Genomic DNA, 102132 nt, shown 5'->3' with positions numbered 1-102132 from the left:
AAATCGCAACACTTACGAGCCAAATGGCCGCCTGATTTAATGCTTTCCGTGGTTCAAATAAGTTATTAATCACGATTAATGATTTATTTAAGCTGTGGAAGGTAAACGCGGTTCTGAATGTCTCTTAAAACCTGTCTCAAATATTGACTTCAATCCACCACAACCACAAACGTTTGAAGACTTAGAACAGCTGGTGACAGAAGGTATCGATTACTTTACGCATTCCTTTATTTCAGGCAAAAGAAATGACCTTACCGCAGCAGAATACCGCTTCGGCAAGGCCAACTAGTTTTTATTATTTAATGTGTCAACTTGACAGGGCACAGTACCCTGAGCTAAGCCACCCACTCAAATACACTCCTCAAAAAAAGGCGACCCAGGAAACCGAATGGTTTTCCTGGGTCGCCTTTATTTTTACGCTAGCAAACGTGGGAGCTAGCCGTTCGCCCTAGCCTCGTCATCCGAGCTACACCAGGGGTTGGTGCCCACTTCCCTTTATTCCAAGAAGTCCTTTAACTGCTTGGAACGGGATGGGTGGCGCAACTTGCGCAGGGCCTTAGCTTCGATTTGCCGGATCCGTTCCCGGGTCACGCCAAAGACGCGTCCCACTTCTTCCAGGGTCCGCGTCCGGCCGTCGTCCAAACCAAAGCGCAGGCGTAAGACGTTTTCTTCCCGGTCGGTCAGGGTGTCCAGCACGTTTTCGAGCTGCTTTTTCATCATCTCGTAAGCGGCGTGGTCGGCCGGACTGGTGGCGTCGTGGTCTTCGATAAAGTCCCCTAAGTGGGAGTCATCTTCTTCACCGATCGGCGTTTCCAAGGAGACCGGTTCCTGGGAGATCTTCAGGATGTCACGCACCTTTTGGGTGTCCATGTCCATTTCGGCCCCGATTTCTTCCGGCAGCGGTTCCCGGCCGAGGTCTTGGAGGAGTTGGCGTTGGATCCGGATTAACTTGTTGATTGTTTCAACCATGTGGACCGGAATCCGGATCGTCCGGGCCTGGTCGGCAATCGCCCGGGTGATCGCCTGGCGAATCCACCAGGTGGCGTAAGTGGAGAACTTGAAGCCCTTACGGTAGTCAAACTTTTCGACCGCCTTCATCAGCCCCATGTTCCCCTCTTGGATTAGGTCTAAGAACTGCATTCCCCGACCCACGTAACGCTTAGCAATCGAAACCACCAGCCGCAAGTTGGCTTCGGCCAGTTCTTGCTTGGCGGTTTCGTCACCCTTTTCGATCCGCAGGGCCAACGCCACTTCTTCGTCGGCCGTCAGCAGGTTGACCCGGCCGATTTCCTTGAGGTACATCCGCACCGGATCGTTGATCTTAATGCTAGACGGAGCGGTGGTATCCTTTAAGGCCTTGGAGGACAGCTTTTCGGTTGCCTTGAGTGCCCGCAGGTCCGGGTCACCGTTTTCGTCAACCACGGAAACCCCGGCGTCTTCCACGTTTTGCAACAGGGCGTCCATCCCGTCGGCGTTTAAGCCAAACGGTTCGGCAATCTTTTCGGTTAATTCATCGTACTGGATGTTTTTTGCCTTCTTGTAATTGCGAATCAAAGCCCCGACGGCCTTGTCGTATTCGGCTTGGTTGAAATCTTCTAAGTTCGAAATTACCCGGTTCTTCTTACTGCTCTTTGCCATTAATTAACATCCTCCGTTTTCATCTTCTGTTCCTGTCGCCGCAAGTCAATCAACTCGATCGTCAGCTTGGTGATCAATTGTTGATCGTTTAAGGCGGCAGCCTCCTGAAGGGCGGCCGTTTTCTCTCTTATTTGTTGTTCAATCGGGGCGACGTCGACGAGCACGGCAAGGCAATCGTCGACGGTCTCATCCACCGCCGCTTGTGGCACCACCCGTTGCTCGATCTGGCCAACGATCGTCCTGAGCTTAGCGTCGGTCAGCTCCCCCATTAACTGGGCGACGTCCACCTCGTCGGCCCCGGTCCTTTGCAACTGCTCCTTGGCGGCCGCGTCAAGGAGCTGGTAAGGGCGATCGACAAAGTGGAAGTTTTCAATCGCCCCCACGTGGCTGCGGACGGCGGGATTATGAAATATCTCCCGCAGGAGCCGTTGCTGAGCCAATTCGACCTTCCCCAACAGCGGTGGCGCCTGGGTACTCGGCGCGGTAGTTGTGGTGGGGGGCGTGGATTGATAACGCCGCGTCCCTGCTTGCCGCGGCTGACGAGGGGAGTTCTCCGGGTAAGCCGGGCGTGGCGCCGCGGTCGCCGCTAGTTCCTGCACCTGCCCGGTCAAAGTGGCGGGATTTAAGTGGTAATCCTTCGCCAGCTGTTGAATGTAGAGGTCCCGTTCCACCGGATCAGTGACCTTAGCAACCTCCCGCAAGGCGGCTTCAACGTAGTGCAAGAGCTCACTTTGGTTGGCTAGGTTAAGCCCCTGCTTTAAAAAGTGAAGCCGAAAGGCGGTCGGCGTCTCCTCGGCGTGGGCGAGGTACTCTTGAAACTTGGCTTGACCATTAGCTTGGACGTACTCATCCGGGTCCATACCGGCCGGTAACTGGACCACGCGCAGGGTTAACCGGCTGGCCGCCAGCATCGTCAGCGCCCGGTTGATGGCGTTTTGCCCGGCGGCATCCCCGTCGTAGCAAATCGTCAGCTTATCGGTGGTGCGGGCAATCACGGCCACCTGCTCGTCGGTAAAGGAAGTCCCCATCGAGGCAATCCCCGACCGGACCCCCGCCCCAAAGGCCGAGATCACGTCCATGAAGCCTTCGAAGAGGGTTAGGTGTCCCTCCTTTCTGGCCGCCTTTTTGGCTTGGTCCAGGTTAAAGAGGGTCCGCCGTTTATTAAAGATCGGCGTCTCCGGGCTGTTTAAGTACTTAGGGGCGTTTTCGGTCGCCTTTTTAGTCAATAAGCGCCCGGAAAAGGCGATTGGTTGCCCGTTAGCGTTTTTGATTGGGTAAATCACCCGGTCAAAGAAACGGTCGTGCAACTGCCCGGTTTGGTCCTCGGTAAATAAGCCCGAGGCCCGCATGAGCTGGTAATCGATCCCCTTTTGGGTGAAGTACTTGACCAAGAGGTCCTCTTCCCCCCGGGCGGGGGCAAAACCGAGGTTAAACTGGCCGATTAACTCCCGGCTCATCCCCCGCTTGGTTAGGTAATTGAGGGCCGGCTGTCCCGCCACGGTGTTAACCAAAACGTGGTGGTAAAGGCGACTGGCCTCTTCGTGTAAGCGGTAAAGCGGGGTGTTGGGAGAGGCGCTTTCCCCACTCGGGCCGTTACTTTCCCTTGGCAAGTCAACCCCCGCCGTCGTGGCTACCTGTTCGACGGCCTCCATGAAGGAGAGGTCGTGGGCCTGCTCCAAGTAGCTAAAGACGTCCCCGCTGCGGTGACAGGAGAAACAATAAAAATACTGTTTTTCTTCGTTGACCGAAAAAGACGGGGTGGCATCCTCGTGAAAGGGACAGTGCCCCATCAGGTTTTTCCCCTGCTTTTTGAGCTGGATGTCTTGGCTAATGACGTCGGCAATGTCCACTTGGTTGCGTAGCTGATCGATCGTTTCCCTTGGGATTTGGGGCATCCACCATTCCCCCTCTCGCTAGCGATAGTTACGAAAGGTCGCCTTCCCGTTGGAATGCGACCTTTCGAATTAAACGACATTAAATTGTTTGGGGCCCACTTTTACTAGTTATCATAATACCATAATTTTAGTGGTGGGCCAACTGGATTGCCTACTTAACAATCAATTGGTCTAAGTTCCCAAAGGCCGCCGTTTGGTCCGCCAAGATCGTCAATAAGGAGAGGCGGTTGTTCTTAACCGCTTCGTCCTTGTCCATGATCATGTTCTCTTCAAAGTAGAGCGAGATGACTGGTTCCAATTCGAGCAGGGCGCTGAACTGTTGATCCAAACTCCGGCCTTCCTTGGCATCAATCAGGGCTTGAACCGCTTGATCTAACTGGCCTTCCGATGGGTTTTCAAAGAGGCTTGGGTCCACCTTGACGTCGTCTTCAGACAGGTTCCCCTTGGCGGCCAGGCGGATCACCCGGGTCAGGGCTTCCACTTGGTCCTTTAAGTCCGCGTCGTCCTTGTGGGCATCTAAGACGTGAGCGGCTTCCACGATGGCGGCCGGGTCGGTCACGTGGGTGTCGGTGACGGCGTCGACAATGTCGTGGCGCAAGTGTTCTAAGCTAAAGAGCTGCTTGAGCCGGTCGATGAAGAAGTCGGTCACGGCGTCCGCATTCTTAGCGTAATCAAGGCCCAGGGCTGGCGTTGCTTGTTCCACCGCTTGCTTGGCACTCGCTTGGAAATCAAGCAAGTTCAAGTGCCACTTACGGTCCGCCAGCATCCGCACGATTCCGTAGGCCTGACGGCGCAGGGCGTACGGGTCGTTGGAACCGGACGGGATCATGTCTACGGCAAAGAAGGAGTAAATTGAGTCCAGCTTGTCGGCAATCGCCAAGACCGCCCCGACCGTCGTTTGTGGCAGGGCCCCGTCGGCGGAAATTGGCATGTAGTGTTCGCGCACGGCGGCGGCGACGGCCTCGTTTTCGCCAAAGCGCTTAGCGTAGATTTCCCCCATGATCCCTTGCAATTCGGCAAATTCGCCGACCATTTGGGTGGTCAGGTCAAACTTGTAAATCGAAGCGGCCCGGGCGAGATCGGCCAGTTCTTGGTCGCTTAAGCCTAGTTGTTGCCCTAAGAGGTTAGCCAGGGCCTTGGTGCGGGCCATCTTGTCGTACATCGACGAAATTTGGTCGTGGAAAGAAACGTTCTTCAAGCGGTCGACGTACTGGTCGATCGTCATCTTTTGGTCTTCGTCAAAGAAGAACTTGGCGTCTTCTAGCCGTGGTACCAACACCCGTTCGTTCCCCTTAATGACGTTATCTAAGTGGACGGCGTTCCCATTACGGACCGAAATGAAGGCCGGTTGCAGCTTCCCGTCGTGGTCGCGTACACAGAAGAAGCGTTGGTTATCCTTCATTGACGTGATCAGAACCGGTTCCGGTAATTCCAGGTACTTTTGGTCAAAGGTCCCGGCAAAGGCGGTCGGCCATTCCACCAGGTTGTTAACTTCTTCTAAGAGTTCTTCGTCCCAGTCGATCACCCAGTTGTGTTGGTCGACAATTGCTTGGATCTGGTCCTTGATCGTCGCCTTGCGTTCGGCCGCGTCGACAATCACGAAGTCGTCCTTTAAGGCGGCCACGTAATCGGTGGCGGACTTGATTTCAACGTCGTGGCCCAAGAAACGGTGCCCACGGGTTAAACGGCCCGCCGTGACGTTCAGAATGTCAAAGGGTACCACTTGGTCATCAAGCAAGGAAACCAGCCAGTGAATTGGGCGGATAAAGTTGAGCTTAAAACTCCCCCACCGCATCAAGGTTGGGAAGTTCATCGCCGTGATTACGTCGTTTAAACCGGCCAAGACTTCGTCGACTGGCTTGCCTTGGATGTGCTTTTCGACGTAAACGTATTCGACGCCCTTAACTTCTTTAAATTCGATGTCGTCAACCGTGGCCCCCTGACCGCGGGTAAAACCAATTGCCGCCTTGGTCCAGTTCCCATCGGCGTCTTGGGCAATCTTTTTGGCTGGTCCCTTCACCGATTCATCGACGTCGGGTTGCTTGTCGGCCAAACCAGAAATCAACAGGGCTAACCGCCGCGGCGTTGAGTAGGCTTGAATGTCTTCAAAGTCGATCCGTTCTTCTGTTAAGTAGTTGGCCACCCGGGTCTTTAATTGTTGGATGCTTGGGGTAACCACGTGGGCCGGCATTTCTTCCAGGCCAACTTCTAGTAGGTATGAATGTGCCATTAGTTTTCTCCCTTCTCTGCCCGCTTAGCGTTGCGCTTGGCCAGTTCTTCGGCTTGCTTGGTGTACTTAGCCACGACGGCTTGGCGTTCCTGTTCGTCGTGAATCAGCGGGAAGCCTAACTTACGCCGTTCTTCGACGAAGGCCTTGGCGACCGACTTAGCCATGATCCGGATCCGGTGCAAGTAGCCGGCCCGTTCGGTAACCGAAACGGCGCCCCGCGCGTCCAGCAGGTTGAAGGTGTGGCTGCACTTGAGGACGTAGTCGTAAGCCGGGTGCACCAGACCGAGGTCAATTAAGCGCTTGGCTTCTTGTTCGTAATCCTTGAAGAATTGCAAGAGCATGTCCTGGTTGCTTTCTTCAAAAGAGTACTTGGAGTGTTCGTATTCCGGTTCTTGGAAGATGTCACCGTACAAAACGCCGTCGGCCCATTCCAGGTCGAAGACGGAGTTGACGTTTTGAATGTATTCGGCTAAGCGTTCCAACCCGTAGGTAATTTCGGAGGCAACCGGGTCCATTTGTAATTCACCAACGACTTGGAAGTAGGTGAACTGGGTGACTTCCATCCCGTCTAACCACACTTCCCAACCGACCCCGGCACAACCCATCGACGGGTTTTCCCAGTTATCTTCGACGAAACGAATGTCGTGTTCTAAGGGTTCAATCCCCAATTCACGCAGGGAGCCCAAGTAAAGTTCTTGGATGTTTTCCGGGCTCGGCTTCATCAGTACTTGGAACTGGTGGTGTTGGTACAACCGGTTCGGGTTTTCCCCGTAGCGCCCGTCGGCCGGCCGCCGGGACGGTTCCACGTAGGCCACGTTCCACGGTTCGGGACCAATTGCCCGCAAGAAGGTATACGGACTCATCGTCCCGGCCCCCTTTTCCGTGTCGTAGGACTGCATCAGCATGCAACCCTGGCTCGCCCAGTACTTTTGAAGCGTGAAGATAATCTCTTGAACACTCAGTTTCTTTGCCATTGTCTTACTCCTTTCAAACGCAAAAACGCCCCCACAATCACCGGTTTAACCGGTCATTGCAGGGACGAATAACTTCGCGGTTCCACCCTGCTTTCCCAGGGAGGTGGGACAGCTTCGTTAAGGCAACTCGGGAGTGCCACCAGGTTCACGTCCCCCGGGGCTTGCACCCTCCCCCGGTCGCTTCATGGACGGCTGAACCATCTTTTCCGTCATCGTTGCAGATCTTTAATTAACACTTTTTAATGATACGAACGTCACCTAGAAAAGTCAACTCCCGGCCGGCTTTTTTTCGTCGTCCGTCCCCGGATTCTTTCTGGCGGTCAAGAGCCGGTTGGTCCAGGAATCCATTTCGTTGATGAAGCGCTTGGACTTAAGGCGCAAGCCCAACTGGTCGTCGTAGATTTTGTCCAGCGTCCGGCCTAATTGACGCTTGGTCGCCTCGTCTACGTGTACCTGATCGACCTTGGCCAGGTTAAGGGTCGCAAACAGCCGGAGGTAGGCGACGGTTTTGGGGGTGAGGTGGAAGCGGTAGGGGTCCTCTGCAAAGTGATGGAGGCACAGCATCCCGCCCATCTTTTCCGAGTAATCCAGCGGCAAATCACTGCGCCCGCACACCACGCACCGGTCCCAGACCGGGGCGATCCCGAACCGGTTGAGGAGTTGGACCTCCAACACGTTCACGACTACCTGGGGGTCGCGCCCCGTGTTGATCAAGTTTAGGGCCGCCATCACCTGCTTGTACCAGCCGCCCAGCGCCCGCCCCTCTTCAAAGGCCTGGTCGACCAGTTCTAGCAGGTAAGTCGCGTAGGCGTTGCGGTTTAAATCGGCGCCGATCCCGGTTAGGTGGTGGGTTTCTTGGGCCGAGACGATGTAAGACAAGCCCTCGTCGGCAAGGATCCCCACGTAGCTGCCGTAGGTGAAGGGTAAAATGTCTGACGCCAACTTAAAGCCCTTGCGTTTGGCCCCGCGGACAAAAAACATCAGCGGGCCGCGCCGGTCCGTCAAAATCTTAACCAGGAGGTCGCGTTCCCGGTAGTCGCGCCGGTACATGATCACCCCTTCAAAGGGTTCGTTGACCCGGGCCATCTGAATTCCCCCTTAAAAAAGTGGGTGGGAAATAACCTCTTTGCCAGGCCGTGCTTAGACACTAGGCCCGCGGTTATTTCCCACGTTATCTGTCTAACATTTTCGAATACAATTAGTAATCCGTTTGCCGGTAACCGTAGTCCTTTAACATCGCCGACTTATCGCGCCAGCCCGGCACCACCTTGACCCACAGCTGCAAGAAGACCTTGTCACCTAAGAGGGCCTGAATGTCTTGGCGGGCCGCGGTGCCGATCTTTTTGAGCATCGAACCGCCCTTGCCGATGATGATCCCCTTTTGGCCGGGGCGTTCAACGATAATGTTGGCCGAGACGTGAATCGTTTCATCGTCTTCTCGTTGGATCGAGGTGACGTCAATCGCCACCGAGTGCGGCACTTCCTCCCTGGTATTTAAGAAGACCTTTTCGCGAATCATTTCCGCAATCACGAACCGTTCCGGGTGGTCGGACACCTGGTCGGCTGGGTAGTACTGCGGGCCGGTCGGCAGTTGGTCCACTAAGTCGTTAATCAGGGTGTTGACGTTGTTTCCCTGCAAGGCCGAGACCGGCACGACCTTTTTGAACGGCAGCGCCCCTTCGTATTGGGCGATGATGTCCGGTAAGTCGTTGGGGTTAACCTGGTCGATCTTGTTGACGACCAGGTAGATCGGCTGTTGCACCTTCTTTAAGCGCTCAATGATGAAGTTATCCCCGGCCCCCCGCTTTTCATTGGCCGGTACCACGAAGAGAATGGCGTCGACTTCATCTAAGGCCGACAGGGCCGAGCGTTCCATAAAGTCGCCCAGGCGGGTTTGGGGCTTGTGAATCCCCGGGGTATCGATGAAGACGATCTGGGCCTCATCGCTAGTGTAGATCCCCTGAATCTTGTTCCGGGTGGTCTGGGCGACGTTGCTCATGATGGCCACCTTTTGGCCGACCATGTAGTTTAACAGGGTTGACTTGCCGACGTTGGGCCGGCCGATCAGGGCCACAAAGCCCGACTTGTAATTTGGATTATCCATTTGATCCTCGTTTCTAATTCAGTAGTTTTAATAGGTGGGGGACAAAGATTAAGAGGCCAACCACCACGGCAAAGGAGGCGGCACACAACACCGCCCCCGCCGCGACGTCCTTAGCGTGCTTGGCGTTTAGATCGAAGTGGTGGCGCACAATCAGGTCAACGAGGGCCTCCACCACCGTGTTGGTGAACTCCGCTGAGATGACCGTGAAGATCGCTAACGCCAGCCACAGCCATTCCACGGTTGAAATGTGCAACCACCAGCCGCAAATCACGGCGAGCACGGCCGCCACCAGGTGGAAACGCATGTTGCGCTCTTGTTTAAGTACTTGGCAAACGCCCGCCCAAGCATGGCGTAATGATTGGGCGAAGGTGTGGTTTTTTTCGGTTTGCTTACCGGCTGAGTCCGAGGCCATCTAAAATCTCCTCCTGAAGGGTGAACATCTTTTTCTCATCCGCCGGCTCCTCGTGATCGTAGCCGTTCAAGTGCAAGAAGCCGTGGACCAGTAAGTAGCCCAGCTCGCGGTCTGCCGAATGGTTCAAAAAGAGGGCCTGTTCGGTCACCTTATCAATTGAAATGACCAGGTCGCCTAGTTCAACGGGGAGCTCAGCGCGGATTTCTGCAGGCAGGTTGGCGAGGTCATCGTCGTCTTCAATCGCAAAGGAAATTACGTCGGTCGCCCGGTCAATCCCGCGGTAATCACGGTTGAGCTCCCTGATCTCGGGGTTTAAAACAAAGGTCAATGACATTTCGGCTTGCTCGGGGACGTCTAGTCGCTCCGCTGCTTGGGCCAAGGCCTTCTCCGCTAGCCGTTCTTGACTGGGTTGTAACTTTCCTTCGGTATGATCACGCAACTGTAATTCCATTACTTATTCTCCCGCACCTGTTCTTCATCTTCTTCGTAGGCGGTAATGATCTTGGCGACAACTGGGTGACGCACCACGTCGGCCGCCCCAAAGGTAACAAACTCGATCGAAGAAACGCCCCGCAGGATCCGCCGGGCGGCAATCAAGCCACTCTTAGCCCCGCGCGGCAGGTCGATTTGGGAGACGTCACCGTTGACGACCATCTTAGAACCAAAGCCCAACCGGGTCAAGAACATCTTCATCTGGGCGTTAGTGGTGTTTTGCGCTTCGTCTAAAATTACAAAGGCGTTGTCTAAGGTCCGCCCGCGCATGTAGGCCAGGGGGGCAATTTCAATCGTCCCCCGGTCCATTAGGCGTTCGGTGTGTTCGGCCCCAAAAATCGAATTTAAGGCGTCGTAAATTGGCCGCAGGTAGGGGTCGACCTTTTCCTTGAGGTCCCCCGGCAAGAAACCGAGGCTTTCGCCGGCTTCCACCGCTGGCCGGGTCAGGATAATCCGTTCCACTTCCCCCCGCTTGAGGGCCGCCACGGCCATGGCCACGGCCAGGTAAGTCTTCCCGGTCCCGGCTGGCCCGATCCCAAAGGTAATGTCATTTTTCTTCATGGCGTGAACGTACTGGCGTTGACCAAAGTTTTTCACCCGGATGGCCTGCCCCTTACGGTCGTTGATGATCGTTTCCGAATAGAGGTCCTTGAAATACTCAAGGGTCCCCCGGTGGGCCATCTTCATCGCCGAGACGATGTCGGTTGACGAGATCTGAATCTTTTGTTCAATTAGTCCCACCAGTTGGTTTAATACCGCCTCGGTCAGGTGAACGTCCTCGGCGTCCCCCTGGATCCGCAGCTGATCGCCAAAGGGGTTGATCGAAACGTTCATCCCCTCTTCTAGTAGGGCGACGTACTTATCTTGGGTCCCCAAGAGGGCCACTTCAATTTCCGGGCTGTCAATTTGAAAGTTAACGGCCAAAGTTTCGTTTTCGCTCAAAAACGGATTCTCCTTTACAACGCCAAGCGGCGCAAATGATTTCCTTAATTTTACCGCGGCCAAGCGCTTGGATGCAAGATTTTGGCCGAAACTAAAGGGGCCCTGGCACGACCAACCTGGTCAAATGCGCGGCCCCCTCTCTAGTTGTTACTTGGCTTGCAAAGCGTCCTTGACGGTTTGGTTAACTAACTTCCCGTCGGCCTTGCCCTTCACCTTTGGCATGATGGCGCCCATCACCTTACCAAAGTCCTTCATGCTTTCGGCCCCGACCTGGGTAATCGTTTCGTTAACGACCTTAGCCACTTCGTCAGCCGACATTTGTTCCGGCATGTACTTAGCGACCACCGCTAATTCGTGGTTGGTTTGGTCAATCAAGTCCTGGCGCCCGGCGCTGGTAAATTCTTCCAGCGATTCCTTGCGTTGCTTGTATTCCCGGGCCAAGACGGTGTTTTCTTCGTCCGGCGTCAAATCGTGGCCCACGGCGATCTGTTCGTTTTGCACGGCCGCCTTTAACATCCGGACCACCGACAGGGTCGCCTTATCCTTTTCCTTCATGGCGGTGACCATGTCCTTGGAAAGTTGTTGTAATAAGCTCATCATCAATACCCCCATTTTATGTAAGAAAAAACTCCCACCAGAAACCGGCGGGAGCTTTTCGCGACTAGTAACGACGGCGCTTATTCTTGCGCTTCCGTGCCGCTTCAGACTTTAACTTATGCTTAACACTTGGCTTTTCGTAAAATTCACGCTTGCGGTATTCTTGCAGAGTCCCGTTACGTGAAACGGTACGCTTAAAGCGCCGAAGAGCATCGTCTAACGATTCATTCTTACGAACGATAGTTTTTGACATTGTAAAATTCCCTCCCTCCGAGCTTAAGATCGTACTGTCATGACCAAGTTCTCCTGGCCTTTCCACTACAATGACCATTATAAACAAGCACTAATTCACCGTCAATCAATTTTTTAGGCGTTTTCAGGATTTTCTTTCATCAAGTAGTCCAACAGCCGGTTCATGACGGCCTGGTTGTCCGCCGGAACCCCGTGGTTGACGATTTCTTCCGCAGTCTGGTTTAAAACTGACCCGTTAGCGTAGGCCCCGTCGTTAGCGCACATTTCCCGTACGTTCAATTCTAAGGGCTCCAAGTGAAACTGCAGGCCAATCGCCAGGTCCTGGTAGACAAAGCCCTGTTCCTGCAGGTACTTGGACGAATAAAGCAGGTCCGCCCCTTCTGGGATCGTGAACATCTGCTGGTGCCAGTGCAGTGGCGTGGCAACCTCCGGCAGACCGGCGATCCGGTCGCTTTGGCGGGTCACTTCTAGCCAACCGACTTCTTTAGCCGGGGCGTCTTGAACCCGCCCGCCCAAAATTAGCGAGATTTGTTGGGCGCCAAAGCAGGCCCCGAAGACCGGCTTCTTCGCCGTTAGCATTCCCTTGATCAGGGCCCGTTCGTCTTTGATCCATTGGTCGTCATCGTTGGGGCTAGCCGGGCTGCCCAAAACAACTAACAGGTCGGTTTCATCAACGGTTGGCAACAGGCCAAAGTCGTTGGGGTGGTAGATGGTAACGGTCGCTTGGTGGTCGTTGGCCCAATTTAAGATGGCCCCCGGTCCTTCGTCACTGACGTGTTGTAAAACGTTAAGTCGCATGTGCGTTCCTCCGGATAAAGTTTTCTCCATTATACTCACCGCCCCGTCACGGTGCCACTAGGGAATTAACTAAAAGAACGAAGTGCGGACCAACCATCAAGCAGGCCGTGGGCTAAGGATAGGTCACAAGTTAGCGCGCCAGCGGTGTTCTGTGACCAGACTTAGCCACTAGGCCTGCGGTTGGGAGCACGTTATCTCGGAAGTGGGAAATGACCTTCTCGATAGACCGTATGACTAAGCTAGGGGGAAGATTGGTGCCTTGGCACCGTTCTTCGCCCGTACTTAGGCACTAGGCCTGCGGTCATTTTCCACGTTATCGGAAGTGCGGACCAACCATCAAGCAGGCCGTAGTAAGGTTCGGACACAGAGCAAAAGGAGTTGTTGCCCAACGTCAATCTTTTCATAATCCCTCATTTGAGACACGCCAAATTGATAGATTTTTCCTGTGCGGTTTGAGATGGAAGTGCGACTAACCTCCTTGACGGGTCGTTGGGCTAAGATAGGGTAAATAGTTGGCGCCCCAGCGCCGTTCTTTGCCCGTACTTAGCCACTAGACCCGTGGTTAGGAGCACGTTATCGGAAGTGCGGACCAGCCAAAAAAATAGCCGTCAGGCGTCGTTTCAAACGGCACCCGCGGCTATTTCTACTATTACTAGTTTGGTTATTCGGCTTCCTTTGGCGCCTCTTCAACGTTTAGGTGCAAGACCTCCAGTTGTTCATCGTCAACCGTGCCCGGGGCAGCGGTCAGCGGTTCAACGGCCTTGGAGTTCTTTGGGAAGGCGATCACGTCGCGGATCGAGTCGGCGTGGGCCAACAGCATTACCCAACGGTCGAGCCCAAAGGCCATCCCACCTTCTGGCGGCATCCCGTTTTCTAAGGCCTTAATCAAGAAGCCAAAGCGGGCCTGGGCGGCTTCCTTGGTGTAACCGAGGGCCTTGAAGACCTTTTCTTGCACTTCTGGGTCGTGGATACGGATTGAGCCACCACCGATTTCGTTCCCGTTTAAGACGATGTCGTAGGATTGGGCGTGGGCCTGGTGCGGGTCCTCGCCCTCTTCTAAGTACTTGAGGTCGTCTTCGTTTAACATCGTGAACGGGTGGTGAGCGGCGATCCACTTACCAAAGCCTTCGTCGTATTCAAACATCGGCCAGTTGATTACCCAGAGGTAGTTGAACTTGTTTTCGTCAATCAAGTCCAGTTCCTTGGCGATGCTTTCACGCAGGTAACCCAAGGAGTCGCAGACCACGTGGAAGGAGCCGGCCACGAAGAGGACCAGGTCCCCTACCTTGGCGCTTAAACGTTCATTAAGGGCGTTGGCGTCGTCATTTAAGAACTTGGCTACCGGACCGTTGTAACCCTCTTCGGTCACCTTCACCCAGGCTAAGCCCTTAGCGCCGTAACGCTTGATGTAATCTTCTTTTTTGGTGATGTCCTTGCGGGAGTACTTGTCGGCGCCCCCCGGGACCACGATCGCCCGGACAAAGTTGCCGTCCGCCACCGTTGCCGAAAAGACCTTAAACGAGGAGTCCTTAACCAGGTCGGAGACGTCTTGAATCAGCATGTCAAAGCGGGTATCCGGCTTGTCGGAACCGTACTTATCCATCGCCTCTTGCCATTCCATGCGCGGGAACGGGGTCGGCACGTCCACGCCAACGGCTTCTTTCATCACCCGCTTGATCAACCCTTCGGCCATTGCTTGAATTTCTTCTGGTTCGGCAAAGGACATTTCGGTGTCGATCTGGGTGAATTCCGGTTGGCGGTCACCACGCAGGTCTTCGTCGCGGAAGCACTTAGCGATTTGGTAGTACTTGTCCACCCCGGCGGCCATCAGGAGTTGCTTGAAGAGTTGCGGCGACTGTGGCAGGGCGTAGAAGTGACCCGGGTAAACCCGGGACGGCACGATGTAATCGCGGGCCCCTTCCGGCGTCGAGCGGGTCAGTTCCGGCGTTTCCACGTCCAAAAAGTCGTTATTATCAAAGTAGTTGTGAACAATTGAGGTTACCTTGGAACGTAACTTCAAGTAGTTCATCATCTTTGGCCGGCGCAAGTCGACGTAGCGGTACTTCAAGCGCAGGTCTTCGGAGGCGTCGACGTCGTCTTGGACTTTAAACGGCGGGGTCTGGGACTTGGCCAGGATCTTAGCTTCCTTAACCTCAATTTCAATCTTCCCGGTCGCAATGTCCGGGTTGACTTCGGCCCGGGCGCGGACCAGCCCGCGGGCCTCTAAAATGTATTGGTTACGGGCCTGGTTAGCCACTTCAAAGGCCGCCTGGTCTTCTTCTTCGTTAAAGACCAGTTGGACAATCCCTTCCCGGTCCCACAGGTCGATAAAGATCAAGCCCCCGAGGTTACGGCGCTTAGCCACCCACCCCTTAACAACAACTTCTTGGCCGATTTGTTCTTCGCTCGTGCGGCCAGCGTAATTGGTTCGCTTCATGAGTTAACCTTCCTCCACGTGTTCTTGATAAACCTTACCAAAGTCGGCTAAGCAATCTGCCAGGGGAACGGAGACTTCCTTACCGGTTGCCATCACCTTAAAGTGGACCGTCCCCTCTTCGATTTCGCGTTGGCCGACCGTCAACGTTACCTTGGCGCCTTCCTTGGCCGCCGTCTTGAACTGGGCCTTTGGCTTACGGTTTAGGTAGTCGCGTTCGGCCACCAGCCCGGCATCCCGGGCGGCGGTTACCAGCCGGAAGCTCTCCAGGTTAGTCGCTTCGCCGATCCCGACCACGTAAACGTCTAAGCCGTCTTCCGTTGGCAGTTCGACCCCTTCGTCGCCCAACAGCAAGATCAGCCGTTCCAGACCAATCCCGAAGCCGACGCCGGGTTCGTCCGGGCCCCCGAGTTCTTCCACCAGTCCTGAGTATCGGCCCCCACCGCAGATGGTGGTGTAGCCGTGGCCCAGTGACTTGGCCTTAACCATTACTTCAAAGATGGTGTGGTTGTAGTAATCCAAGCCCCGGACCATCGTAGCGTCAACCACGTAGTCGATCCCCAGGCTGTCTAACATTTCCTTAACTTGGTCAAACCGTTCTGCGGCCGCCGGGGTCAAGTAATCAAGGATTGACGGGGCGTTTTCAACGAATTGCTGGTCGCGTTCGTCCTTAGAATCGAGCACCCGCAGCGGGTTCTTTTCCAGCCGTTCCTTGGAGTCTTCGCTTAATTCATCGTAGTGAGGCTTTAAGTAGTCGATCAACGCCTGGCGGTAGTTGGCCCGGCTTTCCTGGTCCCCCAAGGAGTTAACGGCTACCCGCAAATCAGAGAGGCCAAGCTTTTTAAAGAACCGCAGGGCCATCGTGATGACTTCCACGTCCACGGCCGGGTTGTCGGCCCCAAAGGCTTCCACCCCAATCTGGTGGAATTCACGTTGGCGCCCCGATTGCGGCCGTTCGTAACGAAACATTGGTCCGATGTAGTAGACCTTGTAAGGCTTATTAAATTCCGGGCCGTACAGCTTATTTTCGACAAAGGCCCGCACGACGCCGGCCGTTCCTTCCGGGCGCAGTGCGATGTGGCGATCCCCCTTATCCTTGAAGTCGTACATTTCCTTGGTCACCACGTCGGACGTGTCACCGGCCGAACGGGAGAAGATGTCGTAGGATTCAAAGAGCGGTGTTCGAATTTCTTGGTAGCCATAAGTTTTAAAAATTTGGCGGGCTTGGCCTTCAACGTATTGCCAGGTTTGACTATCCCCTGGCAAGATGTCGGCCGTCCCTTTTGGCCGTTGGTAGCGCATGTGTTTCCTCCTCAGGCTCTCAACAAAAAAAGCACCCCTGCAAAAGACAAGGGTGCAAAATGCACGGTACCACCTTGGTATCAACTCGTGGGTAACGCCGAATACTCAGCGGGGCAAACGCCCAGTCTCCAAAGGGTCACTCAACCAGCGCACCGGTGGGTCTTGCACCACCACCCACTCGCTATCCCGGGCCGGTTGATCATTCTTTTTCATTGACAGTCTTAATTAAATTTACTTCTCTTACCTTACTCGGCAACCGGGCCGCCGTCAAGCGTTGACCGCGCCTTTTTAAAGCCTTCACAAAATCCACCTTCTTTTAACCATTATTGGTGGTAAGATTTACGATAATACTTTTAAAATCGAGGGGATGGATTCGATGTTTTTAATTGACACCAGTCGCAACGGCCAGCCCGTTTATAACGCCTTGGTTAACCAGTCGTTGGACGCTTACTTGATCAACGACCTCCACTTAGAGGGGCACGGCCTCATTTGTTATATCAACGACCCGGCCGTCATCATTGGTCGCTACCAAAACGCCTACGCCGAGGTTAACCTCAATTATATGAAGGAACATCAAATTCAACTCGTGCGCCGGACCAGCGGCGGTGGCGCCGTCTACCACGACCGGGGCAACGTCATCTTTGAAAACATCGTCGTGGGCGACACTAGCGGCTTTCGTGATTTTCAACGGGTTGGCGCCCCGATTGTCGACGCCCTCCACGACCTGGGGATTAAGGATGCCGAGGTCCGGGGCCGAAACGACATGGCTATCAACGGTAAGAAGTTCTCCGGCATGGCGATGGTCAAAAAGGGCGATGCTTACGCAGCCGGGGGGACCCTGATGTTTGACCTCAACGGTGAAGTTGCCAGCACCGTTTTGACTCCCGACATTGGGAAGTTGGAAGCCAAGGGAATCAAATCGGTGGACGCCCGGATCACCAACATCAAGCCCTACCTGCCCGCACAATACCAATCTTGGACCAGCGAGGACTTCAAAAACTACCTGCTCTGCCACCTCTTTGGCGTTGAGCGCCTAGCAGACATCCCGACCTACCACTTAACCGACCAGGATTGGGCGGCCATCGACGCCCGGTTGGATAACTTGTACGGTACCGACGAGTGGAACTACGGCCATAACCCGGGCTTCTCCCACTACGTTTCCCACCACTTCCCGATCGGCACGGTCTCGTTTAACTTCAACGTCGAAAACCGCCACATCTCAGAAATCCGCCTCTTCGGTGACTTCTTCACCACCGGCGACCCCCACCTAATCGAGGCGGCCCTGGTCGGCGTCGAATACAGCGCCGAGGCGATTAAAGCCGCCCTGAGTAAGGTCGACATCGAACAGAACCTCAGTGCTGTTTCAGTCGACGAGCTCACCGCCCTGCTTATGCGGGTCCTTTAATTCATTAATCAAATTTGTCACTGCGGAGGTTATCATTATCAAAACGCTACGTCACTCACGGTTGGCGATCCTCACCGTACTCATTGTCATTGTTCTTACCATTGCCCTGGTCTTCAAGTTGACCAACTCGGGCACCCAATCCGGTTCGCTCTTTAGTTCCGGGGAGTTGTCGATCAACCCCAGCAAGGTTACCGTACGTAAGGGCCCGGGGCTTGATTACTCTAAGGTCAAAGTTACCAAGACCTTTCAGTCCCAGATTTTGCAAAAGCGCAACGGCTGGTTAAAGGTCCGCCTAGCTAACAACAAGACCGCTTGGGTGCCGTCCTGGCAGGCCGAAAACACGGTTGCAAAAACGGCGGCCACCAAGTTACCTAACGCCACGATCGTCATTGACGCCGGCCACGGGGGCAACGACTCCGGGGCCCTGTACGACGAAAGTGAAACCTCTTCTTACTACATGGAAAAAAACTACACCCTTAAGTTGGCGAAGTTAGTGGCCAAAGAGCTCCGGGCCCGGGGTGCGCGGGTCATCTTAACCCGGGATAACGACCGCTACGTCGACCTCAAGTCCCGCCCGGAGACGGCCGAGAGCATCCACGCCGACGCCTTTATCTCCTTTCACTTTGACTCCTCGCCGTACGCAAACGAAGGGACGGGGGTAACCACTTACTACTACCACAAGGGTAACAACAGCAAGAAGCTCGCCTCGGCCATCAACAGCCAGTTTAACAACTTACCGCTGCGCAACAACGGGGTCGACTTCAGTGACTTCTTAGTCCTTCGTGATAACACCCGCCCGGCGATCCTGTGTGAAATGGGCTACATCAACACCGATCAGGACTTCAAGCAGATTACCAGTTCCACTTACCGCACCAAGGTCGCTAAAGACATCGTCAACGGGTTAGATAAATACTTCAAGGAAGTGAACTAAAATGGATCAAACCTGGCTCAACCAACTGCCGCTCCCCGAACCACTAACTAGCTGGCAACCGGTCAGCGGTGGCGACATTAACTTGGCCTTCCGGCTCCAAACGGCTACCAAGAACTACTTCATGAAGGTGCAGCCCCAGCAGCCAGCCTCCTATTTTGCCCACGAAATTAACGGGCTAAAGCAACTGGGCCAAGCCGTCAACGCCCCCCACCCCCTTTTTAACGGCCAAATTAAGGGCGACGCCTTTTTAATCCTCAACTGGCTAGATGAAGGCCACGGGGCGCAAGCCGACCTCGGCCAGGCCGTCGCCAGACTCCACCAAGTGCACCACGACCAGTTTGGCTTCTTTGAAAACCACCACACCAAGGCCCTGGTCAAGGACAACTCCTTTAACCCCTCCTGGGCCGACTTCTACCTCCACCAGCGCTTGGAACCGGAAGTAGCAACGGCTGTCGCGGCGGGCCGGTGGAACGACTGGCGCAACGCCCACTTCAAACGGATGGCCGCCCAGTTTGTCACCGATTGTCAGCAACGGACGATCACCCCTTCACTGTTGCACGGCGACCTCTGGGCGGGCAACTTCATGTTCACCGCCGACGGAACGCCCACCCTGATCGACCCCGACGCTGTCTTTGGTGACCGCGAGTTTGACCTAGCGATGACGACCATCTTCGGTGGCTTCCGCCAGGCCTTTTACCAGGCATACCAAGCCGCCTACCCCCTAGATGCGGGCTGGCAAACCCGCCTGCCCTACTACCAATTCTACTACCTGTGCATGCACCTAATCTTATTTGGTGAGGGCTACGGGCCGGCGGTTGACCGGATCTTAGAGCAATACTAAAGAAGGGTAACTAAGCACCCAAGAGACAGCAAGAGGCTGGAACCACGTGGCTCCAGCCTCTTTTTTGGAATTATTAACTACCGGTTATTTCCCACTCCCCGCAGCTTTTCGGCGACCACGGCAATGTCTTGGGGCAGCGTGGTGCAACACCCCCCAATGATTGCGGCGCCGGCCGTTATCCAGTCGTCAATCGCGTTAACAAAGCGGGGCGTCCCCTCTTCAAAGCGCCACTGCTTGACGGTCGGGTCGTAGGTCGCCCCCGAGTTCGGGTAGACGATCACCGGCTTGTCGGTGACCTCCTTAATCGCCTTGATTGCCGGGGTGACCAGGTCTAAGCCAACGCAGTTAACCCCGACGGCAAAGACCTGGGGGTCCTTAGTGACGACCTGAACCGCTTCTTTTAAGCTCGTTCCGTCGCTCAGGTGCTCGGCGTCCCGTAGCGAGAAGCTGACGTAAACCGGCATCGTGGGCTCGAGCGTCTTTAAAAGGGCGAGGATGGCCACGACCTCGGTCAACTTAGGCTGGGTCTCGAGCGCCAGGCAATCGACCCCGGTCGCCAAAATGGCCGCCAGCCGCGGTAAGTGAAAGTTTTGTAACTGGATGGCGGTCAAATCGTAATCGCCCCGGTATTCGCTCCCGTCAGCCAGGTAAGCCCCGTACGGCCCGATCGAACCGGCGACGTAGTTATGCTTACCGGTTTCCTTCTCGTAATCGTCCCGGGCCTGGTTGGCGAGCTGAACGGCTCGTTTGATTAAATTGCGGGCCTCCTCCTCACTTAACCCGTGGCGCACCAGGGCGTCGACGTTGGTTTGATAGGTGTCCGTGATCGTCAAATCGGCACCGGCCTTGAAGTAATCCAGGTGGACCTGGTAGACCAAGTCCGGGTTATCGATTAAGGTTTGGGAGGTCCAGAGGTCACTATTGGTCTTGGCCCCGGCAACCTCCAGGGGCGTTGACATGGAGCCGTCCAAGACGAGCGGTCCCTGAGCTAATCTTTCTAAAAGTTTCATTTCCGCACCGGCTTTCTAGTGTTATACTAAACGAATTGTAATGGTTTTTTAATTAAAATACAAGGATTGGGATGATGCACTGTGAAAATTGAACCAAGCAGCAAGGTCGAACACTTAGAGCGTAAGATGGAGGCCCGCCACATCCAGATGATCTCGCTGGGCGGGGTGATCGGGACCGGGCTCTTCCTGAGCTCGGGTTACACGATTAACCAGGCCGGCCCGGTCGGCACGATCATCGCCTACGCGGTTGGCGCCGTGTTGGTCTACGCCGTCATGTTGTGCCTGGGCGAACTATCGGTGGCGATGCCTTACACCGGCTCCTTTCACGTTTACGCCCGTAAACTGATCGGCCCGGCCACCGGTTTTACGGTCGCCCTCTTGTACTGGCTAACCTGGATGATCGCCCTGGGGTCGGAGTTTACGGCCGCCGGGATCATCATGAAGGAATGGTTCCCCCACGTGCCGACTTGGTACTGGGGCCTGGCCCTGATCATTTTGATTCTCCTGTCCAACATCTTCACCGTCCGGATCTTTGCCGAAAGCGAGTTTTGGTTCGCCGCCGTCAAGGTCTTGGCGATCGTCGCCTTCATCGTTTTGGGGGCGCTAGCAATCGTTGGCCTGATCCCCGTCCAGGGCTACACCCACGCCCCGGGGCTGACGAACCTGACCAAGGACGGCCTCTTTCCGACCGGGATCGGCGGGGTCTTCACCACCATGCTGACGGTCAACTTCGCCTTTTCTGGCACCGAGTTGATCGGGATCACGGCCGGCGAAGCTAAGGACCCGGAAAAGACCCTCCCCAAGGCGATCCACACCACCCTGTGGCGGCTGGTCCTCTTCTTCATCGGCTCGATGGTCGTGATGGCGGCCCTGATTCCCTACAAACAGGCCGGCGTCACCCAGAGCCCCTTTGTCCACGTCTTCCAGATGATGGGGATCCCCTACGCCGCCGACATCATGAACTTCGTCGTCTTGACGGCGATCATTTCGGCGGCCAACTCCGGCCTGTACGCTTCAACGCGGATGCTGTGGTCGCTGGGCAACGAAGGGACCATTCCGCGCATCTTTACCGCCACCAACGCCCACGGCATCCCGGTCTTAGCCGTTATCTTCAGCATGCTTGGCGGGATCTTATCGCTTTTATCCAGCGTTTACGCGGCCGGCACGATTTATTTGGTCCTGGTTTCGATCTCCGGGCTGGCGGTGGTGATCGTTTGGATGGCAATTGCGATTTGCCAGCTTAACTACCGGCGCCGTTTCTTAGCGGCGGGCCACTCGGTCGACGAGCTGAAGTACCGGACCCCTTGGTACCCGGTCGTCCCCTGGTTCGCCTTTTTAGCCAGCCTGGCCTCTTGCCTACTAATTTGGTTCGACCCTTCCCAACGGGTCGCCCTTTACTGGACGGTGCCGTTTGTCGCCCTTTGTTACGGTGGTTACTACCTTGCCCGCTTCCTCAAACGGAGAGGGGCGCTGCCAGCATCACCCAAAAATCGTCACTAAATCTCTATTGACATTTGATTAAAATGGCGATTTAATTAGTTTTAAATTAAAAGTAATTAATAAATTTCGTTGATGAGAAGAGTAGCGACGGCGGTCACCTACAGAGAGCCCCGGCTGGTGAGAGGGGTGCTGATCAAGGTCGTGAAGATGATCTCGGAGGAAGAGCGGGGGTCCTCGGGCTACCCGCTCCGGTGGCACCTGATACCGTGCGGGGGATGTATGTCCTCGCTAAGGCTGCTTTGGCAGCGAAATTGGGTGGTACCACGAAGTCCTCGTCCCATGGTTGTAAAACCGGGACGGGGGCTTTTTTGATTTAGAAAGGGGTTTTTGAAATGACAGCGTTCGCCACTAACGGCCTGGCCAGGGCCCACCACACCTGGTCGACAACCACCCCCGCACCGGGGGCGCGCCAAATCCTGCTCGTTAACCTGATGCCGACCAAGGAGGCGACCGAGCTCCAGTTCCTACGCTTGTTAGACGCCACCGGGGTAAACTGCGACGTCACCTTCGCCTACCCGGCTAGCCACCAACTCCACCACCAGCGGGCGGCCGTCTTAAAGCACTACCTACCGCTGGATCGACTCTGGGGGACCCGCTTCGACGCCCTGATTGTCACCGGCGCCCCGGTGGAAGAACTCTCCTTTGACCAGGTCGACTACTGGGCCGAGTTCCAACGGCTGGTGGCCTGGAGTAAGACCCACTGCCGGCGGGCGATCTTTGAGTGCTGGGCGGCCCTGGCGGCGCTCAACGTCCGCTACCAGATCCCCAAGGCCCCGCTGCCCCACAAACTCTTTGGTATCTTCGAGGCCCGGGTTAACCCAGCGAGCCCCCTCTTTGGCGGCCTGACCAAGCTCCGGATGCCCCAGTCGCGCCACAGCGTCCTCCGACTGCCGGCGACCCTTCCCGCGGACCTGCAGGTGGTCGCTAAGAGTCAGGGAATTGCTGACGGCCTCTTGCTGGCCACCAAGGACACCCGGGAGCTCTTTATCACCGGTCACCCCGAGTACGCCACTGACACCTTGGACCAAGAATTTCACCGCGACCAGGCCCGGGGACGGACCATTAACCCACCGCAAAATTACTACCGCCACCACCAGGCCGTTAATTCCTGGCGTACCACCAGCTGCCGGCTCTACGCCAACTGGCTAACCATTTAAGGAGGAATGAACATGAATAACAAACGGATCACCCTGCTGGGCTTGGGCACAATTGGCCAGGTGGTCTTCGACGAACTGATTGCCTCAACCAACGGCGCTTGGCAATTAGCCTGGGTAGTGGTTAAACACCCCGAACGCCATCAAACCGTCTTACTCCCCACTGGCGCCCAATTGACGACCGACTGGCGCCGGGCGGTGGAAGACCCGACCGTCGACGTGGTAATTGAGCTAATCGGCGGTATTGGGGTCGCCAAAGAGGCCGTCACGTCCGCCCTCCTCCACGGCAAGCAGGTAATCACCGCCAATAAGGACCTGGTTGCCACGGCCGGCACCGAACTCGACCGGCTAGCGGAGCTGTACGGCGGCGCCTTGACTTACGAGGCGGCGGTGGCGGGTGGCATCCCAATCATCCGCACGATCAACGAGGGGCTGGCCCCCGACCGGATCCGCCGGGTCAGCGGGATCCTCAACGGAACCAGTAACTACATTCTCACCGCCATTGACCAGGAGGGGCTCTCCTTTGACGCCGCCCTAAAGGAGGCCCAAGCAAAGGGCTTTGCCGAAGCCAACCCAACCAAGGACGTGACCGGGATCGACGCCGCCTATAAGCTAATCATCTTAACCAAGCTGATCTTCCACCGGACCCTGTCGCTCGCCCAACTGGCCCCGACCGGGATCGACCACCTTTCACCCCGCCTGTTTGCGGCGGCTAAGGAATGGGGGCTAAAGATCAAGCTATTAGCCTCAACTTGGGAAAGCCGGGGCCAACTTAACTACCAGGTGGCCCCAGTGGCACTTAACCCTTCCCACCCCCTCTACCAAGTGGACGGGGTCACCAACGCGGTCGTGATTGACAGTGACCTGGTTGGTACCTCGACCTACCTCGGCCCCGGGGCGGGCGGTAAGGCGACTGCCAACAGCGTCTTAGCCGACCTGGCTAGCCTGAGTCGCGGCGAGCAGCTGACCGGCTCCAGCGCCTGTTTGCGCATTGAAAACGGGCGACCGCTCACCAAGCAACGCTACCTGGTCGTTAACCCGACTGGACTGCCAACCGGCCTGCAGTTCAGCGATCGCCACGCCACTAGCGCCCTTACCCCCGCGTTAACCCCGACAGACTTGCAACGGCTCCGGGCCACGAACCCGGGGCTAGAGACCTTGGCACTGGGAGAATGAACGCAAAAAAGGAACCTGCGCAACGCGTGCGCAAGTTCCTTTTTAATTGCCTGTGGTTTGCCGGGCGCCCAACCACGGGCCTAGTGGCTAAGTCTGGCCACAGAACACCGCTGACGCGCTAATCTGTGTCCTATTCTTAGTCATACGGCCTGCTTTACGGTTGGGTCGCACTTCCTTTTTATTGGGCCGTGTAGCCCCCATCGACAACAAACTCGGAGCCGGTGCTAAAGGAGGCCCCATCGGAAGCAACAAAGACAGCCATCTTAGCCACTTCTTCCGGCTTTCCCAGCCGGCCCATTGGGTGCTTGTCGATGTAGAATTGCTTGGTCGCATCATCGAGGTGATCGATCAGCGGCGTGGCAATTACCCCAGGGTGAATCGAGTTTACGCGGATGGCGTAACCCTTTTCGGCACACTCAAGCGCTACCGACTTGGTGAGGAGACGGACGCCCCCCTTAGCAGCGTTGTAGGCCGGAACGGTTGGGTCACCGATCATCCCTTCGATCGAACTAATGTTGACGATCGCGCCACCATGTTCCTTCATCGCTTTAACCCCGTACTTGCAACCTAACATCGTCCCTGTTAAATCGATGGCGATTTCGCGGTTCCAGTGATCGAGCGTCATTTCCTCGATCCCCAGCGGAGTCCCAATTCCGGCGTTGTTGACAATCGCATCAAGCTGCCCAAATTTTTCAACAACGGCTTTGGTGGCGTTTTGCCAATCTTCTTCCTTGGAAACGTCTTGGGTGATGAACAAAGACCGTTCACCGAGGCGTTCTTGAACCGCTTTTCCTTCGTCTTCGTGACGACCGGTGAAGGCCACCCCCTTGGCGCCTTCCTTCAAAAACAGCTCGGCGATGGCTAAGCCAATCCCCTTCGTTCCCCCGGTAACCAAGGCAACCTTATTGTCAAACTGTCCCATAGCAGCATCTCCTTTCGATCCTCTGCGGATTTCATTAATTACATTATGCCATGGTAACGGTTTCTTTGTAATGATATTTATCGATTAATTAATAAAAAGTAACTGGCACCCTACTAAACGGACCGCATGGTTATGCTAGGGAACCGGCTGGCGCCCCTTCTTACCCGTACTCAGGGCCACGTTAGCTGTGTAACCACAAAAAAAGATGCGGCAAACCTTCCGTTTCCCACACCCTTATTTCACTTCCTATCAAAGGAGAGCGTACTTCTTATCGAGCAAATTGAGTCGCACTTCCAATAACGTGCTTCTCAACCGCAGACCTAGTGGCTAAGTCCAGCCACAGAACACCGCTGGCGCGCTAACCTGTATCTAGGTCTTAGCCCGCGGCCTGCCCACTGGTTGAGTCGCACTTCCAATAACGTGCTCCCCGTTATTTATCGTTAGTGATGATAATGTCGGAAGCCTTGACTTCACTACCGAAGTACGGCTTGAGTTCCTTGTTAAAGTCGGTCTTAAAGAAGCCGTCCTTGTTGAGCTTGGTGATTTCCTTGTTGGTCCAGTTCAACAGTGACTTGTTGCCCTTCTTGACGGCCGGGGAAATGTCTTGGGAAGGCCCGAGGGTCTTGATGCCGACCGTGTACTTCGGGTTCTTCTTAACCCAAGCGTAAAGGTAGGAGTTATCATCAGCCAAGGCGTTAGCCCGCTTGTTCTTTAAGGCGTTAAACTGTTGGGTCTTGGTGTCAAACTTCAAGATCGACTTGATGCCGAGCTTGGATTGGTTGGAAACGAAGTAGTTTTCGGCCGTCGTCCCCTTGTTGATGATGATGCTCTTGTTCTTCAATTGGCTGACCTTAGTGATCGGGTCGGACTTCAGGGAAACGACCCCGATTGAAACCTTCATGTATGGCTTAGCAAAGTCAACCACTTGCTTACGTTCGTCGGTCACGGTGAAGTTTGCCAAGACCAGGTCGGCCTTATTAGAATTCAGGGTGTCGACCCGGTTGTTAGCGTTCACCTGGACGAACTTAACCTTGACCCCGAGGTCCTTGGCAATCTGCCGGGCTAACCGGACGTCGTAACCAACCCGCTTACCGTCCTTGTTGACCCAGCCGTATGGTTGTAAGTCGCCAAAAACGGCGATCCGGATGTAACCGCGCTTTTTAATCGCCGAAACGGAACTTTGGTTGCTGTCGGCCTTGGCTGAAGACAGGCCGGCAAAGGAAACGAGCGAAAAGATACTCAGGACGGTTAACAACCCTACTATTAATTTTTGAATCTTCTTCATTTGCTTTCTCCCTTATTAAAAATCCATGCTTTCCAAGAAATCCCGCGCCCGTTTGGTCTGGGAGTTGGTAAAGAATTGCTGACCCGGGGTATCTTCCAAAATGCGCCCGTCCTCTAGGAACAGAACCCGGTCGGCAATTTGGGCGGCAAAGTTCATTTCGTGGGTGACGATCAGCATCGTCATCGACCCGTCGTTGGCCAGTTCCTTGATGATGTCTAAGATCCCGCGGACCATTTCCGGGTCCAGGGACGCCGTGACTTCGTCAAAGAGCATCACCTCGGGCTGCAAGGCCAAGGCACGAACGATGGCCACCCGTTGTTTTTGGCCCCCCGACAGCTGGCGCGGGTAGGAGTTGGCATGCTCCTTTAACCCGACCCGGTCAAGTAAGGCCAGGGCCTCTTGCTCCACCGTCGCCCGGTCGCGCTTTTGGACCTTGGTCGGCCCCAACAAAATGTTTTCTAAGACCGTCATGTTCGGGAAGAGGTCGTAGCTTTGAAAGACCATCCCGATCTTTTGGCGCAGCCGTTGCCAATTCTTCTCGCTGGGCTCCACCTTGGCGCCGTTAAAGACGATCTCGCCGTCACGATACTCTTCTAACCCGTTTAAACAGCGGATCAGGGTGCTCTTCCCCGACCCCGACGGCCCGAGTAGAGCTAACACCTCGCCCTTTTTGAGGTCGAAGTTGATGTCGTGCAGGGCCTGCCAGTCACCGTAAAACTTATTTAAGTGACTTACCTTTAAAATTTCTTCCGTCATACGCTCCTCCTTACTGCCGGGCGGTTAGCTTTCTTGCCCACAGCGACAACAGGTAGTCGATGATGAAGTACAAGAAAAAGATTAACCCGTAGACCCAAAACACCCCGGTTGGGTAGGTTGAATTGTTGGCTTCGATGATCTGTTGACCGACGTTGATGACGTCCATGATGCTGATGATCATCAACAGGGAGGTCGTTTTGACCACCCGGGTCGCCAAGTTGATGGCGGCCGGTACTTCCAGCTTCATTGCCTGGGGCAAGAGGATGTAACGGAAGAGCTGGAAGCGGGTTAAGCCAATTGCCAACCCCGATTCGCGTTGGTGTCGCGGCACCGATTGAATCGCCCCGCGGACGATGTCGCTAAATTCGGCGGCCACCCACAGCGAAAAGGCGAGCACCGCCATCCAATCCGCCGGCATGTTAATGTGCAACTGGCGCGGCAGGATGTAGTAAACCAAGAATAAGAGCACCACCGTTGGGATGATCCGAAAGATTTCCAGGTACAAGCGCAGGATGAAGCGGAGCACCCTGCTCTTGGTCGTCCGCAAGACCCCAAAGACCGTCCCGACAATCAAGCCAAAGAAGAGCGACACCACGGCGATCCAAACGCTGACCCATAAGCCGCCCATCAGCCGGGAGAAGTTGGATCCCTCTAACAAGACGTTAATCCCCGAATGTGCCATAGCGCACCCTCCTTTCCAGCCAGTTCAACACTAAGATCAGCGGAATCAAGATAATGGCGTAACCAATCACCAAGACCAACAGATACTCATTGGACCGGTAGTACAGCCCAATCAAATCGAGGGCCGTGTTCGTCAATTCCGGAATCGCGATCACCGAAAAAATCGAGGTTTCCTTGATCAAAAAGATCATGTTGGCCGCCAGCGCCGGCATGCTCAGGGCAAACCCCTGGGGGAAGACGACGTAGCGGGCCAGTTGCCACTGGTTCATCCCGATCGCCTTGCCCGTTTCCAACTGCCCCTTGCTAACCCCGGCAAAACCACCAGTGAACCCCTCGGCCATGTACGAACCCCCAAGAAAAATCAAGCCGACAATCCCGCAGGTCACGGCGTTCATCTTCAAACCAATCACCGGGAAGGCGTAGTACAAGAAGAAGAGCTGGATTAACAGCGGGGTGTTACGCGAAATTTCCACGTAAACCGTGCAGACTTGGCGTAAGACGGGCACCCGAAAGAACTGAACCAGGCTGACAATCACACCGACAATCAGCGAGCCGACGATCCCCACCGCCGAGAGCCACAGGGTTGCAATCAAGCCCTGTTCAAACATTGGTAAGCTTTGCTGAATTACTTCCCAGGACACAAACAAACCCTCTTTCCATTCAATTTCATCAAAAAAGCCCCTGACCACAGTGTGATCAGGGGCTTCCCATTTCTCTTACTTAAAATAAGTACGAGGATTTAACGGAAGTAGCTTCACCACGCTGCAAGTGTATGCCAAAGAACATGTTGCACATCATCGTACAACATGGCATTGCGCACATCATTTGCAGTTTAGTAGCTGGCATGGTGAACATTCTTCCCTTCTTTGATGATATTGTAAGGATAAGCCCTCTAATAATTAATGTCAATATCTAAGTTTATTCTAATTTATGATGTCGTCCTCTCGTTCTTAGTCAATCCTACTTATTAAATTCGGCGTTGTAGTTCTTCTTCGCTCCAGGAAGCTTGAAGGTATCTTCATAGAGGTACTTCTTAGTTAACTTTTGCAGGTAACCATCTTCGTACAACTTCTTGATTTCCTTGTTCAAAACTTCCGTCAACTTCTTATTCTTTGCTGACTTGTGTAGCAACAGGTACGGACTTTCCTGCCCAATTGACTTAGAAACCGTCAATTTCTTCCCTTCCGCAGTGTTGGCAATCTGCTTGTAAGAAGGATAAGGGTAGATGGCAACGTCGTATTGACCATCGGCGACTTCCTTTAAAGCGTCAGCTGATGACTGATCACCAATCGCCTTTAGGTTAATCTTGTTCTTTGGATGACTCTTATTGTAGTTTTCAATCACACTGTACCGAGCGTCATCAGTCGAAACAGGCACTAACTTGAGGTTTTTCTTCGCCACTTCAGCAAGTGAGTTAGCGCTCTTACCACCCTTACGGTAAACCAAACGCAAATCATCTAACCCAATCGCCCGGGTGTGGTAGTAATTAGCAAACCGTTCCTTGTTGTACCAAGAATTATTTAAAGCCACATCATACTTCCCGGATTGCAAACCTGCAAAGACTGCATTTTGTGAAGTAAAGGTCGTCTTAAACTTGTATTGCGGTAAGTCCTGGTCGATCTTTTTGATTAGAGCTCCTAGGTAGCCACCAGGCCCCTTATCAGTGTTCGTAACGTAAACAGAGTTTCCGTTCGGGGCAGCAACAGTCACGGTTGTAGCAGCGTGACTAGTCGTGGCAAGTCCCAGTGAGGCTAGCCCTGTGACGGCGAAGGTTAAAATAATGTTTTTGAGTTTCATTAGCTAAAATTCCTTTCTAGTTAGTGGTGAGCTCGTGATGACGAGCGCCGAATGATTAATTCAATTACTTGGAACAGCTTGGCAAAGAACCAGCAAATGATAATGTAAATGATTAACGCATCTACGTAAGTTTCTAAGTACTTAAACCCGATAGCGGAAATAATATTGGCTTCCCCCATAATTTCAACAATCCCAATGTTGTATACCAATGCGGTATCCTTAATCAGGTCCAAGAAGATATTAGTGAAATTGGGAATCAAATTAGCGATTAACTGCGGAACGACGATTTGAATTATCGCTCGTAGCGGCGTCATCCCCACCGCCACCGCCGCTTCATACTGACCGTAGTCAACAGCATGGTAGGCGGAACGAATGCTTTCCGATAGATTGGCCATTACGTTTAATGAAAAGGCGGTAAAGGCGATTACCAGAGCTGGTAGGCCATTCGGGTTAGTATTCCACCCCCACCCCTTCATTACTACTAATAATTGTGGCAACCCATAGTAAACAACGTATAGTTGAACGATGATCGGCGTTCCCCGAACAAAGGAAACAATCACCGCCACGATTGGGGCTAGCACTTTAACCTGACGTTCTCGAACCACCGCTACCAAAATCGCTAACAGTAAGCCGACAACAGCAGCGACAATGGCAATTAACAGCGTTACCGGAGCAACAGAGGCAATTTGGCTGAAGGAATCAACCGCGAATTTTGTATCAAACATTTAATCCCTCCTACCCTAAGACCTTCTGATAGCGGTGGGCAATCGTTCGAAAGCCCCATTCGATTAACAAGACAAAGGCCCAGTATATCAACGCTAAGATGATAAATATTTGTAACTGGTAAATCCCATTCGTCTGATTAGAGAGGTTGGACGCTTCGTTATACATATCGTAAAGTCCCAATACATAGACCAAGGAAGTCCCCTTTACCAAGCCAATAAACAAGTTCTCGATGTTCGGTAAGGCTATCAACGCAGCCTGGGGAACAATGATCCGAAAGAAGGCCCGCCGTGGAGTAATTCCAACTGCTAGCGCCGCCTCTAATTGCCCCTGATCTACGGCTAGGTAAGCACTCCGGAAAGCTTCGGCTAAATAAGCACTCCATCCGACCATCAGTCCGATAATTCCGAAGGTCATTTTGGACCAACCATCAATGTTGATCCCCACTCCCTTCAGTAACGCAGGTAACCCATAGTAGCTGAGTAACAACATTAACAAGGGAGGCGTCCCGCGAACAATTCCTAAGTAAACACGTGCAAGACCACTGAGTAAGCCGTTTTTCCGTAAGTACAGCCACCCCAGCGCCACCCCTAATAGGGAAGCCAGAATAAACGAAACTAGTAACAGGGTTAGCGTCACCGGGAAGCCCCGGAGGATGACGCTCATGATTTTTGTAATGGTCATGTCCAGGCCCCCTAATAGTTTTCCGCTAACGAGGCTAAGAACTGTCGGGTCCGTTCGTGTTGAGGGTGGTCAAAGATCTGTTCCGGAGTCCCGGATTCTAAGATCTTCCCATCAGCGAAGAAGACCACCCGGCTAGCAACGTTACGCGCAAAAGACATTTGGTGGGTAACCACCACCATCGTTTGCCCTTCATCGGCTAGGCGACGCATATCGTTTAAGACCGCTCCCACTAGTTCCGGGTCCAAAGCAGACGTTGGTTCATCGAAGAGGATAATTTTGGGCTTTAAAACCGTGGCTCGGGCGATTCCAATCCGTTGCTGTTGACCGCCAGATAACTGCGACGGATAGTAGTCAGCTCGCTCACCGAGTCCCAATTTGGTAAGAGCCACTTGTGCTTTTTTTACCGCTTCTCCTCTTTCAATCCCCTGACCATAAATTAGCCCTTCAGCAATGTTTTGAACGGCGGTCTTGTTTTTAAACAGGTTATAATTTTGAAAGACCATCGCCGTGTGGCGGCGTACCCATTGTTGCTGTTCCTTAGTGGGCTTTGCCAGATCAATCGTTTGGTCCAAAAACTGCATTGTCCCTTGGTCAGCGTGCTCAAGGAAGTTCAAATTACGTAAGAGCGTGGTTTTCCCCGAACCGGAGGGACCAATCACGACCACGACTTCCCCTTTTTCAACGTGAAAATCAATTCCCTTCAGGATTGCTCGTTGATTAAATTGCTTTTGTAAATTTTTTATTGTCAGTAACATTCAAATTCCCCAATCTAGTAATCACGTGCAGCTTCGATCACCCATTGTAAGTGATCATATGGGGTATCCCTGGGAACCGTGCAATCGGCTCCTAGGATGACACCCTTCTTCCCCGCCTCATCAATTAAGTTCCGAACGTTTTGTTGGATCTCCTCTTTTGTTCCGGTGTATAAAAGGCCCTTTATCGAATTATCAAACCCACCTAGGACAGGGCGATCACCAAACAGTTTCTTTCCTTCTCCTAGGGGCACCCCGTCGGTTAAAGTCGCCCAGTTGATTACTTGAAGTGGGTAATTAGTAAACCATTCAAGGTGGTTGTATGCTCCGGCAAAGCCGCAGACGTGCAGGATGTTTAAGTCAAAGTTACGGTTGATTTCTTCTTGGACAATGAGGTCAATGGGCTCCATCACCTTTTTAAAGAATTCTAAGTTATCTTCCCGCGGATCTTGGATTGATTGAGTACTGTAGTAGATCCCATCAACCTCCGTCCCCTTCTTCAAGGCCCGAACGACCTTTCCTTGGTCTACGGCAATCACTTGCAGGACTTGTTCAACTCGCTCTGGATTTTTTTCGTAAAGGTCGGCAAATTTAACATCAGAAGTAAGAATGGACTCCTTAGTGTGATCGATTTGCGCCCACTTAAGTAAAATGAGGGGCGAAAAAACGGTGATAAAGGTTGGTAGGTCGCCAACAATTTGGTTTTGCTCCTTAGCTAAGGCCACTTGGTCTTGGATCCAAGGATCGTCCTCTTCAAGCGGGACCAAGTTAGCTAAGTCATCCAAATCCCGTGGATTTTCAACCCCCCGGAACGGGTACGGGAAGTAGCCATCTAACATGGTTTTAGAAAAATCAAAGTCCAAGTCCTTGACATACTGCTTGTGCCCCTCAATGTTGGCATCGCGAATTGTGGGGTCTTGGTACACATCACCAAATTCGTTCTCCGCAAAGTGACGCCAAAATGAAACCGGCACGTGTTCAACTTCTTGGTTGTGAAAAGCTTTTAGAACTTCTTCTCTTGGTAAACTCATGATTCTCTTCTCCCTTTCTTTTCTTGCAAACAAAAAGGGCTACCGACCATCCATGGTCAGTAGCCCTTGTACAGGTTAAGGGGTGTTATTAGACACCCTTAGCAAAAAGAGTGTACTCAAACAGCCCCAACTGAAACCACATCAGTTCGGATGTCATTTTGAGTACACATACACATGACTTGTCGTAAACGTAACATGATTTCAGCTCCCTTCGTTTGCTAATCTTTTGTAAGAATGATCTCATCATACGAGCCATTCCGATCCCTGTCAATAGCATAATTAAATTTATCTGAATTTTTGATTAAAATCGGTGCACCCTTTCTAACCTTCCCCCAAGGCCTGCTGGAGGTCGACGATCAAGTCCGCCGGGTCCTCTAAGCCGACCGATAAACGGAGTAAGGTTGGGGTGATACCCAGCCGTTCCCGTTGCTTTTCCTCGACGTCGGCGTGGGTCTGGTAGTACGGCAGGGTGATCAAACTTTCGACCCCGCCCAGACTTTCGGCAAAGGTGATCACCGAAACGTGGTTGAGGAGCCGTTCGACGGTCGCCTCATCCCTCAGGTAAAAGGAGACCATCCCGCCCTTGCCCGGGTAAAGGACCTTAGTAACGGCGGAGCTTTGCTTTAAATAAGCCACCACCGCTTGGGCCCCGGCCGTGTGTTGGCGCATCCGGACCCCGAGCGTCTTCAGGCTGCGTAACAAGAGCCAGGAGTCAAAGGCCGCCAGGGTGTCGCCGGTTGTGATGTAGTAGTCAAAGTATTCATCGGCCAAGTCCTTGTCCTTACAGACCAGCACCCCGCCCAGGAGGTCGTTGTGCCCCGACAGGTACTTGGTCGCCGAGTGAACGACGATGTCGGCGCCCAGGGTGAGTGGGCGCTGATAGACCGGGGTCAAAAAGGTGTTATCCACGGCGACCAAAATATCGGGGCGGGTGGCGTGAACCCGGCTGGCAATCGCCGCGATGTCGAGCTCCTTCATCGTCGGGTTAGACGGCGTTTCTAGCCAAATCAGGCGGGTATTCGGCTCAATCATGGCAAGCAAATCGTCAATTCGCTCCCCGTTCCACTGGGCGAAGTTGATCCCGGCGTGGGTCGCCAAGTAACGAAAGTAGCGGAAATCGCCGCCGTACAGGTCGTCTAAAGAAATCAACTGGTCGCCGGTCTTTAAGATGCTCAGCGCCAACTGGATCGCCGCCATCCCCGAGCTCAGGGCAAAGCCAAACTGGCCCCCTTCTAACTTGGCGAGGGTCTCTTCTAGCAGGCGCCGGTTGGGGGTCGCCAGCCGCGAGTAGGAGTAGCCAGTCGTCGGGTCAAAGGCCTTGGCCTCCGCTAGGCTTTCGTGGCGGTAATTAGACGAAAAGTAGAGGGGGAATGAAACGGCACCGCCCCGATCCTCATGGCTCCCCGCTTGGGCGGCAATGGTATCAATTGATTGCGGTTGTTTGGTCATCTTCAACACTTCCTTTGGTAGTCACTAGTTCGGCTTGGTCCAGCGCCTGGGCGAGGTCTTCAATCAGGTCGGTCACGTCTTCGATCCCGATCGCCAACCGGATCAGCCCCGGTTTAATCCCGGCCGCCAACTGTTCTTCGGACGTTAATTCGGCGTGGCTCATCTTGCTGGGCAACTCGACCAGGCTCTCGACGGCCCCGAGGCTAACGGCGCGGGTGAAGAGGCGCAGGCCGTTGACGAAGGCGACCGGGTCGACCGCCCCGCTTAGCTCAAAGGAGAGCACCGCCCCGGCCCCCTTGGCCTCCTGGCGCAATTCTTCGTAACCCTCGTGGCCCGGCAACCCCGGGTAGTACACCCGCTGGACTTCCGGCCGGGTTTCCAGGAACTTCACGACTTCCACCAGGTTTTCAATTTGGCGGTCCAAGCGGATCCCGAGTGTCTTGATCCCGCGGGCCAGTTCGTTGGCCCCCTCCGGCGACAAAATCCCGCCGAGGGCGTTTTGGACGAAGTAAACCCGGTCGGCTAAGCGCGGATCGTTGACGATCACGGCCCCGGCCGAGAGTTCCGAGTGCCCGGCTAAGTACTTAGTCGCCGAATGGATGACCAGATCGGCGCCCAGCTCTAGTGGCTTTAAGAGGTAGGGGCTCAAAAAGGTGTTATCGACGATCGTCAGGAGCCCGTGTTGCTTGGCAATCACGGCCACCTGGCGTACCGAGGTCACCTGCAACAAGGGGTTGGTAACCGGTTCAAAGTAAATTGCCTTGGTGTTGTCCTGGATGGCGGCCTCAATGGCTTGCGGGTCGCGGGTGTCGACCGCCGTGATTTCAAGCCCCCAGCGGGCGAAAAATTGGTAAAGCAAGCGGAAGGTGCCGCCGTAAATTTGGTCACCCACGATCAGGTGGTCGCCGGCCTTAAAGATCGCCAAGGCGGCGTGGATAGCGGCCATCCCGGAGGTAAAGGTGAAGGCCCGCTGGCCCCCTTCCAAGGTCGCCAGTTGATTTTCGACCGCCTGGCGGGTCGGGTTCCCCGAGCGCGAGTAATCGTAGGTCACCGGCGCCCCAATTTTGGGGTATTCAAAGGTTGTTGCCTTGTAAATCGGCGTGGTCACGGCGCCGGTACAGTTGTCATTAACGTCTGGCCCGTGCACCAGCTGGGTATCAAGTTTAGTCATGGTTAATTCCTCCTTTTGCGGGTACAAAAAAAAGTCCCTGGATCCTCAAAATCCAGGGACGATTACTCGTGGTGCCACCCTTGTTTACCGCTAGATTACCCTAACGGCCTCTACAGCACCCAATGGATGCCAGGGACAGTAACGGGTCCTACCGGAAAAGCAGCCCTGCGACCACTTTTCAACACTCCGAGCTCATCTTCGCGGGGTTAACCGTCCGCCTTTGCACTTACGGCGGTCACTGAAAACGGCGCTGCTCGCTACTCTTCTCATCAACGTGAACATTAGATTTAAATTAAATTATGATTAGTATAAAGAGGGGCGCCCCACTTGTCAACCACCAATACCAACTTATTTTTCCCTGGTCAAACTCTTTAAGACCGCGATCGTTGTCGCGACCTCCTCTGGTGACCATCTGGTGAGACGTTGGTCAAAGAACTTGCTTTCCTGGCGGTGCAACTCGGCGTGAAGGACGGCCATTCTTTCCCCGGCCGGCGTCACCGTCAGTTGGTAGGCCTTCTGGTCGTATTCCGGGTGCTCCTTGACCAAGAGCCCTAGCTCGGCCAGCCGGTTGGTGTAACGCGACACCAGGCTCTGGGAGTACAAGACCTCGGCTTGAACTTCCTGGTAGGCAATCCCCCGTTTGCCAGCGGCGGCAACCAAGTCGAGGAGCTCTAATTCGGCGTGGTTAAAGTGGTTCGAACGTAGCCGTTGCCAAACCGGCTCCGGCAACACCTCCCGGTAGCGCTCGGCCATTTCCCGTTGGGCCGTCACCTGCCACTTGGTATCGGCCTCGCGCAGCCGGTGTATCAATTTGCGAATCGTTTGGTAATCGGTCATCGAAAGTCCCCTTAAAATCACTTGTAATATATATTGACATTATAACACGTCAGGTTTATATCACGCGTAATTAATGTGGCTAAGTTGACGAAATGTTGTTCAGGAACGCAATTGCAGTAGCTGACTTTAGGTTTTGACAGCCAACGAATCCCTTTAGAAGCAAAATAGCTGGAGATCGGCGTCTTAACAACGTCATCTCCAGCTATTTTTTCGATATTTAGTTGAGTCACACTCACTTAATAACGTGCTCCCAACCACGGGCCTAGTAGCTAAGTACGGCCCGTCGAGAAGGTTGGTCGCACTCACTTACTTCTCATACCAAATCGTCACCGGCCCATCGTTGACCAGGGCCACCTGCATATCGGCGCCGAACTGCCCGGTCGCCACCGGGATCCCGGTGGCGGCCAGTTTTTCGTTAAAGCGCTGGTAGAGGGGTTCGGCTAAGGATGGTTTGGCGGCGTTGGAAAAGCCCGGCCGGTTGCCGTGCTTAACGTCGGCGTACAGGGTAAACTGCGAGACCGACAAGATAGCGCCGTCAACGTCCTTTAAGCCCAGGTTCATCTTGCCCGGTTCGCTCTCAAAGACCCGCAGGTTGGTAATCTTGTGGACCATGTAATCGAGCGTCTCTTCGGTGTCATCGGGACCAAAGCCGACCAACAGCAAGTAGCCCTGACCAATTTGGCCGACGACTTGCCCTTCGATGGTGACGCTTGCTTCCTTAACCCGTTGCAATACTACACGCATAAACTCCTCCTAGTGAATGACCCGCTTGACCACGTACACGTCCGGCAGGTTCTTTAACGAATCCATGATCAACTGGAGGTGCTGGAAGTTGCGCACCCCGACGGTCGCCGAGATGGTGGCCATCTTGTTGTGGTCGATCCGACCGTTGATCGACGTCAAGTAGCGGGTGTTGTTGTTAATCGCCCGGATGATGTCATTGAGCAGGCCGTTGCGGTTGTAGCCCTCAACTTCAATATCGGCGTTGTAGTTGGTCTTGTCGCCGGCTGGGTTCGCCCAGTAAACGGAGACGACCCGCTGGCCGCTCTTTTCGGCCGCCTTGATGTTGGGGCAGTCGGCCCGGTGCACCGAGACCCCGCGGCCCTTGGTGATGTAGCCGACGATGGCGTCGCCCGGCACCGGTGAGCAACAGTGCGACAGGCGGGTCAAGAGGTTGTCGACCCCTTCGACGACCACCCCTTCGGAAGACTTAGCGACCTTCTGGCGGGTCGGCGGCTCCTGTTCTAGGGTCTTGTGCCCTTCCAGAATTGCCTTTTGGGCGGCGTTTTGCTTCTCTTCTTCCTTGTGCTTACGGATGTCTTCGGTAAACCGGTTCCGCAGGCCGATCGGGGCGATGTCGCCAAAGCCCAGGGCGGCGTACATGTCGTCGGCGGTCTTGTAGTGGAGCTTGCCGGCGATCTCTTCTTCCTTATCGCTGACCATTAACTCGGCTGGCTCGTAGCCGGCGTCCCTGAGCTGTTGTTCCATGATCCGGCGCCCCTCGATCACGTTTTCCTCGCGGTCGTGGGTGCGGAAGAACTGGCGGATCTTGTTGCGGGCCCGCCGGGTGGAGACCAGGTCCATCCAGTCGCGGCTCGGCCCAGCCGATGACGACGAGGTTAAAATGTCGACGATGTCACCGTTTTTGATCTCGTAGTTGAGCGGTATGATCCGACCATTGACCTTGGCCCCGGTGGTGTGGTTCCCAACTTCGGTGTGAATTTGGTAGGCCATGTCTAACGGTCCGGCGCCCTTCGGCATTTCGATGGCGTCGCCCTTCGGCGTAAAGGCGTAAACCTTATCGGCGAAGACGTCGGATTGGATCCCCTGCATGAACTCGTCGGTACCGTTAGACTCGCTCCGCAACTCGAGGATTTCCTTGACCACGTTGAGCTTCTTGGAATCCTGGCTGGCTTGATCGACCCCGTTGGTCTTGCCCTCCTTGTAGGCCCAGTGGGCGGCGACCCCGTATTCGGCGACCTCGTGCATTTGGTGGGTCCGGATCTGGATTTCCAGCGGCCGGCCCTCGGGCCCAATCACGGTGGTGTGCAGGGATTGGTAGCCGTTAGCCTTTGGCATGGCGATGTAGTCCTTAAACCGGCCCGGCATCGGGGTCCAGGAAGTGTGGATCGCCCCTAATACGGCGTAGCAATCCTTAATCGAATCGACGACCACCCGGATCGCCAGCAGGTCGTAAATCTGGGAGAACTGCTTGTGCTGGGTGACCATCTTGCGGTAGACAGAGTAGATGTGCTTGGGGCGCCCGTAGATTTCAACGTTGGGGCCGAGGTCGAGGTCGGCGATCGCCGTTTTCACGACCTTGATAGCGGCGCTGATGTAGTCAATCCGCTGGTCGCGCCGGGAGTTCATCAAGTGGACGATCCGGTAGTACTGTTGCGGGTTTAAGTAGCGCAACGATAGGTCTTCTAGCTCCCATTTGATGGTTGAAATCCCCAGCCGGTCGGCAATCGGGGCGTAGATTTCCAGCGTTTCGTTGGAGATGCGCCGTTGCTTATCCGGGCGCAAGTGCTTTAAGGTCCGCATGTTGTGCAGGCGGTCGGCCAACTTGACGATCATCACCCGGATGTCCTTGCTCATGGCGAGCAACAACTTCCGGTGGGTTTCGGCCATCTGTTCCTTGTTGGACTTGTAGTGGATCTTGGAGATCTTGGTGTCGCCGTCGACGATCATGGCAATCGTCGGCCCGAACAGTTCCTTGATGTCATCCAAAGTGGCGCCGGTATCCTCCACCAAATCATGCATGTAGCCGGCACACACCGTTTCCGGGTCCATCTTTAATTCGGCCAGGATTCCGGCGACTTGGATTGGATGAATGATGTAGGGTTCACCGGACTTGCGAACCTGGCCCTGGTGGGCAACGGCTGCGAAGTGGTAGGCCCGCTCCACTAGGGCCACGTGCTCCTCATTCATGTACTTGGCAACCATGTTTTTGACGTCTTCGTGCGTTAATTCCTTTGTCTGCGACATCAAGCCACCCCCCTTTTACTTGTTCCGATTAGCTCGCACCATTGACCACGCTAGGTAGGCCACCGCCAGGTACGCCGGTGCAAAATACAGGCTGTACTTGGGTCCAAACAGGTGGGCCGCCAGCAGAAAACTGACCGGGAAGACAAAGGCTTGCCAACACCGGCGCCGGTTTTGAAGGGTGAACCCAGTCCAAATTGCAAAGGCCCCGTACAAGAGCAGGTAGAAAACGGCGAAGCGCTCCACCTTGTTGATAAACGGTACGATGTTAACTAACCAGGTCACGACAAACCCGATCAAGATGCTCAGGACCCACAAACGACGGTCGGCCCGCTGCCATAAACTCTTCAAACTCTTCATCCCTTACGATTGATTGTTAGTATTCTTATTTTAGCACAAACCACGGTTGGATTTAGCGGCTAATGTTCGGCTAATTCAAAATGGTAGGAAACGGCCGCCATTAAATAGAGCGGCGCCGTTTCGGTCCGTAAGATTCGCGGCCCCAAGCCGCAGGCCACCACGCCCGCAGCCGTCATCGTTTCGACCTCGGTTTCGGTCAAGCCGCCCTCGGGACCAAAGATGGCCAACAGGCTTTGCCCCGGCGTCACCTGGTCAAAGACGGTTGCCAGGGCCGCCCGTTCGCCCTGCTTAGCCGACTCTTCCCAGGCGACCACTCGGTGATCGAACGAAAAGACAGTTAACAAACTTTTGAGGTCCTTGACGTAGGATACTTCGGGAATCTGGTCGCGGTGCGACTGTTCGGCCGCCGCGTTGGTGATCTTTTGCAGGCGCTCGACCTTCTTGCCCTGGCGCTGGTCGTTCCAGTGGCTCACCGAGCGGGCACTTTCAAAGAAGATGATCCGCTTGGCGCCCAGCTCGGTCGCCTTTTGCACGATCAGTTCCGGCTTTTCCTTGGTCTTGGGCAGACCACAGGCGAGTGTCACTTTGATCGGTAGTTCGCTGTCGCCGCCGAGGTCTTGTTCGACCTTGACTTCGGCCGTCGCCGGGTCCAAGAGGGTCGCTAAGTAGGCGTGGTGGTCGGCCAAAACCAGTTCGACTTGGGTGCCGGCCGCGGCCCGCATCACCGTAATCAGGTGGTGGCTCACGTCGTCAGGGAGGTTCAAGCGGCGGTGGGCCGGCAGTGCTTGGTCAACAAAGTAGCGTTGCATTAGGCTTCCTCCGGTGCTGGCTTGTGGGCGATGATCCCGTACCAATCCTTGATCCGCATCGTTTCGTCAACCACAAAGCCCTGCGCTTCGATGGCTTTCTTGACCGTTTCAAACTTGGTGTTGATGATCCCGGAGGTCAAGAACTTGCCGCCCGGCTTGAGGTTCTCAAAGGCTTGTGGCACTAATGGCAGGATGATTTCGGCCAGGATGTTGGCGACCACCAGATCGACCTGGGTGTGAATGCCGTCCAACAGTGAGTTAACCCCTGTGTGAACGTCTTTAGCGATCGGGTTGAGCGCTAGGTTCTTTTTGGCCGACTTAACGGCCACGTCATCGATGTCGTAGGCCCAGACTTCGCCGGCGCCCAGTTGCTTCGCCGCAATCGACAAGACCCCGGAGCCGGTTCCGACGTCGATCATCGATTCACCGCCACGTAGGGCGATCGTTAACGCTTGGAGCATCAGCTGGGTGGTCGGGTGGGTCCCGGTCCCAAAGGCCATTCCCGGGTCCAAGACGAGCAGCTTTTCATCGGCCGTCGCCGGGGTGTATTCCTCCCACTGCGGTACGATCGTCAGCTCACGGGTGACGCGGACCGGGTGGTAGTACTTTTGCCAGGCCGTCGCCCAGTCCTGGTTATCGATTTCTTCGGCAGCGACCCTGGCCGGGGCCGGGTTGAGGCCGAAGTCGGCTAACTTGGCCACCCGCTGGCGGATGTCGGCGATTTTTTCGGGCACGAAGGTCGTGGGCGGGTAGTAGCCGGTCACGGCCGCCCCCTCCTCGCGGTGTGGTAAGGTGCTCGGGTCGACAATTTCGCCGTAGGGCCCGTACTTACCGGGCTTGAGCTTTTGGTAGTCGGCCGCGTCGTCGATCTTGACCCCGGTCGCCCCGGTGTCGGTCAAAATGTAGGAAACCGCGTCGACGGCTTCGGTGCTGGTTTCCACCACAATGGCTGTCCAATTCATATTATTGATTCATTCCTTCCTGAAAGAAAGGGCGCCCCCGCGGACGCCCCTTTTCTTATTCTTCTTCGCCGGTGTGAACCCGCGTCGCCTCTTTGGCTTCCCGCTTTTCTAAGTGGTGGGCCAGGTAGGCCAACATGTCATCTTCGGTCTTGAAGATCCGCGGGTGGTGTTGGTGATGCATCCGGACGTCGATTTCGTTAATCTTTACCCGCCCCGTCCAGGTGTGGGAGTAGCGAATGATTACCCGATTGTTGAGCCGGTGCTTGCCGAACCGGAAAACGTAAACGTGCTCCGGCGACATCATTGGCCGGATGTATTCTTTCTTATAAGTAAGATCGTGTTCGCGCATGAATTGCTTGGTGCGATTTAGCATGGTAATCACCTCCTTATCATCGGACCCGTCGTGGGCTTTTTCGTCTTTAATGGACCTATTTTAACACACAGCGCCCTGCTTGCCAAAGGTCTAGGCAAGGGATTAAGAAATCTCAAGTTTTTTAATGGAGTGGCCAATCACCTCCCCAGCAAGTCGGCTGTACTTAGGCACTAGGCCTGCGGTGATTGACCACGTTTGCTGTCTAACATTCGCCCACCTAACTTCCCTAAGGATTGGTTAAGTTCACCCCTTCTTCAAATTCGCCGTGCTATAATCGGTGACCAACTTTAAAAGGAGGAGTTCAAAAATGGGCCTAATTATCCTGCTAATCTGTTTATGGATTATGTGGAAACTATTGAAGATGTCCTTTTGGTTATTGGGGCTTTTGATCACTATTGCACTGATCATCTTCGCCGTTAAAATCCTTATTATTCCCGGTCTGATCCTAATCTTCCTAATTTTTGCGGGAAGTTTTTTCACAAATTAGCCATTTATTGAGCAAACATGCTATAATGGCAAGCGACCGATAATTTATCGTGGTTAAGAGATTTTTAAGGAGTGAATTACTGTGTCTAAGACTCATCAAAAAGTTGTTTTAATCGGTGACGGAGCCGTTGGTTCTAGTTACGCTTTTGCCATGGTTCAACAAGGGTTGGCCCAAGAATTTGCCATCATTGACTTGAACAAGAAGCGCACGGAAGGGGACGCCCTCGACCTCGAAGACGCTACCCCGTTCACGGCCCCAAAGCTGGTTTACGGCGCCGATTACGACACGTGCAAGGACGCCGACCTGGTTGTGATCACGGCCGGTGCCCCACAAAAGCCGGGTGAAACCCGTCTGGACCTCGTTGACAAGAACTTGAAGATCATCAAGTCCGTTGTTGAACCGGTTGTTAAGTCTGGTTTCCAAGGGATCTTCTTAGTCGCTGCTAACCCAGTTGACATCTTAACTTACGCCGTACAAAAGTTCTCCGGCTTCCCACGCAACAAGGTGGTTGGTTCCGGGACCTCCCTGGACTCCGCTCGTCTGCGGGTTGGTTTGTCCAAGCTGTTCAACGTTAGCCCGGTTGACGTGAACGCCAACATGATGGCTGAACACGGTGACACGGAATTTGCCGCCTTCTCCTCTGCAACGATCGGTGGTTTACCACTGTACGATCTGGCAGAAGCCAAGGGCATTTCCAAGGACGACCTTTACAAGTTAGAAGACGATGTTCGTAACAAGGCTTACGCCATCATCAACTCCAAGGGTGCGACCTTCTACGGTGTGGCCACTGCCCTGATGCGGATTTCCCGTGCCATCCTGCGCGACGAAAACGCCGTCTTGCCAGTTGGTGCCCCAATGAGCGGCGAATACGGCTTAAAGGACATCTACATTGGTACCCCGGCCGTGATCAACGCTAACGGGATCGCCGAAGTCCTCGAAGTTCCGCTGGACGAACGCGAAGCCAAGGCGATGGCCGACTCCGCTAAGACCCTGAAAGAAATCGCTAAGAACGGGATGGCTAAGATTCAAGGCTAAGGTCAGAGTGTGAAATGACCTCCTTGGCAGGTCGTATGACTAAGTCAGGGCGAACGGTTGGTGCGCAACGCACCGTTCTTCGTCCTGCTTAGACACTAGGCCTGCGGTTATTTCACAGGTTTCCCGTTTAACATTAAAAAAAGCAACGCCCCGACTTTCCTAGTTGAAAGTGTGGGCGTTGTTTTTTCATCTAAAACTGTGCAAATACTCCGGCTGCGGGTGCAAGAAGGTGCCCGCCGTAAAGCCACAGTAGTTGATGATTTGGATGATCGCCAGCGGCCAGAGGTCGATCGCCGTGTCGGCGTTAAGCAAGTAGCGCAGGTAAAGCACGGTGCTGATCCCGATCGAAACCAGGGCAACGCCGATCATCCGGCGGTCCAATAAGGCGACGAGGGCTAGCATCACCATCACGAAGTAGGAGTAACGGTCGTGCATCGACGGCAAGAACATCGTGCGGGTCCAAAAGCTCCAGGTCGCCACCACCAAGAAACGTTGCGGGGTCAAGTCCAGGCGGCGCAGATACCAAAAGCCGGCCAAGAGAATCAGGCAGGTCAAAACCATTAGCCCCCGCTTGAGCAGTTCGTAGTGGTCGAGGACCGCCGTCGGAAAGGCCAGTTGCAAGAACTTGGGGAAGTTGGCGATGTTTAAGGCCAACTCTTTGTAATCACTGGTTTGGCCGGCGTAGATGGTCAACGGCGTCAGGAGGCTGCGGCCGGCCAAGAAACCCGGTAGGTTCATGGCGTACACGGTCACCGGGACCCAACCGAACTGGTACCAGTGGCGGTAGTCGTGCCGGGCCCAGTAGACGTAGTTAAACCGCAGCACCCTGACGTTTGGCAAAATCCCCAAAATAGAGACACGACAAATCTAAAATTTGGCGCAATGGCCAATTACTCATCCTCAACAAACCACGTTAGCACTGGGGTTCTAGGCTACCGCCCCCATTCTTTGCGCAAATCTAAAAATTTGTCGGGTGTCGTTTCCTGGGTACCGGCAAAATTAAACACGGTAGATCCTTTTGAATGCATTTTCCACCACTTTAGCGCATACTAAACGTACCCTAAAAAGCGAGGAGGCAGACCATGAAACTAAAAGTCCAACAGGTTGGCGACTCATTGGCGTTCGTCATTCCAAAGGAGTTTGGCATCCCTGACGGTCAATGTTACACGGTAGAACAGACCGCTGACGGTACGATCATTTTCCGCCCCATTCCCCCTTCCCTCTTTAAGGAGAATGGTTTTCAAGGAAACGAACTACGCCAAAAGGATGTTAGTTTGGAAGACGGGGTGCTAGATAGCGAGTGGAGCGACTAGCAATCCGAATGGTAATTCCAACTTCAACTCAAGCCACCTTTTCAATAGATACTAAGACGAAAGCGCCCAGATTACGTAATGCAATCTGGGCGCTTGGTGTTTACATACGGAAGGTTTGCGCTTCCTAGTTTTCCGCCCAGTACTTGGTCTGGGCCTTGAAGAATTCGGTGCGTAAAAAGTCGTGGGCCACTTTCGTAACGTCGGCGTGCGGGGCCACTTGGTCAAAGCCATGGTAGCAACCATCAAAGACCTTGCAAGCAACGGGGATCCCGGCGCGTTCGAGGCGCTTAGCGTACAAACAGGTTTCATCTAAAAAGGGGTCGAGGTCGCCAACGTAAGTAATCGCCGGCGGCAGGCCCGCCAAGTCAGTGGCCCGGCCGGGGGCGGCGTAAATTGGAATCTTGTCGAGCAGCAAGTCGCCTAAGTAGAGGTCCCAGGCTGCCTGATTAACCCGGGAGTTCCACACCGGAGCATTGTTATTCTTGGCCGAAGCTAACACCAGCCGGTCGTCGAGCATCGGATAGATTGGGATTTACCAGTCAATCTTAACGTCCCCTTGGTCGCGGGCCCATAGGCAGACGGCCGCCGTTAAGCCCCCACCCGCCGAATCGCCGCCGACCACCAACTGGTTGGGGTTAACCCCGAACCTCGTGGCGTTATCCCTTAGCCACGTCAAGGCTAGGTAACAGTCGTCTAGGGCCGCCGGATACGGTGCCAACGCCGAGGTGGTGTAATCCGGCGCCACCATCACGGACCGTCCGTCAGCCACCAACTGTTCAGCATAAACCAAGGCATTTTCGGCGGTTTCCAAGGCGTAGCCTCCCCCGTGCAACCAGAGGATCCCGGTGGCCGGGCGCTTGGTAGCAACTTGCTTGGCCCGGAAAATAGCCAGCCGAAGCTTGCTATGGTCAGGGCGTTCAATCCAAACGTCTTGTTTGATCACCCGCCGCGAGTGAATGGGCATTTTCGCCTTCGCCGTTATTCGTCCCATTCGTTGCAGGCGTGCGGGCTGGCCATCAGGTTGATTGCGTACCCCACCTTGCCGATTCGGCGCAGTTCGGGGCGAATCCGTTCGGGATCAATTTGCATGGCAAACACTTCCAATCATTTTGGCCCTATCCTAGCACATCGCCCACTAAAGTTCCCGTCAGATTACCAACGTGAAAACATTTACCTTTCCCTCATCACTTCTAAAAAAGGCATTGCTAAAAACAGCAACGCCCTTAGTCTATAATTCTAAGACTACTGATCTGACACTCATCCAAGACATGCCATCCCACACAGTCAGGCGTGAGCTTGTACTCGGAACTACTGATCTGACACTCATCCAAGACTAATCAGCTTTGACCTTTCAACTGACGTGTGTACTCGGAACTACTGATCTGACACTCATCCAAGACCACTGCTTGAGTGTTTCCTGATTTAAGGGTGTACTCGGAACTACTGATCTGACACTCATCCAAGACAGCTGAAGAAGCAATCGGCTACGACACCATGTACTCGGAACTACTGATCTGACACTCATCCAAGACTGTATCGATGTAATAGTCAGGATTCTGTTCGTACTCGGAACTACTGATCTGACACTCATCCAAGACTTGCTTCTTCAGTGTCGGCTTCATAGTGTGGTACTCGGAACTACTGATCTGACACTCATCCAAGACCGAACCGACCCTTCGTAAGTGGGAAAACGAGTACTCGGAACTACTGATCTGACACTCATCCAAGACAGTGGTTATGTAAGGCTTTAGAGATGAAGTGTACTCGGAACTACTGATCTGACACTCATCCAAGACGGGACGAATACCAATCCAACAGCGACACAGGTACTCGGAACTACTGATCTGACACTCATCCAAGACCCAGCTAACGGCGCTGGTTAACTCACAAGCGTACTCGGAACTACTGATCTGACACTCATCCAAGACTTTAGTCGGGCGTCTGGCCCGCGACCCAGAGTACTCGGAACTACTGATCTGACACTCATCCAAGACCTGTTTCCCTGCCGCTAACTTCAGGTAGTGGTACTCGGAACTACTGATCTGACACTCATCCAAGACCGTTATTTTCTCATCAAAAACTAACGATCTATTCGTGCCAGTCCACGAAGTCCCGATCAATCCGGTAAATATCCTGTTTGAGTTGTTGTAGAGTTTCTCTCTTTTCTGAGAATTCCACTAATAAAACTGCCAATTCGGTTTTCTCAACAAGAGTAGCGAATTCCTGTATCTGCTCAGGCAATAAGTAATTAGCGACATTACAATACCCAAGAACCTGACAGTCTTTTAATTCGAGATGTAATTTTAGATCGGTTTCAATTATACCATAAGGTTGCCTTATTACTTGCGTCAAATATTTAATTTTCGCATATTTGTATAATCTCAAGAGGCTCTCGTCATACCGCACCTCCAACGGTAAGTCGAATTCGAACAAAGAATCTTGCATCTCTGAGAACACCTCACGAGCAAGGTCATTCATCCGATCTCGTTTCTGAATGCTAAGATTTTTGACAATCATCTTATCAAGTGCTGTTTGGTAGCTATCAAGCTTGGTTGGATTAAGAACAAGGTCTCCTTCCCACTTCATTACCTTACTCAAATTAAGCTCTTGGTACTCATCGTCAATCATCCTTAAGCAATCATTATATCCCTGCAACCCCTGAATTAATTCGGTGTTGACGCTTGGGTTCTCTATTTGCAAAATCACTACTTTTCCAGGCATCAGTTCAACTGGTTGATGGCCATGGTATTGCAATTTCATAGTACAATCGTCCTCTTTGATGAATTTCTAACTTCTTTAACCTCATCACCAAGCAAGAAATGCATGTCACTGTATTGCTTTTCCGTTAACATTAACGATTGGATGACTCCTTGGTCTGGTAAATAATCCTTAAGCCTTCTCTCCAAAAACTCAGCCGCACTCCTTGTCGTACATACACGAACGTAAACAGAGTACTGGATCATAATAAATCCTTCATTTAATAGCTTCTTGCGGAACTGACGATACTGCTTTCGTTGCTGACTAGTGTCCGTGGGCAAATCAAACATGACCATCAAGCGCATGATTCGGTACCTCATCTTTAAACTCCACCTTTACTTCAATTTCATCCCGCTCACCACTCAAGTAATCAAGACATTCCCGCACATACTGCCTCACTGCATTTTGAGTCAGCATTTCAATCCCGTTATACTTGATCACCGTATGCATTGCATCTACTAAGCCAACTCGGACTTGACGATTGAATTCCGCAAATTTCTGTCCTGTAACCCAGTAGTCGATCACTGGTCGAAATGGTTCCATCAAATCTGAACCCAAATTAAACCTGTTTTCTCGATTTTGATGATGGATTCCTAGTTCCATCAGATAGCCATTTTCCGTAATCGATTGGTTTGTCTCCGCTAATAAAACCGCATATCCATAATCCAGAGCGGCGTTGTATTGATTCTCCTGTCGTCGGCTAAAATCTTTTCCGAACAGCAATGGGAAATACTTTCGAGCAACCACAGCCTCACGGTTAGAAATATCATTTACTTCAATGGCTTCTAACTCACTTTCTAGTTCTTGAACCGGGCATCCATTAAGCCGGGCCACCTTTATTTGGCTCTCGATTTTGGCGTGGGCAATCCTAGTCCAAAGTTGTTCCCTTCGCTCCAAGGGCCATAAGAATTGGCGTTCCAACAATTCATAATCCCTCGCTACTGGCTGATAACCAACCGTCTCCCCAATCGGTTGGTACTTTCGATCGACAAAGATTACTTTAATGTTCCGTTGTAGGCATGCACTCATGAAATCTGAAGAGATCATCGCCTGAGTTGTTTCAACTAGTACTTTTGCAATGTCATCCATCGGAATTTCATTAATCCCATCTTTAGTCTGCACAACCATCATATGAGCAGAGTGGGTAATCTTTGCATGTTGACCAATGATTATTGAACGCCATCCCATTTTTAAAATTCCTCCTTGTCAAATTCAACCGAATTCCATATAATATAACTTGTCGGGTAGCTCCCGACATTCGAGACTACTGATCTAACACTCATAGTCAAGATCAAACGAGTGGTTTTCCACGAGTTATTACTTTTGAGCCATGTTATTCTGGCCATACATATAATAAAAAGGAGTCGATTTAATCGGCTCCTTTTTACTTTACTCTTAAATGTCTTTCAAACAAATGCGACGTTCAAACAAACCGGTTGGTGACTGGTATACGATCATTGCATCTTCACTTAAATTCAGTCCACCTGAACTCTGGAAAAACCCAAAGGTTGATAATCCTAATACTTTCAAATCACCTTGTGCAGCATTGGCATGTAGACCCATCAGTAAGTTCGTAATGACTTCTGTCTTCCCTACTTGCGTTTTCTTAGCACCCTCATACTCTGATTCCGTTGGTAACGATACAAACTTATCTCGAGCCTTCGTTACCTTTTGACGATTACTACGTTGGTCAAAGATAGTAAAGTAATGGTTCATTTGATTAACAATTTCATCAAAAACCCTAACAAGTTGTTCATCCGCAGTTGCCGGATTTTCTTTCACAAATTTAAAATCATCTGCAATTATTTCCATCGATTCTTTAGAAAGAACTAGCTGAGTTGCCGGATGCTGATAAGTATCACTAGCTAGGGTAAATTTGCAGTCACCATCAACTATCAACTGACTATACGAAACATGTGGAACTACAATCTCAAAATCTTTCTTTACCTTCGGATTAGATTTAATGATTCGATGTAATTCTTGGTTATATGATTCACTGCCCGGTTTCCCAACTCGTTTTAAACCGACCGCCGATGTTGTTGGAACCCCAATCACCTTATACTTAGGTTTGTTTCCAGTAAACTTAATGATCGTCATGAAAGCTGACGTTCCATTCGTATAAGCACCATACAAATCAACAGGTCGATTTTTCTTGATCTCAATTGGTGAAGTGAGCTTACCAGATTCCTTTGCTGTTACAATCGTTGCTCCATACAGTTGGTCACTCCGGTCGTGAACTTCCTTCGATACCAGCATATACTTCATGTTCAATAATCGATCAAAGCTCTTGGCTACTTCATCCCTTGTCGTAATCAGCTCACCAGTTTGTTGATCGACAACCTTACCTTGGCTCTTGTCGCCTTCCATCAATTCATGGAAGAAGTTAAAGTTACGTAGCTTCAGATCTGACCCATGCTTGAACTTCATGTACTCACCGTATACGAAGAAGGAGCGTAATTTCGGATAACGGCGGTTCAAATATTGCCCAGCAAACGTTGTCAGGTAAGCATCAACTGCGTGGTGATAGTCGTTTACTTCACGAACCTTTGGTAAATCGAATTCCTCGCGTAATTGCTTAGTTAAACCAGCCCGAGTCTCAATGATGTCCGTCCCGGCTTCTTGGTACATACTACCCAAGATGTTAGCCGTCAACTTGATAACTTGGCGTGTTTCAACTAATTGGCGCTTCACGAATCCAAGTGACCGATACTTAATATTTTGATCAACGTCCATCGTTAGGTTTTCAAACTTCCGTTGCGTGATCAATCCCTGCTTCAAAAGTTGGTTCCAGTATGGTTTCATCTTGGCTGCGTAAAGCTTAGCTGGCACCCGGTCAGACTTCTTATTATTCTCCGCCCGACTTACTAACACCCGATTATCTAAGGAATCATCCTTCACGAAGGATTGTGGCAAAATGTGGTCAATATCATACTTGGTAGAAATTTCATCGAAGTTGATTGGATCACCGGTGTACATATCCTTACCACCTTGGGTGAAGTAGAAGTAATAACGATCGGAAAGATCCGGTGCCTTCTCCAATTCCTCAGTCAAGCTCGTATCCTTAACTAATTCATGGGCCTGATCTTCAAATAATTTCTGCAATTGAGTACGCCGGCTCCGGGTTATTTCTCCCTTGTTGCCTTCATTACGGGCAAATTCAATTGAAATCGACTTTGGTGCATTCCCGACCGCTTTAACAATATCTTCCACCACCCGAACAACTTGCCAGATGGCCTTCTTGTTCTGCGGTGAAGTATAGGCGTCATCCAGAACGCTCTCGACCCGCTCCCGCAAAGTCATCCCATCATTGGTGATGGCCTTTTGGTTCAGTTGGTCAATCTGTTCTTTAAAGACAGGCTGGTTGACAATCTGCATGAAGTTTTGATCAGTATTCCACATCAGATCAATGATCCGTTGGCCGTTCTCGTCAACGATTCCCGTCAGTAGCTTCTTGGATAAACGTCCCCAGCCCTTATACCGTTTCTTAACAAGGGCAGAACGTTGCTCATCCGTCAGCCATTCCACTTCAGTTAACTTGTCCGCAAAAATTTCCCCATCTTCAAAGACGGAACGCCACTCGATAATGTTTTCGAGATCCATTTGATAACGGTTATCATCAACCTTGTCACCCATAATTGACTTTAGATCAAGGTAGGTTGCCAAATTTGAATTGAACTTCTTCGGATCGGATAAACCTTCAACACTTGGCTTGTTAACTCCTCGTGTCTTCGCCATCACTAGGCTGGCCACGTCACCTGCCTTCACCGTCTTTTTCTTCTTGAAGAGCTCAGTGTAAATATCTTGTTTAATTCCGACTGATAGGCGGCGTCCATTCACTCGAACGTTGTTTAGTTCGTTTAAGACGTTGTACTTTTGGTATAGCAAGCTGTTAGCAGGCAGGACATCCTCGTTTAATAGATACGTATCCTTAACCGTCATCCGCTTGATAAAGGCTTCAGCTGATTCAGCACGGTCAATCTTATCCCACAGGTTCCAAGGGGTAATCTCCCCATCTTCTTTCCGCTTTGCCCAAGCAAACTTAGCGCCAGATGTCGCCTTTTGAACCTCAGGCGTTACTAGCGGTCCAACATAGTAAGGAATCCGGAAGGAAACTAGCTGATCAAGTTCATACTTCGCTTGGTGACGATCACGTTCACCAGTGGCTGGGTTTTCCGTTGCTAGCCACGGGTAGTACTTAGCTTGCTTTTCAATAATCCGGTCCAATTCTTGTTGGTGCATTTGGTGTGGGATGACCCCATTGGCTGATGTCCGTTGCTTTGGTAAGAAATCACCTGCCTTGAGTAACTCATCGATTTCTTTCCAATTTTCCTTTTTGGATAAAATCTTCTTGAGTCCCTTTTCAAGGTCAAAGCCCTTTTCCTTTGGCACTTGCCCAATGTATTTGTTATACACTTGGTCAAACTCTTTCCGCGCGCTAGCTGGTTGGGTCGCCAAGTATTCCTTAACTTCCGCTAATTGACGTTCGTGCGTCCAATAACGATCCATCATCGATTCAGAAATCGACATCCCATTTGGCACGATTGCATTCAGCATGATCTGCGAGAACAGGCTAGTGATTTCCGTTAAGATATCATTTTGAGCATCACTCAATTCTTCCCGGAATTTTTCAATCTCGTCCTCACTGGTTTCAGAACTTAAATCGATCTTCCATTCGTTGCCATTCGCCATCGCTACCGTTGCAAAGTCCGCCTTGTAGCCAAGAACTAACTTACTCATCGCCGTTGCAATTTGCTTGTTGCGCTTGGTCTCCTCTTTGTCAGCGACCTTCACCTCTAACAATTTGGCAACCGCTTTTTGGCGGTCCAACTTACGCATCTTCGTATCTAGCAACAGTTGTCCAATTTTTTCAACCTTGCTAGGCTCAATCGTGAATGAACCTTCGCCGTTTTGAAGCTCCTCGTAGGCTTCGTTCAAAACGTTAAAGGATTTGTCAAAATCGATTCTCCCCACTTTGAACTTATCAACGCTAGCGTTATTTAAGAAGTGACCCCGGTACTTCACGATGTGGTGAACGGCCAGGTAAACTTCCCGCAGATCGAATTGGCGATCTTCGTTAATCATGGCCTCCCGTAACTTGTAGATGTTCGTTACTGGGTAGTGGGCGCGTTGCTCAACTGGCAATTCATCGCGCATCTTAATCAGTGTTGGGTAACCACGCTCATTCTTCTTCAGTAGATCCGGAAATAAGAGCTTACCAATGAAGGCTTGATTCTTCGCTGGATCTTCCGGGTGGATATTTGATTGCTTCAGACGGCGTAAGAAATTTTCATCCACTTCTTGTAAGTGCGGGGCAAAAATTTTATCTAAGTAGTGCAAGCGCCATTTTCGCCGCTTCAACCGCCGCCGCGTTGTCCGGAAGGTTCGACGTTCTGCAGCCGTCTTCCCTTCTTCAAACAACCGCACCCCGATTGCCGTCTTCCCCTTGATACGCATCAGTTTAAATTGGCTATCCGTTACCGCCCAGCCAATTGAGCTTGTCCCAATGTCCAAGCCAATGTGATACTCTTTCACGTAATCCACTCCTTAATATCGTAGTCAAGATAGATTATAGCAAACGCAATCGCTTTCAGTAGTTATTTTGATAAATTTGAACGAAGGATCAGCGACTATTTCGCGACCTCTTTTTGCGTTTGCCGACTAACTCCATAGTATCCCACCCCTCGGACATATTCTGTCGCCCGCCCAAAAATCCCTCCTAATTCCAAATTTTCTCCTCTTCCCACCCAAAAACCCCAGCCCTCGGTTTCCCGAACGGCTGGGGTTTTCTAATTCTATTTAATTGGCGGAGCGAACGTCACGGAACCAGTAGATCAATGACGTGTCCCAGTGGACCGTTCCCTGGTCGTCCATCGGGTACGGCGCCATCCGGTAGTACGGGACGTGGGCGATGTCAACGTCTTGGCCCACGGCGGTTTGGTTCTTGATCACGAACTGGTAGGTACCGGCTGGCACGTTCCCTTGGTAATCGTACTCGTCGGCGTGGCGCTTGAAGACGTATTCGTCACCAGTTTTTAGTTCTACCAGGGTCACCGTAACGTGTGACTTGGCGTGGATCTGCACGGAGACGTCACTGGCTGCCCCGTTGATCTTGACGACCTGGCTGATTTGCTTGCCCGGCGCCAGGTCAACCGGCTTGGCCCCGTACTGGGTCGATAGCTGGGAGCGTTGGGCGGCCACCGTAACGGTTTGGCCGCTGGAGTTAACGCCGAGGTTGGTCATCGCCCCGACCAGGACCGCCACCGTACCGAGGGCAAAGACGGACCCGACTTGCTTAGGCGTGATCGGTTGGTCGTCAGCGGCCGGCAGGAGGGTCACCAACAGCCAGCTCAGCGGCACCAGCACCTCGCCGTAGCGCTCTTCGACTTCCCACAGCAAGACGTGGAAGGCCAAATAGCCCAGCGCCGTTAGGATCACCAGCAGGGCAACTTGTCCGTTGGCCGAGGCCAGGGTCATCTTGGTCGCCAAGAGCCGCTTAATCACGAAGCCAAACAACAGGCAGGTCGCCAGTTGGTAGGAAATTGCCACGAGCCCGGTGAAGACCGGGGCGGCCTTGAGGTAGCTCCGCGGTGCCTCTTGCATCCCGCCGTTATACCAGTGGAAGATGTTGCCGGCGTTGGTTAGCACCATCAGCTTGGCTAGCCAGAGCTTGATTAAACCGACGTTTTGCTTGGCCAGACGCTGTTTAATCACCTGGAGGTTGTGGGCGTTGCGGGCCGCCTTGGTCTTGAGCTTAACGTTGGCCACGGCGTCCTTGGTGTTGTAGACCCCGTTGCTCTTCTCGTTAAGCCCCATCGCCACCCACTGGGTCAGCGGGAACTCGTAGTCGGTCTGGCGGGTGAAGTGGACCGCCTTGTCCAGGGTGCTGGAGAGCGGAAAGGACAGGGCGACGCCGAGCGTAATTAAGAGCATTGGCACTAGTAGTTGGCTTTGTTTAAAGCGGTGGCGCCCCCATAAAATCAGGGCTGTCAACAGCATCGCCGGGATAATCACGATCATGTTGGCCTTGGTTAACTGACCCAGCATGGCCAGGAGCACCAAGAGGGCCCCACTAAGGCTCTTTTGCCACCAATTACGGCGCCGCCACAAGACCAGCGTCCGCAACAAATACAAGAGGACGAACATCACCGGCAGGTCGGTGTAAAAGACCTGCAGGTAGTAGGTGTAGGCAAAGGGGGTCAGGACCCCGAAGGCTAAGATGCCCAAGACGAGGTGCTTTTTCTTGCTGACCCGCCAGGCGGTGTCGATGCCGAGCAGGACCATCCCGTCCAGCATCAGCATCGACAAGAGGTGGACGCCGCGGTTGACGCCCATCCCCATTTCCATCGTCAGCTTGAGCCAGCGCGACAGGAGGTAGGCGATCGGCACATTTTGCGGGTAGCGCCAGAAGTAGGTAATCTTCCAGCTGGTGTGGCCGACCGCCATCCGGGTCGCCTGGTCGAGGACCCGGAGCGGGTCGTGGTAAACCGTCACTGGCAACCACTTTAAGACCGCCATCTGCAAGAGCACCATTACCGCCATGCCGACCCCAACGAGCAGGGTGACTTGGCGGTTGGTCACCCGGTCAATTACGGGGGCTAGCTTAGGCAGGCCCCACCAGCCCAGTAGGGTTAGCGGCACCAAGATTAGGGAGGTGACCCAGTTTTGCGAGAAGGTAAAGTTAGACACCAGGCCCCCCACCAGGCAGGCAACCAGGATCCAGGCCAGCCCGCGGCTCACTCGCCGGGCCCCGGTCACCGGTCCCACCCCGGTTTCGTCATCAATCGCTTGTGCATTTTATCAACTCCACTTTCAATTTTCAGCAATATTATAAGGGTGCAGCGCATGCTTTGACCATAAATAATTATAGCTTAGTTCAAAGTTAAGAATGCACTATGTTTTCTGACTGATCCCCGCTATAATGGAGGGGTAATAGTTGCTAGGGGTGTCGGACCACCGACTGAGACGCCAATTGGCGGACCCTTTGAACCTGGGAGTTTGGACTCGCGGAGGGAAGCAACGGTCGGCGAAATGGGCCACCGGGATTCCCCCCGGTGGCCTTTTCTTTTGTCGCTAACGTGCTCACCAACCGCAGGCCTAGTGTCTAAGTACGGGCAAAGAACACCGCCAAGGCGCTAACCATTTTCCCTAGCTTAGTCATACGGCCTGCTAAATTGGTTGGTGACCACTCACTTAAATTAAGGAGAAAAGCATGCAAAACGCAATCGCAACCATCAAGGGAACCAACCCGATCGTCTTGACCGTCGCCAATAACGTTACCCCCGCCGACGTCGCCAACGGTCTCAACGCCCTGGGCGCCTCGCCGATGATGTCGCAAACGCCGGAGGAAGCCGACGACATGGTCAACATCGCCCAAGCCGCCGCCATCAACCTGGGAACGCTCAACCCCCACCAGCGCGGCGAAATGGAGGCGGTAATGGAAGCGGCCAAGAAGTACCACAAGCCGACCGTCTTGGACCCGGTCGCTTGCGGCGCCACCATGTACCGGCTCCGGGTGGTCACCGAACTGCTCCACCAGTACCACTTCACCGTCATCCGCGGCAACGCCGGTGAAATCGCCACCTTAGCCGGGGTCGAATGGCAAAGCCACGGGATTGACGCCGGCGAGGGCAACGCCGACCTCGAGAAGGTGGCCCGGCTGGCGGCCAAAAAGCTCGGCTCGGTGATCGTCTTATCCGGCGAAGTCGACATCGTCACTGACGGCACCCGCCTGGCCCGCTTGCCGTACGGTTCCCCGGCCTTTAAGACCCACGTTGGGACCGGCGACATGCTTTCGAGTTTGATCGGCGCCTTCTTGGCCACTAACGACGACGCCTTTGACGCGGCCGTTGACGCCGTGACCACCTTCACCCTCTGCGGCCAAGCCGTCGAAGACCAGCGACCGGGCAACTGGTACCCGGGACTGTTAAACAACCTCGACGCCGTCACCGATCAGCAGCTCGCCTCTTGGCAATAAGCATTTGGAAAGGAAGCTTAAAATGACTAACGAATTTCCCCAGGCCCTGACGATCGCCGGCTCCGATTCCGGGGGTGGCGCCGGCATGCAAGCCGACCTAAAGACGATTCAGATGCGCCACGTCTTCGCGACGACGGTGGTGGTGGCGGTGACCGCCCAAAATACCCTCGGTGTCCAGGACGCCCTCGCTTTGCCGACTGAAATAATCGACGCCCAGTTCGCCTCTTTGGCTGACGACTTCAAGATTCGGGCGGCTAAAACGGGCATGCTGGCCGACGTACCCACCGTTCAGGCGGTCGTGCGCAACTTAAAGCAGTACGACTTTGGCCCCCTGACCGTCGACCCGGTCATGATAGCTAAGGGCGGCGCCAAGCTATTGGCCGACGAGGCGATTACCACCGTCAAAGAGGAACTCTTGCCGCTGGCGACCTTGGTCACCCCCAACCTGCCAGAAGCCGAGGCCCTAACCGGGTTAAAGGCGGAGCGCCCCGCTGATATGGTTAAAATCGGCCAGGCCCTGCAAAAGCTGGGTCCCAAAAACGTCCTGGTCAAGGGTGGCCACCTTGGCGGCGACCAAGCGGCCAGCGACTTCGTCTTGATGGAGGACGGCACCAGCTTTTGGATGACCTCACCACGGATCGACACCGTTCAAACTCACGGGACCGGCGACACGATTTCGGCCTGCATCACGGCCGAACTAGCCAAGGGCGTCGGGTTAGAACAGGCGATCCGGACCGCTAAAGGTTACGTAGAAGCGACGATTCGCGACACGATCCAGGTTGGCCACGGCCACGGCCCACTGAATCACTGGGCATTATAGAGAGTGGCAAATAACCTAACCAGCAGGCCGTATGACTAAGCTAGACCGGAGGTTGGTGCGCTTACGCACCGTTCTGCGGTCGTACTTAGGCACTAGGGCTGCGGTTATTTGCCACGTTTTCTGTCTAACATTTGAAAACTAGCCAATAGCTAGGGAGAAAAGCCATGTTATTTAAAAATGAAATGCTGCGCTGCTACCTGATCGGCGGCAGCCAAGACACCCACCACGACCCGGATGAGTTTTTGACCAAGGTCGAAGCAGCGATGCAAGCCGGGATCACCGCCTTTCAGTACCGCGAAAAAGGGACCAGCACCCTTTCAAAGGCGGAAACCCTGGCGCTGGGTCAGCAAGTCCGGGAGCTGGCGACCAAGTACGGCGTACCGCTCTTTGTCGACGACGACCTAGAGCTGGCGGCCGCCATCAAGGCAGACGGCATCCACGTCGGCCAAAAGGACCAGCGGATCGAAGAGGTCTTAGCTGCGGTCGGTGACCAGCTAATGGTCGGCTACTCCTGCAACACGGCGGCCCAAGTCGCCCACGCCAACCAGCTGAACGTCGATTACATCGGCACCGGCCCGGTCTTCCCGACGATTTCTAAGGACGACGCCGGCAGCGCCCTGGGTGTGGACGGTCTCGCCGACTTCGTTGAACAATCCACCCACCCGGTCGTCGCGATCGGCGGCATTAGCCTGGACAACGCCGGCACCACTTTGACCAGTGGCTGCGCCGGGTTGTCGATGATCTCGATGGTACTGGGGGCAGATGACGTCGCCGGCACCGTGAAGAAGATTTTGGAACTGTATTAAACAGCAAAAGGCTCCCGGCCGTTCTGGTGAACGACTGGGAGCCTTTATTCATTAGCTTTGGTTAGTTGGCCGCTTCTTGACCGGCCCAGTGGTTGATCGGGCCAAACTGGTGGCCGACCTCAATTTCGTTGGCGATCGCCTCGTGGACGACCTTCTTGGCCAGGCGCACCCCGGCTTCAACCGAGTGTCCCTTGGCCAGTTCGGCGGCGATAATCGCCGAGAAGGTGTCGCCGGTCCCGTTGACCCGGTCGGTGGGTACGTACTCTTCTTCCAGCCAGAAGGTCTTGCCGTCCGCTAGTGACACGAAGTCACGGACCGGGGTCGTTTGCCCCTCGATGTGTTGGCCCTTAATGACGACGTTCTTGGCGCCCAGGGCGTGGAGCTTGGCGGCCGCTTCTTGGACCTGATCGTCATCCTTTAATTCCAACTCGGTCAGCTTTTGGGCCTCGTAGAAGTTGGGCGTGATGACGGTGGCCAGCGGGATAATCCGCTCGCGGAAGAGCTCGTAGGCCGATTGTTCCAGGAGCATCACCCCGTGCTTGGTAATGATGACCGGGTCGACCACCAGCGGGCCGAACTTAGCTTCGTCATAAGAATCGGCGACGGCGTTGATCACGTCATCGTTGGCTAACATCCCGGTCTTGGCCGCCTTGATGGCAAAGTCGTCGGCGAGGACCTTAAACTGTTCCTTAATGAAGCTGGTCGGCATGATTTGTTGCTGGGTGATCCCGTAGGAATTCCCCGACACGGCGGCGGTCAGCAGCCCTTGGCCGTAAACCCCGTCGATAAAGAATGCGTGCAGGTCGGCCGGCATCCCGGCACTGCCGTCGGAATCGTGCCCGGCGATGGTTAAAGCTTGAACGTATTGTGTCATATTAAGCCTCCGGATCAAATTCTCTTCTCAAAATTTTCGTCTGGATCGTGGACAAAGCGGCGGTAAATCGCCAGTCCCACCGTCAGCAAGACAATCGCCACCACTTCGACCATCGTTTCGATGCCGTTGGAGTTGCTAGCGGCCAAGAGGTGCCGCAAGAGGGCGGTTAACCCCAGCCCCATCAGCATCGTAATTGAGATGTGGCCGTGGTTGCGCAGGGCTTCGATCACCATCACGATGAACTCGAAGATGATGAAAAAGGAGGTTACTTCGTTCAAGAAGTCGTAAAAGCCGGGGTCGGAAACCGGGGCGAGCGCCAACTTGACGACCGCCAACAATTCCATCCCCAGTTGGACGATCAACGCCAACCCCAGGAGCCCGACGGCCACTAACGCTACCAGTTCGAGCAAGTGGGCAATCTTTTGAAACCATTCTTGACTTGACACCTCAATCACCATTCCTTTCTAGTGGCTACATTATAACATTGAACCGGAACGAAAATGGATCATTTTCCGCTTTCTGTTCGTTTTTCTTCCGGGCGCTTTTTTATGAAAACGGTGTCTCACCCTTCTTTTTGAGCAATAACCGATCAGCAAACCACAGCCAGAGCAAACTGATCACAAACAGCGGCAAGAAGATCAGTAGCAAGGACCCCCAGTTAGTGGCCGCGGAGCCCCCGGTCGCAATCGTCGGCTGAAAGTCGATCAAGGAGTGAAGCAAGATCCCGACCCATAACCCGTTGGTCAGAATGCGAATGAAGGATAAGGCGAGCCCTAAGATAAGGGCGTAAAAGACTTGTTGCATGGTGGCGTCGACGCTTTGGAAGGTTAAGTTCGATAGGTGTAAGAGCCCCAAAAACAGCCCACCAGTCGTCATCCGAATAGCGGGCTACTTTCTACTTTCTAGATATTGAACTTACATACCACCCGTCGAGAAGGTTGGTCGCACTCACCCATAACGTACTCCCCAGCCGTAGGCCTAGTGGCTAAGTCTGGCCACAGAACACCGTCGAGGGCGCTAACCCGTGCCCTATCCTTACCCCACAGCCTGCTTTATGGTTGGGTCGCACTCACTTTTTCCAATTATCCTCAATAAACTGCTTACGCCCACCAGCCTTCTCTAGCTTCATCCGTTCCGGGTCCTTCTTGTAAAAGTCCTGGTGGTAATTCTCGGCCACGTAGAAGGGCTTTGCGTCTTCAATCGTGGTCACGATCGGGTCAGTGAAGCGGCCGCTGTTGGCTAGGGCATCCTTGGAGGCCTGGGCGATGGCGCGCTGTTCTTCATCCTTGACGAAGATCACCGGCCGGTAGTTATCGCCGCGGTCTTGGAACTGGCCAAAGGCGTCGGTCGGGTCGGTTTGTTGCCAGTAGATTTCCACCAGGTCCGCATAAGAAACCACGCTGGGGTCAAAGGTGATCCGGACCGCCTCGGTGTGCCCGGTTCCCCCGGCCTTAACCTGCTCGTAAGTGGGGTTAACCACGTGGCCGCCGGTGTAGCCCGATTCGACCTTTTTAATTCCCGGGTAGGTGTCGAAGGGTTGGACCATGCACCAAAAACACCCGCCGGCAAAAATTGCTGTTTCACTCGCCATGTTTCTTCCTCCTTAGTTCTTACCGAATTGTGGCCAGGCCGCGATTTGCGAACCCTTGTAAGTCTTATCGATGACCTTCTTAGTGGCCTCGGTTTGGTAGGCCGCCACGATCTTCTTGTAGGTGGCGTTATCCTTGTTCTTTTCCTGGGTCGCGATGATGTTAACGTACGGCTTGGTTGACTTGTTGACCGGTTCCAGGTAAATCGCATCCTTCTTCGGGGTTAGGTTAGCCGCTTCGGCGTAGTTCCCGTTGATGATCGAAGCGTCGACCGAATCCAAAGCCCGGGCCGCCGTGGCTGGGTCGACCTCTTTAAACTTAAAGTTATGCGGGTTGGAAGTGATGTCGTTTAACGACGGCTTGATGCCGCTGTCTTTTTTGACCTTGATTAAGCCCGCCGATTGCAAGAGGTTGAGCCCGCGCCCGAGGGTGGTTGGCTCGTTTGGAATCGCAATCGTCGCCCCGTCTGGTAAGTCCTTAATCGACTTGTAATTCTTGGAGTACAGGCCCAGCGGTGAGATCACGGTGTTCCCAATCGATACCAGGTGAGCGTTTTCCTTCTTGTTGTAGGACTCAAAGTAGTAGCGGGTCAGGCAGGAGTGCAGATCGATCTTGCCATCCTTTAGGGCGACGTCTGGTTGGACGTAGTCGTTAAAGATCACAAACTTAAGGGTGATTCCGTCTTTTTTCAACCGGCTGGCCACGTTCTTCCAAACCGGCAGTGAGTCGGTCCCCACCAGGCCAACCTTGACCGTCTTGTGACTAGTGCTGGCCAGGCGCTGGTGCACTAAGCCGCCAATCCCCCCGAGCACGACTAACAGGGCTAAGACTAGCCACAACCATTTGCGATAACGTTTTTGCATAAGATATCCTCCTCGAAAAGTCCAAAAGAAAACGTCCCATGAGGCATTACTACCTCATGGGACGTTGATCAACGTGTTACCACCCATTTTCGGTCCCCGCGGGGACCCTCAACCGGCTCCAACAAGCCGTAACGGTGATAACGGGCGTTAACCCGGTCGGGGCTCACCACTGGCTCACCCCGGCATTGCACAAAGACCATCTTCAACCGTTCAGGGAGTTCAGCTTTCACCAAGCGCTGACTCTCTGGGCACCCCTCCCGGTTTACTCATCTTTCTAACTTTTCTTTAATTTGATTTTAAAGGTATCATACTGAACCCAGCCTAACCTGTCAAGCTGAAATTTAATAAGTTATGGATGGCTAACAATCGAGACTGGGAAAATTCTGCTTTACCCAGCTGCTCGTTGTTTTCCCGAATATTAGACAGATAACGTGGCAAATAACCGCAGGTCTAGTGTCTAAGTACGGACGAAGAACGATGCGTACCGCATCAACCATTCGTCCTAGCTTAGTCAATACGACCTGCCGAGGAGGTTATTTGCCACTCACTCCTTTCCAGTGCTGATCGATAAACTTCTGGCGGCCGCCGGCTTCTTCGATCATCATCCGGAAGGGATCCTTTTTATAGAAGTCCTGGTGGTATTCTTCGGCCGGATAGAATGGTTGGGCCGGTTCAATCGTGGTGACGATCGGTTGGTCAAAGCGCCCGCTGTCCTGGAGTTTTTGCTTCGAAGCTTCGGCGATCCCCTTTTCTTCTTCGGTTTGGTAATAAATCACCGGCCGGTAGTTGTCGCCGCGGTCCTGGAACTGGCCAAAGGCGTCGGTCGGGTCGGTCTGTTGCCAATAAATCTCTACCAAATCGGCGTAGGAAACCTTACTGGGGTCGTAGGTAATTTGGACCGCCTCGGTGTGCCCAGTTCCCCCGGCGCAGACCTGCTCGTAGGTCGGGTTAGCCACGTGGCCGCCGGTGTAGCCGGACACGACCCTTTCGATTCCCGGGTAGGTGTCAAAGGGTTGGACCATGCACCAAAAACACCCGCCGGCAAAGGTCGCCGTCTTAAGTTCTGCCGTCATCTGATCAGATCCTTTCTGCTTGTCCTTGCCCCTAAGGTTACCACGTTTAGTTAGTTTTGCCCGCCAACTTGCTCACCACCACCCCAATTGGTCAGGGCGTTGCGACCATTAAGCAAAGCCCGGTCAATCCATGTATAATGGACAAGTTAGAACATTAGAAACGAGGAATGAATTATGATTGGAATTTGGGCCAACGTCGCCGCAATAATCGTCGGGACCGTGATCGGCTGGGTCTTTAAAAAGGTGCTGACCGACAAGTACGTGGCCACCTTCTGGACCGCTTTAGGGCTGGCCGCCCTCGGGGTCGGGGCGCAAACCGTCGTCGCCAACCTGCCCAAGAGCCACTACCCGGTCCTGTTTATCATTTCGCTAGCGATCGGGCTGCCGGTCGGGACCTGGCTCAAGCTCGACGACCGGGCCAACGCTTGGATCGACCGGGCCTTCCACACCGCACTAGGGGAAGCGGTGGCGACCGCCAGTTTCCTGGATTGCATCGGCGCCCTGGCGATCCTCGGGCCGGTTAACGCCGCCACCACTGGCAACCAAACCTTCTTGTACACCAACGCCATGCTGACCCTGGTCTGCGCGATCGTCTTTGGGGCCGGCTTTGGGCTGGGGATGATCCTCGAAGTACCGGTGCTCTTCATCTGGTTTACCGCCATCTACTTGGTCGCCAAGTTTTTGTCGGCCTCCTTTTTCTCGCCGGCTTTGATCACCGAAATGTCGATCGTCGGCGGCCTCTTGATCGTGGCGGCCTCCTTTTCCTTGCTCAAGATCCGCGAGTTTAAGAGCATCGACATGCTGCCGGCCCTCTTAGTGCCGCTGCTCTTCTTCATTGGCCTGGCCATCTTTTAGGTGACCGCCATGGCAACGGTCATTACTAGCATCCTCACCTTCATCTCGACCGGGATGGACTACCTAATGGTGCTGTTAATCTTGTTTCACCGCTACCGGACGCCCCGCCAGCGGCTAGCGATCATCTGCGCTGACTACGCCGGCACCAGCATTTTAGTCGGGCTCGCCCTGGTCGCCGCTTTGATTTTACGCCGGGCCCCTGACCAGTGGTTACTCGGCTTCTTGGGCCTGGTCCCCTTAGCCATTGGGTGCCACCTGTTGACCCACCAAGAAAGCATGGCCACCCCCGCCAACCGGGTTTCCGCCAACCACCTCTTTTTGACCGTCACCTTCATCACGGTCGCCTCCTGTGGTGCCGACAACCTGGGGGTCTACATCCCCTACTTCGCCACCCGCACCTCCCCCGAACTGGTAATCGTGCTAGTTACCTTTGCCGTCATGGTCGCCGTCTTTTGCCTCTTGGCCACCATCATCACCCACCTACCGGCCGTCCGGGCACTCCTGGACCGCTACGGGACCCTGTTAGCCGGGGTGATCTACCTTGGCTTAGGGATCCTGATTTTGGTTGAAAACGGCACCGCCCTTCATTTATGGCACTTAATTCACCACTAATCGCAACAGAAAAGCCCCGGTGTGACTTCCGTAATCACACCGGGGCTTTATTTCGTAAGCGGTAGCGTCAACCACCACTGACTAAAGTCAGTGGCTTGTGAGCAAGCACCCTTCTGATGAGTGTTTGAATCACAATTTGCATAGATACACCACTGCGAACAGTTCTACGAACCGTTTCGTCTTACACGGCAATTACCAATGCCTTTAGCGTCCCCAGGTTGCCATAGGGACGAGCCAAATTAGGCTAATTTAATAATTCCTTTAGTTAGAATATTCTGCGCAGCGTTATGGTCACGAACGTGGTGAGCATGGCACTTTGGGCATGTCCATTCTCGGTCTGCAAGTGTGAGTTTTTCGGTCCCTGCTGTGCCCATCACAAAACCACATTCATGGCAAGCCTGCGTAGTATTCTTAGGATTCACCGTAAGGAATTGGCGATGGTAGAGTTCTGCTTTATAAGCCAACATTCCTAAGAAAGTCCGCCAACCTACGTCCGCAATACTCATCGCTAAAGCATGATTCTTCAGCATATTTTTACTCCGCAATTCCTCTGCGGCTACGAAATCGTGGTTCTTGATTAGTGTAGTCGAGACATTGTGGAGAAAGTCACGTCGACGTTCAAAGACTTGGGCGTGTAATTTAGCCACCAACAAGCGTTGCTTTTGGTAGTTCTTACTAGTCCGTAATGGTCGATGTTCTTGTTTGGCCCGACGAGCCCGTCGCGATAAGATGCGCTGTGCTTTGGCTAAGCGACCCTTAATTATGCGGTAATAGCGTGGATTAGCCACAGTATCGCCATTACTAGTAGTTAAGAAGTTTTCAGTATTAAGATCAATCCCAATCTGCTTGCCTGTATTTTGCGGCCAATTGACAAAGGGAGTATCCGACGCTAACTGCATTGAGAGAAAGAAACGACCGCTAGCGTCCTTTACGATGGTTACCGTTCCAATACGGGTTTCAGCACTGCGAGCTAAGACTCGTTGATGGGAACCTTTAACACGGAGCCGACCTAATTTAGGCACTATAACATGCTTACTATCTTCAAAATGTACAGTTCCGTTAGTTAAGTATGCTGCCTTCTGTTTCAAATACTGGCAGTTAGTTTGATAACGCCAAACGTAACTTTTCCGGTGAAACTTAGGCACACCTGCGGTATGAACTTTGCGAAAAGCATTCCAAGCTTTATGGTAGTTTTGAATGGCATTGGCTTTAGTCAAGCTATCGATCCTTTTATCTTCTAAGAACTGGAAATGATTAGACATTTGTTTAGCGCTTTGGCGAAGCTCCAGTTGCTCAATCCGGTTCTGAATGGTATCAATCGGGAGTTTAACCTGTTTTAGCCGCCAAAGTTCCTTGTTAATAGCGACCATTTCGTTATAGATGAATCGACTAGCATCACTATTGATCTTGATAATTTTCTTTTGCCTGTCGCTTGGATAAATCCGCACCTTGAGTCCGTAATGATATTTCATCTGCGCCATTGACTTCATTTATTTTCACCTCCTTCACTGATATAGTGTTATTATACCACATGTCAATGGCAATAATAATTAAGGAGCGTGGCAATCATGCCGAAGGACAAAATCGAAGATGCCATTTATACACGGCGTTATATTTATAACTTTCACTACCATTTGATTTGGGTAACCAAGTATCGTAATCCAACTTTTACTAGTGAAGCGTTAGTGAATGAAATGAAAGAAATCCTTACAACGGTTGCGGCAGATAACGAAATCGTGATTGAGCACATGGAAGTAATGCCTGACCACGTCCATGTGTTGATTAGTTTTCCACCTAGTAAAGCACCAACTAGCGCTATCAAAGCCCTCAAGGGACGCAGTGCCTTCATTTTCCTCAAGCGACACCCGGAAATCCGCCAGTCGCAGTATTGGGGTGGCCACCTCTGGTCCCCTAGCTATTACATGAGTACTTTAGGGAATATGAGCAAGGAGGTCGTTGAGCAATATATCAATAATCAAAAGTACAATGAAATAAAAAAACGCCCTAAAGGACGTAAGTAGAAGCCTATCCATCCCATGACTAAAGTCACGGGATTCCGGCCAATATTTATTAAAACAGTGGCCAGTAATTCGGCGACGGCCAATTCGTTGCCGTCGTCCGAATCAATCCGGATCAGACTTTTTAGTAGTTCAATCTTTTCTTGTCGCTGCATGGCGCATCCCCCCATCAAAAAACCCCGGTGCCAGAACGAATCTGCCCACCGGGGTGAAAGCTTGCGTCCTCATCTCGTAAACCTAGGTTAGCAAACCCAAATGAGAAAAACAAGCGTGTCTTTAATTTATTTTTAATTTAACGTTGACCGCGATCGGTCTTGTCCTTTAATAAGGGGACATACTTGGCCAAGACGGCCACCAAGGCGTCGACTTCTGCCGGCGTGTTGTAAATGCCAAAGGAGAAGCGGAGGGTTTCCCAAACCCGCGGACTCTCGGCGCCAAACATCGCCACTAACACGTGGGAAGGATCCAGGGACCCGGACGTGCAAGCCGACCCGGCGGCCCCGATGATCCCTTCCAAGTCGAGGTTGGTTAAGAGGGCGTCGTTAGGCACCCCCTTAAACCACAGCGATAAAACTTGGGGCGCTGCGCCTTCATCCAAACTCCCGTTGACTTCAAAGTCGATCCCAGCGTCTTTTAACCCATCCACCAGCTGGTGCTTTAGGGCCACGTAGGTTGCGCGGTGCTCGGCCATCTTCTCTTGGTGCAGTTCGACAGCCCGGGCAAAGCCGGCCACCGCTGGTACGTTTTCGGTCCCGGCCCGGCGCTTTAACTCCTGGTCGCCGCCGCGCACAAAGGACGGGAAGACGATCCCGCGGCGCCGGTACAAGAAACCAACCATCTTTGGGCCGTTGAGCTTGTGGCCGGATACCGACATCAAGTCGATCTGGTCCGTTTGGACGTCCAACGGCAAGGTCCCGTATGCTTGAACGGCGTCGGTGTGGAACCAGGCGTTGGAATCGGCGACAATTTGGCCAATTTCGTGGATTGGCAAGTGGCTGCCGACCTCATTGTTGACGGTCATGATCGTGACTAGAATCGTGTCCTCGCGCAAGGCGGCCTTCAAGTCGGCTAAGCTAATCTGGCCCCGCTCGTCGACGGGCAGGTAGGTTACCTCAAAGCCCTCTTGTTCCAAGTCTTCTAGGGGCCGCAAGATCGCCTCGTGTTCAAAGGCGGTCGTAATAATGTGGCGCCCCTCACTTTGGCGGGCCTTGGCCACCTGCTTGACGACCGTGTTATCACTTTCGGTGCCGCCACTGGTGATCACAATTTCATCGTCGAACTGGGCGTTAATCGACCGGGCCAGGAGGTGGCGTGAATCTTCCAGCATCTGTTTAGCCTGACGCCCGTAGTAGTTGGTCGTCGAGGCGTTCCCCCAAGTCGTCTCCAGCGCTTCGGTCATCGTTTCAATGACCTCCGGGGCCATCTTGGTGGTGCCGGCGTTATCAATGTAAATCCGCTTATCCAAAAAAATCGCTCCTCATTTTAAATATTGCTGGCCGAATTCTTAACCGTTCTAGTATACTACTTATTTTTAGATAGAGAAGGGGAAAGCCTTTATAAAGTGGTACAATACGAGGACAGTACAAACACACCGTGTGCAGTTGGTGCTTTTCTAGCCAACGAACCGGTTCGGGTGCCTTTAAGGTACCCTTTTTTTGTACCGACGAATTGTCAAATCAAGCGCAACTTTGTCCCGAAGAAAACTTCAAATGGACTCTTCCAGCCTAAGACCTTACGTGGTCGGTGATTTAAATCCCTGACAAACTTGTCGATATCTTGATCAGTTAGTTGGTCTAGGTCGGTTCCTTTGGGGAAATACTCACGGATAAGCCCGTTGGTATTCTCATTGGTTCCCCGTTGTTGGGGCGCATGGGGATCGGGAAAATAGACTGGAATGCTTAGTTCTTGGCTAACTTCACGGTATCCTGCGAATTCAGTTCCACGGTCCGGCGTAAGCGTCCGAACGCGTTTAGGCGTTACGGTATGCAGGAGGTCAATCATCGCTTGTGTGACGTTCTTGGCGTTTACTTTGAGAACGCGCTGAGATAATAAATACCGAGATTTACGGTCCACTAAGGTTACCAGGGCTGAACGCCCGGTTTTACCGCGAATTGTATCACCTTCCCAATGACCAAACCGGCTTCGATTCTCACATGAAACCGGGCGTTCATGAACGGAAGGGACGTCGTTAAATCGTCCTCGACGTTCCTTAATGGTTCCCTTGACCTTTCGGGTTTTACCACGGTGACGGAGCTTACGGGCAAAGCCACGAGCCCCGTGACTCTTACGTTTGATGCCTAAATTATCGCGTTCAATCCCACGATAAATGGTGTTATAACTGATACGCCATTCGCTGTTTTCGTGGGCTAAACGACCTGAAATCTGTTCCGGGGACCACTGACGTTGAACAATACAGTGAAGGATAAAATCCCGTAACTTCAAGTTAGTTAGAAGCCTAGGACGTCGGCTTTTTAGTCGACGTCCCTGATAGTTCTCTTGGGCCTTGACGGCTGAGTAAGCCTTACGACCGCCATTGCGTTTGATCTCGCGCGATACGGTGGCTTTAGAACACCCAACCCTCTGCGCAATAACTTGATAGGTGTCCTTCAAAGTGACGCCTAATAGTATGCATTCTCGGTCTTTTAAGGTAAGATGGTTGTACGAACTCATAGCCTAAGATCTCCTTTAGATGTTTGTTGTGGTGACTTCATTTTACAGGACTCAGGCTATGAGTTCTTTTTTATTTTCTTCTTACTTGTTGCACTTCAATTGTAAATTCGTCACCCACAAAGCTAAATATCCTGTCAATAAATTACCATCATGGTAGCCCATCAACAGGATTTAGTGTAGAGCCAGTTTTTTGGAATTTCCTGATCACAAAACGGCCGCCGGACCAACAGTCCAGCAGCCGTTTTTAATTTTTATAGCGGTAAATCCTTTTGGTTAAAGGCGAGGTTGCCCCCCGCAAAGCAAACGGCACCTAGCCCGCCTAAAATCGCCAGTTTTCCTTGCCAAGCATCTCCTTGGGCCATAACGTCTTTGTAATCAAACAGCGATACAATCGTCAGGTGTTGAACGTCATCCAACCCACTGACCCCGTAGTTGGCAAAAGAAGCAATCACGGCTAACAAGATGAAAGCTAAAATTAAGACCCCTCCGGTCCCCAGAGATAGCTTAGAGAGGTTAAACACCCCCGAGGCTAAAAACATGATTTCCGCAAAGGCAAAGGCAATTGCCAGGGCGCCGAAGTTTAATTCAACCAAAATTTTCTTTGCAAACCCCGCTTCTGCGTAATGGTTGACCAACAAACTGGTCACCGTCATCGAGCCAAAGGTCACCACCAACGCGCCAATAAAGTACAGCGTTTGGGTCAGCGTGACCGTTAGCCGGCGAACCGGCGCCGTCAACAGGTAGGCCATCGAGCCCCGGTCAACCTGGCCGGCCAGCAGCTTGTTGCCGACAATGATAATGAAAATGGCGCTCAAGGCTGGTACCAGCATCCCCTAAAACATCGGTCCTAGCAGGGCCCTAGTGGCGCTTTACCAAGGGGGTGTCGACCCCTTAATTGCCGACGTGATGATGCCCACCATGGACGGCTTCACAATGGTTAAGGAAATGCGGGCCGCCGGGTTTGAACAACCCGTTTTGATGCTGACGGCCAAAACCACAATCACCGATAAAACCACCGGCTTCACTAGTGGGGCCGACGATTACCTCACCAAACCCGTTGACCTAGCCGAACTCAAGCTCCGGGTGGCCGCCCTTTTGCGCCGGGCTAAGATTAACAGTGCCCGCCAGATTACAATCGGTCAGACCATTCTTAACGAAGAGAATTTTACTTTGACCATCAATGGCCACTTCACCACCCTAGCCAAAAAGGAGTTTTTGCTTCTCTTCACCTTGCTTTCCTACCCCAATAAAATTTTCACCCAGGCCCAGTTACTCGACCAGATCTGGGGAATTGATTCGGACTCAACGGAAGACACCGTCAAAACCCACGTCTCAAAGGTTCGCAAGTTACTTAAGGATAGTAACGACGTGAAAATCACCACCATCCGTGGCCTCGGCTACAAGGGAGAAATTTGTCATGACTAAAAATCCCTTTACCCGGGTCCTCACCTGGCTAGTTGTTTTGATCGCTTTTTTGATCGTGATGGGAACCCTGGCCTTTGACTTTGCTTTAATGCTGACCTTTCCCCACCTGGCCCGCAATTTCGACCCGCTTAACCCAGTGCTGGCCCTGGGCCCCACCGTGGTTATCTTAACGGTGGTCTTAGCCCTAACCTTTTCTTGGCTCAACAAAAAAATCACCTACTTAACAAAGGGTATTGACCAAGTGGCCGCCGGAAATTTTGCTACCCACCTCGATGAGCAAAAGAGTGGTCCCCTGTCAGCCAGCTACCAGAACTTCAACCAAATGACTGACCAACTCGCTAAAACCGCCACTTTGCGCGACGACTTTATCAACCAGTTCTCCCACGAATTTCGCACCCCGATCGCCTCAATCCAGGGGTTTGCCGACCTAATGCAAGAACGGGAGCTACCAAAAAAAGAGCGGCAAGCCTACCTGGCTTTGATTAGTAAGGAGGCCCATCGTTTAACGAACCTGTCTACCAACGTACTGACCCTAACCACGTTAGAGAGTCAAACCATTTTAAACAACCAGACTTCGTTTGACCTAACTGAGCAAGTTCGTCAGACTGTCATCCTCCTGTGGCCCCAATTAAAAGAACACAAGCTTAACGTTGACCTAACGCTTGCTCCGGCAACCGCATTTGGGAACGCTGACCTGTTGAACCAGGTCTGGGTCAACCTAATCAATAATGCCATCAAATTCACACCAGACGGGGGGCACCTAACGATTAAAATCGAGCGCCACGACGATCAGATAGCCGTGTCCGTTAACAACGACGGTCCCCTGATCTCACCCACTGACCAGGACCATCTGTTTGAAAAATTTTACCAAGCCGATAATCGTTCCAACGTCGGCAGGCTTGGGCTTGGCCTCGCCATTGCCAGCCGAATTATTGCTCTCCATCAGGGACACATCACCGTGGTTTCGAATCCTGCTGACCATACCACCTTCACCGTCTACCTACCTAGCAAAGGGTCAGCCAAGTAGTTAGAAGAACCTTTTTAATTGTAATATAATTAAAATAGTTAAATATTATGAGGGATTTTAATGGCAACTACGCTCGTCTTGTACTTTTCAGCATCAGGCACCACCAAACGGATGGCCCAAACGATTGCCAACTTAACCGGGGCCGACCTTCACGAAATCAAGGCCCAAGACCCATACACCCAAGCGGACCTGGACTGGCATGCCCCTCAGTCACGGACCTCAATTGAGCAACACGAACACCAGGGGCACGTCGCCTGCGTCAACGACTTTCCGGCCCTTGATCAATACGACACGATCATCATCGGCCACCCAATTTGGTGGGGAATTCCGCCCCGTTTGATTGCTAACGCCATTGACCAACTTCCTTTAGATGGCAAAACGCTGGCCACCTTTGCCACCTCGGGGGGCTCCGGTTATCAGCGCAGTCAAAGATATATCCAACGCGTCGTTGATCAAACCCACCACCAGGTGACGATCATCCCCGGCACTGTGTTGAGCAACCAGCGCCAGGCGAAGCAGTGGCTGACCAAGGCGAACTTAATTTAGTTGGTAGCAGGAGCGGTTATTTCTAAGGGCGCCGCTCGTTTTCAGAAAAGCCCTTACCAAAAAATCCTTTACAAGTGAACCGTTTCCCAGCATAATGTAGTCAATTAAATAAATAATTTCTTCGGGGCAGGGTGAAAATCCCGACCGACGGTGACAAGCAATGCTTGAAGTCCGTGACCCGCAAATTTGCGGCTGAACCAGTGCGATTCTGGTACCGACAGTGAAAGTCTGGATGGGAGAAGAAAAGGCAGGGGGAAGTCCCCTGCCACCTTTTTGAACACGCTTTCAACCAGGGGTCCCGGAATTTTTCCGGGGCCCCTTTTAAATTTCCCGGGGAAATGGGAATGGCAACCTCCTCGGCGGGCCGAGGAGGTTGGTTCCCACTCACCTATGAAAGGAAGTCATTACCTTGAGTTCAGACGAACAGTTCATGCAACTGGCGCTCGCTGAAGCGGCCAAGGGCGGGAGCGCCACCTGGAAGAACCCCCAGGTCGGCGCCGTGATAGTCAAAGACGGCCAGCTGCTGGCGACGGGCTACCACCACCAGTATGGTCAGGCCCACGCCGAGCGCGACGCCATCAGTAAGCTTTCTAACGAACAGCTGGCCGGGGCCACGATTTACGTCACCCTGGAGCCCTGCTTTCACTACGGCAAGCAGCCTCCGTGTAGCCAGTTGTTAATTGACAGCCACTTTGCCCGGGTGGTTGTCGCCACGATTGACCCCCACCAAGTCGTTGGTGGCAAGGGAATCGCCCAGCTAAAGGCGGCCGGAATTGATGTGGAGGTCGGGCTCTTAAAGGACCAAGCCGAGGCCCTCAACCGCCACTACTTCTACTTTTACCGCCAGCAGCGGCCCTGGATCACGGCCAAGCAGGCCCTCTCCTTGGATGGCAAGGTTGCAGCCGCCCCGGGGCAAGCGACGGCGATCACTAACCAGGCCGCCCGCCGGCTGGTCCACCAGGAACGCGCTGACTACCACGCGATCGTGGTCGGCGCCGGCACCGTGCTTGCCGACGACCCACGCCTGCTGTGCGAGACGCCGCAACTCTTCCCCCCGGTCCGGGTAATCTTGGACCGGGCGGGGCGCCTGCTCGATTACCAGGACCGCTTTGTCTTCACCGATGCTTCCGCCCCAACCTGGTTAGTCACCACCAACCGGGCCGCCACGAAAGTCGACTGGCCCGCTCACGTGACCGTTAAACTGTTGCAAAACGGCGACTGGCCGGAGTTACTTGACTACTTTAAAGAAGCCGAGTTGCAAAGCCTCTACGTGGAGGGCGGTCCCGCGGTTTTGACCGAACTATTTCAAGCGGTCCCGGTCAACCAGTTAATCACCTACCTGGACCCCCAAATCATCGGCGACCAAGGCCTGGCCGGGGCCCAGTTCCCGGTCGGCACCGCTTTTACCCACCGCACCGTCACCCAACTCGGTGATGACATCCGGATTGACGAAAGGAATGACGAGTAATGTTCTCTGGCTTAGTAAACGGAACGGGCAAGCTCACCCAGATTGAGCAAACCGACCACACCATCCGCCTAACGATCGACCTCGACCCCGCCCTGCAAGAGGGAATGGAAGTTGGGGCGTCGTTAGCTGTCAACGGAACCTGCCTGACGGTCGAGACCGAACAACCCGGCCGCCTAACCGTCACCCTGATGCCGCAGACTTACAACCTGACCACCTTCAAGGACCTGCCAGTTGGTGCCCTGGTCAACTTGGAGCGCTCGCTAAAGATCGGCGACCGGCTGGAGGGCCACATCGTCACCGGCCACGTCGACCAAACGGCTCCGGTCATCAAACGGGAGGTTAACGAAAACGCAATTGAATTGACCTTTAAGCTCCCTGAAGAGTTGCGGGGTCAAGTCATTAGCCAGGGGAGCGTGGCGATCAACGGGGTCAGCTTGACGGTCATGAAGCAAGCAGACGACTGGTTCTCGGTCGGCCTGATCCCCCACACCCAGACCGTTACCAACCTGGATCAACTTAGGGTTGGCGACCTAGTCAACTTAGAAACCGACGTATTAGGCAAGTACGTTGCCGCACAGTTAGGAGGCATTTCAAATGGACGTTCATAAGATTCAAGCGGCCCTTACCCACCTTAAAAACGGGGGCCTGATCATCATGACCGACGACGAAGACCGCGAGGCAGAAGGTGACCTGTTAGGAATCGCCAGCCAGGTCACCCCGGCGACGGTCAACTTCATGACCAAGCACGCCCGCGGCCTGCTCTGTGCCCCGGTTAGCGAAGCGATCGCCAAGCAACTGGGCCTGGATTTAATGGTCCAAGACAACACCGAGCCCTACCACACCGCTTTTACGGTTTCCCTAGACCACAAGTCGACCAGCACCGGAATCTCGGCCTATGACCGGGCCGCCACCATCAAGGCCCTGGCCGACCCCACCAGCACCCACGACGACTTTTACTACCCCGGCCACATCTTCCCGCTGATCGCCAAGGAGAACGGCATCTTGGCCCGTAACGGCCACACCGAAGCCGCCGTCGACCTGGCCGAGTTGGCTGGTGAGCCTGGTGCCGGCTACATCTGCGAAATTCTCGACGCCGACGGCCACATGGCCCGGCGCCCGGTCTTAGAGAAGATGGCTGAGGAACTGCGGTTGCCGATCCTGACCGTCAAAGAACTGCAAGAGTACCGGCGTTCGGTGGTCAGCCAACCGGTCCTGCCGGTCCACCTGCCCAGCGCGTACGGCGACTTTACCCTACGCCACTTTGACGACGGCAACCTGGCCCTGATCAAGGGGGACCCGACCACGACTACCCCGTTGGTCCGGGTCCACTCCGAGTGCTTCACCGGCGACGTCTTGGGCTCCCTGCGGTGCGACTGCGGGCCCCAACTCCACGCCGCCATGGAGGCCATCGACCAGGCCGGCACCGGGATCCTGATCTACCTACGCCAAGAAGGGCGCGGGATCGGTTTGCCAAACAAGCTACGGGCCTACCGCCTGCAAGAAGAAGGCTTCGACACCGTGGAAGCCAACCACCAACTGGGCTTTGCCGCCGACGAACGGACCTACGAGGCCGCTAGCCACATCCTAAGGGCGCTCCACGTTTCAACCATCAAACTCCTGACCAACAACCCCGATAAGATCAGTCAACTGGAAGAAGCCGGAATCACGGTCGCAGCCCGGGTGCCGCTGGAAATGCCGGCGACCGCCTACGACCGCGCCTACCTCAAGACCAAGCAAGAAAAGATGCACCACCTACTCAAACTCACGGAGGAAGAACAACATGCCTAACCAATTCGAAGGAAACTTTACCACCACCCCCACCAAGAAGATCGCGATCGTCGTTGGTAAATTCAACGAATCCGTCACCCGCAACCTAGCCGACGGGGCGATCCGGACCCTAAAGCAATTCGGGATCAAGGACGACCAAATTGACCTCGTCTGGGTGCCAGGCGCCTTTGAAATCGCCTTTGCCGCCAAGAAACTGGTCGCCAGCGGCCGCTACGCCGGGGTGATGACCTTGGGCGCCGTGATCAAGGGCGAAACCGACCACTACGACCTGATCTGCCAGTCCACCACCAGCGCAATCATGAACTTAAATGCTCAGGGCACGATTCCGGTGACCTTCGGGATTTTGACCACCGACACGATCGAACAGGCGATGCAACGGGCCGGCTTAAAGGTCGGCAACGAGGGTTCGATGACTGCCCAATCGCTGCTGGAAATGATTAGCTTAAACGAACAACTAGGGTAACGAAAACCAAAGCAAAACCGGCCACTCCGCTTAAGTGCGAAGTGACCGGTTTTACTTTTGCTTTGGTGGCGAGCTGGCCGATGGACACCCGACAAATCTGCGAATTTGCGCAAGATAACGTGCTCCTCTAACTTGCGCAAATCTAAATATTTGTCCGGTCTTAGTTTGGAGTTTCTTGTTTTTCCGGCGGGAAGTTAAGCAAGGAAAGGTCTAATTGGTTAAGCACGTCTCGGATCGAATAAGTGGCCAGTTTAGCCAACGCCGCTCGCTGGACCTGGCCAAAAATTAGGTCCAACGCGTCGGGCATCCCCTCCCCGATCCGGCACTCCGTATTAGTTTCATTGTTGAAGTGCAATAAGTCCCCGCCATCAACGGCCTGGTAAATGGTCGCCAAATCTAATTCAGCGGGATCTTTAACTAACTGGGGACAAACGTGGCCGGGGACACTGTCCAAAATGTGGTGCCGCTTAAGCTGAGCCATAATTTGGCGGACCTGGGTCTGATTTTTATTTAGGGACTTGGCAATCGCCGCACTCGATAGGTCCCCGTCGCTGCCGCCCGCCGCAATAAAGACTACGATATGAATTGCATCGCTAAACCTGGTGGAATACTTCATTCTTTTCCCCCCTTCCTGCAAGTATCATCTTCTTATCTTACCGCGCTTTGCTCGGCCTGGCCATCAAACGCGCTAATTGGGCCAAGTTTGTTTTCAAATCCCCCTGGATCACGGCCGTGCGGGGTTGGAGGTTAAAGGGAACCGGGCCCGGCTTTTGGTTGAGCACCACGTAGTTCCACTCGCTAAACTGGCGGAGCAAGCTTTCCACAGGCTTTTTGACTAGTGGGTTCTGATCACCAACCCCCAGTTCCAAAACCGCCAGTGGTTGATCGGCATGCGCCCTGACCAACTTGTTTAACCCCGCCACCTGTTGGGAATCTAGTTGTGGCTTTGGCGCAAACATTAGCGGCGTTAGCACCTCCCCACAGGTCGTACACCGTGGCAAGTCTGCTTCGGTCAGCTCCCGTTCTTGTTCGAGTCCAACCATTAACCTGGCCGCCGCCCGTAGGTCAACGTGAGGGTGATCAGGGGTCTGACAACTTCCATACACCCAGTTGGCCTCGTTTTCGACCACGTGATCTAAACCGGCTAGGTTAAAATGATGTTCCGGATTCGTGGTCCAGATGTAATAAGGGCGCCCCTTGATAATCTGACGTAAGTTTTCCATCAACGGGCTGGTGTGGTAGTGGCTGGAGTAACGATTAATTATCCGGGCCCAAACCCGCCACTGCACCACCTTACTCTGGTACGGGTATTGGACGGCTTCTAACATGTTATGGAGGCCGTATTGGTCAACCAAGTCGCCCAATAAGTCATGAAAGACAGCGTCACTTGCAAACCAGTTGAAGCCCTCGCTAATCGAAAACCCATTGGCTGCCGTAATTAACAAGGCCGGGGCCTGTTCAAGCATTCCAAGGGCTTGTTGTTCAGGCTCTTGCTTTGGTACCCTCGGTGTTTTCAAGTAACTTTGGTGACTAACCGGGTTTTGACTTTTTAGTTTTTGTACCGCCCGCAAGGCCTGATCAACGTCGGCGTCGATCAACACCGACCGGCTTGCAATCTGGGTATGGGTCATGGCGTCTTGGGGATTAATGTTAACGTAGTGGGCCAAGGGGAGCTGACTGGTTAACTGCCAAAAGGGTTCTTGAATAAACATCGGCGTCATTCGCCCCACTCCCAGCTCAAAGAATAACAACTTTTGGTTGCCAAACCGGTTGATGAATTGGCGGGTCTTTTCGTGTTCTTGTTTAAACCGGCGCCCCTCCAAAAATTCTGGTGACCGCACCCACGGCGTTAGCGGCAAGCCAGTTGTCGGGCTGTGGGGAATCAAATCGTCTGGCAAGTACAACTTATCTTCTTGTTGCGCCAAGTATTCCATCCCCCGCTTAACAAAGGGCCGGGCGTCGTAAAGCTGGTCGTCAATCTGCGGGGCGCTAGACTGCAAGAAGCGCCAATCCCCTTGAATCGTACTGATTTGCTCGTCGGCAAAGTAGCGGTTAAACATTGCGTCTTGGTTCGTGGTCAAGATGTGGTAGGGGCGGTCTTGAATTAGGTCCTTTAAAACTTGGTAGGTATTCTTGACCGGCGGCTGGTGGTAGATAAAGTCCAACATCCGTACCAGGTAGGCCCAGCGCTCATTTTCGCTCGTAAACCGCGCATAAAAGCCCTTGAAGATCCCGGTCGCCTCCGGGTGGCGGGCATAAAAGTCCCCGAAGTGCTGCTTGTATACCGGGCTGGCCTGGTACCACCAGTCCATCCCAGCGGCCGCAGACATTCCCGATCCGGCGCCGATTAAGATTGCATCACTATCAAGCAGAACGTCCTTTAACTGTTCGATCTCGTTCTTCATGCTTCTCTCCTTGCTGTTAAATTATAAATAACTTTACCCACCCATTCTAAATGGTTGTTAATTATAAATCAACTTCAAAGGCGTCCCACCTAAAAATCCCCGCGGTTCGCCTTGGCATACCACGGGGATTTATTTTTAATTACTGTTTTGGCCGATACAGCAAGCGGACCCGGCTGACGGCGTCAATCTGATTGAGGGTGGTCGTTAGAATCTCGGTTTGTTCGGCGGTCAATTCGCCGACGTCGACCATCGTGTAGGCGTACTCGCCCTTGGCCCGGTTGACCAGGTTGTCGATGTTGACCTCGGCCTTGGCGATCGCCGTCGAAATTTGCCCTAACATGTTGGGGATGTTGCGGTGAATGATCGTGAAGCGGTGCTGGCTGGTGAACGGGGCCACCACGTCCGGCAGGTTCACGGCGTTGGTCGTGTTCCCGGTCTCCAAATACTGGGTCAGTTCGTCGACGGCCATCTTGGCGCAGTTGATTTCGGCTTCCTTGGTCGAGCCCCCCAGGTGCGGGGTAATCGTGACCTTCGGGTTGTCCTGCAGGCAGTCCTCGCCGAAGTCGGTAACGTACTGGCCCAGTTGACCATTGGCCAGGGCGGCCACGGCAGCCTGGTTGTCGACAATCCCCAGCCGCGAGTAGTTAAACAGGATGGCGCCCGGCTTAACCTGGGCGAGCAGTTCCTGGTTAATCATCCCGGTCGTTTCCTCGCTTTTCGGCACGTGGACGGTGATGAAGTCGGCCCCCTTGACCGCGTCAGCCAGGGTGGCGGCCCGTTGCACCCGGGCGGTCAAGTTCCATGCGGCGTCCACCGACAGGTAGGGGTCGTAGCCAATCACATCCATCCCCAGGTCAATGGCGGCGTTAGCGACCAAGGAACCGACGTGGCCCATCCCGATCACGGCCAGACGCTTGCCGAAGAGTTCGTGGCCGTTGAAGCGCGACTTTTCGCGTTCGGTGCGCAGGGAGATGTCTTCGCCAACGTTTTGGGCGCTCCAGTTGGCCGCTTCGATCAGGTTCCGGTTGGCGATGACCATCAGGGCGATGACCACTTCCTTCACCGCGTTGGCGTTACCGCCCGGGGTGTTGAAAACGGCGATCCCCTGTTCGGAGCAGGCGTCGAGCGGAATGTTGTTAAAGCCGGCCCCGCAGCGGGCGATCGCTAGCAGCCCCGGTTCAAATTGGTAGTCGTGCAGGTCGATGCTGCGGATCATGTAGGCGTCCGGTTCCTGACCGGTGTTGACCTGGTAGTTTTCCTTAAAGGTGTCTAAGCCTTCCTTGGCGATCGCGTTGTAGGTTTTGATTTGATACATGTGCGCCCCTCCTAAATTTCTTGTTCAAACTGGTGCATGAAGTCACGCAGGGCCACGGCCCCGGCCAGTGGCATGGCGTTATACAGGCTGGCCCGCATCCCGCCGACTAAGCGGTGGCCCTTTAAGTTCACCAACCCGGCCGCGGCGGCTTCCTTGATGAAGCGCTGGTCAAGGTCGGCTTTCCCAGTAGTGAAGGGAATGTTGGTCAGGCTCCTTGAATCCGGCGCCACCCGGTTAGAGAAGAGCTTGGACTGGTCTAAGTAATCGTAAACCAGGCCGGCCTTTTGGCGGTTTAACTCGTCCATGGCCTGGACCCCGCCCTGTTCTTTTAACCACTTCAAGACCAGGTTGGCGAAGTAAATTTGAAAGACCGGCGGCGTGTTAAGGGCCGATTCCTTCTTGGCCAGGGCCGGGTAATTGAGCATGCTTGGCAGGCCGTGGTCTTCCGTTAGGTAGTCATTTTTGACCACCACGATCGTCACCCCGGCCGGGGCCAGGTTCTTCTGGGCGCCGGCGTAGATTAGGTCAAAGGAAGAAAAGTCGTAGGCCTGGCCCAAGAAGTTGGAGGACAGGTCCCCGACCAGCGGCACCGCCGTTTGCGGCAGGTCCTGGTAAGCCAGCCCCATGATCGTGTTGTTGGTGGTGATGTGAAGGTAGTCGTAGGTGTCAGCTGGTAGGTCTGGCACCGCCGGAATGTGGGCGAAGTCCGGTCCGGCCTCGGTGACCACGTCAACCGTCAAGTCCGGCAACTTCTTCGCCTCTTCAATCGCCCGGGCCGACCAGTGCCCGGTATCGGCGTAGGCCACCCGGTGGTGGTCACGGGCCAGGTTTAAGGGCACCATCGTAAACTGGAGGGTCCCCCCACCCTGCAAGAAGAGCGGTGTGTACTCGTCGGCGCTCAGCCCCATCAACTGCAAGAGCCGTTCCTTGGCCTGCTGGTAGATTTCTCGAAAGACCGGCGAGCGGTGGGAGATTTCTAGGATGCTTACTTGGCTACCCTGGTAATCCAGGAGCTCTCGTTGGACTTGTTCTAGCACCGGCCGGGGTAAGGTGGCTGGGCCAGCGGCGAAGTTGTAGGTTGGCATGGCAATTCCTCCTTGATTCCAAATGAAAAAAACGGGCCCCCACCTCTTTTGGTGGGGGCCCGTTTGTACCACGGTACCAAGGTCAGCCCCCACCAGGTGAAGGCCAACCCTAAAGGACGGCCTTCGTTAGCGTGAAGACCGTGATGAGGAAACTAAGTTGTAGCGATTGAATTGTAACATCTGGGTTTCCTCCTTTGTTCGTTCCTTTAAGTTAAGTAAATTCTAAGGGAACTCTCATCAAATGTCAATCATCAATTTGTTAATTAGTCCACTTGGTGTGGGTGTCCCGGTTATAGCCGACCTGACGGTTTTCGACCTCGACCGTCCCCCGGTGGCCGTGGATCGTCAACTCGTTCAGGGCGGTGTCGAGCCGTTGCATTTCGACCGGGGCCAAATCAACCTGAGCCGCCGCTAAGTTTTCCAAGATCCGCGCCCGGTTCTTGGAGCCCGGGATCGGCACCACGTTGGGGTACTTAGCCAGCATCCAAGCTAACGAAAGTTGGGCGGTCGTCACCCCCTTGGCCTCGGCGAACTGGTTGAGTAAGTGGATGACCGGTTGGTTTTTATCCATGTTTTCCTGGCTGAGTTGGGGCACCCAGTTCCGGACGTCATCCGCTTTTTCAAACTGGCTGGTACTGTGCAGTTGGCCAGATAAAAAGCCGCTGGCAATTGGCGAGAAGGGCACCAGCCCGATCCCGTTTTCTAAGCAGTAGGGCTGGATCGTTTGCTCGCAGTCACGTTCCAGCATGTTATAGAGGTTTTGGACGGCCGAGACCGGCGTCACCTGGTCGGCTTCTTTTAAGAGGTCCAAGGAGACTTGCGACAGCCCCCAGCCCCGGATCAGGCCCTGGTCGATTAACTTGCCCATCGCCAGCGACACGTCACTGAGGGCCACGTCCTCGTTGACCCGGTGGAGGTAGTAGAGGTCAACGTAGTCGGTCTGCAGGTTTTCCATTGACAGGGCTAAGTGATGGCGCAGCGCCCCTTCGACGCCGTATTCGGCCACCTCTTCTGGTTCAATCCGGACCTTGGTGGCTAAGACTACCTGGTCGCGGAAGGGGTGAACGGCCTCACCCACCAGTTGTTCATTGTGGCCGGGGAAGAAGCGCTCCTTGCCGTAGCCCTCGGCGGTGTCAAAGAAGGTGCACCCCGCCTGGTAGGCCGCCCGGATGGAATCAACTGCTTCGTCATGGTCGGGCACCGTTCCGTAGCCGTGAGAAAAGCCCATGCAGCCCATCCCGACGTCTGAAACCGCGATTTTACGTAAGTAACGTGTCATCAAAATCCCTCCTTTTGATGACCAGAATACGCTTTCTTACCCGAATTGGCGACAATCTTTGCTATAATCTTTGAAAAAGAACGGAGGATTTCTCATGACTGAACTTTACATTATCCGCCACGGGCAAACGGCTGCCAACGTCGCCGGGCTCAAGCAGGGGACGATCGACGACGAGCGTACCTACCTGTCTGAAACGGGGATCGCCCAGGCCAAGGAACTGGCCGGCGCCTTGGACCTGACTGGTTTTGCCGCCCTCTACCACTCCCCTCTGCACCGGACGGTTGAAACGGCGCAGATTGTTAACCAAACGGCCCACCTGCCAATGGTCGCCGACGACCGCTTGCTCGAAATTTCCTACGGCGATTGGGACGGCCAGTTAAACGCCGACCTGATGACTAAGTACCCGGACCTCTTTGATCCCCTAATCAACGACGTCCGGGCCGCCTACGCCCCGGTCGCTAACGGGGAAAGCTTTGCCAGCGTCGAAGCCCGGGTGCAAGCCTTCACCGAAGAGGTCGCTAAGGCCCACCCTGACGAACGAGTCGCCGTCGTCACCCACGGCTTCACCGTCCGCTCCTTTGCCATTAACGCCACCCAGTCGCACGACCTGACGATTTTAGAACCCGCCAACTGCAGCGTCACCAAAATCCTAGTTGACCCCACTAGCGGCGACCAGCACCTAGTTTACTATAACCGCAGCGCCAGCCCGGCCTTTTAGCGCCGTGCTAAAATGGGGGCGAGAGGAGATAATTTATGAAGCAACAACAATTGATCGGCGCCCTATTGCTTAGCGGATTCCTGCTTGGCATAACCGGGTGCGGTCAGGTCAAAAGCAAGCGGTCTAGTCAAGCCTCAAGTAGCCACAGTAGCCAACAACGGGCCGCTGCTATCACTTCGGCTAGCTTAACGTCCACCGGTGCATCCCCCACGGTCAGCGCCCCTTTTGCGACCGCCTCGGCGGCGGGGATCACTGCGCCCACCACCCAGCCCAGTAACGCCAGCCAAAGCAGTAGCCAGTCCGGGGTCGTCGTCCACAACGCCGAAGAAGCCCTGGCGCTGGCCGAATCGATCTACGGGGATGATAACGGCGACTACCAGTGGGTCATCATGAGCCAATCGGATGGGCAACCGGCCCAAAACGAGGACGGCAGCTACTTCGTCAAGGCAATTTCCAAACAAGCGATGGTCGAGGGCTCGATGACCGGGACCGCGCTGAGCCTCCGGGTCTACCCCAACGGAACAATTATAAGCAACTAGCAGTTTTACCCAAAAATATCATAATATTTTATGGTGATGTGTGCGACTTAATAGACATCTTTAGCGGCGAATATAACGTCATTTTCCTTAATTACAAAAAGGAATAACCCGTTTGTCTTTGGTAAACAAGTAGTTTATAAACCATAAATAAATAAATTAATTATCAACAATAAAAATCATTACATTTCCCTGGTTTTACTTTTTAATTATTTGTGATAATATAATTTGTAGAGTGATAGTGATTCTCCCAATCTTGCTACACTCCGTATGATAACCTAACATACTCCGAGAGGAGGAGCCCGACCTTGGCTCCTCCTTTTGGTTTTTATAAGAAAACAAAACGCCTCGCGCCGCATTTTGCGACGTGGGGCGTTTTTGCGTGCTAGGTTACACAGATAACATGCTCCCCAACCGCAGGCCTAGTGGCTAAGTACGGGCAATGAACGATGCTTATCGCATCAACCCTTGCCCTAGCTTAGCCCACGGCCTGCTTTATGGTTGGGTCGCACTTCTTAATTATCAATCTCTTCATCCGTCTGCAGGACGGCCATGAAGGCGGCCTGCGGCACTTCAACCTTGCCGACGGCCTTCATCCGCTTCTTCCCGCGCTTTTGCTTATCCAAGAGCTTGGCCCGCCGGTCGGGGTCCCCAGTGTGGATCCGGGCGGTCACGTCCTTGCGGTAGGCCTTGATGTTGGTCCGGGCGATGATCTTGGAACCAATTGCGGCCTGAACCGGGATTTCGAAGTTTTGCCGCGGGATGATCTTCTTGAGCTTGGAGGCAATCTCGCGGCCCCGTTCCTCGGCAAAGTCGCGGTGGGAAATGAAGCTCAAGGCGTCGACGCGGTCCCCATTCAAGAGGATGTCGATCTTGACCAGGTCGGACGGCCGGTAATCGTCGATCTCGTAGTCCAAGGAGGCGTAACCACGCGTCGAGGACTTGAGGCGGTCAAAGAAGTCGTAGATGATTTCCGACAGCGGGATGTGGTAGATCACGTTGACCCGGGTGTCAGACAGGTATTCCATCGTGTCGAACTGGCCCCGCTTGCGTTGGCACAGCTCCATCACGGCGCCGACGTAATCGTTAGGTACCATGATCGAGGCCTTGACGAATGGTTCTTCGATCGACTTGATCTCGGTGACGTCCGGCATTTCGGCCGGGTTTTCGACGTTTTTGGTTGACCCGTCGTGCAAGTTGACGTGATAGGTCACCGACGGGGCGGTGGTGATTAAATCAAGGTCAAACTCGCGCTCCAAGCGTTCTTGAATCACGTCCATGTGCAACATCCCGAGGAAACCACAGCGGAACCCGAAGCCTAGGGCCTGGGAGCTTTCCGGCTCGAAGGTCAGGGCGGCGTCGTTTAACTGGAGCTTTTCTAAGGCGTCACGCAGGTCGTTAAACTTGGCGTTGTCGGTTGGGTACAGCCCGGCGTAGACCATTGGCTGCATCTGGCGGTAACCGGCCAGGGGCTTATCGGTCGGGTGGTTGGCGTCGGTGATCGTGTCCCCGACCCGGGCGTCCTTGATGTCCTTAATGGCGGCGGTCACGTAACCAACGTCGCCGGCCATCAAGAAGTCGCGGGCCAGCGGTTTGGGCGAGTTGATGCCGACTTCGGCCACTTCGTAAACCGCCTTTGAGTTCATAAACTCGATCTTATCGCCCTTCTTGACGGTCCCCTCCTTGACCCGCACGGACAAGACCACCCCGCGGTAGTCATCGTACTTGGAGTCAAAGATCAGGGCCTTGAGCGGCGCCTCTAAATCGCCGGTCGGCGCCGGGATGTCTTGGACGATCTTTTCTAAGACCTGGTCGACGTTGACCCCGGTCTTAGCCGAGATGTCGACGGCCTCGTCGGTGTCTAAGCCAATTTCGTCTTCGATCTGCTTTTTGGTCCCCTCCGGATCAGCGGACGGCAGGTCAACCTTGTTGATGACCGGCAGGATCTCCAGGTCATTATCGATCGCCAGGTAGGTGTTGGCTAAGGTCTGGGCCTCGACCCCCTGGGTGGCGTCGACGACCAAAATCGCCCCTTCACAGGCGGCCAAGGAGCGCGACACCTCGTAGGAGAAGTCGACGTGACCCGGGGTGTCAATTAGGTGGAAAATATAATCCTGGCCGTCCTGGGCGTGGTAAGTCAGGGTGACGGCGTTTAACTTAATCGTGATTCCGCGTTCCCGTTCCAGGGGCATGTCGTCTAAGATCTGGTTTTTCATTTCGCGCTTGCTGATCGTGTCGGTCATTTCTAAAATCCGGTCGGCCAGCGTCGATTTCCCGTGGTCGATGTGGGCCACGATCGAAAAGTTGCGAATTCGCTGTTGGCGTTCCTTCATTGCTGCTAAATCCATGCACTATGCCTACTTTCTTCCGTAAAGTCTGCTTCTAGTATAGCAAAGACCGCCCGCCGGCGCCAAATTATGCTTGTTGCTTGAGCCAATCGGCCACCAGGGCCTGCATGACGGTGGTGTCTTCTGCGGGCCCAATCGTCAGGCGCAGCCAGTCCGGTTGCAAGTGGCGCCGGACCTGGAAGCCCTTCTCCAACAGGGTTTGGGCCAGGTCAGCGGCGTTTTTGACCGTGAAGTAAATGAAGTTGGCCTGACTCTTAAAGTACTTAACCCCCTGCTGGTCAAAGAAGTCTTCCCACTTGGCCCGCTCAACCGCATTCTTGGCGGCCGCTTCCTTGACGAAGTCCTGGTCCCTTAAAGCGGCCACGGCCGCTACCTGGGCCAGGGTGTTGAGGTTGTAAGGGAGCCGGATCTTTTGCAAAATCGCCGCCAATGCGACCGGCATCACGGCAAAGCCGACCCGGACGTTGGCCAACCCGTAGGCCTTAGAAAGGGTCCTTAAAACCGCCACGTTTTGGTACCGCTTGACCAGCGGCAGGCAGGTCGCCTTGGCCGGGTCGTCAGCGAAGTCCAAGTAGGCCTCGTCAATGAACACCAGGGTGTCTTTAGGGACTTGGCGCACGAAGTCCTCAATCGCCTGGGGGCTTTCCAAGACCCCGGTCGGGTTATTGGGGTTGCAGATCCAAACCAACCGGGTCGCCTCGTTAATCACGGCCAGGGCGCCGGCAAAGTCGAAGTGGCCGGTCGCCGGGTTAACGGGCACCTCCTTGACGGCCGCCCCCTCAACCGTAGCGTGCAGTGCGTACTCGGAAAAGGCGGGCTTGGCGACCACCACCTGATCGTCCGGGGTCAAAAAGGCGCGGGCCACCAATTCGATGATTTCGTCGAGGCCGACGCCAAAGACCAGCTGGTCGCCAGCAACGTTTAACTGCTGGCCGACCAGGGCCCGTAACTCGCTGGCGTCTCCGTCTGGGTAACGGTTGAGCGCCCCGTCGTTAATCGCATTGATCAGGGCCTCTTTAACCAACGGCGAGGTCCCGTACGGGTTTTCGTTGGCCGACAGGCGGGCCAGGCGCTTTAAGTGGTACTTGCTTTTAACCCGTTGAACCGGTTCTTCTGGCACGTAGCTTTGAATTTGGTTGATCCCTGCTTTCATTCCCCTACCCCCTTATAAGTCCTTAATCTCCGGGCGGTCCTTAAAGTCGCTCATCAAGCCCTCGCGCTTGCCTAGCTCCTCTTTGATGTCATCGTAGGTCAGCCCCTGTTCAACGAGCAGGACCATCAGGTGGTACAAGAGGTCGGCCGTTTCATACTGGAGCTCGGCGGTGCCTTCGTTTTTGGCGGCCACAATCACCTCGGTGGTTTCCTCGCCGACCTTCTTTAAAATCTTGTCTAACCCCTTAGTGAAGAGGTAATCGGTGTACGACCCCTCCTTGGGGTTGGCCTTTCTGGCGGCGACCATTTGGTATAAGCTTTCTAAATCTTGCATCTTAATCTTCCTTTCCCTGCACCTGGTTGAAAAAACAAGACCGTGCCCCGGTGTGGCAAGCCGGGCCGGCCGGGTCCACTTTGACCAAGAGGGTATCTTGGTCGCAGTCCAACCACATTTCCTTGACGACCTGGGTGTTGCCAGAAGTCGCCCCTTTGTGCCAGAGTTCCTGGCGTGAGCGTGACCAAAACCAGGTCTCCCCAGTTTGCTTGGTCAGCCGGTAGCTCGCTTCGTTCATCCAGGCGACCATTAACACGTCCTTAGTGGTTGCGTCCACCACCACCGTCGTTAAGAGCCCCTTTGTAAAGTCTGGTTCCACCGGACCGGCACCCCCTTTTTAATCAGGTCCTCTTTGACCTGGGCAATCGTTAGCTGCTGAAAGTGAAAGACGGAAGCGGCCAGGGCCCCGGTGACCCCCGAGTTCAAAAAGACGTCGGCAAAGTCATCGATCTTCCCGGCCCCCCCGGAGGCGATCACCGGCACGTCGACGGCCGCCGTTAGTTCCTTGTAAAAGGCGGTGTCGTAACCATTCTGGGTGCCGTCCTTGTCCATCGAAGTGACCAGGAGCTCCCCCGAGCCCAGGGAAACGACCTGCTTGGCCCAGGCAAGCGCCTCGAGGCCGGTGGGCTTGGTTCCCCCGTGGGTGTAAACCATCTTTTGCCCGGTCGCCGGGTCGGTTTTGACGTCAATGGCGGTGACGAGACACTGGTTACCAAACAGGCGGGCGCCCGCACTGATCAGGTCCGGATTGGCCACGGCCGAGGAGTTTAAAGAAACCTTATCGGCCCCGGCCAACAGGAGGGCCCGCATGTCTTCAACTGAGCGGATCCCACCGCCGACCGTTAGCGGCATAAAGACCTGCCGGGAGACGGCGGCCACCATGTCGACGGTCGCCTGACGGCCCTGGTTAGTGGCGGTGATGTCTAAAAAGACCAGCTCGTCGGCCCCTTGTTCCTGGTAGCGGCGGGCAATCGCTACCGGGTCACCAACGTCCACCAGGTTGACAAAGTTGACCCCCTTTTTAACCCGGCCATCGGTCACGTCTAGGCAGGGGATAATTCGTTTAGTCAGCATTGGCGTTGGCCTCCTTAATCTCCTCGAGCGTCAGCGTCCCCTCAAACATTGCCCGGCCGACGACCGCTTCTTTGACGCCGACTCGCTTGAGGGCGTCAATGTCTGCTAGGTTGCGGATCCCGCCGGAGGCAATGATGTTGGCGGTTGGGAACTGGGCCTGCAAGTCGCCGAGCAGGTTCAAGTTGGGACCTGCCATCATCCCGTCCTGGGCGACGTCGGTAACGATGAAATTAACGGCGCCCGCTTCCACCAGCCGGCCAATTAAGGTTGCCATTGGCACCGTCGACTGGCTGAGCCAGCCTTCCATGGCCACCATCCCATCCTTGCCGTCGACGCCGATCACAATCCGGGCGCTACCCCAGTCATTTAACACCCGGCGGGTCAGCTGGGGGTCCTTGACGGCCACCGAGCCCAAGATGACCCGGTCAATCCCCAGCTTTAAGTAGTCGGCGACCGCCTGGGCGGTCCGGATCCCGCCGCCCAGCTCGATCATGCCGGTAAAGGAGTCGCGGATTGCTTTGACCACCGCCTGGTTAGCCGGGTGGCCGAGTCGGGCGCCATCCAGGTCGACTAAGTGGAGGCGGTCGATCCCCGCCGCCTGAAAGCGTTCTACCTGGGCCAGGGGGGTGTTTTCAATTAGGGTCGCTTGGTCAAAATCGCCCTGCTTCAAACGGACGCTTTGGCCGCCCTGCAGGTCAATGGCTGGGTTAATCATTTTTCTACCCCCTTTAAGAATTGCTCTAACAAACCGAGGCCGACCGTGCCGCTCTTTTCGGGGTGAAACTGCATTCCCACCACGTTGTCTTTTTGAACGATCGCCGGCACCAGTACCCCGTAATCGACGACCGAGACGACGTTTTGGACCGGCGTCTAGGCGTAATAGGAGTGGACAAAGTAGGTAAATTCCCCGTCAACCTGCCGGTAGGCGCTCGCCGGGTTGACCAAGCGGTTTTGGTTCCAGCCCACTTCGGGCACCAAGAGGCCCGGTTGCTTGGGCAACTCCACGACTTGGCCGGGGATAAAACCGAGGCCAGCGGTTTGGCCGTATTCGGTCGAATAATCAAAGAGCATCTGCATCCCTAAGCAGATTCCCAAGAAGGGTGTGCCCTTTTTCACCGCTTCTTTAATTGGCTCAACCAACCCCCGTTGCTTCAAGTTGGTCATTGCCGCGTTAAAGGCGCCGACGCCAGGGAGGATCAGGCCGTCGCTGGCTAAAATTTTAGCCGGGTCGGCGGTTAAGGTCGCCTGCACCCCCAGGTAGGCAAAGGTCTTTTCGACGTTATAGGTGTTGCCGGCCCCGTAATCAATGATCGCAAGCATTAAATGACCCCCTTCGTGGAGTTAACCCCCTCAATCGCCGGGTTAATCGTGACCGCCTGGCGCAGGGCGCGACCGGTCGCCTTAAAGAGCGCTTCGATTTTGTGGTGGGTGTTACGCCCGTACAAGACCCGGGCGTGCAGGTTCATCTCGGCGGCAAAGGCCAGGGCCTGGAAAAAGTCCTCGGTAACCTCGGTTTCGAAACTACCCAGCCGCGGGTTGGTCAGTTCGGCGTCAAAGACCAGGTAGGAGCGCCCCGACAGGTCGACGACCACCTGGGCTAGGGTTTCGTCCATTGGCACCATGGCGTCGCCGTAGCGTTCGATTTAGACTTTGTCGCCCAGCGCCTCCTTGAGGGCCTCGCCAAGCACAATCCCAGTGTCTTCGACCGTGTGGTGGGCGTCGACTTCTAGGTCACCGGTTGCCTTGACCACCAGGCCAAAGCGGCCGTGCTTGGCCAACAAGTTCAGCATGTGGTCGAAGTAGCCGACCCCGGTATCAATTTGGATCCCGCTTTGTTGGTCCAGGTTGAGGCTAACCTCGATTTGGGTTTCCTTGGTTTGGCGTTTAATGGTGGCAGTTCGCATCTTAATCTCCCTCCTTAAAACGGGCTTCAACGGCGCGGGCGTGGGCCTCCAGCCCCTCGGCCCGGGCCAAGTCGGCGACTTCTTGCACCACCCCGGCCAGGGCGGCTTCGGTGTATTGCAAGAACTGGGTCCGCTTAACGAAATCGTACACCCCTAGTGGTGAGGCAAAGCGGGCGGTTCCCCCGGTTGGCAAGACGTGGTTTGGCCCGGCTAGGTAATCGCCGAGCGGCTCGGAGGCGTAACGGCCCAAGAAGACCGAGCCGGCGTTTTGCACCTTGCCCATCGCGGTGATCGGGTCCTGGACCTGGAGTTCCAAGTGCTCCGGGGCGATCGAATTCATCAGTTCAAACATTTCGTCTTGGTCCGCCATTACGGCAATGAAGCTACGGTTGGCGATCGCTTCTTGGGCAATTTCCTGACGCGGCAGGGTTTTTAACTGCTGGTCAACGGCGGCGGAAACGGCCTCGGCCAGTTCCACGCTGTCGGTGACTAGCATCGCCCGGGCGCGCCGGTCGTGTTCGGCCTGCGATAAGAGGTCGGCGGTTACTTCGTCCGGGTTGGCGTTGCCGTCCGCGATGATCCCGATTTCCGACGGCCCGGCCACCATGTCGATGGCGACCTGGCCAAAAACCTGTTGCTTAGCGGTGGCGACGAAGATGTTCCCCGGGCCAACGATCTTATCGACTTGCGGGATGCTTTCGGTCCCGTAGGCTAAGGCGGCGATCGCTTGGGCACCCCCGACTTGGTAAACGGCGTCGACGCCGGCCAGGTAGGCGGCGGCCAGCACCGTCTGGGAGATCCCCTCCCTTTGCGGCGGCGTGACCATCACCAACTTACCGACCCCCGCTAGCTTGGCGGGAATCGCGTTCATCAGGATCGTCGACGGGTACGCGGCGGTGCCCCCCGGCACGTAGAGGCCCACCCGGGCTAAGGGGGTCACCTTTTGGCCCCGCACCACCCCGGGCGTGGTTAAATCGGCAAAGCCGTTCTCAATTTCTTGTTGGTGGAAGCTAGTGATGTTGGCCTTAGCGGTGGCCAGGGCGTCCTTGAGGTTTGACGGCAGGGTTTGGTAGGCCGCCTCCAGTTCGGTTTGTGGGACCGCAAACTCTTTAACGTCGACCTTATCAAACTGGGCGCCGTAATTGCGGAGGGCGGCGTCGCCTTCTTGGCGGACGGTTTGGATGATCTCGGCAACCGTTGCGACAATCTGGGGGTCGACGGTGGCGCTGGTGTAGTCGTCCACGATTTGCTTCATTTCGGTGAGGTTCTTTTGGTAAATCTTCATGTTAGTTTCCTCCCTTGAGGGTGGTGACAAAGCAGTAAATCTCGTCCCGTTTTTGCTTGAGGGCCAGCGGGTTGGCCACTAACCGGGTCGAAACCTGATCGAGGCGGTCGTAAATGACTAGGTGGTTTTCCTTCAGCGTCCGGCCGGTTTCGGTGATGTCAATAATGGCGTCGGCCAGGCCAATTAAGGGGGCTAACTCCACCGACCCCTCCAACTTGATGATGGCGACGTCTTGGCCGCGGCGAGCAAAGTAGCGTTGGGCGACCCGGGGGTACTTGGTGCCGATCACCTTGCGCCCCGGGCGGTCGGGGTCAAAGTCTTCGGTTGAAGCCAGGATAAATTGGCACTGACCGGTTTTTAGGTCCAAGAGTTCGTCACTTTCGGCGTCTTGTTCCATCAGGATGTCGCTGCCGACGATCCCCAGGTCGACCACCCCGTTGGTCAGGTAGGTTAAGACATCCGGCCCCTTGGCGAGGATGAACTCAAACTGGTCGGCCACTTCAATGATCAAGCGGCGCTGCTTGTTTTCTAAGGGGCTGGTGTCAAAGCCCCGCTGGGCCAGCAGGGCGGTGAACTGTTCTTCCACCCGCCCCTTGGTTAAGGCGATTTTAAGCATCGATTAAGTCCCCCTCTTCGTTCATGACTTTAAGTTGCTGGCCGGTTACCGCTGCTTGGGTGCGGGCCGCTACCAAACTGTCGGCCAGACAGGCCTCGTAGGCAGGATCCCCCCCGTAGCGCTTGGCAAAGGTCGGCCAGTCGGCTAGTTGGCAAAAGACTAGGGTTGGCTTCGCTTGGTCCCTCGGGGCGCTCCGTTCCAACAGCTGGGCGATGAGGGTTACGTCAATCCCCAGCCCAATCGCCGGTTCGCTCTTTTCCTGGAAGTTGGCCAGGAGGTTATCGTAGCGGCCCCCCGATACCAGGTAGGTACTAGTTTGGTCGGCGTAGGCCTTGAAGGTCACCCCGGTGTAGTAAGCCTGCGGTGCGGCGGTCGAAAAGTCGACCAAGAGCTCTTGGTCGCCCAGCTGGGCCACCAACTTGGCGAGGTCCAACACCTCCTGCATCGCCTCCCTGGCCGCTGGGTTGACCCACAGCGGCGCCACCATTTTTTCGACCACGTCCGCCTTACCAAACAGCCAGGTCCACTCCACCAAGAAGGGGTAGTGGCGCTCCCGTTTAAAGGGGGCAATCGCCGCCTCGTAGTCGGGGACGTTTTTGTTAAAGAGGGCGGCCTTGATCGCTTCTTTTTGCCGCTCGCTGGCCGGCAAGTCGGCTAACACCAGGTCGGCTAGCCTGGCCTGCCCCAGTTCCACCAGCAGCCGCCCATTAAAGAGGTCCCGGTTTAACTCGCTGATCACCGTTAGGCACTCCAACTCGGCCCGGCGTGATTGAAAGCCAACCAGTTCGATCCCCGCCTGGGTGGATTGGTTATAAAGCCCGGTCAGCTGGCGGTTACGGCGGAACTGCTCGCCCACGTAGGCAAAGCTGGTGGGCAAGCTGACGTTAGTCGTCGCCAAAAAGCGGGCGATCGGCAGGGTCAGGTCCGGGCGTAGCACCAAGTCCTGACCATCGGCTTCTAAGATCCGGTAGAGGCTTTCGGCCTGCAACTCGTAGGGGCCAAAGACGTCCCGGTATTCCAACAGGGAGGTCTCGATCAGGGTGTAGTGATGTCGTTGAAACAGGCCCGTTAGGTAATGACGGACGCTTTCCTTTTGGGTCGCTTGGGGACCAAAGTTGTCCCGCAAGCCAGCTGGTAACTTGTAATCTTGCATCAAACTCAACCTCCTTTGGAATAAAAAACGCCCCCTTGCATTGCTGCAAGAGGGCACAGGAGCGCGGTTCCACCTCCGTTCACCCCTCCCTCACGAAAGGGGCCTCACGTTGAAGCTAACTTCAACCCTGCTAACGGGTGGTCCCGGGCCGACCTACTCCGTTCAGCCGTCCAGTTCCCAGGTGTGGTTCGAAGCGGGGGTCAATCGCCATCCCAGCGCCGGCGACTCTCTGCTTGGGAGCCCCACTCCTACTCTCCTGGTCCTTACTCATTTTTTACTCACTAAATTTTAATAGAAATATACGCCACTTTTTTTAAAAGGGGCAGATTGTAAAATTTAAGTTGAACATTTAAGTGGACAGAAAAACCCATCAAGGTCTTTAATGGTGTTACCACACAATCCATTAGAAAGAAGGACCTTGATGAGCACCACTATTTTATCATTCCAGAACCGTGTTGTCATTGAAACGCTTCATAATGAAGGACGTTCCTTGCGATACATCGCTAACTACTTAGGCTTTAGTAAGACCACCATCTTTAACGAACTTCACCGGCTAAATAGTGAGTACCAGGCTGGGCTAGCGCAGACTGACTTTGAACGAAAGGTTAGTCAACGGGGGCGGAAGTCTTCGCTCACTAAAAACCTTAAACACTTGGTCGAGGAAAAGATTCAAGTCCAGAAGTGGTCCCCTGAACAAGTTGCCCATGTGGTGGGGATTACCTACAAGACGGTCTATAACTGGATTGATCAAGGCTGGCTTGATATACAGTTGCCCGATTTGCCTGATCATGGAATTCGTCGTCATCGTGCTAAAGAAAAGCGTGGTACGTTCAATCACGGCCGCTCCATTGAGGAGCGGCCTCATAAAGTCGAAACTCGCCAGGAATTCGGCCACTTTGAAGCTGATACCGTACTTTCTGGCAAACGTAAAGGTCAGGCTGTGGCTACTTTTGTGGAACGTAAGAGTCGCCTGACAATTGTTAAACGGCTCCATGGTCGCGACAGTCAGTCCATGACTCAAGCCGTACTTGAACTAGCTAGTCAACTTCAAGACAAGCTCAAGACGCTTACCGTGGATCATGGTAAAGAGTTCGCTAACTATCAGACAATTGAACAGCTAACAGGTACTCAGGTTTATTTTGCCCATGCTTATTCACCACATGAACGTGGTAGTAATGAGAACCGTAACCGAGTTTTGCGACGGTTTATTCCCAAGGGACAAGCCATTGAAGAGCTGAGCGATCGCCAGCTGGTTCAAATCAATTGGTATCTGAATTCCCGACCACTTAAATGTCTTAACTGGCACACACCAATCGAGATCTTCTTGCTTAATCTACGTCACTAAATTCGTTCAAGTTATTTCTTGCAATCTGCCAAGGTCAAACCTTTTGGCTAAATTTTTCAAACAAGTGGTAGGCGTGCCCCACCTCGACCGTGGCGTGGGCGTCGGAACCAAAGACCAACGGCAGCCCCAATTCCTTGGCCCGGGCGGCGATTTCCCACCCCGGGTAAAAATCGTTGCAATCGGCCTTAAACAGCCCGGCGGTGTTGAAATCAATTTCCCAGTCGTCGGCGACCATTTGGGCCAACAGGCGCTCAATGGCTTGCCAAGTGGTGGCGTCAAAGTCGGTGTCGAGGCCGAAACGGTCCTGGTACTTTTTAATCAGGGTTAGGTGGCCCAAGCGCTTCGGGGCGTTGGGCCCTAAGTCGCAGTTAACCGCCCGTTGCAACTGGCTGAAGTAATAGCGGTACAGTTCCTGGGGATGGGTGATCAACTCGCCAAAGCCCTGCTCTAGTTCCTCGGGGCTATAATCGACCCCGTAATAGCGGCCGTCGCGGCCCGGCAAATAGTGGACCGACAAGATGCCGCCGTCAACTTGTGGGCCGTAGTGGTCCCAAAAGTGGCGGCGGTCGGCTTCAAAACCGGCCAGGTAATCCAACTCAAAGCCGATGTGGACCTTAATTTGAGCGGCGAAGCGTTCCTTGATCTGGTTGGCTAATTCCAGGTAGTCATCGACCTGGTCAATTCTTAACGAGGCGGTTTGGATGTCATCTAAGGGGCCCCCGAAGGCATCGCTAAAGTTCACCGGCAACGGGGCGTGCTCGGTCACCCAGTAGTCGGTAAAGCCCAGCTCGATCGCCCGTTCCACCATCGCTTCTAAGTGGTCACCACTGCCGTGCGGGCACAACTCGGTGTGGGTGTGGCCATCAACTTTCATAAAAAAACCTCCTGCCTAAAATTGTCACTAGTATACGCTTGGCCAACTAAAAAAGCACCCGTCAATGAAGTGCCTTAATGATTGTTTAACGAACTAGAGGGAAGTGCGGACCAACCATAAAGCAGGCCGTGGGCTAAGGATAGGACACAGGTTAGCGCGTCAGCGGTGTCCTTGATTCTGCCAAGGAGGTGATTCCCCACTCTATACTTACCGAACCAAAATCCCCTTTTCGAGTAGGGTCTCTTTGACCTCGCTAATCGTCATCTGGTCGAGGTGGAAGGCCGAGGCGGCCATCGCCCCGGTGACCCCGGAGTTGACAAAGACCTCTTCAAAGTCCACCGTCGAGCCGGCCCCGCCCGAGGCCACCACCGGAATGGTCAGGGTGGTGGTCAAGTCACGATAAAAGGCGGTATCGAAGCCGTTTTCGGTCCCATCACGGTCCATCGAGTTAACCAGGAGCTCCCCGACCCCCAGCTCGACGACCCGCAAGGTCCATTCGTAAGCATCGAGTTCGGTGTTGCCCGGGGTGCAAACGATCTTGCGGTTGGTACGCGGGTCGACGTGGTAATCTAGTATGGCGACGATGCTTTGGTTACCAAAGACCTGGGCGACCTTGGGAATAAAGTCCGGCGCCATGATTGACCGGGTGCTAATCCCCACCTTATCGGCCCCGGCTAACAACAGGTTTCTAACCTCCACGACCGTCCGCACGTTGCACACGACCGTCATCGGCATAAAGACCTGTTGAGAAATGGCCTCGACCATATCCAGCAATTTCTGGCCACCGCCGGCCTACTTGGGATCCGTGATGAAAACCAGGCCGTCCGTACCGTTTTCCTGGTACTTAAAGGCCAGCTCGACCGGGTCGCCAACGTCCAATAGTCGCTCGCTGCCCAGTAGGCGCTTTTTGACCCGACCATCAATCACGTTTAAGCACGGCAAAATCCGCCTCGTCAGCATCTGCTTCACCTCCCCTACTTACGTAACTCACCTTGCCACCACTCCTTCGAGAAAGTCATTTAATAAATTCAAGCCCATTGGCCCGCTCTTTTCGGCTTGAAACTGCATCCCGACCACGTTGCCCCGGTGAACGATCGTCGGGATGACGACCCCGTATTCGGCCGTGGCGACAATGTTTTGGGGCGCCGTTTGGACGTAATAAGAGTGGACAAAGTAGGTGTACTCCTCATCAATTTAGTTAAAGCGGCTGACCGGGTTTCCCAGCCGGTTCATGTTCCAGCCGACAATCGGCACCGGCAGTTGCGGGGTGCTCGGGATTTCGGTCACCCGGCCCTTAATTAAGCCCAGGCCGGGAATTAAACCGCCCTCCGTTGAGTAATCAAATAGCAACTCCATGCCGAGCCCGATCCCCAGTAAGGGAACCCCCTGTTCCACCGCCCGCCGGATGGGTCCGATCAGGTGGCGTTGCATGAAGTTGGTCATCCCGGACTGGTAGGTGCCGATCCCGGTTAAAATGATTCCATCGCTAGAAATAACTTGTTTGGCGTCGTTGGTCAATACCGTCTTTGCTCCCAATTAGGCAAACGCCTTTTGGACACTATGAGCATTGCCCGCGCCGTAATCAATAAGTGCAAGCATTGGCCCTCTATCGACCCCCACCCGGGCCGACTCCTTTCTTCTCTTTTGTGTGCATTTCTCCCGTGTAGCCGATTAGTAACAAAAAGCCCCCCTGCATGATAAGCAAGGGGACTCCCGAGTACGGTTTGCCCGAACCCCGCTCGTGGTGGGGTTCTTCCTTGCTGATTGGGGACGCCATCGCTAACCTCAGCCCTACTTCAGCCGTTACTCATCGTCTACATATTCTCTATCCAAATAATAACCCAAAACCGCTTAATTAGCAAAAATTATTGTGCAAACAAAACAAAAAGCGCCCTTTTAGAGCGCCTTTATTAAACAATTAATGATCGAAAGCTAACCATCTTATTTATTATCTTCGAAGGCATCCTTAAGCTTATCAAAAAATCCCGCTTTGACGCCCTTCACGTCTTCACCAGAGGCCGCCGCAAAGGCCAGCATCGCCTCGCGTTGGCGCTTGTTCAAGGTCTTTGGCGTTTTAACGTGAACGGTGACGTATTCATCGCCGTTCCCGTTACCGTTGACCCGCGGAACCCCCTTGCCACGCAGGCGGAACTTGGTTTCCGACTGGGTCCCGGCCGGGATCTTCAAGTCAACGTCGCCGTGAACGGTCTTGGCTTGAACGTGGTCCCCCAGGGTCGCCTGGGAAATCGAGATGTCTTGGTCGACGTAGATCGTGTTGCCATCCCGCTTGAAGTCGCGGCTCGGCGTGACCCGGAAGACGATGTACAAGTCACCGTATGGGCCGCCGTTCTTGCCGGCTTCCCCTTGGCCCTGCAGACGCATCTGCTGACCATCGTCAATTCCTTGCGGCACCTTCACCTTGAGTTCGTGCCGTTCCTCGGTTACCCCGGCACCGTGACAGGTGTCACACTGGTCGGCCGGGTCGATCACTTGGCCCTTACCGCCACAGGTTGGGCAGACTTCTTGGGACTGCATCATCCCCATCATCGTTTGCCGTTGCCGAAGGACGTACCCTTGGCCGTGACAAGTGGAACAGGTGTGGGCGGACTTGCCCGGCTTAGCCCCCGACCCGTGACAGGTGTGGCACTCGGCGGACCGGTTGTACTTGATCGAAGTCTCCTTACCAAAGACGGCATCCATGAAGTCCAGGGTCATCGTGTACTGGAGGTCGCGCCCTTGTTGTGGTGCGGACGGATCACGCCGGGCCCGGCCCCCACCAAAGATGTCACCAAAGATATCGGAGAAGTCGCCAAAACCACCCTGGCTGAAGCCGCCCTGGCCAAAGCCACCGAAGCCACCTTGACCGCCAAAACCGCCCGCTTGGGAGCCGGTCGTGCCAAACTGGTCGTATTGGGCCCGCTTTTGGTCGTCACTCAAGGTTTCGTAGGCCTCGTTTATCTTTTTAAACTTTTTTTCGGCGCCCGGCTCGTGGTTTACGTCCGGGTGGTACTTGGCCGCCAACTTCCGGTAGGCCCGCTTAATTTCGGCCTCCGAGGCGTCCTTTTTGACACCGAGAACGTCGTATAAATCTTCTTCTGCCATGAATACCTCTCACTAAATTTTGTAGGTTATTATCGCACAGTTCACCATAGCAAGCAAAAGCCAAAGTCCGGTTTCCTGGCCTTTGGCTTCTTGCTCAATTATAGGACCTAATTACTTCTTGTCGTCGGGGTTAACTTCTTCAAAGTCCCCGTCAACGGTGTTGTCGTCGTCCTTCTTGCCGTCACCTTGGTCGCCAGTTGGTTGGCCACCGTTAGCTTGGTTTTCTTGTTGGGCTTGTTGGTACAACTTAACGGTCAGGTCCTGAACGATCTTGTTTAAGTCATCCTTTTTGGCCTTCATGTCCTCTAAGTTGTTGTCGTCCTTCGCCTTTTGCAGGGCGTCCTTGGCGTCTTGGGCCTTCTTGATTTCGTCGTCGGAAACCTTCCCCTTGAGTTCTTCTAAGGTCTTGTCGGTTTGGAAGAGGAGTTGGTCGGTTTCGTTACGTACGTCGGCTTCTTCCTTCTTCTTCTTGTCGGCTTCGGCGTTGGCTTCGGCGTCCTTTTTCATCCGTTCGATTTCTTCGTCGGTCAAACCAGAGTTGGACTTGATGGTGATGTTTTGCTTCTTGTGGGTCCCTTGGTCTTCGGCAGAAACGTTGACGATCCCGTTCTTGTCGATGTCAAAGGTTACCTTGATTTGCGGAACACCACGTGGTGCAGGCGGAATGTCCGTCAGTTGGAAGTTCCCGAGCGTCTTGTTGTCGGCGGCCATTGGGCGTTCACCCTGGAGGACGTGAATGTCAACGGCTGGTTGGTTGTCCGCGGCCGTGGAGAAGACTTGGCTCTTGGAAGTTGGTATGGTGGTGTTGCGGTCGATCAGCTTAGTGAAGACGCCCCCCATCGTTTCAATCCCGAGGGACAGCGGCGTCACGTCGAGGAGAACGACGTCCTTAACGTCACCGGTTAAGACCCCACCTTGGATGGCGGCCCCGAGGGCAACGGCTTCGTCCGGGTTGATTGAGTGGTTTGGTTCCTTACCGGTCAAGGACTTCACCATTTCTTGAACGGCCGGGATCCGGGTGGAACCACCGTTTAAGATCACTTCGTCAATGTCTGAGAAGCTGAGTTCGGCGTCCTTTAAGGCGTTTAGAACCGGTTGCTTAGTCCGTTCAACCAGGTCGTTAGTCAATTGGTTGAATTGGGCCCGGGTTAAGGTCTTTTCCAAGTGGAGCGGACCGTTGTCGCCGGACGTGATGAACGGCAGGGAGATTTGGGCTTCTTGAACCCCGGAAACGTCCTTCTTGGCCTTTTCAGCGGCGTCCTTGAGCCGTTGAAGGGCCATCTTGTCTTGGGACAGGTCGATGCCGCTTTCTTGCTTGAAACCGTCAATCAGCCAGTCCATGATCTTTTGGTCGAAGTCGTCCCCCCCGAGGTGGGTGTCCCCGTTAGTAGAGAGCACTTGGAAGACCCCATCCCCGAGTTCGAGGATCGAAACGTCGAAGGTCCCACCACCAAGGTCGTAAACCAGGATCTTTTCGTCCCTGTCCTTCTTGTCCAGCCCGTAAGCCAACGAAGAAGCGGTTGGTTCGTTGATGATCCGCTTAACGTCTAAACCGGCGATCTTCCCAGCGTCCTTGGTAGCTTGACGTTGGGCGTCGTTGAAGTAAGCCGGCACCGTGATCACGGCTTCGGTCACCGTGTCACCGATGTAGTCTTCGGCGTACTTCTTGATGTATTGTAAAATCATGGCCGAAATTTCTTGCGGCGTGTACTTCTTGCCTTCGATGTCAACGGTGTAGCCGGCTTCACCCATGTGGCTCTTGATCGACTTGACCGTGTTCGGGTTGGTGATTGCTTGGCGCTTGGCCACTTCCCCAACTTGAACTTCACCGTTCTTAAAGGAAACAACGGACGGCGTGGTCCGGCCCCCTTCTGGGTTGGTGATAATCTTTGGTTCGTTACCTTCCATCACGGCAACGGCGGAGTTAGTAGTACCGAGATCGATACCAATAATCTTGTTACTTGCCATACTTAAATCCCTCTTTTAATTATTAATTTTCAGTTTGTTACTGGGCCACGATCACCATGGCTGGGCGCAGGACCCGGTCATGCAAGACGTAACCGGCCTGGAGCACCTGCACAACGGTGTCCGGCTTTTGATCACCACTAGCAGCGACGGTTTGCACCGCTTGTTGCGTGGTCGGATCAAAGGGTTGGTTTAACGCCTCAACTTCTTTGATGTCGTGGTCGGCTAAGGCCTTTTCCAGGTGGTCGTGTACCATTTGGATCCCCTTCTTGAGTTGTTGACCGTTTTCGTCTTCAACTTCAATTTCCAGGGCCCGCTTTAAGTTGTCCAAAACCGGCAAAATGCCCTTGGCCAGGTCCTGACCATCGTACTTGAGCAGTTGCGCCTGTTCCTTTTTAAAGCGCTTGGTCATGTTTTGCATTTCGGCTTGGGCCCGCAGGTTCTGGTCCTTTTGGTCATCCAGTTGCTTGGTTAATTCTTCAACTTGCTTTTGCAAATCGGCAACTTTTTCGGTCTCCCCGGCCTTAGCCGCCGGTTCCTTGTCCGACGTCCGTTCCTGCTTAGCCTTTACTTCCCCCTCGTTTGGGGCTGCGGAAGCTTGGGTGTTCTTTTCCTCATCTTTTGCCATTTAATCCCTCCTAGGAGTCGTAATAGCGGCGGTAGTGGTCAAGTAAGCGCTTGGCCAGCTCGCGGCGGAAGGCCTCCACCAACCCAATGGTCCTAGCGTAGGGCATCCGGGTCGGGCCTAAGACGGCGATGATACCTTCCCCATACTGGTCAACTTGATACTTTGCTGTGATCAAACTGTAGTCATCTAAGACCTGGTTGTCGGCAATCTCATTTCCAATCCGAACCGAGATATCGTGTTCGTCATCCGGATCCAAAATGGCCTGCAAATTGTTGCCGTGGTCCAAGAGCGCGTACAATTCTTGGACCGCCGCCGGGTTTTGCTGGTTGGCAAAGCCTAGCAAATTCAACCGTCCCCCCACAAAGAAGCGCTCGTGAGCGGCCCGGGAAGCCACCGAATCAAAGATGTTCAAGAAGCCCTCGGGTTGGTGGAGGTGGCGGGTCACCTGCAACGGGATGTCCGTGACGAGGCGCTTAACCACCTCCGGTAAGGTTAGCCCGGTTAGCTGGTCGTTGATCAATCGGATGACTGCTTCCATGGCCTCGGTGTCGATCCCCCGGGGCAGGGTGAAGGATTGACTCTCCACGTCCCCGGTGTCCGTTACCAAGATGGCAATCACCCTGTGGTTGCCCAGCGGAACCAGGCGAAAACCACTTAGGCGGGCGTCCTTTTGCTCCGGCTTTAAGGTAAAGGCGGTGTAACTCGTCAGGTTCGACAAGAGGTCGGCCGAGTGCGAAACGATCTCATCAATCTTTTGGTACTCGGTACCCAACGAGTTTTGAATTACAATCAGGTCATTTTCAGTTACCGACAACGGATCCAGTAAGTGGTCGACGTAATAACGGTACCCCAGCTTGGACGGTACCCGCCCGGAACTGGAGTGCTCCTTTGTCACCAGCCCTTCGTGCTCTAACACCGCCATTTCGTTTCGAATGGTGGCCGAAGAGACCTTTTTGGCCAGGTGATCGACAAGTGCCTTGGAGCCGACCGGTTGACCGGTCGTGGTGTATTGGCGTACAATCGCTTGCAGGACTTCTTCTTGACGTTTGGTTAGCATCTTGATCACTTCCTTTTAGCACTCTGGCCATCTAAGTGCTAAATACAATGTATAATATACCAACCGTCCCGTTAAAAGTCAACAAAAGTCAAAGATCTTTTCGCAATTTATCACCGAGGAACATCATGCCAGCAGATCACCGTTATATCCAGCCCCAAAGCGCCAAGGAAGCCATGGAGCTGATCCAAAAGCTTTTTAATTCATACCGCAACGCCCCGCTAACTAGCGAGCTATTGAACTACCATAATAACCTGGTTGCCCGTTTAAACGACGATATCATGGCCGCCGCTACCACCGAGGGTCCCAAGCGCGTCGAACAGCTGACCGGCATGATCGAGCTAATGCAAGCGTGGACCCGGATCCGGCTCAGTGGGCGCCCCTTCTTGGGCAAGATGCGCCACTTTAAACTAGAAGATGGCAACCAACCTAAATACAAGCGCCGGGTCCACAAGATAAACGGGACCAGCAACCACCGCGCTAGCCGCCACTAATTAAATCAATTATCACCGCCCCTCCCCGCGCCGAGTGCGTGGTGAGGGGCTTTTTAGTGGGGGCAACATGGGACCACTTTGTTAAAAATAATTACCTTTTGGTAGATTGCAAGAAATAACTTGAACAAATTTAGTAACGCAGATTACGCAAAAAGATCTCAATCTGTGTTCGCCAATTTAAACATTTGAGTGGTCGGCAATTCAAATACCAGTTAATTTGAATCAATTCATCATCGGTAATCTCATCAATCGGTTGACCTTTGGGAATGAAGCGGCGTAGTACTCGGTTGCGATTTTCATTACTGCCTCGTTCATGTGGTGAATAGGCATGGGCAAAAT

At 53.9% G+C, this 102132-nt stretch carries 96 protein-coding genes, 5 pseudogenes, 1 CRISPR repeat array and 2 riboswitches; of the genes and pseudogenes, 26 read left to right on the top strand and 75 right to left on the bottom strand.

From position 1 onward, the window contains the following. Window positions 1-157: 157 nt before the first annotated feature. Window positions 158-289 (top strand): annotated as a pseudogene (locus tag FG166_RS04585) (IS3 family transposase); the annotation flags it as partial. 206 nt (window positions 290-495) lie between these two features. Here FG166_RS04585 and rpoD read toward each other — a convergent pair. From rpoD to hisS, 14 genes are all read right to left on the bottom strand, one after another. Beyond that, window positions 496-1638: an RNA polymerase sigma factor RpoD gene (rpoD, locus tag FG166_RS04580; RefSeq protein ID WP_003681711.1), complete on the bottom strand. Its 1143-nt coding sequence runs from the start codon at window positions 1636-1638 to the stop codon at window positions 496-498. After that, window positions 1638-3533: a DNA primase gene (gene dnaG / locus FG166_RS04575; protein WP_003681714.1), complete on the bottom strand. Its 1896-nt coding sequence runs from the start codon at window positions 3531-3533 to the stop codon at window positions 1638-1640. Before dnaG ends, rpoD begins: the two co-directional genes overlap by 1 nt. 151 nt (window positions 3534-3684) lie before the next feature. Then, a complete protein-coding gene (glyS, locus tag FG166_RS04570) occupies window positions 3685-5763 on the bottom strand; it encodes a glycine--tRNA ligase subunit beta (protein ID WP_003681716.1) in 2079 nt (692 codons plus the stop codon). Next, window positions 5763-6737 (bottom strand): glycine--tRNA ligase subunit alpha, encoded by a 975-nt coding sequence (gene glyQ / locus FG166_RS04565; protein WP_003681718.1) that lies wholly within the window; start codon window positions 6735-6737, stop codon window positions 5763-5765. The genes glyS and glyQ overlap by 1 nt, the downstream gene beginning before the upstream one ends. A gap of 267 nt (window positions 6738-7004) precedes the next feature. Continuing rightward, window positions 7005-7823 (bottom strand): DNA repair protein RecO, encoded by an 819-nt coding sequence (gene recO / locus FG166_RS04560; protein ID WP_003681720.1) that lies wholly within the window; start codon window positions 7821-7823, stop codon window positions 7005-7007. 112 nt (window positions 7824-7935) lie between these two features. Further along, window positions 7936-8841: a GTPase Era gene (gene era / locus FG166_RS04555; protein ID WP_003681722.1), complete on the bottom strand. Its 906-nt coding sequence runs from the start codon at window positions 8839-8841 to the stop codon at window positions 7936-7938. Window positions 8842-8854: 13 nt separating this feature from the next. Beyond that, the gene (locus FG166_RS04550; protein WP_003681724.1) at window positions 8855-9253 is read right to left on the bottom strand and encodes a diacylglycerol kinase family protein; all 399 of its coding nucleotides are present in this window, start codon (window positions 9251-9253) and stop codon (window positions 8855-8857) included. After that, a complete protein-coding gene (gene ybeY, locus FG166_RS04545) occupies window positions 9231-9704 on the bottom strand; it encodes an rRNA maturation RNase YbeY (protein ID WP_003681726.1) in 474 nt (157 codons plus the stop codon). Before ybeY ends, FG166_RS04550 begins: the two co-directional genes overlap by 23 nt. Continuing rightward, window positions 9704-10687, bottom strand: coding sequence for a PhoH family protein (locus FG166_RS04540; protein WP_014562357.1), 984 nt, complete (start codon window positions 10685-10687; stop codon window positions 9704-9706). Before FG166_RS04540 ends, ybeY begins: the two co-directional genes overlap by 1 nt. Window positions 10688-10834: 147 nt before the next feature. Beyond that, window positions 10835-11284: a GatB/YqeY domain-containing protein gene (locus FG166_RS04535; protein ID WP_035430769.1), complete on the bottom strand. Its 450-nt coding sequence runs from the start codon at window positions 11282-11284 to the stop codon at window positions 10835-10837. 64 nt (window positions 11285-11348) lie between these two features. After that, window positions 11349-11537, bottom strand: a complete 189-nt coding sequence (rpsU, locus tag FG166_RS04530; RefSeq protein WP_035430771.1) for a 30S ribosomal protein S21 — start codon at window positions 11535-11537, stop codon at window positions 11349-11351. Between the two features lie 113 nt (window positions 11538-11650). Then, window positions 11651-12334: a type 1 glutamine amidotransferase gene (locus FG166_RS04525; RefSeq protein WP_015638897.1), complete on the bottom strand. Its 684-nt coding sequence runs from the start codon at window positions 12332-12334 to the stop codon at window positions 11651-11653. Between the two features lie 661 nt (window positions 12335-12995). Beyond that, window positions 12996-14771 (bottom strand): aspartate--tRNA ligase, encoded by a 1776-nt coding sequence (gene aspS / locus FG166_RS04520; protein WP_003681736.1) that lies wholly within the window; start codon window positions 14769-14771, stop codon window positions 12996-12998. Window positions 14772-14774: 3 nt separating this feature from the next. Then, entirely contained in the window at window positions 14775-16070 is a 1296-nt protein-coding gene (hisS, locus tag FG166_RS04515; protein WP_003681741.1) for a histidine--tRNA ligase, read from the bottom strand. A 376-nt stretch (window positions 16071-16446) separates the two neighbouring features. Here hisS and FG166_RS04510 point away from each other — a divergent pair, with 376 nt between their 5' ends. The 3 genes from FG166_RS04510 to FG166_RS04500 all read left to right on the top strand — a co-directional run bounded on the left by FG166_RS04510 (window position 16447) and on the right by FG166_RS04500 (window position 19247). After that, window positions 16447-17475 carry a lipoate--protein ligase gene (locus tag FG166_RS04510; RefSeq protein ID WP_023467115.1) on the top strand — a complete coding sequence of 343 codons (1029 nt, stop codon included), beginning with the start codon at window positions 16447-16449 and terminating at the stop codon, window positions 17473-17475. Window positions 17476-17536: 61 nt separating this feature from the next. Beyond that, window positions 17537-18406 carry an N-acetylmuramoyl-L-alanine amidase family protein gene (locus FG166_RS04505; protein ID WP_003681744.1) on the top strand — a complete coding sequence of 290 codons (870 nt, stop codon included), beginning with the start codon at window positions 17537-17539 and terminating at the stop codon, window positions 18404-18406. Window position 18407: 1 nt separating this feature from the next. Beyond that, the gene (locus FG166_RS04500; RefSeq protein ID WP_003681746.1) at window positions 18408-19247 is read left to right on the top strand and encodes a fructosamine kinase family protein; all 840 of its coding nucleotides are present in this window, start codon (window positions 18408-18410) and stop codon (window positions 19245-19247) included. A 77-nt stretch (window positions 19248-19324) separates the two neighbouring features. Here FG166_RS04500 and mmuM read toward each other — a convergent pair whose 3' ends face one another. Then, a complete protein-coding gene (gene mmuM / locus FG166_RS04495) occupies window positions 19325-20257 on the bottom strand; it encodes a homocysteine S-methyltransferase (RefSeq protein WP_003681749.1) in 933 nt (310 codons plus the stop codon). Between the two features lie 126 nt (window positions 20258-20383). Here mmuM and FG166_RS04490 point away from each other — a divergent pair, with 126 nt between their 5' ends. The 3 genes from FG166_RS04490 to FG166_RS04480 all read left to right on the top strand — a co-directional run bounded on the left by FG166_RS04490 (window position 20384) and on the right by FG166_RS04480 (window position 24087). Continuing rightward, on the top strand, window positions 20384-21757 hold the full coding sequence (locus FG166_RS04490) for an amino acid permease (RefSeq protein ID WP_050755170.1): 1374 nt from the start codon (window positions 20384-20386) through the stop codon (window positions 21755-21757). A 332-nt stretch (window positions 21758-22089) separates the two neighbouring features. Continuing rightward, window positions 22090-22914 (top strand): homoserine O-acetyltransferase/O-succinyltransferase family protein, encoded by an 825-nt coding sequence (locus tag FG166_RS04485; protein ID WP_003681753.1) that lies wholly within the window; start codon window positions 22090-22092, stop codon window positions 22912-22914. A 12-nt stretch (window positions 22915-22926) separates the two neighbouring features. Then, window positions 22927-24087: a homoserine dehydrogenase gene (locus tag FG166_RS04480; RefSeq protein ID WP_240839914.1), complete on the top strand. Its 1161-nt coding sequence runs from the start codon at window positions 22927-22929 to the stop codon at window positions 24085-24087. 178 nt (window positions 24088-24265) lie between these two features. On the opposite strand, the gene FG166_RS04475 is transcribed toward FG166_RS04480, so the two are convergent. The 19 genes from FG166_RS04475 to FG166_RS04385 form a co-directional block, all read right to left on the bottom strand. Beyond that, entirely contained in the window at window positions 24266-25009 is a 744-nt protein-coding gene (locus FG166_RS04475; RefSeq protein WP_003681755.1) for a glucose 1-dehydrogenase, read from the bottom strand. A 430-nt stretch (window positions 25010-25439) separates the two neighbouring features. Then, window positions 25440-26294 (bottom strand): transporter substrate-binding domain-containing protein, encoded by an 855-nt coding sequence (locus tag FG166_RS04470; protein ID WP_003681756.1) that lies wholly within the window; start codon window positions 26292-26294, stop codon window positions 25440-25442. A gap of 15 nt (window positions 26295-26309) precedes the next feature. Then, on the bottom strand, window positions 26310-27050 hold the full coding sequence (locus FG166_RS04465; RefSeq protein WP_003681759.1) for an amino acid ABC transporter ATP-binding protein: 741 nt from the start codon (window positions 27048-27050) through the stop codon (window positions 26310-26312). Window positions 27051-27060: 10 nt separating this feature from the next. Continuing rightward, a complete protein-coding gene (locus tag FG166_RS04460) occupies window positions 27061-27732 on the bottom strand; it encodes an amino acid ABC transporter permease (RefSeq protein WP_003681760.1) in 672 nt (223 codons plus the stop codon). Beyond that, complete coding sequence (locus FG166_RS04455; RefSeq protein WP_035430774.1) at window positions 27713-28372, bottom strand: amino acid ABC transporter permease; 660 nt, start codon at window positions 28370-28372, stop codon at window positions 27713-27715. Before FG166_RS04455 ends, FG166_RS04460 begins: the two co-directional genes overlap by 20 nt. A 319-nt stretch (window positions 28373-28691) precedes the next feature. Then, entirely contained in the window at window positions 28692-29528 is an 837-nt protein-coding gene (locus FG166_RS04450) for a transporter substrate-binding domain-containing protein (RefSeq protein WP_003681765.1), read from the bottom strand. Between the two features lie 20 nt (window positions 29529-29548). After that, on the bottom strand, window positions 29549-30253 hold the full coding sequence (locus tag FG166_RS04445; protein ID WP_003681768.1) for an amino acid ABC transporter permease: 705 nt from the start codon (window positions 30251-30253) through the stop codon (window positions 29549-29551). A 10-nt stretch (window positions 30254-30263) separates the two neighbouring features. Next, window positions 30264-30935 (bottom strand): amino acid ABC transporter permease, encoded by a 672-nt coding sequence (locus tag FG166_RS04440; protein WP_003681771.1) that lies wholly within the window; start codon window positions 30933-30935, stop codon window positions 30264-30266. Window positions 30936-30946: 11 nt separating this feature from the next. Continuing rightward, window positions 30947-31690 (bottom strand): amino acid ABC transporter ATP-binding protein, encoded by a 744-nt coding sequence (locus tag FG166_RS04435; protein WP_003681773.1) that lies wholly within the window; start codon window positions 31688-31690, stop codon window positions 30947-30949. Window positions 31691-31704: 14 nt separating this feature from the next. Further along, a complete protein-coding gene (locus tag FG166_RS04430) occupies window positions 31705-32718 on the bottom strand; it encodes a uroporphyrinogen decarboxylase family protein (protein WP_003681775.1) in 1014 nt (337 codons plus the stop codon). A gap of 321 nt (window positions 32719-33039) precedes the next feature. Beyond that, window positions 33040-34167: a trans-sulfuration enzyme family protein gene (locus tag FG166_RS04425; protein ID WP_003681779.1), complete on the bottom strand. Its 1128-nt coding sequence runs from the start codon at window positions 34165-34167 to the stop codon at window positions 33040-33042. Continuing rightward, window positions 34142-35338, bottom strand: coding sequence for a trans-sulfuration enzyme family protein (locus FG166_RS04420; protein ID WP_003681781.1), 1197 nt, complete (start codon window positions 35336-35338; stop codon window positions 34142-34144). The genes FG166_RS04425 and FG166_RS04420 overlap by 26 nt, the downstream gene beginning before the upstream one ends. A 348-nt stretch (window positions 35339-35686) precedes the next feature. Next, a complete protein-coding gene (locus FG166_RS04415) occupies window positions 35687-36175 on the bottom strand; it encodes a helix-turn-helix domain-containing protein (RefSeq protein ID WP_003681784.1) in 489 nt (162 codons plus the stop codon). A gap of 306 nt (window positions 36176-36481) precedes the next feature. Beyond that, the gene (dtd, locus tag FG166_RS04410; protein ID WP_003681786.1) at window positions 36482-36919 is read right to left on the bottom strand and encodes a D-aminoacyl-tRNA deacylase; all 438 of its coding nucleotides are present in this window, start codon (window positions 36917-36919) and stop codon (window positions 36482-36484) included. A gap of 9 nt (window positions 36920-36928) precedes the next feature. Beyond that, a complete protein-coding gene (locus FG166_RS04405; protein WP_003681788.1) occupies window positions 36929-39163 on the bottom strand; it encodes a RelA/SpoT family protein in 2235 nt (744 codons plus the stop codon). Window positions 39164-39178: 15 nt separating this feature from the next. Beyond that, complete coding sequence (locus FG166_RS04400) at window positions 39179-39520, bottom strand: hypothetical protein (RefSeq protein WP_003681789.1); 342 nt, start codon at window positions 39518-39520, stop codon at window positions 39179-39181. Window positions 39521-39579: 59 nt separating this feature from the next. Continuing rightward, window positions 39580-40329, bottom strand: a complete 750-nt coding sequence (locus tag FG166_RS04395) for a 16S rRNA (uracil(1498)-N(3))-methyltransferase (RefSeq protein ID WP_003681790.1) — start codon at window positions 40327-40329, stop codon at window positions 39580-39582. Beyond that, on the bottom strand, window positions 40329-41291 hold the full coding sequence (gene prmA, locus FG166_RS04390; RefSeq protein WP_003681791.1) for a 50S ribosomal protein L11 methyltransferase: 963 nt from the start codon (window positions 41289-41291) through the stop codon (window positions 40329-40331). The genes FG166_RS04395 and prmA overlap by 1 nt, the downstream gene beginning before the upstream one ends. Window positions 41292-41346: 55 nt before the next feature. Further along, window positions 41347-41640, bottom strand: coding sequence for a hypothetical protein (locus tag FG166_RS04385; RefSeq protein ID WP_031274857.1), 294 nt, complete (start codon window positions 41638-41640; stop codon window positions 41347-41349). A 592-nt stretch (window positions 41641-42232) separates the two neighbouring features. Here FG166_RS04385 and FG166_RS04380 point away from each other — a divergent pair. Continuing rightward, the gene (locus tag FG166_RS04380) at window positions 42233-43186 is read left to right on the top strand and encodes an L-lactate dehydrogenase (RefSeq protein ID WP_035430779.1); all 954 of its coding nucleotides are present in this window, start codon (window positions 42233-42235) and stop codon (window positions 43184-43186) included. Window positions 43187-43372: 186 nt separating this feature from the next. Here the strand turns inward: FG166_RS04380 and FG166_RS04375 are convergent, their stop codons facing one another. Next, entirely contained in the window at window positions 43373-44011 is a 639-nt protein-coding gene (locus FG166_RS04375) for a hypothetical protein (protein WP_262350966.1), read from the bottom strand. A 257-nt stretch (window positions 44012-44268) separates the two neighbouring features. Here FG166_RS04375 and FG166_RS04370 point away from each other — a divergent pair, with 257 nt between their 5' ends. Continuing rightward, window positions 44269-44499, top strand: a complete 231-nt coding sequence (locus FG166_RS04370) for an AbrB/MazE/SpoVT family DNA-binding domain-containing protein (protein ID WP_003681801.1) — start codon at window positions 44269-44271, stop codon at window positions 44497-44499. A 124-nt stretch (window positions 44500-44623) separates the two neighbouring features. Here FG166_RS04370 and FG166_RS09565 read toward each other — a convergent pair. The 6 genes and pseudogenes from FG166_RS09565 to FG166_RS04335 all read right to left on the bottom strand — a co-directional run bounded on the left by FG166_RS09565 (window position 44624) and on the right by FG166_RS04335 (window position 55011). After that, a pseudogene (locus tag FG166_RS09565) lies at window positions 44624-45463 on the bottom strand (alpha/beta hydrolase). A 334-nt stretch (window positions 45464-45797) separates the two neighbouring features. Further along, window positions 45798-46559: a CRISPR direct-repeat array (repeat unit 36 nt; unit sequence GTACTCGGAACTACTGATCTGACACTCATCCAAGAC). Between the two features lie 28 nt (window positions 46560-46587). Next, complete coding sequence (csn2, locus tag FG166_RS04355; RefSeq protein WP_003681807.1) at window positions 46588-47259, bottom strand: type II-A CRISPR-associated protein Csn2; 672 nt, start codon at window positions 47257-47259, stop codon at window positions 46588-46590. Then, window positions 47256-47561 (bottom strand): CRISPR-associated endonuclease Cas2, encoded by a 306-nt coding sequence (gene cas2 / locus FG166_RS04350; RefSeq protein ID WP_021816721.1) that lies wholly within the window; start codon window positions 47559-47561, stop codon window positions 47256-47258. The genes csn2 and cas2 overlap by 4 nt, the downstream gene beginning before the upstream one ends. Continuing rightward, window positions 47539-48444 carry a type II CRISPR-associated endonuclease Cas1 gene (cas1, locus tag FG166_RS04345; RefSeq protein ID WP_003681811.1) on the bottom strand — a complete coding sequence of 302 codons (906 nt, stop codon included), beginning with the start codon at window positions 48442-48444 and terminating at the stop codon, window positions 47539-47541. Before cas1 ends, cas2 begins: the two co-directional genes overlap by 23 nt. 207 nt (window positions 48445-48651) lie before the next feature. Then, window positions 48652-52788 carry a type II CRISPR RNA-guided endonuclease Cas9 gene (cas9, locus tag FG166_RS04340; RefSeq protein ID WP_035430781.1) on the bottom strand — a complete coding sequence of 1379 codons (4137 nt, stop codon included), beginning with the start codon at window positions 52786-52788 and terminating at the stop codon, window positions 48652-48654. A gap of 264 nt (window positions 52789-53052) precedes the next feature. Further along, entirely contained in the window at window positions 53053-55011 is a 1959-nt protein-coding gene (locus tag FG166_RS04335; protein ID WP_035430815.1) for a membrane protein, read from the bottom strand. A gap of 173 nt (window positions 55012-55184) precedes the next feature. Then, window positions 55185-55285: riboswitch (TPP riboswitch) on the top strand. Window positions 55286-55465: 180 nt separating this feature from the next. Between FG166_RS04335 and thiM the strand changes: the two genes are divergently transcribed. The 3 genes from thiM (at window position 55466) to thiE (ending at window position 57856) form a co-directional block, all read left to right on the top strand. Beyond that, window positions 55466-56230, top strand: coding sequence for a hydroxyethylthiazole kinase (gene thiM, locus FG166_RS04330; protein ID WP_003681818.1), 765 nt, complete (start codon window positions 55466-55468; stop codon window positions 56228-56230). 22 nt (window positions 56231-56252) lie between these two features. Then, complete coding sequence (gene thiD, locus FG166_RS04325) at window positions 56253-57050, top strand: bifunctional hydroxymethylpyrimidine kinase/phosphomethylpyrimidine kinase (protein ID WP_003681820.1); 798 nt, start codon at window positions 56253-56255, stop codon at window positions 57048-57050. A 164-nt stretch (window positions 57051-57214) separates the two neighbouring features. After that, window positions 57215-57856 carry a thiamine phosphate synthase gene (gene thiE, locus FG166_RS04320; protein WP_003681821.1) on the top strand — a complete coding sequence of 214 codons (642 nt, stop codon included), beginning with the start codon at window positions 57215-57217 and terminating at the stop codon, window positions 57854-57856. A gap of 61 nt (window positions 57857-57917) precedes the next feature. Here the strand turns inward: thiE and thiD (FG166_RS04315) are convergent, their stop codons facing one another. From thiD (FG166_RS04315) to msrA (FG166_RS04290), 6 genes are all read right to left on the bottom strand, one after another. Further along, the gene (gene thiD / locus FG166_RS04315) at window positions 57918-58730 is read right to left on the bottom strand and encodes a bifunctional hydroxymethylpyrimidine kinase/phosphomethylpyrimidine kinase (RefSeq protein ID WP_003681822.1); all 813 of its coding nucleotides are present in this window, start codon (window positions 58728-58730) and stop codon (window positions 57918-57920) included. A 14-nt stretch (window positions 58731-58744) separates the two neighbouring features. Next, window positions 58745-59176, bottom strand: coding sequence for a phosphate-starvation-inducible protein PsiE (gene psiE / locus FG166_RS04310; RefSeq protein ID WP_237048772.1), 432 nt, complete (start codon window positions 59174-59176; stop codon window positions 58745-58747). A 100-nt stretch (window positions 59177-59276) separates the two neighbouring features. After that, window positions 59277-59606, bottom strand: a complete 330-nt coding sequence (locus FG166_RS04305) for a CPBP family glutamic-type intramembrane protease (RefSeq protein ID WP_003681825.1) — start codon at window positions 59604-59606, stop codon at window positions 59277-59279. A gap of 193 nt (window positions 59607-59799) precedes the next feature. Then, a complete protein-coding gene (gene msrA, locus FG166_RS04300) occupies window positions 59800-60321 on the bottom strand; it encodes a peptide-methionine (S)-S-oxide reductase MsrA (protein ID WP_003681828.1) in 522 nt (173 codons plus the stop codon). Between the two features lie 12 nt (window positions 60322-60333). Beyond that, on the bottom strand, window positions 60334-61182 hold the full coding sequence (locus tag FG166_RS04295) for a MetQ/NlpA family ABC transporter substrate-binding protein (protein ID WP_003681830.1): 849 nt from the start codon (window positions 61180-61182) through the stop codon (window positions 60334-60336). 533 nt (window positions 61183-61715) lie between these two features. Next, window positions 61716-62255, bottom strand: coding sequence for a peptide-methionine (S)-S-oxide reductase MsrA (msrA, locus tag FG166_RS04290; protein WP_003681833.1), 540 nt, complete (start codon window positions 62253-62255; stop codon window positions 61716-61718). Window positions 62256-62429: 174 nt separating this feature from the next. Between msrA (FG166_RS04290) and FG166_RS04285 the strand changes: the two genes are divergently transcribed. Both FG166_RS04285 and FG166_RS04280 read left to right on the top strand, forming a co-directional pair. Next, entirely contained in the window at window positions 62430-63110 is a 681-nt protein-coding gene (locus tag FG166_RS04285; RefSeq protein WP_003681835.1) for a DUF554 domain-containing protein, read from the top strand. A gap of 9 nt (window positions 63111-63119) precedes the next feature. Then, the gene (locus tag FG166_RS04280; protein WP_240839916.1) at window positions 63120-63722 is read left to right on the top strand and encodes a cadmium resistance transporter; all 603 of its coding nucleotides are present in this window, start codon (window positions 63120-63122) and stop codon (window positions 63720-63722) included. A gap of 239 nt (window positions 63723-63961) precedes the next feature. On the opposite strand, the gene FG166_RS04275 is transcribed toward FG166_RS04280, so the two are convergent. Continuing rightward, window positions 63962-65212, bottom strand: a complete 1251-nt coding sequence (locus FG166_RS04275; protein WP_003684310.1) for an RNA-guided endonuclease InsQ/TnpB family protein — start codon at window positions 65210-65212, stop codon at window positions 63962-63964. Window positions 65213-65290: 78 nt separating this feature from the next. On the opposite strand from FG166_RS04275, the gene tnpA reads away from it, so the two are divergent. Further along, window positions 65291-65743 carry an IS200/IS605 family transposase gene (gene tnpA / locus FG166_RS04270; protein WP_041812577.1) on the top strand — a complete coding sequence of 151 codons (453 nt, stop codon included), beginning with the start codon at window positions 65291-65293 and terminating at the stop codon, window positions 65741-65743. Between the two features lie 289 nt (window positions 65744-66032). On the opposite strand, the gene FG166_RS04265 is transcribed toward tnpA, so the two are convergent. The 3 genes from FG166_RS04265 to FG166_RS04255 all read right to left on the bottom strand — a co-directional run bounded on the left by FG166_RS04265 (window position 66033) and on the right by FG166_RS04255 (window position 69240). After that, window positions 66033-67205, bottom strand: a complete 1173-nt coding sequence (locus FG166_RS04265) for a cysteine desulfurase family protein (protein WP_003681842.1) — start codon at window positions 67203-67205, stop codon at window positions 66033-66035. A gap of 206 nt (window positions 67206-67411) precedes the next feature. After that, window positions 67412-68410 (bottom strand): IS30 family transposase, encoded by a 999-nt coding sequence (locus FG166_RS04260; RefSeq protein ID WP_014562466.1) that lies wholly within the window; start codon window positions 68408-68410, stop codon window positions 67412-67414. A 251-nt stretch (window positions 68411-68661) separates the two neighbouring features. Continuing rightward, on the bottom strand, window positions 68662-69240 hold the full coding sequence (locus tag FG166_RS04255) for a hypothetical protein (RefSeq protein ID WP_003681846.1): 579 nt from the start codon (window positions 69238-69240) through the stop codon (window positions 68662-68664). 31 nt (window positions 69241-69271) lie between these two features. Here FG166_RS04255 and FG166_RS04250 point away from each other — a divergent pair, with 31 nt between their 5' ends. From FG166_RS04250 to ribH, 7 genes are all read left to right on the top strand, one after another. Continuing rightward, window positions 69272-69835: a response regulator transcription factor gene (locus tag FG166_RS04250; protein WP_003681848.1), complete on the top strand. Its 564-nt coding sequence runs from the start codon at window positions 69272-69274 to the stop codon at window positions 69833-69835. Further along, on the top strand, window positions 69828-70862 hold the full coding sequence (locus tag FG166_RS04245) for a HAMP domain-containing sensor histidine kinase (RefSeq protein WP_003681850.1): 1035 nt from the start codon (window positions 69828-69830) through the stop codon (window positions 70860-70862). The genes FG166_RS04250 and FG166_RS04245 overlap by 8 nt, the downstream gene beginning before the upstream one ends. Window positions 70863-70922: 60 nt before the next feature. Continuing rightward, entirely contained in the window at window positions 70923-71408 is a 486-nt protein-coding gene (locus tag FG166_RS04240; protein ID WP_003681851.1) for a flavodoxin, read from the top strand. A gap of 113 nt (window positions 71409-71521) precedes the next feature. Continuing rightward, a riboswitch (FMN riboswitch) is annotated at window positions 71522-71656 on the top strand. Window positions 71657-71817: 161 nt separating this feature from the next. After that, entirely contained in the window at window positions 71818-72876 is a 1059-nt protein-coding gene (ribD, locus tag FG166_RS04235; RefSeq protein WP_080543046.1) for a bifunctional diaminohydroxyphosphoribosylaminopyrimidine deaminase/5-amino-6-(5-phosphoribosylamino)uracil reductase RibD, read from the top strand. Beyond that, window positions 72876-73484 carry a riboflavin synthase gene (locus FG166_RS04230; RefSeq protein ID WP_003681853.1) on the top strand — a complete coding sequence of 203 codons (609 nt, stop codon included), beginning with the start codon at window positions 72876-72878 and terminating at the stop codon, window positions 73482-73484. Before ribD ends, FG166_RS04230 begins: the two co-directional genes overlap by 1 nt. Then, window positions 73471-74664 carry a GTP cyclohydrolase II gene (gene ribA / locus FG166_RS04225; protein ID WP_003681854.1) on the top strand — a complete coding sequence of 398 codons (1194 nt, stop codon included), beginning with the start codon at window positions 73471-73473 and terminating at the stop codon, window positions 74662-74664. The genes FG166_RS04230 and ribA overlap by 14 nt, the downstream gene beginning before the upstream one ends. After that, complete coding sequence (ribH, locus tag FG166_RS04220) at window positions 74657-75127, top strand: 6,7-dimethyl-8-ribityllumazine synthase (RefSeq protein ID WP_003681855.1); 471 nt, start codon at window positions 74657-74659, stop codon at window positions 75125-75127. Before ribA ends, ribH begins: the two co-directional genes overlap by 8 nt. Before the next feature lie 160 nt (window positions 75128-75287). On the opposite strand, the gene FG166_RS04215 is transcribed toward ribH, so the two are convergent. From FG166_RS04215 to FG166_RS04195, 5 genes are all read right to left on the bottom strand, one after another. After that, window positions 75288-75743, bottom strand: a complete 456-nt coding sequence (locus tag FG166_RS04215; RefSeq protein ID WP_003681856.1) for an RrF2 family transcriptional regulator — start codon at window positions 75741-75743, stop codon at window positions 75288-75290. Window positions 75744-75780: 37 nt separating this feature from the next. Continuing rightward, window positions 75781-77532: an SIR2 family NAD-dependent protein deacylase gene (locus FG166_RS04210; protein ID WP_003681857.1), complete on the bottom strand. Its 1752-nt coding sequence runs from the start codon at window positions 77530-77532 to the stop codon at window positions 75781-75783. A 139-nt stretch (window positions 77533-77671) separates the two neighbouring features. After that, window positions 77672-78847, bottom strand: a complete 1176-nt coding sequence (locus tag FG166_RS04205; RefSeq protein ID WP_003681858.1) for a phosphoglycerate dehydrogenase — start codon at window positions 78845-78847, stop codon at window positions 77672-77674. 11 nt (window positions 78848-78858) lie between these two features. Continuing rightward, window positions 78859-79932: a 3-phosphoserine/phosphohydroxythreonine transaminase gene (gene serC, locus FG166_RS04200; protein WP_015638841.1), complete on the bottom strand. Its 1074-nt coding sequence runs from the start codon at window positions 79930-79932 to the stop codon at window positions 78859-78861. 259 nt (window positions 79933-80191) lie between these two features. Then, a complete protein-coding gene (locus FG166_RS04195; protein WP_003681862.1) occupies window positions 80192-81211 on the bottom strand; it encodes an aldo/keto reductase in 1020 nt (339 codons plus the stop codon). 94 nt (window positions 81212-81305) lie between these two features. On the opposite strand from FG166_RS04195, the gene FG166_RS04190 reads away from it, so the two are divergent. Together FG166_RS04190 and FG166_RS04185 are read left to right on the top strand one after the other, a co-directional pair. Next, window positions 81306-81929, top strand: coding sequence for a histidine phosphatase family protein (locus FG166_RS04190; protein WP_003681864.1), 624 nt, complete (start codon window positions 81306-81308; stop codon window positions 81927-81929). A gap of 35 nt (window positions 81930-81964) precedes the next feature. Next, window positions 81965-82468 carry a hypothetical protein gene (locus tag FG166_RS04185; protein WP_003681865.1) on the top strand — a complete coding sequence of 168 codons (504 nt, stop codon included), beginning with the start codon at window positions 81965-81967 and terminating at the stop codon, window positions 82466-82468. Window positions 82469-82980: 512 nt separating this feature from the next. Here the strand turns inward: FG166_RS04185 and lepA are convergent. The 11 genes and pseudogenes from lepA to FG166_RS04130 all read right to left on the bottom strand — a co-directional run bounded on the left by lepA (window position 82981) and on the right by FG166_RS04130 (window position 92331). Beyond that, on the bottom strand, window positions 82981-84813 hold the full coding sequence (gene lepA / locus FG166_RS04180; protein WP_003681869.1) for a translation elongation factor 4: 1833 nt from the start codon (window positions 84811-84813) through the stop codon (window positions 82981-82983). Between the two features lie 67 nt (window positions 84814-84880). Next, window positions 84881-85966 (bottom strand): histidinol-phosphate transaminase, encoded by a 1086-nt coding sequence (gene hisC / locus FG166_RS04175; protein WP_003681872.1) that lies wholly within the window; start codon window positions 85964-85966, stop codon window positions 84881-84883. Between the two features lie 12 nt (window positions 85967-85978). Next, complete coding sequence (gene hisE / locus FG166_RS04170; protein ID WP_003681874.1) at window positions 85979-86299, bottom strand: phosphoribosyl-ATP diphosphatase; 321 nt, start codon at window positions 86297-86299, stop codon at window positions 85979-85981. Window position 86300: 1 nt separating this feature from the next. Further along, window positions 86301-86618, bottom strand: coding sequence for a phosphoribosyl-AMP cyclohydrolase (gene hisI, locus FG166_RS04165; protein ID WP_003681876.1), 318 nt, complete (start codon window positions 86616-86618; stop codon window positions 86301-86303). Continuing rightward, window positions 86588-87373, bottom strand: coding sequence for an imidazole glycerol phosphate synthase subunit HisF (gene hisF, locus FG166_RS04160; RefSeq protein WP_003681878.1), 786 nt, complete (start codon window positions 87371-87373; stop codon window positions 86588-86590). The genes hisI and hisF (FG166_RS04160) overlap by 31 nt, the downstream gene beginning before the upstream one ends. Beyond that, window positions 87363-88088, bottom strand: coding sequence for a 1-(5-phosphoribosyl)-5-[(5-phosphoribosylamino)methylideneamino]imidazole-4-carboxamide isomerase (gene hisA, locus FG166_RS04155; RefSeq protein WP_003681880.1), 726 nt, complete (start codon window positions 88086-88088; stop codon window positions 87363-87365). The genes hisF (FG166_RS04160) and hisA overlap by 11 nt, the downstream gene beginning before the upstream one ends. Continuing rightward, a pseudogene (gene hisH / locus FG166_RS04150) lies at window positions 88085-88693 on the bottom strand (imidazole glycerol phosphate synthase subunit HisH). Before hisH ends, hisA begins: the two are co-directional and overlap by 4 nt. Further along, window positions 88693-89277: pseudogene (gene hisB / locus FG166_RS04145) on the bottom strand (imidazoleglycerol-phosphate dehydratase HisB). The pseudogenes hisH and hisB overlap by 1 nt, the downstream one beginning before the upstream one ends. A gap of 1 nt (window position 89278) precedes the next feature. Further along, entirely contained in the window at window positions 89279-90562 is a 1284-nt protein-coding gene (hisD, locus tag FG166_RS04140) for a histidinol dehydrogenase (protein ID WP_003681890.1), read from the bottom strand. Window position 90563: 1 nt separating this feature from the next. Beyond that, window positions 90564-91178 carry an ATP phosphoribosyltransferase gene (hisG, locus tag FG166_RS04135; protein WP_003681892.1) on the bottom strand — a complete coding sequence of 205 codons (615 nt, stop codon included), beginning with the start codon at window positions 91176-91178 and terminating at the stop codon, window positions 90564-90566. Then, complete coding sequence (locus FG166_RS04130; protein ID WP_003681893.1) at window positions 91171-92331, bottom strand: ATP phosphoribosyltransferase regulatory subunit; 1161 nt, start codon at window positions 92329-92331, stop codon at window positions 91171-91173. Before FG166_RS04130 ends, hisG begins: the two co-directional genes overlap by 8 nt. A 421-nt stretch (window positions 92332-92752) precedes the next feature. On the opposite strand from FG166_RS04130, the gene FG166_RS04125 reads away from it, so the two are divergent. Continuing rightward, on the top strand, window positions 92753-93676 hold the full coding sequence (locus FG166_RS04125; protein ID WP_137876810.1) for an IS30 family transposase: 924 nt from the start codon (window positions 92753-92755) through the stop codon (window positions 93674-93676). A gap of 34 nt (window positions 93677-93710) precedes the next feature. Here FG166_RS04125 and hisJ read toward each other — a convergent pair whose 3' ends face one another. The 7 genes and pseudogenes from hisJ to hrcA form a co-directional block, all read right to left on the bottom strand. Beyond that, window positions 93711-94550: a histidinol-phosphatase HisJ gene (hisJ, locus tag FG166_RS04120; protein WP_003681894.1), complete on the bottom strand. Its 840-nt coding sequence runs from the start codon at window positions 94548-94550 to the stop codon at window positions 93711-93713. 207 nt (window positions 94551-94757) lie between these two features. Next, a pseudogene (gene hisF, locus FG166_RS04115) lies at window positions 94758-95510 on the bottom strand (imidazole glycerol phosphate synthase subunit HisF). A gap of 234 nt (window positions 95511-95744) precedes the next feature. Next, entirely contained in the window at window positions 95745-96086 is a 342-nt protein-coding gene (locus FG166_RS09560) for a type 1 glutamine amidotransferase family protein (protein WP_003681897.1), read from the bottom strand. Window positions 96087-96491: 405 nt separating this feature from the next. After that, on the bottom strand, window positions 96492-97652 hold the full coding sequence (gene dnaJ / locus FG166_RS04105; protein WP_003681899.1) for a molecular chaperone DnaJ: 1161 nt from the start codon (window positions 97650-97652) through the stop codon (window positions 96492-96494). A 111-nt stretch (window positions 97653-97763) separates the two neighbouring features. Beyond that, the gene (dnaK, locus tag FG166_RS04100) at window positions 97764-99620 is read right to left on the bottom strand and encodes a molecular chaperone DnaK (protein WP_003681901.1); all 1857 of its coding nucleotides are present in this window, start codon (window positions 99618-99620) and stop codon (window positions 97764-97766) included. Window positions 99621-99657: 37 nt separating this feature from the next. Further along, window positions 99658-100245 (bottom strand): nucleotide exchange factor GrpE, encoded by a 588-nt coding sequence (gene grpE / locus FG166_RS04095; RefSeq protein WP_003681903.1) that lies wholly within the window; start codon window positions 100243-100245, stop codon window positions 99658-99660. A gap of 10 nt (window positions 100246-100255) precedes the next feature. Beyond that, window positions 100256-101302 (bottom strand): heat-inducible transcriptional repressor HrcA, encoded by a 1047-nt coding sequence (hrcA, locus tag FG166_RS04090; RefSeq protein WP_003681905.1) that lies wholly within the window; start codon window positions 101300-101302, stop codon window positions 100256-100258. 125 nt (window positions 101303-101427) lie between these two features. Between hrcA and FG166_RS04085 the strand changes: the two genes are divergently transcribed. Beyond that, window positions 101428-101793: a hypothetical protein gene (locus FG166_RS04085; RefSeq protein ID WP_003681906.1), complete on the top strand. Its 366-nt coding sequence runs from the start codon at window positions 101428-101430 to the stop codon at window positions 101791-101793. A 130-nt stretch (window positions 101794-101923) separates the two neighbouring features. On the opposite strand, the gene FG166_RS04080 is transcribed toward FG166_RS04085, so the two are convergent. Then, window positions 101924-102132 (bottom strand): transposase (locus FG166_RS04080; protein WP_369126132.1); only part of this gene is annotated, 209 nt, incomplete at its 5' end.

This window comes from Limosilactobacillus fermentum (assembly GCF_013394085.1).
Taxonomy (GTDB): Bacteria; Bacillota; Bacilli; order Lactobacillales; family Lactobacillaceae; genus Limosilactobacillus; species Limosilactobacillus fermentum.
This window is presented reverse-complemented; position numbering and strand designations above follow the sequence as displayed.

What these genes read in the sequence shown, in the direction of transcription:
- FG166_RS04125 (WP_137876810.1), top strand. Translation starts at nt 92,753, where the DNA reads ATGAGCACCACTATTTTATCATTCCAGAACCGTGTTGTCATTGAAACG.
- FG166_RS04470 (WP_003681756.1), bottom strand. Translation starts at nt 26,294, where the DNA reads ATGAAGAAGATTCAAAAATTAATAGTAGGGTTGTTAACCGTCCTGAGT.
- hrcA (WP_003681905.1), bottom strand. Translation starts at nt 101,302, where the DNA reads ATGCTAACCAAACGTCAAGAAGAAGTCCTGCAAGCGATTGTACGCCAA.
- FG166_RS04385 (WP_031274857.1), bottom strand. Translation starts at nt 41,640, where the DNA reads ATGCGCGAACACGATCTTACTTATAAGAAAGAATACATCCGGCCAATG.
- serC (WP_015638841.1), bottom strand. Translation starts at nt 79,932, where the DNA reads ATGCCAACCTACAACTTCGCCGCTGGCCCAGCCACCTTACCCCGGCCG.
- hisG (WP_003681892.1), bottom strand. Translation starts at nt 91,178, where the DNA reads ATGCTTAAAATCGCCTTAACCAAGGGGCGGGTGGAAGAACAGTTCACC.
- FG166_RS04420 (WP_003681781.1), bottom strand. Translation starts at nt 35,338, where the DNA reads ATGACTAAACTTGATACCCAGCTGGTGCACGGGCCAGACGTTAATGAC.
- era (WP_003681722.1), bottom strand. Translation starts at nt 8,841, where the DNA reads ATGGATAATCCAAATTACAAGTCGGGCTTTGTGGCCCTGATCGGCCGG.
- FG166_RS04400 (WP_003681789.1), bottom strand. Translation starts at nt 39,520, where the DNA reads ATGAAGAGTTTGAAGAGTTTATGGCAGCGGGCCGACCGTCGTTTGTGG.
- FG166_RS04190 (WP_003681864.1), top strand. Translation starts at nt 81,306, where the DNA reads ATGACTGAACTTTACATTATCCGCCACGGGCAAACGGCTGCCAACGTC.
- lepA (WP_003681869.1), bottom strand. Translation starts at nt 84,813, where the DNA reads ATGGATTTAGCAGCAATGAAGGAACGCCAACAGCGAATTCGCAACTTT.
- FG166_RS04280 (WP_240839916.1), top strand. Translation starts at nt 63,120, where the DNA reads ATGGCAACGGTCATTACTAGCATCCTCACCTTCATCTCGACCGGGATG.
- aspS (WP_003681736.1), bottom strand. Translation starts at nt 14,771, where the DNA reads ATGAAGCGAACCAATTACGCTGGCCGCACGAGCGAAGAACAAATCGGC.
- thiD (WP_003681820.1), top strand. Translation starts at nt 56,253, where the DNA reads ATGACTAACGAATTTCCCCAGGCCCTGACGATCGCCGGCTCCGATTCC.
- FG166_RS04460 (WP_003681760.1), bottom strand. Translation starts at nt 27,732, where the DNA reads ATGGCACATTCGGGGATTAACGTCTTGTTAGAGGGATCCAACTTCTCC.
- glyS (WP_003681716.1), bottom strand. Translation starts at nt 5,763, where the DNA reads ATGGCACATTCATACCTACTAGAAGTTGGCCTGGAAGAAATGCCGGCC.
- FG166_RS04230 (WP_003681853.1), top strand. Translation starts at nt 72,876, where the DNA reads ATGTTCTCTGGCTTAGTAAACGGAACGGGCAAGCTCACCCAGATTGAG.
- hisD (WP_003681890.1), bottom strand. Translation starts at nt 90,562, where the DNA reads ATGAAGATTTACCAAAAGAACCTCACCGAAATGAAGCAAATCGTGGAC.
- dnaG (WP_003681714.1), bottom strand. Translation starts at nt 3,533, where the DNA reads ATGCCCCAAATCCCAAGGGAAACGATCGATCAGCTACGCAACCAAGTG.
- FG166_RS04395 (WP_003681790.1), bottom strand. Translation starts at nt 40,329, where the DNA reads ATGCAACGCTACTTTGTTGACCAAGCACTGCCGGCCCACCGCCGCTTG.
- hisS (WP_003681741.1), bottom strand. Translation starts at nt 16,070, where the DNA reads ATGCGCTACCAACGGCCAAAAGGGACGGCCGACATCTTGCCAGGGGAT.
- mmuM (WP_003681749.1), bottom strand. Translation starts at nt 20,257, where the DNA reads ATGAAACTTTTAGAAAGATTAGCTCAGGGACCGCTCGTCTTGGACGGC.
- prmA (WP_003681791.1), bottom strand. Translation starts at nt 41,291, where the DNA reads ATGAATTGGACAGCCATTGTGGTGGAAACCAGCACCGAAGCCGTCGAC.
- FG166_RS04215 (WP_003681856.1), bottom strand. Translation starts at nt 75,743, where the DNA reads ATGAAGTATTCCACCAGGTTTAGCGATGCAATTCATATCGTAGTCTTT.
- FG166_RS04485 (WP_003681753.1), top strand. Translation starts at nt 22,090, where the DNA reads ATGACAGCGTTCGCCACTAACGGCCTGGCCAGGGCCCACCACACCTGG.
- dnaK (WP_003681901.1), bottom strand. Translation starts at nt 99,620, where the DNA reads ATGGCAAGTAACAAGATTATTGGTATCGATCTCGGTACTACTAACTCC.
- thiD (WP_003681822.1), bottom strand. Translation starts at nt 58,730, where the DNA reads ATGACACAATACGTTCAAGCTTTAACCATCGCCGGGCACGATTCCGAC.
- hisF (WP_003681878.1), bottom strand. Translation starts at nt 87,373, where the DNA reads ATGCTGACTAAACGAATTATCCCCTGCCTAGACGTGACCGATGGCCGG.
- recO (WP_003681720.1), bottom strand. Translation starts at nt 7,823, where the DNA reads ATGGCCCGGGTCAACGAACCCTTTGAAGGGGTGATCATGTACCGGCGC.
- msrA (WP_003681828.1), bottom strand. Translation starts at nt 60,321, where the DNA reads ATGGCGAGTGAAACAGCAATTTTTGCCGGCGGGTGTTTTTGGTGCATG.
- FG166_RS04185 (WP_003681865.1), top strand. Translation starts at nt 81,965, where the DNA reads ATGAAGCAACAACAATTGATCGGCGCCCTATTGCTTAGCGGATTCCTG.
- hisJ (WP_003681894.1), bottom strand. Translation starts at nt 94,550, where the DNA reads ATGAAAGTTGATGGCCACACCCACACCGAGTTGTGCCCGCACGGCAGT.
- FG166_RS04205 (WP_003681858.1), bottom strand. Translation starts at nt 78,847, where the DNA reads ATGTATCAAATCAAAACCTACAACGCGATCGCCAAGGAAGGCTTAGAC.
- FG166_RS04450 (WP_003681765.1), bottom strand. Translation starts at nt 29,528, where the DNA reads ATGAAACTCAAAAACATTATTTTAACCTTCGCCGTCACAGGGCTAGCC.
- dtd (WP_003681786.1), bottom strand. Translation starts at nt 36,919, where the DNA reads ATGCGTGTAGTATTGCAACGGGTTAAGGAAGCAAGCGTCACCATCGAA.
- FG166_RS04490 (WP_050755170.1), top strand. Translation starts at nt 20,384, where the DNA reads ATGGAGGCCCGCCACATCCAGATGATCTCGCTGGGCGGGGTGATCGGG.
- hisC (WP_003681872.1), bottom strand. Translation starts at nt 85,966, where the DNA reads ATGAAAGCAGGGATCAACCAAATTCAAAGCTACGTGCCAGAAGAACCG.
- FG166_RS04500 (WP_003681746.1), top strand. Translation starts at nt 18,408, where the DNA reads ATGGATCAAACCTGGCTCAACCAACTGCCGCTCCCCGAACCACTAACT.
- FG166_RS04550 (WP_003681724.1), bottom strand. Translation starts at nt 9,253, where the DNA reads ATGGCCTCGGACTCAGCCGGTAAGCAAACCGAAAAAAACCACACCTTC.
- FG166_RS04295 (WP_003681830.1), bottom strand. Translation starts at nt 61,182, where the DNA reads ATGCAAAAACGTTATCGCAAATGGTTGTGGCTAGTCTTAGCCCTGTTA.
- thiE (WP_003681821.1), top strand. Translation starts at nt 57,215, where the DNA reads ATGTTATTTAAAAATGAAATGCTGCGCTGCTACCTGATCGGCGGCAGC.
- FG166_RS04240 (WP_003681851.1), top strand. Translation starts at nt 70,923, where the DNA reads ATGGCAACTACGCTCGTCTTGTACTTTTCAGCATCAGGCACCACCAAA.
- dnaJ (WP_003681899.1), bottom strand. Translation starts at nt 97,652, where the DNA reads ATGGCAGAAGAAGATTTATACGACGTTCTCGGTGTCAAAAAGGACGCC.
- ribH (WP_003681855.1), top strand. Translation starts at nt 74,657, where the DNA reads ATGCCTAACCAATTCGAAGGAAACTTTACCACCACCCCCACCAAGAAG.
- FG166_RS04245 (WP_003681850.1), top strand. Translation starts at nt 69,828, where the DNA reads ATGACTAAAAATCCCTTTACCCGGGTCCTCACCTGGCTAGTTGTTTTG.
- FG166_RS04475 (WP_003681755.1), bottom strand. Translation starts at nt 25,009, where the DNA reads ATGGGACAGTTTGACAATAAGGTTGCCTTGGTTACCGGGGGAACGAAG.
- FG166_RS04435 (WP_003681773.1), bottom strand. Translation starts at nt 31,690, where the DNA reads ATGTTACTGACAATAAAAAATTTACAAAAGCAATTTAATCAACGAGCA.
- FG166_RS04085 (WP_003681906.1), top strand. Translation starts at nt 101,428, where the DNA reads ATGCCAGCAGATCACCGTTATATCCAGCCCCAAAGCGCCAAGGAAGCC.
- thiM (WP_003681818.1), top strand. Translation starts at nt 55,466, where the DNA reads ATGCAAAACGCAATCGCAACCATCAAGGGAACCAACCCGATCGTCTTG.
- FG166_RS04415 (WP_003681784.1), bottom strand. Translation starts at nt 36,175, where the DNA reads ATGACCGATTACCAAACGATTCGCAAATTGATACACCGGCTGCGCGAG.
- FG166_RS04480 (WP_240839914.1), top strand. Translation starts at nt 22,927, where the DNA reads ATGAATAACAAACGGATCACCCTGCTGGGCTTGGGCACAATTGGCCAG.
- FG166_RS04430 (WP_003681775.1), bottom strand. Translation starts at nt 32,718, where the DNA reads ATGAGTTTACCAAGAGAAGAAGTTCTAAAAGCTTTTCACAACCAAGAA.
- FG166_RS04445 (WP_003681768.1), bottom strand. Translation starts at nt 30,253, where the DNA reads ATGTTTGATACAAAATTCGCGGTTGATTCCTTCAGCCAAATTGCCTCT.
- FG166_RS04130 (WP_003681893.1), bottom strand. Translation starts at nt 92,331, where the DNA reads ATGCAAGATTACAAGTTACCAGCTGGCTTGCGGGACAACTTTGGTCCC.
- FG166_RS04465 (WP_003681759.1), bottom strand. Translation starts at nt 27,050, where the DNA reads ATGACGGAAGAAATTTTAAAGGTAAGTCACTTAAATAAGTTTTACGGT.
- csn2 (WP_003681807.1), bottom strand. Translation starts at nt 47,259, where the DNA reads ATGAAATTGCAATACCATGGCCATCAACCAGTTGAACTGATGCCTGGA.
- FG166_RS04440 (WP_003681771.1), bottom strand. Translation starts at nt 30,935, where the DNA reads ATGACCATTACAAAAATCATGAGCGTCATCCTCCGGGGCTTCCCGGTG.
- cas1 (WP_003681811.1), bottom strand. Translation starts at nt 48,444, where the DNA reads ATGGGATGGCGTTCAATAATCATTGGTCAACATGCAAAGATTACCCAC.
- FG166_RS04305 (WP_003681825.1), bottom strand. Translation starts at nt 59,606, where the DNA reads ATGACGACTGGTGGGCTGTTTTTGGGGCTCTTACACCTATCGAACTTA.
- FG166_RS04255 (WP_003681846.1), bottom strand. Translation starts at nt 69,240, where the DNA reads ATGCTGGTACCAGCCTTGAGCGCCATTTTCATTATCATTGTCGGCAAC.
- hisE (WP_003681874.1), bottom strand. Translation starts at nt 86,299, where the DNA reads ATGCAAGATTTAGAAAGCTTATACCAAATGGTCGCCGCCAGAAAGGCC.
- FG166_RS04195 (WP_003681862.1), bottom strand. Translation starts at nt 81,211, where the DNA reads ATGACACGTTACTTACGTAAAATCGCGGTTTCAGACGTCGGGATGGGC.
- grpE (WP_003681903.1), bottom strand. Translation starts at nt 100,245, where the DNA reads ATGGCAAAAGATGAGGAAAAGAACACCCAAGCTTCCGCAGCCCCAAAC.
- FG166_RS04535 (WP_035430769.1), bottom strand. Translation starts at nt 11,284, where the DNA reads ATGAGCTTATTACAACAACTTTCCAAGGACATGGTCACCGCCATGAAG.
- FG166_RS04525 (WP_015638897.1), bottom strand. Translation starts at nt 12,334, where the DNA reads ATGCGACTTAACGTTTTACAACACGTCAGTGACGAAGGACCGGGGGCC.
- ribA (WP_003681854.1), top strand. Translation starts at nt 73,471, where the DNA reads ATGGACGTTCATAAGATTCAAGCGGCCCTTACCCACCTTAAAAACGGG.
- hisA (WP_003681880.1), bottom strand. Translation starts at nt 88,088, where the DNA reads ATGATTAACCCAGCCATTGACCTGCAGGGCGGCCAAAGCGTCCGTTTG.
- rpsU (WP_035430771.1), bottom strand. Translation starts at nt 11,537, where the DNA reads ATGTCAAAAACTATCGTTCGTAAGAATGAATCGTTAGACGATGCTCTT.
- FG166_RS04275 (WP_003684310.1), bottom strand. Translation starts at nt 65,212, where the DNA reads ATGAAGTCAATGGCGCAGATGAAATATCATTACGGACTCAAGGTGCGG.
- glyQ (WP_003681718.1), bottom strand. Translation starts at nt 6,737, where the DNA reads ATGGCAAAGAAACTGAGTGTTCAAGAGATTATCTTCACGCTTCAAAAG.
- cas2 (WP_021816721.1), bottom strand. Translation starts at nt 47,561, where the DNA reads ATGCGCTTGATGGTCATGTTTGATTTGCCCACGGACACTAGTCAGCAA.
- FG166_RS04370 (WP_003681801.1), top strand. Translation starts at nt 44,269, where the DNA reads ATGAAACTAAAAGTCCAACAGGTTGGCGACTCATTGGCGTTCGTCATT.
- FG166_RS04260 (WP_014562466.1), bottom strand. Translation starts at nt 68,410, where the DNA reads ATGAGTTCGTACAACCATCTTACCTTAAAAGACCGAGAATGCATACTA.
- FG166_RS04425 (WP_003681779.1), bottom strand. Translation starts at nt 34,167, where the DNA reads ATGACCAAACAACCGCAATCAATTGATACCATTGCCGCCCAAGCGGGG.
- FG166_RS04510 (WP_023467115.1), top strand. Translation starts at nt 16,447, where the DNA reads ATGTTTTTAATTGACACCAGTCGCAACGGCCAGCCCGTTTATAACGCC.
- ybeY (WP_003681726.1), bottom strand. Translation starts at nt 9,704, where the DNA reads ATGGAATTACAGTTGCGTGATCATACCGAAGGAAAGTTACAACCCAGT.
- tnpA (WP_041812577.1), top strand. Translation starts at nt 65,291, where the DNA reads ATGCCGAAGGACAAAATCGAAGATGCCATTTATACACGGCGTTATATT.
- FG166_RS04210 (WP_003681857.1), bottom strand. Translation starts at nt 77,532, where the DNA reads ATGAAGAACGAGATCGAACAGTTAAAGGACGTTCTGCTTGATAGTGAT.
- FG166_RS04285 (WP_003681835.1), top strand. Translation starts at nt 62,430, where the DNA reads ATGATTGGAATTTGGGCCAACGTCGCCGCAATAATCGTCGGGACCGTG.
- FG166_RS04405 (WP_003681788.1), bottom strand. Translation starts at nt 39,163, where the DNA reads ATGTCGCAGACAAAGGAATTAACGCACGAAGACGTCAAAAACATGGTT.
- rpoD (WP_003681711.1), bottom strand. Translation starts at nt 1,638, where the DNA reads ATGGCAAAGAGCAGTAAGAAGAACCGGGTAATTTCGAACTTAGAAGAT.
- msrA (WP_003681833.1), bottom strand. Translation starts at nt 62,255, where the DNA reads ATGACGGCAGAACTTAAGACGGCGACCTTTGCCGGCGGGTGTTTTTGG.